At 68.7% G+C, this 110,155-nt stretch carries 113 protein-coding genes and 2 pseudogenes (2 of these 115 cut by a window edge); 60 read left to right on the forward strand and 55 right to left on the reverse strand.

The genetic code is table 11. The features are described from left to right. The 3 genes from trhA to ASF34_RS21095 form a co-directional block, all read right to left on the reverse strand. On the reverse strand, positions 1–27 hold the 5' portion of the coding sequence (gene trhA, locus ASF34_RS21085) for a PAQR family membrane homeostasis protein TrhA (protein ID WP_018043568.1). The gene continues 654 nt to the left of window position 1, outside the view; the window shows 27 of its 681 coding nt (coding positions 1–27); the start codon lies at positions 25–27; its stop codon lies beyond the left edge, outside the window. A gap of 136 nt (positions 28–163) precedes the next feature. Next, complete coding sequence (locus ASF34_RS21090; RefSeq protein ID WP_018043569.1) at positions 164–352, reverse strand: hypothetical protein; 189 nt, start codon at positions 350–352, stop codon at positions 164–166. Between the two features lie 335 nt (positions 353–687). Next, positions 688–1,815 (reverse strand): COX15/CtaA family protein, encoded by a 1,128-nt coding sequence (locus tag ASF34_RS21095; protein ID WP_056164322.1) that lies wholly within the window; start codon positions 1,813–1,815, stop codon positions 688–690. Positions 1,816–2,038: 223 nt separating this feature from the next. Between ASF34_RS21095 and ASF34_RS21100 the strand changes: the two genes are divergently transcribed. Further along, positions 2,039–2,257 (forward strand): DUF2842 domain-containing protein, encoded by a 219-nt coding sequence (locus tag ASF34_RS21100; RefSeq protein WP_018043571.1) that lies wholly within the window; start codon positions 2,039–2,041, stop codon positions 2,255–2,257. Positions 2,258–2,374: 117 nt separating this feature from the next. Then, complete coding sequence (locus ASF34_RS21105; RefSeq protein WP_018043572.1) at positions 2,375–2,791, forward strand: hypothetical protein; 417 nt, start codon at positions 2,375–2,377, stop codon at positions 2,789–2,791. 31 nt (positions 2,792–2,822) lie between these two features. Here the strand turns inward: ASF34_RS21105 and ASF34_RS21110 are convergent, their stop codons facing one another. Continuing rightward, the gene (locus ASF34_RS21110; protein WP_056164325.1) at positions 2,823–3,887 is read right to left on the reverse strand and encodes a polysaccharide deacetylase family protein; all 1,065 of its coding nucleotides are present in this window, start codon (positions 3,885–3,887) and stop codon (positions 2,823–2,825) included. A gap of 187 nt (positions 3,888–4,074) precedes the next feature. Here ASF34_RS21110 and ASF34_RS21115 point away from each other — a divergent pair, with 187 nt between their 5' ends. Beyond that, positions 4,075–5,340, forward strand: coding sequence for a GNAT family N-acetyltransferase (locus ASF34_RS21115; protein WP_056164328.1), 1,266 nt, complete (start codon positions 4,075–4,077; stop codon positions 5,338–5,340). Positions 5,341–5,367: 27 nt separating this feature from the next. On the opposite strand, the gene ASF34_RS21120 is transcribed toward ASF34_RS21115, so the two are convergent. Beyond that, the gene (locus tag ASF34_RS21120) at positions 5,368–7,647 is read right to left on the reverse strand and encodes a GumC family protein (RefSeq protein WP_056164331.1); all 2,280 of its coding nucleotides are present in this window, start codon (positions 7,645–7,647) and stop codon (positions 5,368–5,370) included. A gap of 182 nt (positions 7,648–7,829) precedes the next feature. Between ASF34_RS21120 and ASF34_RS21125 the strand changes: the two genes are divergently transcribed. From ASF34_RS21125 to ASF34_RS21135, 3 genes are all read left to right on the forward strand, one after another. Next, positions 7,830–8,402, forward strand: a complete 573-nt coding sequence (locus ASF34_RS21125) for a polysaccharide biosynthesis/export family protein (protein WP_018043576.1) — start codon at positions 7,830–7,832, stop codon at positions 8,400–8,402. A 382-nt stretch (positions 8,403–8,784) separates the two neighbouring features. Continuing rightward, entirely contained in the window at positions 8,785–10,050 is a 1,266-nt protein-coding gene (locus tag ASF34_RS21130) for a glycosyltransferase family 4 protein (protein ID WP_443136553.1), read from the forward strand. A 110-nt stretch (positions 10,051–10,160) separates the two neighbouring features. After that, a complete protein-coding gene (locus ASF34_RS21135; RefSeq protein WP_056164619.1) occupies positions 10,161–11,705 on the forward strand; it encodes an undecaprenyl-phosphate glucose phosphotransferase in 1,545 nt (514 codons plus the stop codon). 115 nt (positions 11,706–11,820) lie between these two features. Here the strand turns inward: ASF34_RS21135 and ASF34_RS21140 are convergent, their stop codons facing one another. From ASF34_RS21140 to ASF34_RS21180, 9 genes are all read right to left on the reverse strand, one after another. Then, complete coding sequence (locus ASF34_RS21140) at positions 11,821–12,243, reverse strand: hypothetical protein (protein ID WP_244479069.1); 423 nt, start codon at positions 12,241–12,243, stop codon at positions 11,821–11,823. A 200-nt stretch (positions 12,244–12,443) separates the two neighbouring features. Further along, complete coding sequence (locus ASF34_RS21145) at positions 12,444–14,894, reverse strand: TonB-dependent receptor (RefSeq protein ID WP_056164334.1); 2,451 nt, start codon at positions 14,892–14,894, stop codon at positions 12,444–12,446. 548 nt (positions 14,895–15,442) lie between these two features. Further along, on the reverse strand, positions 15,443–16,069 hold the full coding sequence (locus tag ASF34_RS21150; protein WP_018043581.1) for a hypothetical protein: 627 nt from the start codon (positions 16,067–16,069) through the stop codon (positions 15,443–15,445). After that, a complete protein-coding gene (locus ASF34_RS21155) occupies positions 16,066–16,950 on the reverse strand; it encodes an ABC transporter permease (protein ID WP_056164337.1) in 885 nt (294 codons plus the stop codon). The genes ASF34_RS21150 and ASF34_RS21155 overlap by 4 nt, the downstream gene beginning before the upstream one ends. A 202-nt stretch (positions 16,951–17,152) precedes the next feature. Next, positions 17,153–17,908, reverse strand: a complete 756-nt coding sequence (locus tag ASF34_RS21160; RefSeq protein ID WP_018043583.1) for an ABC transporter ATP-binding protein — start codon at positions 17,906–17,908, stop codon at positions 17,153–17,155. Beyond that, complete coding sequence (locus tag ASF34_RS21165) at positions 17,905–18,147, reverse strand: hypothetical protein (RefSeq protein WP_018043584.1); 243 nt, start codon at positions 18,145–18,147, stop codon at positions 17,905–17,907. The genes ASF34_RS21160 and ASF34_RS21165 overlap by 4 nt, the downstream gene beginning before the upstream one ends. A gap of 14 nt (positions 18,148–18,161) precedes the next feature. Continuing rightward, positions 18,162–18,596, reverse strand: a complete 435-nt coding sequence (locus tag ASF34_RS21170) for a hypothetical protein (protein ID WP_026175893.1) — start codon at positions 18,594–18,596, stop codon at positions 18,162–18,164. Between the two features lie 175 nt (positions 18,597–18,771). After that, positions 18,772–19,758, reverse strand: a complete 987-nt coding sequence (locus tag ASF34_RS21175; protein WP_018043586.1) for a YVTN family beta-propeller repeat protein — start codon at positions 19,756–19,758, stop codon at positions 18,772–18,774. A gap of 154 nt (positions 19,759–19,912) precedes the next feature. After that, positions 19,913–21,139, reverse strand: a complete 1,227-nt coding sequence (locus tag ASF34_RS21180; protein ID WP_056164339.1) for an ABC transporter substrate-binding protein — start codon at positions 21,137–21,139, stop codon at positions 19,913–19,915. 320 nt (positions 21,140–21,459) lie between these two features. Between ASF34_RS21180 and ASF34_RS21185 the strand changes: the two genes are divergently transcribed. From ASF34_RS21185 to ASF34_RS21215, 7 genes are all read left to right on the forward strand, one after another. Then, positions 21,460–21,978 carry a DUF3280 domain-containing protein gene (locus ASF34_RS21185; RefSeq protein ID WP_018043588.1) on the forward strand — a complete coding sequence of 173 codons (519 nt, stop codon included), beginning with the start codon at positions 21,460–21,462 and terminating at the stop codon, positions 21,976–21,978. Between the two features lie 35 nt (positions 21,979–22,013). Further along, positions 22,014–22,721 (forward strand): (5-formylfuran-3-yl)methyl phosphate synthase, encoded by a 708-nt coding sequence (locus tag ASF34_RS21190; RefSeq protein WP_056164344.1) that lies wholly within the window; start codon positions 22,014–22,016, stop codon positions 22,719–22,721. After that, positions 22,718–23,296 carry an amino acid kinase family protein gene (locus tag ASF34_RS21195; protein WP_056164347.1) on the forward strand — a complete coding sequence of 193 codons (579 nt, stop codon included), beginning with the start codon at positions 22,718–22,720 and terminating at the stop codon, positions 23,294–23,296. The genes ASF34_RS21190 and ASF34_RS21195 overlap by 4 nt, the downstream gene beginning before the upstream one ends. Continuing rightward, positions 23,293–24,849, forward strand: coding sequence for a DUF6513 domain-containing protein (locus ASF34_RS21200; RefSeq protein WP_056164349.1), 1,557 nt, complete (start codon positions 23,293–23,295; stop codon positions 24,847–24,849). The genes ASF34_RS21195 and ASF34_RS21200 overlap by 4 nt, the downstream gene beginning before the upstream one ends. Positions 24,850–24,853: 4 nt before the next feature. Next, positions 24,854–25,480 carry a DUF447 domain-containing protein gene (locus ASF34_RS21205; RefSeq protein WP_056164352.1) on the forward strand — a complete coding sequence of 209 codons (627 nt, stop codon included), beginning with the start codon at positions 24,854–24,856 and terminating at the stop codon, positions 25,478–25,480. Next, on the forward strand, positions 25,480–26,010 hold the full coding sequence (locus ASF34_RS21210) for an SRPBCC family protein (protein ID WP_018043593.1): 531 nt from the start codon (positions 25,480–25,482) through the stop codon (positions 26,008–26,010). Before ASF34_RS21205 ends, ASF34_RS21210 begins: the two co-directional genes overlap by 1 nt. Before the next feature lie 240 nt (positions 26,011–26,250). Then, on the forward strand, positions 26,251–27,180 hold the full coding sequence (locus ASF34_RS21215; RefSeq protein WP_056164357.1) for a virginiamycin B lyase family protein: 930 nt from the start codon (positions 26,251–26,253) through the stop codon (positions 27,178–27,180). A 281-nt stretch (positions 27,181–27,461) separates the two neighbouring features. On the opposite strand, the gene dprA is transcribed toward ASF34_RS21215, so the two are convergent. From dprA to ASF34_RS21235, 4 genes are read right to left on the reverse strand one after another with little or no spacing between them, the layout of a single operon-like run. Beyond that, complete coding sequence (gene dprA / locus ASF34_RS21220; protein WP_056164624.1) at positions 27,462–28,637, reverse strand: DNA-processing protein DprA; 1,176 nt, start codon at positions 28,635–28,637, stop codon at positions 27,462–27,464. Positions 28,638–28,673: 36 nt separating this feature from the next. Next, positions 28,674–29,282 carry a glycerol-3-phosphate 1-O-acyltransferase PlsY gene (plsY, locus tag ASF34_RS21225; protein WP_056164360.1) on the reverse strand — a complete coding sequence of 203 codons (609 nt, stop codon included), beginning with the start codon at positions 29,280–29,282 and terminating at the stop codon, positions 28,674–28,676. Next, positions 29,279–30,595 carry a dihydroorotase gene (locus ASF34_RS21230; RefSeq protein ID WP_443136554.1) on the reverse strand — a complete coding sequence of 439 codons (1,317 nt, stop codon included), beginning with the start codon at positions 30,593–30,595 and terminating at the stop codon, positions 29,279–29,281. The genes plsY and ASF34_RS21230 overlap by 4 nt, the downstream gene beginning before the upstream one ends. Beyond that, positions 30,595–31,539, reverse strand: coding sequence for an aspartate carbamoyltransferase catalytic subunit (locus ASF34_RS21235; protein WP_056149536.1), 945 nt, complete (start codon positions 31,537–31,539; stop codon positions 30,595–30,597). The genes ASF34_RS21230 and ASF34_RS21235 overlap by 1 nt, the downstream gene beginning before the upstream one ends. A gap of 190 nt (positions 31,540–31,729) precedes the next feature. Here ASF34_RS21235 and ASF34_RS21240 point away from each other — a divergent pair, with 190 nt between their 5' ends. From ASF34_RS21240 to folK, 14 genes are all read left to right on the forward strand, one after another. Beyond that, entirely contained in the window at positions 31,730–32,653 is a 924-nt protein-coding gene (locus ASF34_RS21240; RefSeq protein ID WP_056164362.1) for a cytochrome b/b6 domain-containing protein, read from the forward strand. Next, positions 32,650–33,483: a molybdopterin-binding protein gene (locus tag ASF34_RS21245; RefSeq protein WP_056164365.1), complete on the forward strand. Its 834-nt coding sequence runs from the start codon at positions 32,650–32,652 to the stop codon at positions 33,481–33,483. The genes ASF34_RS21240 and ASF34_RS21245 overlap by 4 nt, the downstream gene beginning before the upstream one ends. A gap of 209 nt (positions 33,484–33,692) precedes the next feature. Beyond that, positions 33,693–36,461, forward strand: a complete 2,769-nt coding sequence (topA, locus tag ASF34_RS21250; protein ID WP_056164368.1) for a type I DNA topoisomerase — start codon at positions 33,693–33,695, stop codon at positions 36,459–36,461. 176 nt (positions 36,462–36,637) lie between these two features. Then, positions 36,638–38,251, forward strand: coding sequence for a sensor histidine kinase (locus tag ASF34_RS21255; RefSeq protein ID WP_056164371.1), 1,614 nt, complete (start codon positions 36,638–36,640; stop codon positions 38,249–38,251). Then, positions 38,248–38,952 carry a response regulator transcription factor gene (locus ASF34_RS21260; protein WP_018043603.1) on the forward strand — a complete coding sequence of 235 codons (705 nt, stop codon included), beginning with the start codon at positions 38,248–38,250 and terminating at the stop codon, positions 38,950–38,952. The genes ASF34_RS21255 and ASF34_RS21260 overlap by 4 nt, the downstream gene beginning before the upstream one ends. Positions 38,953–39,133: 181 nt before the next feature. Next, on the forward strand, positions 39,134–39,223 hold the full coding sequence (gene pqqA / locus ASF34_RS21265) for a pyrroloquinoline quinone precursor peptide PqqA (RefSeq protein ID WP_018043604.1): 90 nt from the start codon (positions 39,134–39,136) through the stop codon (positions 39,221–39,223). A gap of 44 nt (positions 39,224–39,267) precedes the next feature. Beyond that, positions 39,268–40,167 carry a pyrroloquinoline quinone biosynthesis protein PqqB gene (gene pqqB / locus ASF34_RS21270; protein ID WP_018043605.1) on the forward strand — a complete coding sequence of 300 codons (900 nt, stop codon included), beginning with the start codon at positions 39,268–39,270 and terminating at the stop codon, positions 40,165–40,167. Positions 40,168–40,315: 148 nt separating this feature from the next. Beyond that, positions 40,316–41,392 carry a pyrroloquinoline-quinone synthase PqqC gene (pqqC, locus tag ASF34_RS21275; RefSeq protein ID WP_018043606.1) on the forward strand — a complete coding sequence of 359 codons (1,077 nt, stop codon included), beginning with the start codon at positions 40,316–40,318 and terminating at the stop codon, positions 41,390–41,392. Next, positions 41,389–42,546, forward strand: a complete 1,158-nt coding sequence (gene pqqE / locus ASF34_RS21280; protein WP_018043607.1) for a pyrroloquinoline quinone biosynthesis protein PqqE — start codon at positions 41,389–41,391, stop codon at positions 42,544–42,546. Before pqqC ends, pqqE begins: the two co-directional genes overlap by 4 nt. After that, the gene (locus tag ASF34_RS21285; protein WP_018043608.1) at positions 42,543–43,256 is read left to right on the forward strand and encodes a hypothetical protein; all 714 of its coding nucleotides are present in this window, start codon (positions 42,543–42,545) and stop codon (positions 43,254–43,256) included. Before pqqE ends, ASF34_RS21285 begins: the two co-directional genes overlap by 4 nt. After that, positions 43,237–43,605, forward strand: coding sequence for a hypothetical protein (locus ASF34_RS21290; RefSeq protein WP_026175897.1), 369 nt, complete (start codon positions 43,237–43,239; stop codon positions 43,603–43,605). Before ASF34_RS21285 ends, ASF34_RS21290 begins: the two co-directional genes overlap by 20 nt. A gap of 212 nt (positions 43,606–43,817) precedes the next feature. Continuing rightward, a complete protein-coding gene (gene folP / locus ASF34_RS21295; RefSeq protein ID WP_056164374.1) occupies positions 43,818–44,654 on the forward strand; it encodes a dihydropteroate synthase in 837 nt (278 codons plus the stop codon). Next, positions 44,651–45,028: a dihydroneopterin aldolase gene (gene folB / locus ASF34_RS21300; RefSeq protein ID WP_056164377.1), complete on the forward strand. Its 378-nt coding sequence runs from the start codon at positions 44,651–44,653 to the stop codon at positions 45,026–45,028. Before folP ends, folB begins: the two co-directional genes overlap by 4 nt. Then, positions 45,025–45,555, forward strand: a complete 531-nt coding sequence (gene folK, locus ASF34_RS21305; protein ID WP_056164380.1) for a 2-amino-4-hydroxy-6-hydroxymethyldihydropteridine diphosphokinase — start codon at positions 45,025–45,027, stop codon at positions 45,553–45,555. Before folB ends, folK begins: the two co-directional genes overlap by 4 nt. Here the strand turns inward: folK and ASF34_RS21310 are convergent. The 7 genes and pseudogenes from ASF34_RS21310 to ASF34_RS21340 all read right to left on the reverse strand — a co-directional run bounded on the left by ASF34_RS21310 (position 45,510) and on the right by ASF34_RS21340 (position 52,840). Further along, on the reverse strand, positions 45,510–46,055 hold the full coding sequence (locus ASF34_RS21310) for a L,D-transpeptidase family protein (protein WP_056164383.1): 546 nt from the start codon (positions 46,053–46,055) through the stop codon (positions 45,510–45,512). The two genes, folK and ASF34_RS21310, sit on opposite strands and share 46 nt — an antisense overlap. A 72-nt stretch (positions 46,056–46,127) precedes the next feature. Further along, positions 46,128–46,982 (reverse strand): rare earth element methanol dehydrogenase accessory protein XoxJ, encoded by an 855-nt coding sequence (xoxJ, locus tag ASF34_RS21315; RefSeq protein WP_056164386.1) that lies wholly within the window; start codon positions 46,980–46,982, stop codon positions 46,128–46,130. After that, complete coding sequence (locus tag ASF34_RS21320) at positions 46,982–47,587, reverse strand: c-type cytochrome, methanol metabolism-related (protein ID WP_018043615.1); 606 nt, start codon at positions 47,585–47,587, stop codon at positions 46,982–46,984. Before ASF34_RS21320 ends, xoxJ begins: the two co-directional genes overlap by 1 nt. A gap of 134 nt (positions 47,588–47,721) precedes the next feature. Next, positions 47,722–49,607: pseudogene (locus ASF34_RS21325) on the reverse strand (methanol/ethanol family PQQ-dependent dehydrogenase). Between the two features lie 704 nt (positions 49,608–50,311). Beyond that, on the reverse strand, positions 50,312–51,061 hold the full coding sequence (locus tag ASF34_RS21330; protein ID WP_056164388.1) for an ABC transporter ATP-binding protein: 750 nt from the start codon (positions 51,059–51,061) through the stop codon (positions 50,312–50,314). Beyond that, the gene (locus ASF34_RS21335) at positions 51,042–51,794 is read right to left on the reverse strand and encodes an ABC transporter permease (RefSeq protein ID WP_056164392.1); all 753 of its coding nucleotides are present in this window, start codon (positions 51,792–51,794) and stop codon (positions 51,042–51,044) included. Before ASF34_RS21335 ends, ASF34_RS21330 begins: the two co-directional genes overlap by 20 nt. A gap of 59 nt (positions 51,795–51,853) precedes the next feature. Beyond that, positions 51,854–52,840 (reverse strand): ABC transporter substrate-binding protein, encoded by a 987-nt coding sequence (locus ASF34_RS21340; RefSeq protein ID WP_018043619.1) that lies wholly within the window; start codon positions 52,838–52,840, stop codon positions 51,854–51,856. Positions 52,841–53,095: 255 nt separating this feature from the next. On the opposite strand from ASF34_RS21340, the gene ASF34_RS21345 reads away from it, so the two are divergent. Continuing rightward, positions 53,096–53,473, forward strand: coding sequence for a 4a-hydroxytetrahydrobiopterin dehydratase (locus ASF34_RS21345; protein ID WP_056164396.1), 378 nt, complete (start codon positions 53,096–53,098; stop codon positions 53,471–53,473). Between the two features lie 3 nt (positions 53,474–53,476). Here ASF34_RS21345 and ASF34_RS21350 read toward each other — a convergent pair whose 3' ends face one another. The 3 genes from ASF34_RS21350 to ASF34_RS21360 form a co-directional block, all read right to left on the reverse strand. Then, the gene (locus ASF34_RS21350) at positions 53,477–53,698 is read right to left on the reverse strand and encodes a hypothetical protein (RefSeq protein ID WP_056149563.1); all 222 of its coding nucleotides are present in this window, start codon (positions 53,696–53,698) and stop codon (positions 53,477–53,479) included. A gap of 127 nt (positions 53,699–53,825) precedes the next feature. Then, positions 53,826–54,677 (reverse strand): metallophosphoesterase, encoded by an 852-nt coding sequence (locus tag ASF34_RS21355; protein ID WP_056164398.1) that lies wholly within the window; start codon positions 54,675–54,677, stop codon positions 53,826–53,828. A 10-nt stretch (positions 54,678–54,687) separates the two neighbouring features. Beyond that, on the reverse strand, positions 54,688–55,299 hold the full coding sequence (locus tag ASF34_RS21360) for a cation transporter (RefSeq protein WP_018043623.1): 612 nt from the start codon (positions 55,297–55,299) through the stop codon (positions 54,688–54,690). Between the two features lie 178 nt (positions 55,300–55,477). Between ASF34_RS21360 and croR the strand changes: the two genes are divergently transcribed. From croR to ASF34_RS22945, 12 genes are all read left to right on the forward strand, one after another. Then, positions 55,478–55,957: a 3-hydroxybutyryl-CoA dehydratase gene (gene croR, locus ASF34_RS21365; RefSeq protein ID WP_018043624.1), complete on the forward strand. Its 480-nt coding sequence runs from the start codon at positions 55,478–55,480 to the stop codon at positions 55,955–55,957. Between the two features lie 26 nt (positions 55,958–55,983). Beyond that, positions 55,984–56,850 (forward strand): TrmH family RNA methyltransferase, encoded by an 867-nt coding sequence (locus ASF34_RS21370; RefSeq protein WP_056164400.1) that lies wholly within the window; start codon positions 55,984–55,986, stop codon positions 56,848–56,850. 124 nt (positions 56,851–56,974) lie between these two features. Then, entirely contained in the window at positions 56,975–58,555 is a 1,581-nt protein-coding gene (crtI, locus tag ASF34_RS21375; RefSeq protein ID WP_056164403.1) for a phytoene desaturase family protein, read from the forward strand. Positions 58,556–58,569: 14 nt separating this feature from the next. Next, positions 58,570–58,974: a DUF2141 domain-containing protein gene (locus tag ASF34_RS21380; protein WP_056164405.1), complete on the forward strand. Its 405-nt coding sequence runs from the start codon at positions 58,570–58,572 to the stop codon at positions 58,972–58,974. An 11-nt stretch (positions 58,975–58,985) separates the two neighbouring features. Continuing rightward, positions 58,986–59,963 carry an ABC transporter ATP-binding protein gene (locus ASF34_RS21385; protein WP_056164408.1) on the forward strand — a complete coding sequence of 326 codons (978 nt, stop codon included), beginning with the start codon at positions 58,986–58,988 and terminating at the stop codon, positions 59,961–59,963. After that, entirely contained in the window at positions 59,960–61,165 is a 1,206-nt protein-coding gene (locus tag ASF34_RS21390; protein WP_056164411.1) for an ABC transporter permease, read from the forward strand. The genes ASF34_RS21385 and ASF34_RS21390 overlap by 4 nt, the downstream gene beginning before the upstream one ends. A 181-nt stretch (positions 61,166–61,346) precedes the next feature. Beyond that, positions 61,347–62,891 carry a phytoene desaturase family protein gene (locus tag ASF34_RS21395; RefSeq protein ID WP_056164629.1) on the forward strand — a complete coding sequence of 515 codons (1,545 nt, stop codon included), beginning with the start codon at positions 61,347–61,349 and terminating at the stop codon, positions 62,889–62,891. A gap of 59 nt (positions 62,892–62,950) precedes the next feature. Then, positions 62,951–63,703, forward strand: a complete 753-nt coding sequence (locus ASF34_RS21400) for a lysophospholipid acyltransferase family protein (protein ID WP_056164415.1) — start codon at positions 62,951–62,953, stop codon at positions 63,701–63,703. Then, on the forward strand, positions 63,700–64,833 hold the full coding sequence (locus tag ASF34_RS21405; protein ID WP_056164417.1) for a glycosyltransferase: 1,134 nt from the start codon (positions 63,700–63,702) through the stop codon (positions 64,831–64,833). Before ASF34_RS21400 ends, ASF34_RS21405 begins: the two co-directional genes overlap by 4 nt. Positions 64,834–65,477: 644 nt before the next feature. Continuing rightward, positions 65,478–66,773, forward strand: a complete 1,296-nt coding sequence (oxlT, locus tag ASF34_RS21410; protein WP_056149589.1) for an oxalate/formate MFS antiporter — start codon at positions 65,478–65,480, stop codon at positions 66,771–66,773. A 107-nt stretch (positions 66,774–66,880) separates the two neighbouring features. Then, entirely contained in the window at positions 66,881–67,126 is a 246-nt protein-coding gene (locus ASF34_RS21415) for a hypothetical protein (protein WP_238253892.1), read from the forward strand. A 210-nt stretch (positions 67,127–67,336) separates the two neighbouring features. Next, positions 67,337–67,504: a hypothetical protein gene (locus ASF34_RS22945; RefSeq protein WP_018043635.1), complete on the forward strand. Its 168-nt coding sequence runs from the start codon at positions 67,337–67,339 to the stop codon at positions 67,502–67,504. 102 nt (positions 67,505–67,606) lie between these two features. Here the strand turns inward: ASF34_RS22945 and cutA are convergent, their stop codons facing one another. Then, complete coding sequence (gene cutA / locus ASF34_RS21420; RefSeq protein WP_018043636.1) at positions 67,607–67,927, reverse strand: divalent-cation tolerance protein CutA; 321 nt, start codon at positions 67,925–67,927, stop codon at positions 67,607–67,609. An 86-nt stretch (positions 67,928–68,013) separates the two neighbouring features. Here cutA and ASF34_RS21425 point away from each other — a divergent pair, with 86 nt between their 5' ends. Then, positions 68,014–68,784: an NAD kinase gene (locus tag ASF34_RS21425; RefSeq protein WP_056164421.1), complete on the forward strand. Its 771-nt coding sequence runs from the start codon at positions 68,014–68,016 to the stop codon at positions 68,782–68,784. A 221-nt stretch (positions 68,785–69,005) separates the two neighbouring features. On the opposite strand, the gene ASF34_RS21430 is transcribed toward ASF34_RS21425, so the two are convergent. From ASF34_RS21430 to ASF34_RS21445, 4 genes are all read right to left on the reverse strand, one after another. After that, a complete protein-coding gene (locus tag ASF34_RS21430) occupies positions 69,006–69,899 on the reverse strand; it encodes an EamA family transporter (RefSeq protein WP_026175901.1) in 894 nt (297 codons plus the stop codon). A 64-nt stretch (positions 69,900–69,963) separates the two neighbouring features. Beyond that, complete coding sequence (locus ASF34_RS21435; protein ID WP_018043639.1) at positions 69,964–71,556, reverse strand: DUF2336 domain-containing protein; 1,593 nt, start codon at positions 71,554–71,556, stop codon at positions 69,964–69,966. Continuing rightward, a complete protein-coding gene (locus tag ASF34_RS21440; protein ID WP_056164424.1) occupies positions 71,553–72,704 on the reverse strand; it encodes a lytic transglycosylase in 1,152 nt (383 codons plus the stop codon). The genes ASF34_RS21435 and ASF34_RS21440 overlap by 4 nt, the downstream gene beginning before the upstream one ends. 116 nt (positions 72,705–72,820) lie before the next feature. Further along, a complete protein-coding gene (locus ASF34_RS21445) occupies positions 72,821–73,990 on the reverse strand; it encodes an MFS transporter (RefSeq protein WP_056164428.1) in 1,170 nt (389 codons plus the stop codon). A 99-nt stretch (positions 73,991–74,089) separates the two neighbouring features. Between ASF34_RS21445 and ASF34_RS21450 the strand changes: the two genes are divergently transcribed. Beyond that, the gene (locus tag ASF34_RS21450; protein ID WP_056164431.1) at positions 74,090–75,007 is read left to right on the forward strand and encodes a LysR family transcriptional regulator; all 918 of its coding nucleotides are present in this window, start codon (positions 74,090–74,092) and stop codon (positions 75,005–75,007) included. Positions 75,008–75,056: 49 nt separating this feature from the next. After that, on the forward strand, positions 75,057–75,722 hold the full coding sequence (locus tag ASF34_RS21455) for an aldolase/citrate lyase family protein (protein ID WP_056164434.1): 666 nt from the start codon (positions 75,057–75,059) through the stop codon (positions 75,720–75,722). Positions 75,723–75,755: 33 nt separating this feature from the next. Here ASF34_RS21455 and ASF34_RS21460 read toward each other — a convergent pair whose 3' ends face one another. The 3 genes from ASF34_RS21460 to ASF34_RS21470 form a co-directional block, all read right to left on the reverse strand. Continuing rightward, entirely contained in the window at positions 75,756–76,214 is a 459-nt protein-coding gene (locus ASF34_RS21460; protein WP_018043644.1) for a hypothetical protein, read from the reverse strand. A 181-nt stretch (positions 76,215–76,395) separates the two neighbouring features. Continuing rightward, positions 76,396–77,007, reverse strand: coding sequence for a flavin reductase family protein (locus ASF34_RS21465; RefSeq protein ID WP_056164437.1), 612 nt, complete (start codon positions 77,005–77,007; stop codon positions 76,396–76,398). 8 nt (positions 77,008–77,015) lie between these two features. Further along, on the reverse strand, positions 77,016–77,603 hold the full coding sequence (locus ASF34_RS21470; protein WP_056149608.1) for a nitroreductase family protein: 588 nt from the start codon (positions 77,601–77,603) through the stop codon (positions 77,016–77,018). A 264-nt stretch (positions 77,604–77,867) separates the two neighbouring features. Here ASF34_RS21470 and ASF34_RS21475 point away from each other — a divergent pair, with 264 nt between their 5' ends. Continuing rightward, positions 77,868–78,785 (forward strand): hypothetical protein, encoded by a 918-nt coding sequence (locus tag ASF34_RS21475; protein WP_056164440.1) that lies wholly within the window; start codon positions 77,868–77,870, stop codon positions 78,783–78,785. After that, complete coding sequence (locus ASF34_RS21480; protein ID WP_056164443.1) at positions 78,785–79,165, forward strand: hypothetical protein; 381 nt, start codon at positions 78,785–78,787, stop codon at positions 79,163–79,165. Before ASF34_RS21475 ends, ASF34_RS21480 begins: the two co-directional genes overlap by 1 nt. 48 nt (positions 79,166–79,213) lie before the next feature. Here the strand turns inward: ASF34_RS21480 and chrA are convergent, their stop codons facing one another. The 9 genes from chrA to ASF34_RS21525 form a co-directional block, all read right to left on the reverse strand. Continuing rightward, the gene (gene chrA, locus ASF34_RS21485) at positions 79,214–80,449 is read right to left on the reverse strand and encodes a chromate efflux transporter (protein WP_056164446.1); all 1,236 of its coding nucleotides are present in this window, start codon (positions 80,447–80,449) and stop codon (positions 79,214–79,216) included. A gap of 168 nt (positions 80,450–80,617) precedes the next feature. Further along, positions 80,618–81,247: an urease accessory protein UreG gene (ureG, locus tag ASF34_RS21490; protein WP_018043650.1), complete on the reverse strand. Its 630-nt coding sequence runs from the start codon at positions 81,245–81,247 to the stop codon at positions 80,618–80,620. 11 nt (positions 81,248–81,258) lie between these two features. Beyond that, positions 81,259–81,933, reverse strand: coding sequence for an urease accessory protein UreF (locus ASF34_RS21495; RefSeq protein ID WP_018043651.1), 675 nt, complete (start codon positions 81,931–81,933; stop codon positions 81,259–81,261). Between the two features lie 79 nt (positions 81,934–82,012). Beyond that, positions 82,013–82,534 (reverse strand): urease accessory protein UreE, encoded by a 522-nt coding sequence (locus ASF34_RS21500; protein ID WP_056164632.1) that lies wholly within the window; start codon positions 82,532–82,534, stop codon positions 82,013–82,015. An 8-nt stretch (positions 82,535–82,542) separates the two neighbouring features. Continuing rightward, complete coding sequence (gene ureC, locus ASF34_RS21505) at positions 82,543–84,270, reverse strand: urease subunit alpha (RefSeq protein WP_018043653.1); 1,728 nt, start codon at positions 84,268–84,270, stop codon at positions 82,543–82,545. Continuing rightward, positions 84,270–84,830, reverse strand: coding sequence for an HD domain-containing protein (locus ASF34_RS21510; protein ID WP_056164449.1), 561 nt, complete (start codon positions 84,828–84,830; stop codon positions 84,270–84,272). The genes ureC and ASF34_RS21510 overlap by 1 nt, the downstream gene beginning before the upstream one ends. Further along, on the reverse strand, positions 84,827–85,447 hold the full coding sequence (locus tag ASF34_RS21515) for an urease subunit gamma (RefSeq protein ID WP_056164452.1): 621 nt from the start codon (positions 85,445–85,447) through the stop codon (positions 84,827–84,829). The genes ASF34_RS21510 and ASF34_RS21515 overlap by 4 nt, the downstream gene beginning before the upstream one ends. A 66-nt stretch (positions 85,448–85,513) precedes the next feature. Next, positions 85,514–85,804 (reverse strand): addiction module antidote protein, encoded by a 291-nt coding sequence (locus tag ASF34_RS21520; protein WP_056164455.1) that lies wholly within the window; start codon positions 85,802–85,804, stop codon positions 85,514–85,516. Positions 85,805–85,844: 40 nt separating this feature from the next. Next, a complete protein-coding gene (locus ASF34_RS21525) occupies positions 85,845–86,132 on the reverse strand; it encodes a type II toxin-antitoxin system RelE/ParE family toxin (protein ID WP_443136555.1) in 288 nt (95 codons plus the stop codon). 104 nt (positions 86,133–86,236) lie between these two features. On the opposite strand from ASF34_RS21525, the pseudogene puuE reads away from it, so the two are divergent. The 3 genes and pseudogenes from puuE to rutR form a co-directional block, all read left to right on the forward strand. Further along, positions 86,237–87,154, forward strand: a pseudogene (gene puuE / locus ASF34_RS21530) (allantoinase PuuE); the annotation flags it as partial. A 5-nt stretch (positions 87,155–87,159) separates the two neighbouring features. Further along, positions 87,160–87,615, forward strand: coding sequence for a hypothetical protein (locus ASF34_RS22950; protein WP_156465800.1), 456 nt, complete (start codon positions 87,160–87,162; stop codon positions 87,613–87,615). Between the two features lie 88 nt (positions 87,616–87,703). Continuing rightward, complete coding sequence (rutR, locus tag ASF34_RS21535) at positions 87,704–88,345, forward strand: HTH-type transcriptional regulator RutR (protein ID WP_056164635.1); 642 nt, start codon at positions 87,704–87,706, stop codon at positions 88,343–88,345. A 73-nt stretch (positions 88,346–88,418) separates the two neighbouring features. Here the strand turns inward: rutR and ASF34_RS21540 are convergent, their stop codons facing one another. Next, positions 88,419–88,778, reverse strand: a complete 360-nt coding sequence (locus ASF34_RS21540) for a c-type cytochrome (protein WP_026175908.1) — start codon at positions 88,776–88,778, stop codon at positions 88,419–88,421. Positions 88,779–89,132: 354 nt separating this feature from the next. Between ASF34_RS21540 and rutA the strand changes: the two genes are divergently transcribed. The 8 genes from rutA to ASF34_RS21580 all read left to right on the forward strand — a co-directional run bounded on the left by rutA (position 89,133) and on the right by ASF34_RS21580 (position 97,116). Continuing rightward, entirely contained in the window at positions 89,133–90,233 is a 1,101-nt protein-coding gene (rutA, locus tag ASF34_RS21545) for a pyrimidine utilization protein A (protein WP_056164464.1), read from the forward strand. Continuing rightward, positions 90,233–90,964 (forward strand): pyrimidine utilization protein B, encoded by a 732-nt coding sequence (gene rutB / locus ASF34_RS21550; RefSeq protein WP_056164467.1) that lies wholly within the window; start codon positions 90,233–90,235, stop codon positions 90,962–90,964. The genes rutA and rutB overlap by 1 nt, the downstream gene beginning before the upstream one ends. A 174-nt stretch (positions 90,965–91,138) precedes the next feature. Continuing rightward, a complete protein-coding gene (gene rutC, locus ASF34_RS21555; RefSeq protein ID WP_018043664.1) occupies positions 91,139–91,528 on the forward strand; it encodes a pyrimidine utilization protein C in 390 nt (129 codons plus the stop codon). Beyond that, positions 91,525–92,304, forward strand: a complete 780-nt coding sequence (gene rutD, locus ASF34_RS21560; protein WP_056164470.1) for a pyrimidine utilization protein D — start codon at positions 91,525–91,527, stop codon at positions 92,302–92,304. The genes rutC and rutD overlap by 4 nt, the downstream gene beginning before the upstream one ends. Positions 92,305–92,424: 120 nt before the next feature. Next, positions 92,425–92,982: a flavin reductase gene (locus tag ASF34_RS21565; RefSeq protein ID WP_056164473.1), complete on the forward strand. Its 558-nt coding sequence runs from the start codon at positions 92,425–92,427 to the stop codon at positions 92,980–92,982. Positions 92,983–93,296: 314 nt separating this feature from the next. Beyond that, entirely contained in the window at positions 93,297–94,505 is a 1,209-nt protein-coding gene (locus tag ASF34_RS21570) for a glycosyltransferase family 61 protein (protein ID WP_056164474.1), read from the forward strand. Between the two features lie 3 nt (positions 94,506–94,508). After that, entirely contained in the window at positions 94,509–95,696 is a 1,188-nt protein-coding gene (locus ASF34_RS21575) for an O-antigen ligase family protein (RefSeq protein WP_056164477.1), read from the forward strand. 109 nt (positions 95,697–95,805) lie between these two features. Continuing rightward, entirely contained in the window at positions 95,806–97,116 is a 1,311-nt protein-coding gene (locus ASF34_RS21580) for a solute carrier family 23 protein (RefSeq protein WP_056164481.1), read from the forward strand. Positions 97,117–97,128: 12 nt separating this feature from the next. Here the strand turns inward: ASF34_RS21580 and ASF34_RS21585 are convergent, their stop codons facing one another. After that, entirely contained in the window at positions 97,129–98,667 is a 1,539-nt protein-coding gene (locus ASF34_RS21585; protein WP_018043669.1) for an ATP-binding protein, read from the reverse strand. 287 nt (positions 98,668–98,954) lie between these two features. Between ASF34_RS21585 and ASF34_RS21590 the strand changes: the two genes are divergently transcribed. From ASF34_RS21590 to ASF34_RS21600, 3 genes are all read left to right on the forward strand, one after another. Next, on the forward strand, positions 98,955–99,161 hold the full coding sequence (locus ASF34_RS21590) for a hypothetical protein (RefSeq protein WP_018043670.1): 207 nt from the start codon (positions 98,955–98,957) through the stop codon (positions 99,159–99,161). A 36-nt stretch (positions 99,162–99,197) separates the two neighbouring features. Next, a complete protein-coding gene (locus tag ASF34_RS21595; protein ID WP_018043671.1) occupies positions 99,198–99,473 on the forward strand; it encodes a hypothetical protein in 276 nt (91 codons plus the stop codon). A gap of 199 nt (positions 99,474–99,672) precedes the next feature. Further along, a complete protein-coding gene (locus ASF34_RS21600) occupies positions 99,673–101,250 on the forward strand; it encodes a calcium-binding protein (protein WP_156465801.1) in 1,578 nt (525 codons plus the stop codon). Positions 101,251–101,284: 34 nt separating this feature from the next. Here the strand turns inward: ASF34_RS21600 and ASF34_RS21605 are convergent, their stop codons facing one another. The 7 genes from ASF34_RS21605 to ASF34_RS21635 all read right to left on the reverse strand — a co-directional run bounded on the left by ASF34_RS21605 (position 101,285) and on the right by ASF34_RS21635 (position 108,102). Further along, entirely contained in the window at positions 101,285–102,268 is a 984-nt protein-coding gene (locus tag ASF34_RS21605; RefSeq protein ID WP_056164490.1) for a P1 family peptidase, read from the reverse strand. Positions 102,269–102,288: 20 nt separating this feature from the next. After that, positions 102,289–103,194, reverse strand: coding sequence for an EamA family transporter RarD (gene rarD, locus ASF34_RS21610; RefSeq protein WP_056164493.1), 906 nt, complete (start codon positions 103,192–103,194; stop codon positions 102,289–102,291). A gap of 138 nt (positions 103,195–103,332) precedes the next feature. Beyond that, entirely contained in the window at positions 103,333–103,740 is a 408-nt protein-coding gene (locus ASF34_RS21615) for a hypothetical protein (RefSeq protein WP_156465802.1), read from the reverse strand. A 134-nt stretch (positions 103,741–103,874) separates the two neighbouring features. Beyond that, a complete protein-coding gene (locus tag ASF34_RS21620; RefSeq protein ID WP_056164498.1) occupies positions 103,875–104,636 on the reverse strand; it encodes an amino acid ABC transporter ATP-binding protein in 762 nt (253 codons plus the stop codon). Next, the gene (locus tag ASF34_RS21625; RefSeq protein WP_056164501.1) at positions 104,633–105,766 is read right to left on the reverse strand and encodes an amino acid ABC transporter permease; all 1,134 of its coding nucleotides are present in this window, start codon (positions 105,764–105,766) and stop codon (positions 104,633–104,635) included. Before ASF34_RS21625 ends, ASF34_RS21620 begins: the two co-directional genes overlap by 4 nt. Before the next feature lie 2 nt (positions 105,767–105,768). Further along, positions 105,769–106,929 carry an amino acid ABC transporter permease gene (locus ASF34_RS21630; RefSeq protein ID WP_056164504.1) on the reverse strand — a complete coding sequence of 387 codons (1,161 nt, stop codon included), beginning with the start codon at positions 106,927–106,929 and terminating at the stop codon, positions 105,769–105,771. Between the two features lie 177 nt (positions 106,930–107,106). Beyond that, complete coding sequence (locus tag ASF34_RS21635; protein ID WP_244479070.1) at positions 107,107–108,102, reverse strand: amino acid ABC transporter substrate-binding protein; 996 nt, start codon at positions 108,100–108,102, stop codon at positions 107,107–107,109. 288 nt (positions 108,103–108,390) lie between these two features. Here ASF34_RS21635 and metC point away from each other — a divergent pair, with 288 nt between their 5' ends. Further along, complete coding sequence (gene metC / locus ASF34_RS21640) at positions 108,391–109,581, forward strand: cystathionine beta-lyase (protein ID WP_018043680.1); 1,191 nt, start codon at positions 108,391–108,393, stop codon at positions 109,579–109,581. A 34-nt stretch (positions 109,582–109,615) separates the two neighbouring features. On the opposite strand, the gene ASF34_RS21645 is transcribed toward metC, so the two are convergent. Further along, positions 109,616–110,155 carry the 3' portion of a pyridoxamine 5'-phosphate oxidase family protein gene (locus ASF34_RS21645; protein ID WP_018043681.1) on the reverse strand. It continues 93 nt past the right edge of the window, so the window shows 540 of its 633 coding nt (coding positions 94–633); the start codon falls outside the window, past its right edge; its stop codon occupies positions 109,616–109,618.

Genomic DNA, 110,155 nt, shown 5'->3' on the forward strand with positions numbered 1-110,155 from the left:
GGGTCTACCGTCCTCAGCCAGGAACATCGCTGACTCCGAACTTTCCTAACCCAAGCTTAAGCACCGAAGGCCTGGACTCGTTCCCTGATCGAACTGCGTAGGCGGCGAGCATCGTGAACCGCCGCCTACCTGATTGCCGCATATTGTCCCGGCGAGAGGAGTCCTAGAAGGAGAAGGTCGTGAAGCGGCTTGCGAGGACGACGGCCCAGGCGGCGCCGAGAAGTCCCGTGAGACCGACGACGACCTTCCGGGTCCGCGCATGGCGCGTCCCGTCCGTGTCGGCGCCCTCGCGTGCCGTCTGGTCGCGCTCAACGAGTACCTGCTCTTCCGACACGAGGCGTTGGTCGTGCATGCTGGACGGCCTTTCGGTTGTGGCGTGACACTGCCGGACGCCGCTTTCGCGGCGCCATCGACACATCGGCTAACGGTACAAATCCAAGCTTGGTTTCGCTGCGATGCAACAAAATATGCCGGGGCGACGCTCGCCGATGTGGACCGACACGGTGCAAGCATCCGGCCAATCTGCGCTTATCATCCGGCATAGCGGTGTTGCGGTCTGTGCGATGCAGCAGCCGGCGCGCCGACGAGATCCGGAAAGAGGGCCGGGACAGACCCCCTCGCGTCCGGTCAAGAGGCCGTCTCCCCGAGCCCCCCCGGCCTCCGCTACGATGTGTCCCCGGAGAGGGGCTAAGCGCCTCGGCCCGTCATGCCCTCGAAACCGAAGGCGGCGGAACTAGCGACGTGAGACGGCAGGGTCCGCGGGGTCGCTCCCCGGCTGAGCCGGGCATGCACCGTCGCCATCATCAGGACCGCCATGGCGAAGACCTGATGGGCGAGGCCCGCCCAGAGCGGCACCGCCAGCAGAAGCGTCACGATGCCCAACCCCGCCTGCGCCAGGATCAGGCCGGCGATGCCCATTGCGCGGCGGGCCGTCCCGCTGCCGGGAAGCCGCCTGCCCGCGTCGACGGCGTGGAAAAGCGCCACGGCCAGAAGGAGATAGGCCACGAGGCGGTGGTTGAACTGCACCAGGGTGACGTTGTCGACGAAGTTCTCGATCCACGGGCTGACCGCGAACAGGTCCGACGCCCCCGGCACGAGGACGCCGTCCATGTCTGGCCAGGTATTGTGCACGAGCCCGGCCTTCGATCCGGCGACGAGGCCGCCGAGACCGACCTGGAGCAGGACGAGGACCGGCAGCAGGGCCGCCATGATCCGCAGGCGACCGGGTGCCGGCTCGGATGGGCCGGACCTCAACCCGGCCGCCAGCCAGACGAGGCCGGCCAGGATCAGGCTCGCCGTGGTCAGGTGGAGGGCGAGCTTGAGGGGCGCCACCGCCGTCATGCCCGGCTGGAGGCCGGAAGCGACCATGATCCAGCCGATGGTGCCCTGAAGACCGCCGAGGACGCCCAGGGCGAGGAGCCCGTATCCCAGGCGCCGGTCGACGAGACCGCGCCACCAGAACACCAGGAGCGGCACGAAGAAAGCGAGCCCGAGGATGCGCCCGAGCAGGCGGTGGCCCCATTCCCAGGCATAGATGACCTTGAAGTCCGACAACCCCATGCCCTGGTTGAGGATGCGGTATTGCGGCGTGTCCTTGTACTTGTCGAACTCGGCGGCCCAGGCCTGCTCGGAGACCGGGGGGACCACGCCCGTCACCGGCCGCCATTCGGTGATCGACAATCCCGATCCCGTCAGGCGGGTGGCACCGCCGACGGCGACCATGGCCACGACGAGGATCGCCAGCGTGTAGAGCCAGATGCGCACCGGGTTTGTGGAACGGACCGGCGCGGTCGGGGTGGTTTCGCGTGAAGGCATCGCGGTGGGGAGCTCGCGTGGTGTCGGGATCGGCGCGGGTTTCCCGTGCCTTGCGCCCTGCGTTACGCATGCGGGGCCACCGGGGCAACGTCGCCCAGGGCCGCAGAGGGTTTGGATGCGGCGCGAGCGGCAATTGCCTTGCCGGGGCGGTCGGCCTAACCCCGGCGGACCTGACGCCGGGGGAGAAGGCCCTTGCCAAAGGCCCCTATACAGGAGAGCGCCCATGCGCCGCCGCACCCGCACGCTGCTCGGCACGATCGGCATGCTCGCCTTCGTGGCGCTCTACGCGCCCCTCGCCATGGCCTTGGCCGACAGCCGCATCTCCCAGACGCCCCCGGCCGTTCAGGCGATCCTCTACGCCTTCCTCGGCATCGCCTGGATCTTCCCGTTGATGCCGCTGATCCGCTGGATGGAGCGGAAGGACGTCGACGGCGGCAGTTGAGAACCGGGGTTTCCCCCGACGCCGGGATTTCGCCGCACTCGGCCGTCACAGGCTTGGGCACGCTTCGATGTTCCCTCAGACCCAGGCCGAGATCCGCCGCTCCATGATCCGATCCTCATGAACCGATTCCTCGCGTCCTTCCTGCTCGCAGGCTTCGGCTGCGCCGCTCTTCCGGCTCTCGGCACGCCGGCCTCAGCGCAGAATGCGCCCCGCTCGATGGCGGAATGCGAGCGTCTCAAGAACGACCTCGCCTACAACCAGTGCCTCGCGATGTTCGGACCGGCCGCCAAGAATGTCGGCGGCGGGGGCGGGGGCAGCGATGGTGGATCGGCCTCTTCCGTGGCGACGGCGCTCGCCGCCGTGCCGCCGGTCAGCACAGAATCCCTGCCCATGGCCGACGAGCCCGCGCAGGAGGCAAGCAGGGGCCAGCGCGGCAGGCGCGGGCGCTACACCCGCCACGGCCGCCAGAGCGCCAGCTTCACCGTGGGTGGAAGCGAGGGCCGCTCGTCCTACCGCCGCCGCCGGCGACATTGACAGGCCCCGTTCAGGACTGACCCGACCGGGCTCACGCGACATCGAGCCGTCGCCCGCGATTCCAGGCGAGGAACGGAACCCCCGACAGCAGTGCGCAGAGCGCCGCCTTCGATTGATGCAGCCCATTCACCGAGACCCGTGGCAGGGCATGGAGATGGACGGCATGGCCGGGGAAGAGATGGCCGGGTCGGGTCGTCACGGCCGTGTCGAACCCGGCCTCGCGGGCGATGTCGAATTCGCGCCCCCCGGCCGAGGTCGGATCGCCGACCGGATAGGACAGGTGCCGCACCGGCCGTCCGATCTCCCGTTCGATCCGCGCCCTGCCCTCCCCGATCTCATGGCGGACCCGCGCCTCCCCGTGTTTCGCCAGCATGGGATGGCCGATCGTATGGGCTCCGATCGACAAGGCGGGATCGGCCGCCAGGCCGCGCAACTCCCCCCAGGACAGGCAGAGTTCCTCCGCCACCCGCCCGATCCCGATGCCGGCCTCGCCGCAGAGGTCGGCGATGGTGGCGAGCAGGCGCTCCTCCGATCCGGCGCGCAGGTATCGGTAGATCACGGCGAAGGCCGCCATCTTCTCCCCAGCCGTGGCGGCGGGCAGATCGAGGGGCGGGGCCTCGTCCCGAACCACCCTCACCCGGTCGAGGCGACCGATCGCGCGTTCGAGTTCGATCCACCACAGGCGGCCCCGCCCCTCGGCGAAGTCGCTCGCGACGAACAGCGTCCAGGGAACGCGATGCCGGCTCAGGATGGGAACGGCGTGGCGGGCGTTGTCCCGGTAGCCATCGTCGAAGGTCAGGACGGCGAAGGGCCTGTCCCCGCCGGGCCGGACGAGCCGCTCGGGCACGGAATCGAGGCCGATCACGTCGAACCCCTCCGCGGCCAACGTGACCAAGACTTCGTCGAGGAAGTCCGGCGTGATCGAGAGAATGCCGTTGGGGGCGTAGGCCCTCACGGGGGCCGGATCGACATGGTGGAAGGTCAGGATCAGGCCGCGCCCCTGCGCGACCCGCCTCAGCCAGCGGTCGGCTCCCGAGGCGGCGATGGCGCGAAAGCCCGCATCGAACAGGCGGTGACGGAACTCGGGCGAGGGCATGGGCGTCACCGGAGAAGAGCGGAACGGGCGGAGATTCGACCACCAACCCGCAAGGTTTCGTTACCCACATCGCGAGATGATGCCTTGCCGTTTTCCATCGTCACCGGCGCTTAAGGAGCCGGAGGTCTAGGTACTGGACGATGTATGCTCGTGCGCCGCGCTCGCGGAGCCGTGCCAGGGAGCGGTGATGGCGGTTCTTGTTCACGATCTCACCGGAGCGGGTATGATTCAGGAGCGCGTCCGCGGGCAACTGGTTCCGGAGGTGTTTCGCGACCTGGCCAGCGTCGAGGCCTTGTGGCGGAGCGTCGAGAGCGATCCGGCCGCGCTGTCGACCCCCTATCAGCGCTTCGACTGGGTCTCGGCCTTCGTCTCGGCCAAGCTCGGCTGCACTCCTGCGGAGCAGGACGCCTCCCTGCGGGTCATCGTCCTGCGCGATCCCGGCGGACGGCCCCGCGTGATCCTGCCGCTGCAAGTGGCACGCGAGCGCGGCGTCCGCGTGGCGCGGGTGATCGGCTGCAAGCACGCGAACTATCACATGCCGATGTTCGCCTCCCGCGAGGCGGCGGCCATGCGCGCGGAGGATCTCGTCGGCCTGCTGCGCCAGATCGGGCACGAGGCCGGCATCGACGTCTATCTGCTCGGGCATCAGCCGCGCTTCTGGGACGGCGCCGCCAATCCGTTGACCCTCCACGCCGCGCCGGCCGTGAGCGACGCCTACGGCCTGATCCTCGGCCCCGACCCCGAGACCACCGCAAAGCGCGTCTTCAGTGCCGACGCGCGCAAGAAGATGCGCTCGAAGGAAAGGAAGCTGATCGAGGCCTTCGGCCCCGTGGAGTATCGGGTGGCCGCGAATGCCGAGGAGGTGAGAGCCTACCTCGCCGCCTTCTTCACGCAGAAGGCCGCGCGCTTCGCCGCCATGGGCATCGCCAATCCCTATGCCGACGAGGGGATCCGCCGCTTCATCGCCACGGGCGCCTGCCGGCAGGACGATCCGGACGAGGTCCAGGGCGCCGCGATCGAGGTCTCCGCCCTGGTGGCGTGCAACGATGGGCGGGTCTTCGCGACCTTCGCCGGTGCGGTCAGCGATGCGCGCTACAGCGGCATGATGACCTCCTTCGATCAGGATCCCATCGTCGGACGGTCGAGCCCCGGCGACATCCTGCTGCAGCACCTCATCCGCGATCAGACCGAGCGCGGCCGCCGCAGCTTCGATCTCGGCGTCGGGGAGGCCCGCTACAAGGCCAACATCTGCGACGAGACGATTCAGCTGGGCGAGGTCACCATCGCCGTCACCCTGCGCGGCCATCTCTTCGCGGTTCCGGCCATGGCCGCCACCCGCCTCAAGCGCCGGATCAAGCGGAGCGAGCGACTGGCGCGCTGGGCGAAGGCGGTTCAGAAGGCGATCCGACGCTCGGCCCGCCATGGCCGGAGCGCCGGCGAGGCGCAAACCTGACGCGACGGCTCGCGCCGGCCGCCTCGCTCAGGCCGCCGAAAGTCTTGCGCCGGCCCCCGGCTTTCCCGCAGCGGCGTGCTCGTTCGCGGTGTGCTCTCCGGCGACGAGGACGGAGCCGGATCCCTCCCGGTCGGCCAGGCCGTAGAGCGCGACGAGCTCGGGATCCTCGGGCGACGTGTTGGAGGCGATGACGATGGCGTTCATCCGGCCCGCCATGGCCGTCAGCAGGTCGCGAGCCCCCTCGGACTGGGCCTCGCCCAGGCGATAGACGACCCAATCGTAGCTCTGGGCCAGGGCATCGAGGGCGATGGCGAGGGCCTCCGGCTCGTCCGTGAGGATGTCGCAATCGACGAAGCCGCGCGGGATGGCATGGAGCCTGCGCACCGAGGGCACCGACCGGATCACGTCGAGGAAGGCCGCCTCGCCCGCTACGAGGTCGGTGAGGCCGGCATCGTCCGAGGGAGAGGCCGGGCCATTGACGTCCACGAGGAGGACGCGCCCGCTCGCGGCCAGTGCCTCCGCCAGGATCCCGGCGAGCTGCCGGTCGGCGTCCGTATCGGTCTCCGCCACGAGAAGGCTTCCGCCGTTGCGGCCCATGCGCTCGCGCAGGCGACGGGTGAGGGCCTGGAGATCGTAGCTGGGAACGGCCGTCCGGCCCGCTTCCCCGGCGGCTTCTTCCGTATCCTCCCGCACCGGAAGCGGCGTGGCTTCCGGGACGGAGGCGGGAGCGGCGGCGACGAGGGGGACGACGACGCGGGCGATCAACGGCGCCTCGTAGAGGGCGGCGGCGGTGCCGGTGCGCGACAGGGCCGTGGACGCTTCCGGGAAGGCGAAGGGGGCGGGCTCGGGAGCCCGATCGTCCGGCCCGGTCCGGCGGCGGGTCTCGTCGGGATCGCGGAGGAGATGGCGCGCCGCTACCCCGCCGCTGGACAGCAGCATCGCCATCACGAGGGCGAGGGCCACGATGGGCAGCTTCTTCGGGAAGGACGGGATCTGGGGCACCACGGCGCGGGAGACCACACGGGCATCGGCGGGGGCCGCGCTCTCGGCATCGCGGGCCGAGGCCTCGCGATAGCGCGAGAGGTAGGATTCGAGCTGGTCGCGCTGGGCCTTGGCCTCGCGTTCGAGGGCGCGGAGCTGGACCTCGCTGGAATTGCCCTTCGAGACAACCTCGCGCTGCGCGTCGACGGCGGCGTTCAGGCTCTCGACCCGGGCCTCGGCGATACGGGCGTCGTTCTCCATCGTCCGCACCACCCGGTCGGCGGTGGACTTGATCTGCGCGTCGAGGTCGCCGATCTGCGCGGTCAGTTCCTTGATGCGGGGATGGGCCGGCATCAGCGTCCGCGATTCGAGGGCGAGCTGCCCGCGCAGAGTGATGCGCTGCTCCACCGTGCGGCGGATGACCTCGTTGTTGGCCACATCCGGGATCTCGAAGGCGCGGCCGTCCTTGATCATCTCGCGGATGAGCTTGGCCCGGCTCGTGAGATCGGCCTTGACCGTGCGGGCCTGGGACAGCTGGGTCGACAATTCGCTGAGCTGCTGGGTGCCCAGAGGTTGGCTTGTGGTGCCGCCGCCCCCGCTGATCAGGCCGTTGCGGGCGCGGAAGGCCTCGACCTTCGCCTCGGCCTCGGACACGCGGGTGCGCAGGGTGTCGATGTTGCCGCCGAGCCAGGTCGAGGCGTAGCGGGCGGTGTCCACCTTCGCCGATTCCAGGGAGGCGATGTAGAGTTCCGCGATGGTGTTGGCGGCCTTGGCCGCGAGGTCCGGATCGCGCGAGCGGAACTCGACCGTCAGGATGCGGGACTTGCCGGCCGGGTAGACCAGGAGGCGGTCGAAATAGGTCTCCAGCACCCGGTCCTCGGGCGCCCGCTCCATCGGGTTCCTGCCGAGCCCGAGCATCATCAGGACGCGCTGGACCGGACCGATGCCGTCGACCTCGGGATCGAATTCGGCATTGCCCACGAGCTTCAGGCGGCGGATCGCCTCCCGGGCGATATCCCGGGACATCACCACCTGGACCTGGCTCGCCACCGCCTGTTCGTCGATGGCCAGGGGCTGTTCGCCGCGTTCCTGGGCGGTCCGCGCGAAGCTCGCGTCGCGGCTCTCCAGCAGGATCTTGGCCTCGCCGGTATAGCGGGGCGGAACCACCTGCACGAAGACGATGGCCCCGATGCCCGCCGCCAGGGTGGGAAGGACGATCCAGCGCCAGGACCGCGCCAGCACCCCGAACAGCTGGGACAGGCCGAGCCCCTCGTCCCGCTGTGGGATCGGTTCGATCGAGGAAACGGTCTGCTGCGAGCGGGGCATGAGACGATCTTTACGCAAGGCAGGACGGCGTATCGGACGCCTCACGGAAGAGTAGAACTCGTTAAGATTGATCGTCGGTTAAGATCGACTGCAACGCAGCGCATTCCGGGCGGCGCATCAGCTTTTGTTAACCATATGAACCTACCAATAGAGGCAGAAACTTGCTCTTAGCGGCTTGGATGATGAACCGGCGCTCCCTTCTCCTCGCTCTCTCCTCCACTCTGGCACTGGGCGGATGCCTGCGTCCCGACTTCCGGACCGCGCAGCTCGACGCCACCGCCACCGGATCGATCGGCGGACGCTATACGCTCGCCACCGGCGACCGGCTGCGCGTCATCGTTTTCGGCCAGGACAATCTCTCCAACATCTACGCCATCGACGGGACGGGCGGCATCGCCATGCCGCTCATCGGGCTCGTGAAGGTGGGAGGGCAATCGACGGCCCAGGCCGCCCGGACCATCGAGGCCAAGCTGGCGGCGGGCTTCGTGCGCGAGCCGCATGTGACGGTTGAGGTGGATGCCTATCGGCCGTTCTACATCCTCGGCGAGGTCACCACCTCGGGGCAGTACCCTTACGTGAACGGCATGGCCGTGGAGACGGCGGTGGCGATCGCGGCGGGCTTCGGGCCGCGGGCGGCCCGCGACTATGCCGTCCTCACCCGCGAGGGACCGAACGGCCTCGTCTCGGGCATCGTCCCGATGACCTACCTGGTGAGGCCCGGCGACACGATCGTCATCAAGGAACGCTTCTTCTGAGGACGTCTCGTCGTCGATCGACGAAGGCCCGGTCGGACGATGTCGAGATAACTCATCCTCGCGGCACTGGCGGCATTGCTGATGACGACCACCGTGTCGAACATCCGGCCCCGCCCAGGAGGGCGTCCGTTCCCTTGCCCCTGGCGGGGGCAGTCATTCGGGGAGCGGCCTGCCACCGGCGGATCTCCCCGCAAGGCGGAAAGCCAGGCTTCACCCTTGCGGGGAAATCCGCACTTTCGAGATTCCGTCAGGGGCCGCCCGACCGAACGAGAGGTTTTCGATCTCACGACCGCCTGAACCGATCCTGCGGCGTACGGTCCTCGACGGTGGTAGCATCTCTGGAAACCAGTCTTCGCTAAGGTCATACCGTCGCCCGGTTCGAATGGTCGTCGCGTGGAGCTTGTCCGTCGTGAGTGCGTCCGCCTCCATCCCGTCCATTCGCCCCTCCACCGGCGAGGGCGGGAGCGTCTACCGCATCCTTCACGTCTTCCGCGCGCCGGTGGGAGGGCTGTTCCGCCACGTCTGCGACCTCGTCAGGATCCAGGCCGCCGCCGGCCACGAGATCGGCCTCGTCTGCGATGCCTCCACGGGCGGGGAGAACGCGGCGCGGGCGCTCGACGAACTCCTGCCCCACCTCGCACTCGGCATCGTCCGGCTCCCCATGCGGCGCAACCCGCACGGATCGGACCTCGCCGCGGTACGCGCGGTCGCCGCGCGGGCGCGGGAGGTCCGCGCCACGATCCTGCACGGCCACGGCGCCAAGGGGGGGGCCTATGCCCGCATCGCCCGCCTGCCCCCGGGTTCGCCCTCGCCGATCCGGGCCTACACGCCGCATGGCGGCAGCTACAATTACAAACCCGGTTCCCTGCGCCACCGGCTCTACATGGGGGTCGAGCGCCTGCTCGCGGCGCGCACCGACGTGTTCCTGTTCGAGAGCGAATACGTGGCCGGGCGGCACCGGCGCTTCGTGGGGGGCACGCCCCGCACCCTACGGATCGTCCATAACGGCATCGACGAGGCGGAGTTCGCGCCGGTGCCGCACCGGGCGGACGCCTACGACCTGGTCTATGTGGGCGAGTTGCGCGAGGCGAAGGGTATCGCGGTCCTGCTCGACGCCCTGGCCGCGCTACGGGCCGAGGGGCGCCCCTGCCGCCTCCTCATGGTGGGATCGGGCCCGGACGCCGACCTCTTGGCGGAGCGGGCACGGCGGCTCGGCCTGTCCGCCTCCGTGGCGTTCGAGACGCCCCAGCCGATCCGTACCGCATTGGCGAAGGGACGGATCATGGTGGTTCCGTCGCTCGCCGAGTCCCTGCCCTACGTGGTGCTGGAAGCCGCAGCGGCATGCCAGCCCCTCGTCTCGACCAATGTGGGCGGCATCCCGGAGATATTCGGGGCGGCGGCGGACGATCTCGTGCCGCCCAAAGACCCCGCCGCCCTCAAGGATGCCATCCTCCGCCTGCTCGACGAAGACCCCGCCCGGGGTCTCGCGCGAGCCCAGGCACTCAGCGAATCCGTGCGGACACGGTTCTCGATGAAACGGATGGGGGCGGATGTGCTATCCGGCTACGCCGCCGCCCTGCGGCTTCGAGGAACGTTTACCCTAGCAACGGCGCTGCCGCCGATGAAGGAACTGCCGAAGTCGCGCTAACTTGCTCTTTGCCATGCTTCCGGCGACCGGGCCTTCGTTAAATGTTCCGTGATGCCGGCTTGGCATCGTCCCCCCATCTCACCGACGAAAAGTTCGAACGAAAGCAGACGATGAGCGCCTTCGACGTTCGCGACCTTCTGAAGGCGGCGGGGAATCCCAGCCAGCCGAATGCGGTCGATACGGCTCATGACGGCTCCGCCGAATCCGCGATTCCTCCCGCCGAAATCGGGGCGCCCCGCGACCATGGCGGGGTCCTGTCTCCCGTCGTGCTGTCGGGCAGCGTGCGGCTGGCGGACATGGCGCTCATCGCCATTCTCGGCTTCACCACCCACTTCGTGCAACTCCGCGGCGTCGTCGCACTGGGATGGAGCTATCCCACGGCGATCCTGTCCGTGGCCGGGCTCGCGGTGGCGTTGTTCCAGATCTTCGGCAGTTACCGGATCGCCGCCTTTCGGACCTTCTTCAAACCCGCCCTGCGCCTCACCGCCGCCTGGTCGCTGACGTTCCTCGTCGTTGCCACGGTCATGGTCTTCGCCAAGGTCGCCGACCATTATTCCCGCATCTGGCTCGCGCTGTTCTACGCCCTGGGGCTGGCCCTGCTCCTCGCCGAACGCCTCGTCCTGCTCCGTTTCGTCACCGCCCGCATGCTGCGCGGACAGTTCGACCGCCGCACGGCCATCGTCGGGGGCGGGCCATTGGCGGAAGAGCTCATCCGCGCATTGGAAGCGGAATCCGATGCGGGCATCCGCATCGTCGGCGTGTTCGACGATCGCGGGGACAACCGGTCCTCCTCGGTGATCGCCGGCTACCCGAAGCTCGGCACGGTGAGCGATCTCGTCGATTACGCGCGCTCCACGCGCCTCGACCTCGTGGTCTTCACGCTGCCGATCGCGGCCGAGGATCGCCTGCTCCAAATGTTGGCCAAGCTCTGGGTGCTGCCCATCGACATCCGCCTCTCCGCCAAGGCGACGAAGCTCAAGCTGCGCCCGAGGGCCTATTCCTATCTCGGCTCAGTCCCCGTCCTCGACGTGTTCGACAAGCCGATGGCCGATTGGGACATCGTCACCAAGGCCATCTTCGATCGCGTCGTCGGCATGGCCATGCTGATCGTGCTGGCGCCGGTCATGCTCGGCCTGGCGATTGCCGTTCGCCTCACCTCGCCCGGTCCGATCCTGTTCCGGCAGAAGCGCCTCGGCTTCAACAACGAGACGATCGAGGTCTACAAGTTCCGGTCGATGTATGCCGACCAATCCGATTTCACGGCCGCGAAGCAGGTCACCCGCGGCGACCCGCGCGTCACGCCCCTCGGCCGGTTCATCCGCAGGACGTCGCTGGACGAGCTTCCGCAGCTGTTCAACGTCCTGAAGGGGGAATTGTCCCTGGTCGGGCCGCGGCCCCATGCGGTCCAGGCCAAGACCAGCACGACCCTCTACGATCAGGTGGTCGACGGGTATTTCGCCCGCCACAAGGTCAAGCCCGGCATCACCGGCTGGGCCCAGATCAATGGCTGGCGCGGCGAGACCGATACCGACGAGAAGATCCAGCGCCGCGTCGAACACGACCTCTACTACATCGAGAACTGGTCGATCCTGTTCGACGTGCAGATCATGCTGGCGACTCCGCTCTCCCTCGTCACCACCAAGAACGCCTACTGATCCGATATCCTCCCGGGATGCATGCACCCGGCGACGCAAAAAGGCCGCCCCTCGCATCGCGAAGGGCGGCCTTTGCCGTTCTTGCGCCGGAGGCCGGCGCGACAGGTGTGCTGCGTTACGGCAGGGAACCGGCAGCCTTCTTGGCCTCGGTCATCGTGTTCTCGCAGCCCTTGGCATCTCCGGCCGCTTCCTGCTTGCGCGCCTGCTCGATCAGGTGACGGGCCTGGTCGACACTCTTGGCATTCGGGGTGGTCGAGGGATCGGTGGGCTTGCCGCCGGGAGGTGCGTCGAGGCCCATCGACGGATTGGACACGACCTTGCCGTCGGCCGAGGCGGTGCCGGTGACCGACACGGCGCCGGAACTGTTGAGGCGTCGCTCGATCGTGGCGATCTGGTCGGAGCAGGCCGAGGCGAAGGCCGGACCGGCAATGGCGGTGAAGACGAGAGCGGGCGCGAGGATCCGGATCAGCGGCGAGGCCGTCGTCGGCGAATGCGCCTTGTCCGAGGAGGTCCTGGTCTCGCGAAGGGCCTTGGTCATGCGATGCTTTCCGATGATGTCGAACATGGCACGCCAACGCTCGACCCACCCGGCATGTTGCTGCGACATCGTCGAACCTGTGGCGGATCATCCCCTGACGGGGCACTCCGCCGCACATGGCGACCGACCATGGCGAGCGACAAAAAAGGCCGCCGCCCCGTCTCCGGAGCGGCGGCCCATCGTAGGGGCTCGAGGGGCGGCTACCAGAAGATGCGCATTCCGCCATAGGCCGCGATCGGCGCGCCGGGGGCCAGGCTCCGGTTGGAGCTGGCATTGGGCAGGGCCAGGATCGGAACCTCGCCGACCGGCGAGAAGGTGCCGAAGGTCGCGTATTTCGCGTTCAGCGCGTTCTCTACGTAACCGTAGAGCTCGATGTTCTCGTTCACCCGGTAGCTCGTGTTGAACCCGATGACCGCGTAGTTGCCGGAGGTCTTGTTGAGGTTCGATTCGTCGCCCACGAGGAACTTGCCGGTGGCGACACGGCCGAGGACGCCGACCCGCCATTCCGGCGTGACGTTGTACTGCACGCCGACCTTGACCTGATGCGGCGCGACGCCGGGGAGCTTGTCGCCGCGTCGCACGAAGATCTGGTTGGCTTCCGAGTTGTCCGGCTGGGCCGGGTTCGGCGTCGCGAAGGGGTTGCCGCCGGAGGCCAGGGTCAGCGGCGACTGGAAGGTCGCGTCGACGAAGGCGTAGTCGATGAAGGCGTTCCAGACCGGGGTGGTGATGGCGAGGCTCGCCTCGACGCCCTGGCGGCGGGTGGAGCCGACATTCTGGAAATAGGCCCGGCCGATGGTGATGTCGGAGGGCACGAAGGTGATGTCATCCTCGTTGCGAGCCCGGAACACGCCGGCCTTCCAGCTGAGCACCCCGAGCTCGATCGGCGATGGCAGCTTGCCGCGGAAACCCGCTTCCACGGTGCGGGAGATGACCTGCTTCAGCGGCGGATCGCCGACGAAGAAGTTGGTGAGCGAGCACGGGGCGAGCGGATCGGCGCAGGAGAGTTCGGCCGGGGTGGGCGCACGGTTCGCCTCGACATAGCCGCCATAGACGGTGAGGAGATCGGGCACGAGCTTGTAGGTCGCGCCGACGCCCGGGTTGAAACGCTGGAAGTAGTGGTTGCCGTTCAAGGCCGTGCCGAGCTGATCCTCCAGCACGATCTTGGCCATGTTGAACCGGCCCTGCAGCGTCAGGGTCAGGCGATCGGTCAGGTCGGTGTTGTTCTGCAGGTAGATGCCGCCGTAATCGTTGCTCGACTTCACGCTCACCGGCGTGATCGAGTTGTCGTCGCTGCGCACGACGATGCCGGGGCCGAAGAAGCCGCGGTCGAAGGTCAGGCCGCCCACCGCGTTGTCGGCGGTGAAGGCCGTGCGGCCGCCGTCGTAGGAGCCGCCGAGGACGAAGCGGTTCGGCAGCCCGAACAGCGTCTCGCGCACGTTGGTCTGGACCGAGACGCCGAAATTCTCGGTGTTGGTCCGGGTCGAGTTGAGGAAGGCGTAGGGGCCGCCCTCGTCGAACCGCTCGGCGAAGGCCGGAAGCCGGGCGAAGTTGGCCGTCCTGACGCTGCTCGCCTGGACGCGACGGTTCAGCCGGTCGCGCAGGAAGAACTGCTCCTCGTTAGCGCCTTCCGAGCAGAGGAACCGCTCGTTCGCCTCGCAGCGCTCCACCTCGGCGGCGTCGCCATTGGCGGTGTTCTGCTCGAATCGGCCGTAATAGGCGTTGCCCTGGATCGTCACGGTGGGGGTGATGTCGTAGGTGCCGGAGAGCCCGATGCGTCCGAACGCGTTCAGCGTCTTGTCGGGATAGGTGAAGACCTCGTTGCGCTTGAAGTCCAGCAGATCGACGGGCAGGGTTCCGTTGCCGGTCAGGCTGTTGATCGCGCCCATGAAGTTGAGGTGGAACTCACCCTTCTCCGCCTGCACGCCGAGATCGCCGTAGAACTGGCGCAGGCGCGAGGGCGAGTGCTGGCGCCATCCGTTCTCGGAGAGGGCCGTGCCGGCGACGTAGAGGCCGACATTGTCCGAGCGCTGCCCATGCTGGAACGAACCGCCGAAGCGCCCGAACGAACCGCCCGAGAGGTTCAGCTCGGTGCCCTGATAGGTGAAGCCGTTCTTGAGCTGAACGCTGAGCGCGCCGCCGAGGGCGTTGAGGCCGTAGGCCGGGTTCGAGCCTTCGAGCTCGATGCGGTCGACGGCGATGTCGGGGATGAGATCCCACTGCACCGTGTCGCCGAAGGAGGTGTTGAAGCGGTTGCCGTTGACGTAGACGGCAACACCCTGGGGGCTTCCGCCCAGCGGCGAGGCTTCGAAGCCGCGATAGGTGATGGTCGGCTGGAAGGGGTTGCCCTGCGCGTTGTTGATGCTGATCGAGCCGATCCGCTCGTCGAGGGCGCGCAGCACGCTCGGGGTGCCGACCCGGTTCACGTCCGCCGAGGTCAGGACGCTGGTGTTCTGGGGAAGCTTGTCACGGTCCTGGCCGAGCAGGACGCCCTGGGCGTTGCGCAGGGTGGGCGTCGGCGTGGTGGCGACCACGTCCAGTTCCTGCAGCGTCACGGCCTGCTGGCCGCCGACGACCGTCGTCTGCGCATAGGCGACGCCCGGCAGCAGCGCTACCGAAACGAGGAGGCTGCTCCGCAGCGTCCGCTTCTTCATGTCCCGAGACCCTTCGATTCAAAATGGCGTGGCCGGTTTGTCCCGGCTCGTTACCGAATGTTGCGGGGCGTATCGGGCTTCGACAATGCGGTCGCGGGGGGATTCGACGATTCTAATAAGGACACACAGAGATGGCGTCCGCGCGTGATCTGCGGGCAACACGATTTGCCAGAGAATACAAAGACTTCAGGATCAATAGGAATGACAAGCGGGACGATTAGGCAACAAGCGCTGCCGGAATGTTTTCCGTGTCTTGGGGATGGGATGAGCCTCTTCGTACGTGGCGGACCGTCACGAAGGTCGAGCGAATCGACGGCGTCCAATCCTTCCGCGTCCGAGGCGAGTATCCACGGCGAGCAATACCAGACCTCGATGAGCCCGACTCATCGAGGACTGCCCGCGCGACTGCGCGGCGGCATTCGTCCGCCGGACCTCAGTGACCCTGACCTATGGGTCAGGGTCACTGATACAGGGTACAAAAGGCCCGCCGGAGGGTCCGGCGGGCCTGAGGACACTTGGCTTGGCGAAAGCCCGATGGTGACGTCGGGTCAGAGGCGCGCCTGGATCTTGCGGGCGACCTCGCCGAGACGCTGCTCCAACAGGGTCGGCACTTCGCAGACATAGGTCAGGGACTGGCTGCGTTCCTGGAAGATGCGCCGGTCCCAGGCGAATTTCGTCTCCAGTTCCGAGGCCTCCTTGGGCATCTCGCGGGCGTCGTTGGCGCTGGGGCCGTCCTTCACCGAACTGATCTGGTCGGCCTCCTGGCGGATGCGCTCGGCCATCCGCCGCTGCCCCTGCGCGTAGCGCGTGATCCCCCCGATCACCCGGTTGCGCTCGTTGTTCACCACCTCGAACACCCCGGCGAAGACGCGGGTGAGGCGCTTGGCCTTGTCGTCGCCGGCCTTGGCGACGAACTCGTCCAGCAGCGGATCGACCTCGCCGAGTTCGGTGCGGCGCGAGGCGATCTTCTGGGCGAGCGAGGCCGCCTCGTAATCGTCGCCCCACGGGCCGGCGGCCTCCAGATCCGGCCCCGTCCAGACCGTGCCGGGGCTTAGGGTCGAGACCTTGCGCTGGACGCAGGGCCAGTCCGGGTCCGCCTTGGGCTGGGCGAGGGCCGGCCCACAGAGGAGAGCGCCGGCCGCCAGGGCCAGTACGAATGTCCGCGAAAGAATCATGAATTGTCTCCGGCCGGTCCGCCGCGCCGGGCCATGATGCCGCGACCGGGATCGTAGGCGATGACGGCGAGGGTGAAGAAGGCGATGGTGGTGCCCACGACGACGGCGCAGGCGATCGGTTCGAACTGCCCGTAGAGGGCGAAGCGCACGAGCTGGACGGCATGGCTGAACGGGTTGGCCATGCAGATCAGGTAGAGCGTCTCGCTCGACTCGCGGATGCGCCAGAGCGGGTAGAGGGCCGATGAAGCAAAGAACATCGGGAAGATCACGAAGTTCATCACGCTGGCGAAATTCTCGAGCTGCTTGACCATCGAGGACAGGAGCAGGCCGATGGCGCCGAGCATCAGCCCCGCGGCGATGAAGGCCGGCAGCGCCGCCACGTAGCCGATGGCCGGGATGTCGAGTTCCCAGAACCAGGCGATGGCGAGGAAGGCATAGGCCTGGACCACCGAGACGGTGACGCCGGCGATCAGCTTGGCCAGCAGCAGCAGCCAGCGCGGATAGGGGCTCGTGAGCAGCACCTTCATCGAGCCGACCTCGCGGTCGTAGACCATCGAGAGCGAGGATTGCATGCCGTTGAAGAGCTGGATCATGACGGCCAGCCCCGGCACCACGTAGACCTCGTAGAGGACATAGGTCTGGTAGGGCGGCTCGATCGAGACCCCGAGCGTGTTGCGGAAGCCCGCCGCGAAGATGAACAGCCAGACCAGCGGCCGCACGAGCGCGGAGAAGAACCGCTCCTTCTGGTTGAAGAACCGCAGCAACTCGCGATGGACGATGCCGCCGAGGCAGATCAGGTAGCCGACCGCGTCGAGGCGGCCGAGATGGGGCACGGGTTTTTCCGTCGGGCCAGCAACCGTCGAGGCGATGGTCTTTGTCATGAGAAGGAACCCATCGATAGCCGGGGTACAGGCCTATCGGCACGTCCCATCCCCACCCTCATCCTGAGGTGCCGGAGCGCAGCGAAGGCCTCGAAGCAGGCTTCCAATTCGCTCCATGGTCCCTGGAACCCTCCTTCGAGGCTGCTGCGCAGCACCTCAGGATGAGGTCGTGAGTGGGATCGGAGGCCTTTGGGCATTGCACTCATGCGGCCTGCCTCGGCGGTTCGGCGACGAGGCGCCGGAAGGCGGCTTCCAGGGTCTCGTCGCCTTGCGCGATGGAGTCCGCAGTTCCACGCGCGACGATGCGGCCCTTGTGAAGGACGACCGCGTCATCGGCCCCGTCGATCTCCTCGAAGATGTGGGTCGCCCAGAGGACCGACAGCCCCTCCTCCCGCACCAGGGCGCGGACGATGGCGACGATATCGGCACGGGATTCGAGATCGAGCCCCACGGTGGGCTCGTCGAGGAGCAGGAGTTTCGGCTCATGCACCAGGGAGCGGGCGATTTCGATGCGCCGCGACTGGCCGCCGGAGAGGGTGCGCACCTTGTCGTCGCGCCGGTCGCTCAGGCCAACGCGGGCGAGCAGCGCCGCGATGCGGGCCTTCGCGGCCCGGCGCGCGATGCCGTGCAGGCTGGCATGGTAGAGGAGGTTCTGCTCGACGGTGAGGTCGGTGTCGAGGGTGCGGGCCTGGAAGACCACGCCGAGGCGGGCGAGCGCCCGGGACGGCTCGCGGTCGAGGCCGTGACCGAAGATCGAGACCCGCCCGTCCTGGCTGGCGTAGAGCCGGGTGATCACCGAGAACAGGGTGGTCTTGCCGGCGCCGTTGGGGCCGAGCAGGGCCATGAACCTGCCCCGCTCCACCCGGATCGAGACGTCGGACAGGGCCGCGCGCGCGCCGAAGCGATGGCTCACGCCGGCCACGTCGAGGGCCGCACTCTCCCCTGCCCCGTCGCTCACGGCTTCATCGCCCGCTTGGCGTCACCGACCGCGTCGAGGCATTCGTCGAACTCGCCCTCGCCCTGCTCGCGCTCGGCCACGCGCAGGGCCTTCTTGAGCTTCGGCGCGGCGGTCTCGGACGGCCCCTTGGCGAGGGCGTCCTTGATCGTGGCGATGCCCTCGGCACAGGCGGCCTTGTCGTCGGCGAGCGCCGGGCCGGCGACGAGGAGGAAGGCGAATGTGGGGATGAGGAGACGCATGCGGAGGCCCTGCCTTACTTGACGATGAATTTGCCGGTCATGCCCTTGGATTCGAGTCCATGGATCGACCAGGGGTATTCGCCGGGCTTGATCGTGACGAACTCGATGGCGATCTCGCCCGGATCGTCGAATTCGAGGTGGTCCGGCGGGCCGCTGCCGTGGATCTCGAGATGCTGGATCACGATCTGGTTGAACCAGATGTTGCGGAAGAACTCGGTGGCGTAGAACTTATATTCCTGCCGACCCTTGGCGACGATGCGCAGGCGATAGGCCTTGCCGGATTCGAGCTCGATCTCCCGGTTCTCGACCACGAAATCGTTGCCCTCCTCGTTGCCGAGGACCAGATCCGGCAGGTTCGAGCGCTTCTTGGTGAGATCGAGGGCCGAGGCTGGCCCCGTGGCGAGCAGGGCCGCCAGGGCGAGGGTGATCGTCCGCATTGTCCTCGTCATGTGATCGTCCTCCCGTTGGCCGCCTTGAGGCGGTCCGTCCTTCGGCATATCCGCGCGTCCCTCCTCCCCCTTGTGGGGAGGAGTTGGAGGTGGGGGTGGCTGGGTGACCCTCTACGGAGGCAGGCGGAGCCGACCCCACCCTGACCCTCCCCACAAGGGGGAGGGGAAGTGCACTTCAATTCGGCGACACCGCCACGCCCCAGGGCAGCAATCCCACCGGGATGCTCTTGATGACCTTGTTCGCCTCCACATCCACCACCGAGACGTCGTTGGAGGAGCCGTTCGTGGAGAACAGAAACTTCTGGTCCGGCGTGAAGGCGAGCTGCCACACGCGCTGCCCCACGGGCAGGTACTTCTCGACGTTGTAGGTCTTGGCGTCGATGACCGCGATGCGGTTGGCGGGCCCCAGGGCCACGAAGGCCTTGGTGCCGTCCTTGGTGATGCGGATGCCCACGGGCTGGATCGCTTCTTCGTTCACGCCGGCGATCTTGAAGGCGATCTTGTTGATGACCCGCCGCGCGGCGACGTCGATGATGCTGATCGTGCCGCCGACCTCGGCCGAGACCCAGAGGAACTTCCCGTCCGAGGTGAATTCGGCAAAGCGCGGTCGCGCATCCACCAGCACGTTGTCGATCACCTGGAACGTGGTGGTGTCGATGAAATGCGCCATGTTGGTGGTCTCGGAGGTGTTCACCAGGATCTTGCCGTCCGGCGACAGGCCCATCCCCTCCGGCTCCACCCCCACGGGCACCTCGGCCAGGACCTTGTTCTTCTCGATGTCGATGACGGTGACCTGGCTGTCGTCCTCGTTGGCGACGTAGAGCGGGTTGCCGCCCGGCCCCAAGATGAACTGCTCCGGATCGGGTCCGGAGCGGAGCGAGCGCACCACCTTGCCGGTGGCGGTGTCGAGCACGTCGATGCGGTCGTCGTCGCTGGCGCAGACGAACAGCTCCTTGCCGTCCTTGCTCGTCGTCACCCCGCGGGGGCGCCGACCGACCTTCCAGGTTCCGGTCACGGCCATCGTCGCCGTGTCGATGACGCTGACGGTGTTGGCCTTCTCGTTGGTCACGTAGACCGTGTAGGCCTGCGCGGTGGCGCTCAGAGCCATCGTCGCGCCGACGAGGGCGGCCACACACACGCCTGCCTTGAAGCCGAGGCTCATTCCGTCTTCTCCCTGGGCATCGCTTCTTTGCGCGATTGACAGTGATTATAGTGCAGTTTGTCCTGACGGGGAGCGCATGCCTGCACGCGGAACGCAAGCGCGTTGCCGCAGGACGGGCGCGAAAATTCGCAGATCCCCGAACATTCGCGGACCGTCAGAACCGACACGCCGTCTCGGGAAGGTCGACACCGAGGGTGTCCAGCGGGGTGCGCTGATGGGTGAAGCCCTGCTCGGGCGCCACGGTCACCATGGCCTTGGGCTGCACCACGATGATCGGCTGGCGCAGCTGGTGGTCCCAGGGCCGGTAGGTCAGCGAGACGCCCTTGTAGGCGGGCAGGCTGAAAGCCGGGTCTGCGAAGTAGGGTGCGAGCACGGCCGGGTCGGCGGTCTTCTTCTGCGTCGCCGCCTCGCCCACCGAGCGCAAAGCCGCCCAGACCTGGTAATCGAGGGGTCGCATCAGCCGGCCGGCGAGACGCCGGAAGCGGTTCTGCGCCTGCGCCGCCCCCCAGGTCTCCAGGGTCGGGTGCCAGGTGGCCGCAATGAGCCCCTGCGTTCCCGCGACCGGCCGGGGGTCCACCGTGCGGAAGGGGACGTAGTCGCCCCAATCGTTCGCCTCGTCGGCGACGATGGCGAGGTCGTAATCGACGCCGCGGGTGAAGACCATCGCCTCGGAGCGGGTCGGCGTGTCGCCCCGCGCCTTGGCGAGCGGGCCGAAGGTCCAGGGCTTCTCGGCGGTGATCTTCAGGGAGAACTTCTTGGCCGAGGCCCGGAACGCGTCGGCATAGAGCTTGTCGTTGTCGTTGGGGCCGACGATCAGGAACATCTTGCGCCAGCGCATCAGCGTGAAGAACTGCGCCAGCGCGTCGGTCTGCATCGCCCGGCTCGGGATCACGTGGAAGACGTTTTTGCGGCAATCGGCGCCGCGCAGGCGGTCGTCGGGCGCGGCGGTGTTGAACACGGTCACGCCCTCGCCCTTGACCGCGTCGGCCACCACCAGAACCTCGTCCGCTGGCAGGGCCAGGACGAGATAGCGGATCCCCTTGCCCACGAGGTCGCGGGCGGCGTCGACGGCGCTCTTGCCCTCCGTGAGGGCGACCTCGTCGAGGGCGTAGGTCTGCTTGGTGAAGCGCCCGGTCGTATTGTTGTCCTTCACCGCCATGCGGGCGCCGGCAACGCCCTCGTCCTCCGGCGGGGCCTCGGCATCGTAGGAGGACGGCGCGATCTCGGGCCGGTAGATCAGGCCGATATGGGTGTCACCCGGAGCGGCCTCCGCCGCCTGCGCGGAGGCCGCCGGTTCCTGCGCCACCGCGAGGGGCGCCGTGCCGCCGAGGCCGAGCGTGAGGACGAGGGCGGCGGATCGGGAGAGGAGCGATGCGTTCATACGGTCGGCACGCTAACAACATTGCGCGGATACGCTCAATCACGGAAGCATAAGGAAACCCTAAGGCGCGGCGGAGCGTCGCTTGCGTGCCGATGGGCGCGAATACACGCGAGATCGCTCCGCGCCGGCGAGCCGATTTGCACGACTTGCCAAATCCGGTCACTGCTCGACTTTGAAGGCTCGGGCGCGGTGTCCGCCGCAGGCCGCATCGATCGTGACACAGGTTCGCCATGTCCCCATTCGTCAGGTCTCGTCGCGCCACGCCCATGATGCCAAAGTCCGTGAAGTCATTGCCGCCAACCGGCCTCGGACGCGCGGTGATGCGGCCCGCCGCCCTCGCCCTGGCCGCGATCCTGGCCGGATCGGTCCTGGCAGGACCAGCCCTCGCCGCCCCCGACAAGGCGGCGATCTTCGGCATCGAGCTCAACGATCCGGGTGTGGTCGGCGGCCGCAAGGCCCGGCCGGACGAAGCCCGACGCCTCGCCCTGGTCACGGAGGAGCTCCGCAAGGCGCTCACCGCCGGCAATGCGGTGGAGGTCGTGGACGTGGCGCCCCAGGCCGCCGAGATCGCCAAGCAGGCTCCCCTCTTCAAATGCGAGGGCTGCGCCGCCACCATCGCCAAGACCCTCGGGGCCGATCTCGCCGTCAACGGTTTCGTGGAGAAGGGCTCCAACCAGATCTTCAATCTCTACGTCCTCATCTCGGACGCCGCTTCCGGCAAGGTGGTGCGGGCTGGACAGGTGGTGATCCGGGCCGATACCGACGACACATGGGCCCATGCCATGCGATGGGTGGTCAAGAACCGTCTCCTGGCCGAACCCTTGCCCAACCGATCCTGAGTCTCCCGTTGCCCCAACATTCCGTGTCGAAGCCGATGTCATCCGATCTGCGCGCGCGTCCCCGCCTCCTCGTCAGCGTCCGCGACGCGGACGAGGCCGTAATGGCGGCGCGGGCGGGCGCCGACCTCGTCGATGCCAAGGACCCCGTCCGGGGCGCGCTCGGGGCGCTCCCCGTCGAGACGGTCCGGGCGATCGTCGCGTCCATCGCGGACGAGGCCGTGAGCAGCGCGGTGGCCGGCGAGCCGCAGGACGCCGCTTCCCTGCCCGGATCGGTCGCGGCGATGGCCGGGACCGGCATCGGCTACGTCAAGGTCGCCGTGCGGGCCGATTTCGACGACGACGCCCTCGCCGCCGCGGCGCGGGCCGCCCCCGGCCGCCTGATCGCGGTCCTCTTCGCCGGAGCACCGATGCCGGACGACCTCGTCGGCCGCCTCGCCGGGGCTGGCTTTGCCGGGGTGATGATCGACACCGCCACCAAGGACGGCCGGCGCCTCGGCGACCTCCTGCCCGCCCCTCGCCTCTCGGCCTTCACCGCCGACGCCCGCCTCCACGGCCTGCTCTCCGGCCTCGCGGGATCGCTGACGATCGCCGACATCGCCGTCCTCGTCGCGCACCGGCCGGACTATCTCGGCTTTCGCGGCGGCCTCTGCTTCGGCAGCGACCGGACGCGTGGCCTCGACGCGGAGCGCGTGGCCCTGGCTGCGCAGACGCTTCGCGGGCTCGACCGGCGGAACGCGGCGTGACGGGCGCGCCTCCCACCATCGTGAAGCTCGGCGGCAGCCTCGTCTCGGACGCGGCGCGGCTCGGACGCCTTCTCGGCGCACTGGCGGATGGCGGCGAGGGCCGCTGCGTCGTCGTGCCGGGCGGCGGCCCGTTCGCCGATGCGGTGCGTCAGGCCCAGGGGCGGCTGGGCTTCTCGGACGCCCTCGCCCACCGCCTCGCCCTTGATGCCATGGGCCGGATGGCGGAGGTGCTTTCAGAGGGCGAGCCGCGCCTCGCCATCGTGCGCAGCGTGAGGGAGGCCCGCTCGGCCGAGGCGCCTGTCATCTGGGACCCTGTCGCGCTGAAAGACGGGCACCCTTCCATCCCCGAGACCTGGGATGTCACGTCGGACAGCCTCGCCCTCTGGCTCGCCACCGAACTCGAGGCGCCCCGCTGCATCCTGGTGAAATCCATCGATCGCCCGGCGGGCGCGAGCCTGTCCGACCTCGTCCGGATCGGCGTGGTCGACGCGGCCTTTCCCGCCTTCGCCGCGTCCTACGCTGGCGAGATCGTGATCCGGGGTCCGGGCGCGGACATCGTAAGGGCCGCCGCGTGAGCACGCCCGAACATCTCGTCTTCATCACCGGCCGGATGGCGAAGGCGCGCCTGGAGAAGGTCGCCGCGACCCTTCCGGCCGAGCGCTTCGCCTGGAGCATCGCCGATGCGGGCGTGAAAGTGGCGGCCCTGATGACCGAGGAGATCATCCGCCGCCGCGTGACGATCCCAGAGGGCGCCACCCGCATCGTCCTGCCGGGCCGCTGCCGCGCCAATCCGGAGGCGCTGTCCGCCCATTTCGGCCTGCCGGTGGAGCGCGGGCCGGACGAGGTGGTCGACCTTCCGGCCTATCTCGGCCTCGCGGGACGCAACGTCGATCTCTCGCGCCACGATCTGCGCATCTTCTCCGAGATCGTCGATGCCTCGAAGATGACGCCTGAGCAGATCCTGGCCAAGGGCCTCGACCTGGCGCGACGCGGCGCGGACGTGATCGATCTCGGCGGCCTGCCCGACACCGAGTTCCCGCATCTCGAAGAGTGCGTGCGCCTGCTGAAGGGGGCGGGGCTGAAGGTCAGCGTCGATTCCTTCTCCCTCGACGAGTTGACCCGCGGGGCGAAGGCCGGGGCCGACTTTCTCCTCAGCCTCAACGAGGAGACCCTGGACCTCGCCTTCGAGACCGATGCGGTGCCGGTCCTGGTGCCGATGCGGCCCGACGACCTGCCCTCCCTCGACCGCGCCATCGAGCGCATGGAGAAGGCCGGCCGGCCCTACATGGCCGATCCGATCCTGGAGCCGATCCATTTCGGCTTCGTCGAATCGATCACGCGCTATCACGAGACGCGCAAGCGCTGGCCCGGCATCGAGATGATGATGGGCACCGGCAACCTCACCGAACTCACCGAGGCCGACAGCCTCGGCGTCACCGCCCTCCTGGTCGGCATGTGCTCGGAACTCTCGATCCGCAACGTCCTGATCGTGCAGGTCTCCAACCACACCCGGCGCACGGTGGAGGAGCACGATGCCGCCCGCCGGGTGATGTTCGCCGCAAAGGCCGATTCCGCCCTGCCCAAGGGCTACGGACGCCAATTGCTGGCCTTGCACGACAAGCGCCCCTTCGTGCAGACCCCGGAGGAGATCGCGGCCCAGGCGGCGGAGGTGCGCGACCCGAACTACCGCATCGCGGTGGCCGAGGACGGCATCCACGCCTTCAACCGCGACGTCCACACGATCGGCACCGATGCCATGGCGTTCTTTCCCGATCTCGATGTCGCCTCTGACGGAGCCCACGCCTTCTATCTCGGCGGCGAGCTGACCAAGGCCGAGACGGCCTGGCGCCTCGGCAAGCGCTACGTCCAGGACGAGCCCCTGCGCTGGGGCGTCGCCGCGGACGAGGAGGTCGAGGACACCACCGCCTTCAAGAAGGCCGGGCATACCAAGCATTCCGGCCCCGGCGGCGCGGAGCGCGCCACCCGCGATGCGACGCCCATGGAGGCCGATGCCGGCAAGCCCGAATTGGTGGAATCCGGCGAGGCCAAGTCCTCAGACACCGAGGCCACGGGCGACAGGGGCGCGCGCATCGTCTGCGGCAAGCTCGTTCCCGCCGGCGAGTCCTGATCCGATGCCGCTGATCCTCGAGACCATCGTCACCACCACCTCGCCTGCGGGCGACCTGCATCTCGTGCCCTTCGGCCTCATCCGCGAGGGCGAGGAGTGGGTGCTCGCCCCATTCCGGCCCTCGCCCACCATCCTCAACCTCGAGGCCAACCCGGTCTTCGCCGCGTCGAGCCCGAGCGACGTGCGGGTGATCGCCGGCGCGGTCACCGGGCGGCGCGACTGGGCCACCCTGCCCTGCGACCGCATCCCGGGCCGGCGGCTCGCCGAGAGCTTCGGCCATGCCGAGTTCGAGGTGATCTCTGTGGAGGACGATGCGACGCGCCCGCGCTACCGCGCCCGCATGGTACACAGCGCCAGCCATATGCCGTTCTTCGGCTACAACCGCGCTCAAGCTGCGGTGCTGGAGGCGGCGATCCTGTCGACGCGCCTGCACATGCTGGAGCCGGACAAGATCCTGACGGAGATGCGCTACCACGCCATCGCGATATCCAAGACAGCCGGACCCGCCGAGCGCGAGGCCTGGGACTGGATCGAGGACAAGGTCGCCGCTGCCCTCGGGCGCGACGAGCCGGTTCTCGCACGAGCCCCCCCAAGCACCCTAGAAGGTGCGTTCCCGAGGAGACAGGGTTGATGAGATTCAAGACGCTGGCCGCCGTGGCGGCGCTCGCCACGGTATCCTACGCGGCGCAGGCCCATGGCCCGACCCGCCAGAAGGTCTCGCAGACCATCGAGATCAACGCCCCGGCCGACAAGGTCTGGGCCGTGCTCGGCAACTTCCAGGATGCCAGCTGGATTCCCGTGGTCGAGAAGACCGAGGGCAAGGGCGGCAACGAGGTCAAGGCCACCCGCGTCCTGACCCTCAAGGGCGGCGCCACGGTCGAGGAAGAGCTCGCCAAGTACGACGCCGAAAAGAAGACCTACATGTACCGGATCAACAAGGTGGACGTAAAGACGCTGCCGGTGAACGACTATTCCTCGACCATCGAGGTCGAGGGCGACGGCGCCAAGACCAAGGTCACCTGGCGCGGCGCGTTCTACCGCGGCTACATGAACAACGATCCGCCGCCGGACCTGAACGACGACGCCTCCAAGGCGGCCGTCCTCGGCCTCTACAAGGCCGGCCTGGATAACGTGAAGGCCAAGGCCGAGAAGGGCTCTTGATCGAAGGACGTCCCAAGGCTCGGCGACGGTGCGCATCGCCTCTCCCCGCGCGCGGGGAGAGGATCGCGGGCACCTCGTCGTGTCCGCGATGAGCACAGGCTAAGCCGAAGCGACGGTGAGGAGCCATTCCGGATGAGACGCTATCGGCCCCGCCCCCTCACCCTCGGCTGCCGCCTCGCCGCGCCGACGACGAGGTCGTCGCGGCCCTCTCCCCGCATGCGGGGAGAGGGGATTGCCGGGATGGCTCGTGCAGGTGCTCTCGCCGTGGCGTTGATCGCGTCCCCCGCCCTCGCCGACGAGGCCCTGGTCACGGCGCAGGGGGCCAACATTCTCGCCGTGGTCGATCTCGACACGCAGGTCGTCACCGCCCAGATCCCGGTTGACGGGGCGCCGGCCGGCATCGCCCTGTCGCCCGATCGCAAGACCGCCTACGTCACCCGCCCCGAGGGCCACGGCCTCGCCATCGTCGATCTCGACGCCCGCGCGGTGACGGGCACGCTCGCCCTGCCCGGCGGCCCGCTCGGCGTCGCCGTCAATCCGAAATCCGGAGCGGTCTACGTGGCCGACTGGTACGGCAGCCGCATCTTCGTGGTCTCGGCCGACGGTTCCAAGATCGAGACCGAGATCCAGGTGGGCGCCTCGCCCTCGGGTATCGCGGTGACGCCCGACGGCGCCACGATCCTGGTGGCCAACCGCGAGGGCAATTCCGTCTCCGTGGTCGATGCGGCCACCGCCACCGAGACGGTGAAGATCCCGGTGGGCGAGCACCCGTTCGGCATCACCCTCGATGAGACCGGCACCCGCGCCTACACCGCCAACGTCATGTCGAACGACGTCTCCGTCATCGATGTCTCCGGACGGCGGGAATTCGGCCGGGTCACCACCGGCGAGCGGCCCTACGTGGTGGCGCTGACCGCCACGCGGGGCTTCGTCACCGACCAGTATTCGAACACCGTGACGGTGTTCAACCTGAAGACCCTCACCAACGTGGCGGCCATCGAGGTGGGCGACCATCCGGAAGGCATCGCCGCCTCCCGCGACGGCAGCCTTCTCTACGTGACCAACTGGGGCTCGAACACGCTGGGCGTCATCGACGCGACGACGCTCAAGGTGATCAAGGACATCCCGGTGCCGGACGGCCCACGCTCGTTCGGAGACTTTTTGCGGTAGCACTCGCATCTGCGCGGGCGGTGCTACGGCATTCCCACACCTGCTTTTTCAGGCAGACCGCGTCCCTCTCCCCCTTGTGGGGAGAGGTTAGGAGTGGGGGTGGCTCCGCCAGCCTCCGAAGGATCAGGGTCGCCCAACCACCCCCGCCTCCAACTCCTCCCCACAAGCTCGATGAATCTCGGGCAGGCCCGAGATCCGCTGGGGAGGAGGGCAGGACAGTGCATCCCGCGCGATGGGCGAACCAGTAGGCAGGCGGCGAGAAAGACGGACACCCGTCCTCCCTACGACACCAGCGACACCGCTCCGCTGCCATGCCGCTCGATCCGGCCGTCGAGTTCGAGTTCCAGCAGCGTCGTCTGGACGATGCGCACGCTGAGTCCCGCCGCGCGGGCGAGGTCGTCGGTGCCGATGGGGGTCGGGCTCAGATAGGCGATGAGGCGGGCGCGGTCGTCGGCGGGTTCCGGCTCCTCGATCTCCTCCTCCGCCTCGGGGGCCGGGCCGCCGATCCCGTCGAGCTCGTCCCAGAAGATCGGCGCGTCGGCGAGGTCGGGCCGGTCGAGGGCGAGCTGGCCGGTCCCCTGTTCGAAATCCCCCCGCCCGATCAGCGGCGCGATGGCGGAGGTGACGTGCTCCACCTCCGAGACCAGGGTCGCGCCCTGGCGGATGAGGTCGTTGGTGCCCTCGGCGCGCGGGTCGAGGGGCGAGCCCGGCACGGCGAAGACCTCCCTGCCCTGTTCGAGGGCGAAGCGCGCGGTGATGAGCGAGCCCGAGCGCCGCGCGGCCTCCACCACCACGGTGCCGTAGGCGAGACCGGAGATGATGCGGTTGCGCCGGGGAAAGTCCCGGCCGCGGGGCTCCCAGCCCATGGGCATCTCGGCCAGCACCGCGCCGCCGGCATCGAGGATGCTCTCCACCAGGGCCTCGTGGTTGGCCGGATAGATCCGGTCCTGGCCGCCGGCGAGCACCGCCACCGTTCCCGAGCCCAGGGAGGCCTTGTGCGCGCGGGCATCGATGCCGCGCGCCAGCCCCGAGACCACGACGAGGCCGGCCTCGCCGAGGCCCCGCGCCAGACGCTCGGTGAAGCCGAGGCCGGCGGCCGAGGCGTTGCGGGAGCCGACGATGGCGATGGCCGGCCGGGAGAGGATCGCCGCCTGTCCCCGGAGCGCGATCAGGGGCGGCGCCGAATCGGCGGCTTGGAGCAGTTTGGGGTAATCGTCCTCGCCCATGGCCACGAGGCGGACGCCGATCCTGGCCGCGGCCTCCAATTCGGCTTCCGCCTGCGCCCGCGTCACCGGCACGAGGCGCTTGGCCCCGCGCTTCGCGAGGTCCGGCAGGGCTTCCAGCGCCGCGCCGGCTCCGCCGAAGCGGTTGATCAGGGTCCGGAAGGTGCGCGGGCCGACGCCCTCGGTGCGGATCAGTCGGAGCCAGTCGAGGCGCTGGGCGGGGTTGAGTTGCATGCCCATGCCCCGGACCTCCCTCGACGGTCGATCGGGTCAGCCCTTCTGCCCGATCCGCCCCTCGGAGCCGTCGAGCAGTCGGCGGATGTTGGGAGCGTGCTTCCACCATAGCAGGATCGCGAGCACGAGGAAGAGCAGCGCAACCGCAGGCTGTCCATCCGCCCACAGGACGATGGGTGTCGCGGCCGAGGCGGCGAGCGCGGCGAGCGACGAGTATTTCAACGTGAAGGCGAGGCCGAGCCAGATCGCCGCGAAGGCGGCGAGGCCGATGGGGCTGAAGGCGAGGAGCACACCAAGGAAAGTGGCGACGCCCTTGCCCCCCTTGAACCCGAGCCAGACCGGGAAGAGGTGGCCGAGGAAGGCGCCGAGCCCCGCCGCCAGAGCGGCGCCCTCGCCGAAGCGGGCGGCCAGCAGCACGGCGAGGGTGCCCTTCAGCGCATCGCCGAGCAGGGTCGCGGCGGCGAGCCCCTTGCGGCCGGTGCGCAGCACGTTGGTGGCACCGATATTCCCCGAGCCGATGGCGCGGACGTCGCCGAGGCCGGCGAACCGCGTGACGATCAGCCCGAACGGGATCGAGCCGGCGAGATAGCCGCCGGCCAGACTCGCGAGCAGGAGCGGCCAGCCGGCATCGAGCAGAAGGGTCACGCCGCCGCCTCCGTACCCTGCGCGGCCCGGTAGACGATGCGCCCGCCGACCATGGTCAGGATCGCCGCCCCCTGTAGCCGCGCCTCGTCGAAGGGCGAGTTCTTGGAGCGCGACTTGAGGCGCCGCTTGTCGAGCACGTAGGGCAGGTCGGGATCGATCAGCACCAGATCGGCCGGCGCGCCGACGGCGAGGCGCCCGGCCTCGCGCCGCAGGATCGCCGCCGGGGTGACGGTGAGGGCCTCCAGCAGGCGAGGCAGCGCCACGTCGCCGGTATGGACGAGGCGCAGCGCCGCGCCGAGCAGGGTCTCGATGCCGAGTGCCCCGTCGGCGGCCTCGGCGAAGGGCAGGCGCTTGGTCTCCACGTCTTGCGGGTTGTGGTCTGAGACGACGACGTCGATCACGCCCTCGTTCAGGGCCTCCACCAGGGCGAGGCGGTCGGTCTCGTGCCGCAGCGGCGGCGAGAGCCGGCAGAAGGTGCGGTAATGGCCGATATCGCCCTCGTTGAGGACGAGGTTGTTCACCGAGGCGCCGCAGGTGACGGGCAGGCCGTCGTGCTTGGCCCGCCGCACGATCTCCACCGAATCGGCGCATGAGATCATGGCGGCGTGGTAGCGGCCGCCGGTGAGGCGAACGAGACGGATGTCGCGCTCCAGCATCACCGTCTCGGCCTCCCGCGGGATGCCGACGAGGCCCAGCCGCGAGGCCATCTCGCCCTCGTTCATCACGCCCTCGCCGACGAGGTCGGGCTCCTCCACGTGCTGCATCAGCAGGGCGTCGAAATCGCGGGCATAGGTGAGCGCGCGGCGCATCACCTGGGCGTTGCGCACGGCCTTGAGGCCGTCGGTGAAGGCGACGGCGCCGGCCTCCTGCAGCAGGCCGAACTCGGTCATCTCCTGGCCGGCCAGCCCCTTGGTGATGGCGGCGGCCGGCAGGACGGTGACGCAGGCCGTGTCGCGGGCGCGGCGCAGGACGAAATCGACGATGGCCGGCCCGTCGATGACCGGGTTGGTGTCGGGCATGCAGACGAGGGTGGTGACCCCTCCGGCCGCCGCCGCCGCGCTGGCGCTGGCCAGGGTCTCGCGGTGCTCGGCGCCCGGCTCGCCGACGAAGGCGCGGAGATCCATGAGGCCGGGGCTCAGGACATGGCCGCCGCAATCGACGATCTCGGCGCCCTCGGGAGCGGCAGGTGACGCGCCCCAGGCGATATCGGCGATGCGGCCGTCATGGACGAGGACATGGCCCGGCCCCTCGCGGCTCGTGGCCGGATCGAGGAGGCTGGCATGGGTGAGGAGGACGTGTCCGGTCATGGCCATCACGCGTTCGGCAGATGCGTCGCGAGGGCTTCGAGGACCGCCATGCGGACGGCGACCCCCATCTCCACCTGCTCGCGGATCAGGGATTGCGCCCCGTCGGCGATCTCGGACGAGATCTCGACGCCGCGGTTCATGGGTCCCGGATGCATCACCAGGGCGTCGGGCGCGGCCAGCGCCAGCTTCTCGGCATCGAGGCCGAAATAGCGGAAATACTCCTTCACCGAGGGGACGAAGGAGCCGTTCATGCGCTCGCGCTGGAGCCGCAGCATCATCACGATGTCGCAGCCCTCGAGCCCCTTGCGCATGTCGGTGAAGACCTCGACGCCGAAGCGCTCGATCCCGGTGGGGAGCAGCGTCGAGGGGCCGATGACCCGCACGCGGGCGCCCATGGCTTGGAGCAGGATGATGTTCGAGCGGGCGACGCGGCTGTGCAGGACGTCGCCGCAGATCGCGACCCTCAAGCCCTCGATCCGCCCCTTGTTGCGGCGGATGGTGAGCGCGTCCAGCAGCGCCTGGGTCGGGTGCTCGTGGGCGCCGTCGCCGGCATTGACCACCGAACAATCGACCTTGCGGGCCAGGAGATGCACGGCCCCGGCGGAGTGGTGGCGCACGACGATGATGTCGGGCCGCATGGCGTTGAGGGTGGCGGCCGTGTCGATGAGGGTCTCGCCCTTCTTCACCGAGGACGAGGCCACCGACATGTTCATGACGTCGGCGCCGAGACGCTTGCCCGCGAGTTCGAACGAACTCTGGGTGCGGGTCGAGGGCTCGAAGAACAGGTTGATCTGAGTGCGGCCGCGCAGGGTGGTGCGCTTCTTCTCCACCTGGCGGGAGAGGGACACGGCATCCTCCGCCCGGTCGAGGAGGGCCTCGATATCGGGGCGCGACAGCCCCTCGATGCCGAGAAGGTGCCGATGGGGGAAGGAGGCGGGTGCGACGGTCATTCTGAGACCATGGCTATAGGGAGGCGGACGGGGAGCGGCAAGGAGCGATGGGCCGGGGACCGGTCGCTTGCTGCCGCGGCGTGACGGGGGCGTGTAACCTTTCCGCCCCGTGGCTCGTAGTCTCCTTTAGAATGCGCCCTCCGGCTGACTCAGATGGGCGCGATTCGTGATCGAGGCCGGAGTCCGCCCCTTGGCAGCCAGCACGACGAGACGGCCCGACGAGCGGATCGAGACGATCCGCCGCCGCTGGATCTTCCGCCACCCCGCGGTGATCCGGGCCGCCCACTGGATCAACCTCGTCTGCCTCGCCGTGCTGCTGATGAGCGGGCTGCAGATCTTCAACGCCCATCCGGCTTTGTACTGGGGCTCGGCCTCGACCTTCGACGCGCCGCTCCTCGCCGTTACGAACGACGAGACGGCGGAGGGCGCGGCGCGAGGAATCGTCAGGATCGGCGATCGCACGCTCGACACGACCGGCTGGCTCGGCCTCTCCACCGCGCAGGGCCAAACCACGGGCAGGGCCTTCCCCGCCTGGATCACCCTGCCGGCGCACCAGGACCTCGCCACCGGGCGCCGCTGGCACTTCCTGTTCGCCTGGGCCTTCTTCATCAATGGGCTGATCTATCTCATCTACGGCATCGAGAGCGGCCAGCTGCGCCGCCGGATCGTGCCCCAGAGAGACCAGATCCGGCATCTCGGCGGCTCGATCCGCGAGCACCTCACCCTGACCTTCCCGAAAGGCGACGAGGCCCGGCGCTACAACACGCTGCAGAAACTGAGCTATTTCGCCGTCATCGTCCTCCTGCTGCCAATGATGCTGCTCACGGGCCTCGCCATGTCGCCGGGTTTCAACGCCGTGCTGCCCCTGCCCGCCCTGTTCGGCGGCCGGCAATCGGCCCGGACCGTCCACTTCATCGTCACGAACCTGCTCGTGCTGTTCACCCTCGTCCATGTGGCACTCGTGCTGGTCTCGGGGGCCTGGAACAACCTGCGCGGCATGGTCACCGGCTGGTTCGTCATCGAGACCACCAAGACCTCCGATCCGGGCAAGACCTCCGATCCGGGCAAGACTTCCTATCCGGGCAAGACTTCCTATCCGGGGAAGGGCCGATGACGCGCGCTCCCAACCGTCGCGGCATCCTCACCGGCGTGGCCGGCCTGGTGGGTTCCGCCGTCCTCGGCGGCTGCGACCGCATCGCCGGCAGCGATTGGGGCCGGCGCACGCTGAAGCTCGGGGAGGATGCCAACCTGTTCGTGCAGCGCCTGCTTCTGACGCCGACCTCCCTCGCCCACGAGTTCGACGAGAGCGACATCTCGCCCCGGTTCAAGCCGAACGGGACGATCGACCCTCCGGACGACGGCTACAAGGCCCTGGCGCAGGCCGGCTTCGCGACCTTCAGACTGAGGATCGACGGCCTCGTCGAACAGCCGCAGGACCTGTCCCTCGCTGACCTGCGTGCCCTGCCCTCGCGGACCCAGATCACCCGGCACGATTGCGTCGAGGGGTGGAGCGCCATCGGCAAATGGACCGGCGTCCCGCTCGGCGAAGTCCTGACCCGGGCGAGGCTGAAGCCGAACGCACGCTACGTCGTGTTCCATTGCGCCGACACGATGGAGATGGCCGGTGGCGGTCTCGAGGGCGGGGACGTGGCGGAGATAGAGGCCGGCGATGGCGGTCCGAACGGCCGTCCGATCCGGTACTACGAAAGCCTCGACCTCACCGACGCCTTCCACCCGCAGACGATCCTGGCCTACGACATGAACGGCAAGGCCCTGCCCGTCTCGAACGGCGCCCCCTTGCGCCTGCGGGTCGAGCGCCAGCTCGGCTACAAACACGCCAAATACGTCATGCGGATCGAGGTGGTGGACAGCCTGTCCGGGATCGGCGACGGCCAGGGCGGCTATTGGGAGGATCGCGGCTACGAATGGTATGCGGGGATCTGACGGGTACCGCATCTTGCAACGGCACCGCCTCCTCCCGATTTGACAACCCCGCGCCCTTGACCCACTTGTCCCCCGCAAAGCGCCGGGCCGGCCATGGTGCCAGGCCACGTTCGAAGTCTTGCACACAATCTGTGAGTCCCGGTGGGAGAAACCCCGCCGGCTGCGAGTCCCGGCGGCAGCTCGGGCGCTGACGAGAGGCTGATCCGCACATGAAAGTCGTCGTCGTCGAGTCGCCGGCCAAGGCCAAGACGATCAACAAGTATCTCGGCCGCGACTACGAGGTGCTCGCCTCGTTCGGCCATATCCGCGACCTTCCCGCCAAGGACGGTTCCGTCGACCCGGAGGCGGATTTCCGCATGCTGTGGGAGCTCGACGACCGCGGCTCGAAGCGCGTCTCGGAGATCGTCAGGGCACTCAAGGGTGCCGATGGCCTGATCCTCGCCACCGATCCGGATCGCGAGGGCGAGGCCATCTCCTGGCACGTGGTCGAGGCCCTCAACGCCCGCAAGGCGATCAAGGGCATGCCGATCGAGCGCGTGACCTTCAACGCCATCACCAAGGCGGCGGTGGACACCGCCATGCGCAATCCGCGCCAGATCGACCAGGCCCTGGTGGACGCCTATCTGGCGCGTCGCGCCCTGGATTATCTCGTCGGCTTCAACCTCTCGCCGGTGCTCTGGCGCAAGCTGCCGGGAGCCCGTTCGGCCGGCCGCGTCCAGTCCGTGGCGCTTCGCCTCGTCTGCGAGCGCGAGCGCGAGATCGAGACGTTCAAGCCCCGCGAATACTGGTCGCTGGTGGCGACCCTGGTGACCCAGGACGGCGCGGTGTTCGAGGCGCGTCTCGTGGGTGCCGACGGCAAGCGCATCCAGCGTCTCGATGTCGGCAACGGCGAGGACGCCGCCGCGTTCAAGCGCGACCTCGAACTCGCCACGTTCCAGGTCGGCAGCGTCGAGGCCAAGCCCGCCAAGCGCCATCCGGCCCCGCCCTTCACCACCTCCACACTCCAGCAGGAGGCCTCGCGCAAGCTCGGGATGGCGCCGGCCCAGACCATGCGGGCGGCGCAGAAGCTCTACGAGGGTGTCGAGATCGGCGGTGAGACCGTGGGTCTGATCACCTACATGCGAACCGACGGCGTCGACATGGCCCCCGAGGCCATCGCCGACGCACGCCGCGTCATCGGCAAGGAATACGGCGAACGCTACCTTCCCGACGTCCCGCGCCGCTACAGCGCCAAGGCCAAGAACGCGCAGGAGGCCCACGAGGCCGTGCGCCCCACGGACATGAGCCGGCTACCCAAATCCGTAGCCCGCTATGTGGATGCGGAGCAGGCCAAGCTCTACGACCTGATCTGGACCCGCACGGTGGCGAGCCAGATGGAATCGGCCGAGCTGGAGCGCACCACCGTCGACATCGTCGCCTCCGTCGGCCCTCGCAAGATCGATCTGCGTGCCACCGGTCAGGTGGTGAAGTTCGACGGCTTCCTCACCCTCTACCAGGAGGGCAAGGACGACGAGGAGGACGAGGACGGCAAGCGCCTGCCGCCAATGAAGGCGGGCGACGCGCTCAAGCGCGAGCGTATCGTCTCGACCCAGCATTTCACCGAGCCGCCGCCGCGCTTCTCAGAGGCCAGCCTCGTGAAGCGGATGGAGGAACTCGGCATCGGCCGGCCCTCGACCTATGCCGCCGTGCTGCAGACCCTGCGTGACCGTGAATACGTACGGATCGAGAAGAAGCGCCTGGTGGCCGAGGACAAGGGGCGCCTCGTCACCGGCTTCCTGGAAAGCTTCTTCCAGCGCTACGTCGAGTACGACTTCACCGCCGATCTCGAGACCCAGCTCGACCGGGTCTCCAACGCCGAGATCGACTGGCGCGAGGTGTTGCGCGATTTCTGGAAGGACTTCTCGGCCGCGATCTCCGGCACCAAGGAGCTCCGCGTCACCGAGGTACTCGATGCCCTGAACGACCTCCTCGGGGCGCACATCTTCCCCGAGAAGGCGGACGGCTCGAACCCGCGCACCTGCCCGACCTGCGGCTCGGGCCAGCTCTCGCTCAAGCTCGGCAAGTTCGGTGCCTTCGTCGGCTGCTCGAACTACCCCGAGTGCAAGTACACCCGCCAGCTCGCGGCCAACGCCGTTGAGGGCGAGGGCGACGGCACCTCCGGCGGCGGCCAGCCCGGCACGCGGGTGCTCGGCGACGATCCGGTCACCGGCATGTCCGTTACCCTGCGCGACGGGCGCTTCGGTCCCTTCGTCCAGCTCGGCGAAGCCTCCACCGACAAGGAAGCGCCCAAGCCCAAGCGTTCGTCCCTGCCGAAGGGATTGAGCCCCTCCGACGTCGATCTGGAGAAGGCGCTGCGTCTCCTCGCCCTCCCCCGCGAAGTGGCGAGGCACCCCGAGAGCGGCGAGCCGATCCTGGCCAATCTCGGCCGGTTCGGTCCTTACGTGCAGCATGGGAAGATGTACGCCAATCTCGGCCGCGACGACGACGTGCTGGAGATCGGCGCCAACCGCGCCATCGACCTCATCGTCGCCAAGGAGCAGGGCGGCGGACGCCGCGGCCCGGCCTCCGATCCCGGCCGGGCGCTCGGCAACCATCCCGAGACCGGTAAGGCCATCGTGGTAAAGTCGGGCAAGTACGGCCCCTACGTCACCGACGGCACCACCAACGCGACGCTGCCCAAGACCCTGGCGGCCGAGGACATCGCCCTGCCCCAGGCGCTGGAGCTGATCGCCGCCCGCGAGGCGGCGGGCGGCGGCAAGAAGAAGGCCCCGGCCCGCAAGACGGCGACCAAGACCGCCACCAAGGCGGGAACGGCGAAGGCTCCCGCCAAGAAGGCGGCGGGGACCAAGGCGGCAGCCGGGACGGCGGCGAAGAGCACGGCGACCGCTGCCAAGACGAGCACTCCCAAGACCACCACTCCCAAGACCACCACGGCAAAGAAGCCGGCGGCAAAGACGGCCGCACGCAAGAAGGCTTGATCCGTCGACTCGTCGAGGATGGGCGTCGCGGCTCTCTCCCCGCATGCGGGGAGAGAGGATGCGCTTTTACGAGCGACCGGGACAAGGACCGTTGAGCGTTATGGCCCTGGACGCCGGGGCGGATTGCGCTATCGCTCGCGCCCGAGGAAACGGCGAGACACGGGCGGCCCTACGCGATGCGCTCTCTGAAGGTCCGGTTCGCGCTGCTGCTCGGCGGCGCCGCGTTGCTGGTGATCCTGGCGGCGCTCGGGGTGCTGGGCTCCATCGGCGCGGCCGAGCGCACCATCGACCGGACGCTCGCGGCGCAGGCGCGGCTCGAACTCCTGGTGGAACTGTCCGGCCGCATGACCCAGTACGGCCTCGCCGCGCTGGAGACGGTGAGCAACCCGGACGCCCAACCTGAAGGGCTCGCCATCGCCCGCACCAATGTCGACCGGGCGCTCGTCGCCGTCGACGAGGCGCTGGGCAAGAGCATCGCCGTCAGCGACGATCCCCTCGACCGGATGCAGTACGCCGCGCGCACGCGGCCGCTGGCCCAGCTCCGCTCGGCCCGCGCCATCCTCGACCGGCAGGTCTCCCAGGTCCTGCGCCAATCCGAGGAGGATCAGCGGCGCAACTCCATCCGCGGTGCCTTGAACGGGTTCGGCGCCATGACCGGCCAGCCGCTCTCCTTCCTCATCGAGGTGGAGCGCCGCTCGATGATCGCGGGTTCGGACGAGGCGCGCCAGCTCTCAGCGACCCTGCGGATCGCGTCGCTCGCCGCCGTCATCCTGGCACTGGCCCTGGTCTTCGTCCTGTACCGGGCGGTGACCCGGCCGACCTTGGCGCGGATCGAGGCAGTGCGCCAGGCGGCAGGTGCCGTCGGGCGCGGTGAGCTCGACACGCGCCTCTCGGTGGCGACGCGGGACGAGCTCGGCCTGCTGGTGGCGAATTTCAACCGCATGGCCGCACGCCTCGCCCGGCGCGAAGGGCGGCTCGCCGCCGACCGCGCCGCCCTCGAGGACACGGTGGAGGCGAGGACCACCGACCTGCGCGCCGCCAACGAGCGCCTGGAGGCGGTGGACCGCTCGCGCCGGCGCTTCTTCGCCGATGTCAGCCACGAGCTGCGCACGCCGCTCACCGTGATCCTCGGCGAATGCGACATCGCCGCCCGCTCGGCAGGCCGGGCGGGGGTCGATTACGCCCCGGTCTTCGCCACCATCCGCAAGCGGGCCCTGCGCCTGCAGCGCCGGGTCGAGGATCTGCTGCGGGTCGCGCGCTCCGAATCCGGCCAGATCGAGCTCGACCGGCGCGCCGCAAGCGCCCTCGCCATCCTCACCGACGCCGTGGACAGCGCCGCCTCCGAGGCGGCGCGCCGGCGGGTGAGCCTCATCCTCGACCCCGCCCCCCGCGACGCGACGCTTCTCGCCGACCGGGAATGGCTGCGGCAGGTGGTGGAGAGCCTGATCGACAACGCCCTGCGGCACGCCACGGGGCTGACACGGGTGGTGGTCGCACTCGCCGTCGACGAGGCGCGCTCGGCCACGATCACGGTGACGGATGACGGGGCTGGCTTTCCGGCGGCCGGGGCGGACCTGTTCGAACGCTTCCGGCGGGAAGGCCACTCGGGGGAATCGGGCTTCGGCATCGGCTTGGCACTGGCGCGCTGGGTGACGGAGCGCCATGATGGGGCGATCAGCCTCGGGGCCGGCGAGGACGGGACGGGCGCGCGCGTGACGCTCGTCCTGCCCGTCCTCGACCTCGATCCCGAGGACGGACGAGAAACGAAGCGGAAGGACGGCGCCGCATGACGCGAGTGCTCATCGTCGAGGACGACAGCGACATCAGGGCCATGCTGGCGCGGGGCCTGGAGGCCGAAGGGTTCTCCGTGGGGGTGGCCGGCTGCGTCGACGACGCCCTCACCTCCGCCCGTGACGAGGCACCCGGTGCGGTCGTCCTCGACATCACCCTGCCCGACGGGTCGGGCCACGACGTCTGCCGCTCCCTGCGTGAGGGCGGCTATCCCGGCCCGATCCTGTTCCTCTCCGCCCGCGACGAGGTCCGCGACCGGGCCGAAGGCCTGGCGCTCGGGGCCGACGACTACATCGTCAAGCCCTTCGTCTTCGACGAGCTGCTGGCCCGCCTGCAGACGCACCTCCTGCGCCGCAAGGAATCGGACCAGCCGCGCACCATCGTCACCGCCGGCAAGCTCGTTCTCGATCTCAACATCCGGCAGGTCTCCCTCGGGGATGCGACCGCGCGCCTCACGCCCCGCGAATCGGAGCTGCTGGCCCTGCTGATGGACAAGGCCAACCAGCCGGTGTCGCGCGGGGACATCTTCGACAAGCTCTGGGCCGGCCAGGGCGGCCTGTCGCTGAATGTCGTCGACGTCTACGTGGGTTACCTGCGCACCAAGCTCTCGGATTTCGTCCGCTTCGGCGGTCCGGTCATCGTCACGGTGCGGGGGCGCGGCTTTATGCTCGACCTGCGGGGCCAAGATTTCCGCCATTGAGCGTGATGCGTTTTCTCGCCGTATCGCGGGACGATCCGGCAATTTATCGCTTGAAGAGTCCGGTGGAATTGTCGATATAGCTCCCGCGACAGAAATGACTGCGCCGTCAGTGTCTTAGGATCTCCTTAATACGAGATCCGGATGCTGCTGACGTCCAAGAAACATACCGAGGAGAAACACCATGACCTGGGCTGCCCCCGTCGTTTCCGAGATCTGTGTCGGCATGGAAGTCACCAGCTACGAGTCGGCTGAGATCGACACCTTCAACTGAGATATCGCGTCGCGCGTGAGGATCGAGGCAGCGCCGGTTCAGCCATGCATGTCGTGATCCTCGGCTCGGCCGCGGGCGGCGGCCTTCCCCAGTGGAATTGCCGCTGCCCCATCTGCTCGCTCGCGCGGGAGGATTCCTCCAGAGTGCGCCCACGAACCCAGTCGAGCATCGCCGTGTCGCCCGATGGCGAGCGGTGGCTCCTGGTGAACGCCTCCCCGGACATCCGGCAGCAACTCTTCGACAATCCGGCGATGCATCCGCAGGAGGGCCTGCGTCACTCGCCGATCCATGCCGTGCTCCTCACCAACGGCGATGTCGACCACGTGGCGGGGTTGCTGACCCTGCGCGAGGGCCAGCCCTACACACTCTACGCCACCTCCGGCATCCTCGATTCCGTCAACGCCAACCGGGTCTTCGACGTGATGGCGGCCGACGTGGTGACGCGCGAGAAGATCGCGCTCGACCACGCGTTCGAACCGGTCCCCGGCCTCACCGTCACGCTGTTCGCGGTGCCGGGCAAGGTGCCGCTCTGGCTCGAGGACGAGACCATGGAGATCGGCGCCGAGACCGAGACGACGGTGGGCGCGATGATCGAGGCGAATGGGCGCCGCCTCGCCTACATTCCCGGCTGCGCGCGCGTCACGGACGGGCTGAAGCAACGCATCTCGGGCGTCGATGCGCTTCTGTTCGACGGGACGGTGCTCCTCGACGACGACATGATCCGCGCCGGGGTCGGCGTGAAGACCGGATGGCGCATGGGCCACGTGCCGATGACGGGACAGGGCGGATCGATCGCGGCGCTGGCCGAGGTGGAGATCGGCCGCCGGGTCTTCGTCCATATCAACAACACCAATCCGGTGCTGGTAGAGGGCTCCGCCGAACGGAGATCTGTGGAGGCCGAGGGCTGGACAGTGGCCCATGACGGGTTGACCCTGTCGCTCTAGCCGAATGCACGGCTGGCATTTTAATGCCGCCGCCTTATATTGTGTCCAATAGGATTGCGCGCTTGTCGTCCGTGGCCTTCACGGGGATCGTCGCTATCTGTAAGAAAAGTTCCGACCGTCGCCCTTCGTCGAAACGCCGAGCCACGCCATGACCGCGCCCTTTCCCACGCCCAAAACCGACGCGTCCCAGCGCCTGCTCAGCCCCGAGGAACTCGAGACGGCGTTGCGCGACATCGGCGCACGGCGCTATCACAACCTGCATCCGTTCCACCGCCTGCTGCACGACGGCAAGCTGAACAAGGATCAGGTCAGGGCCTGGGCGCTCAACCGCTATTATTACCAGGCGATGATCCCGGTGAAGGACGCCGCCGTGCTCGCCCGCATGGAGGATGCGAGCCTGCGACGCGTGTGGCGCCAGCGCATCGTCGACCATGATGGCGACGCGCCCGGAGACGGCGGTATCGAGCGTTGGCTGAAACTCGCCGAGGGCGTCGGTTTCCGTCGCGACTACGTGGAATCGACGCAAGGGATCCTGTCGGCGACCCGCTTCTCGGTGGATGCCTACGTGCATTTCGTGAAGGAGCGCTCGCTGCTGGAGGCCATCGCCTCCTCGCTCACCGAGATGTTCTCGCCGACGATCATCTCCGAGCGCGTGGCCGGGATGCTGAAGAACTACGATTTCATCACCAAGGACACGCTGGCCTATTTCGACAAGCGCCTGACCCAGGCCCCGCGCGATGCGGAATTCGCCATCGACTACGTCAAGCAGCACGCCACGACACCCGAACTGCAGCGTCAGGCCATGGCCGCGCTGACCTTCAAGTGTAACGTGCTCTGGACGCAGCTCGACGCGCTCTACTTCTCCTACGTGGCTCCGGGCATGACCCCGCCGGATGCCTGGACGCCCGGCACCGGCCTCGTCGCCGAAGTGGCGCAGGCGGCCGGCACCGGCACGGTCCGGTCGGGCGACGTGCCACGCCTGCCCCGTGGCGTGCGCCTGCGCCACGACGAGGTCCGCGGTCAGCATGTGCTGCTGGCGCCCGAGCGCACCTTCGACCTCGACGCCAATGCCGTGGCGGTCCTGTCGCTGGTCGATGGCCAGCGCAGCGTGCGAGACATTGCGGTGAAGCTCGCCGAGACCTTCACCGCCGACCCGGACGTGATCGAGGCCGACGTCCTGGCCATGCTCAACGACCTCGCCACGAAACGGGTTCTGGAGCGATGAACGCCATCACGCCGAATACCCCTTCCCTGCCGGCTCCGGTCGGGCTCCTCGCGGAGCTGACCCATCGCTGTCCCCTGCGCTGTCCCTATTGCTCGAACCCGCTCGAACTCGACCGGCGCTCGGGCGAACTCGACACGGCGACGTGGCAGCGGGTGCTGACGGAGGCGGCGGGTCTCGGCGTGCTGCATGTCCACCTCTCCGGCGGCGAGCCCACGGCCCGCAGCGACATCGTCGAGATCACCCAGACCTGCGCCAAGCTGGGTCTGTATTCCAATCTCATCACCTCGGGCGTCGGCGGTGCGTTGGCCAAGCTCGACGCCCTCTACGATGCGGGCCTCGACCATGTGCAGCTGTCGGTGCAAGGCGTCGACGCGGCCAACGCGGAGAAGATCGGCGGCCTGAAGAACGCTCAGCCGCAGAAATTCGCCTTTGCCGAGCGCGTGACGCGGCTCGGCCTGCCGCTGACGCTGAATTCCGTGATCCACCGTGGCAACATCCACGAGGTAGAGGGCTTCATCGATCTGGCCGTCAAGCTCGGCGCCAAGCGCCTGGAGGTCGCCCATACCCAGTATTACGGCTGGGCCTATGTGAACCGCGCCGCCCTGATGCCGGACAAGGCCCAGGTCGATCAGTCGATCCGCATCGTCGAGGCCGCGCGCGAGCGGCTGAAGGGCCAGCTCGTCATCGATCTCGTCGTTCCCGACTACTATGCGAAATACCCGAAGGCCTGCGCCGGCGGCTGGGGCCGCAAGCTGATGAACGTGACGCCGGCCGGTAAGGTGCTCCCCTGCCACGCCGCCGAGACCATCAAGCATCTCGAATTCTGGTACGTCTCCGACCATTCGCTCGCCGATATCTGGGCGAACTCCCCGGCTTTCACCGCCTATCGCGGGACGGACTGGATGAAGGAGCCCTGCCGCTCCTGCGATCGGCGCGAGAAGGATTGGGGCGGCTGCCGCTGCCAGGCGCTGGCTCTGGCCGGCGATGCCGCGGCCACCGACCCGGCCTGCTCGCTTTCCCCGCTCCATGCGAAGGTGCGGGAACTCGCCACGGAAGAGGCGGCCGAGACGCCGCCCGATTATGTCTACCGGACGATCGGCAGCAACGTGGATCGCGCTGCGCCGCCGCCCCTGAAAGAGGATGCTCCCCTGTGAAGCCCGTTCTCGTCGCGTTCGCCCTGTCGTTTGCCGGTCTGCCCGCCCTGGCGCAGGGCACGCCCCCGGCAGATGCCCCCGCCGTGACCAAGGCCAACACCGCCACCCCGCCCAATGCCTCGGACCTGCTGTTCGAAGAGCCGCAGATGAAGAATGTGGCGCCGGGCTCGACCCTCACCTACGCGTATCTCCGGCGCAGCGGCATCTCCAAGGGTCCGTTCGGCCCGACCATGGACGACCAGATCAAGCTCAGCATCGAGCCGGGCGGGGCGCCGGAGAACCGGACGATCCGCGTGCAGATGTTCTCGGGCGCGAACCGATTCCCCGCCGGCCCGTTCAACGACATGCCTGGCAACCCGGTGATGACGCTCTTCCTCGAGCATCACCTCATCGACCTCGCCAAGGTGCTCTCGGCCAACCCGCGCTACATCAAGAACGGCATCCGCAAGGCCCTGCGCGACAACGCGACCGTGACCGCGACGACCGCCACCGTGAAGGGACAGACAGTGGATGCCTGGCGCGTGGAAGTGCAGCCCTTCCTCGACGACAAGATGAAGGACCGCATGCGCGGCCTCGAGAACCTGAAATACACCTTCGTGACGTCGCCCGCCGTGCCCGGCGAACTACTCTCCATCGAGGCGCAGTCGAAGACGGCGGATGGCGGCGAACTTCTCCAGGAGAATCTGACCTATGATCCGAACGCTGGTTAAAGGCGGCTTTCTCGCCCTCATGCTCGGCCTCGCCGGCGCCCCCGTCCAGGCGGCAGACAGCGAGAACGACTACCCCACCGAGGCGCGGGCGGATTACGTGTTCGGCTGCATGGCGGCCAACGGGCAGTCGCGGGAATCGCTCTCGCGCTGCTCGTGCTCCATCGACGCCCTCGCCTCGATCCTGACCTATGACAAATACGTCCAGGCGAGCACGGTCCTGTCCATGCGCCAGGGCATCGGCGCCCGTTCGAACGAGTTCCGCTCGACGAAGGTGTTCGACGACAAGGTCGCGGATCTGCGCCGCGCCCAGGCCGAAGCCGAGATCCGCTGCTATCGCGGCGGGGTGTGACCGGCTCGACCCCTCTCGGATACGGCGATCCCACCTTCTCCCTCATCCCGAGGTGACACGAAGCGGCCTCGAAGGAGCCTTCCCGCGCTCGCGGCGAGATCGGAAGGCCTCCTTCGAGGCCTTCGCTTTGCTTCGGCACCTCAGGATGAGGTGGAAGAATGGCATCGTCCTGGTCTACAGCATAGAGATCGATCCCTCGTCGAAGAGCCCCCGTGACGTCTTCTCCCCCGATCCTGAAAACCCTCCTGCCCGGTCTCGGAGAGCACGTGCTCGTCATGGGCATCCTCAACATCACCCCGGATTCTTTCTCCGATGGGGGGCGTTTCGAAGGTGTCGAGGCGGCGCGCTCCCAGGCCGATGCCCTCGTGGCGGAAGGAGCGGCCCTGGTCGACATCGGCGGGGAATCGACGCGCCCGGGTCACACGCCCGTGTCGGCGGAGGAGGAGCAAGCGCGCATCCTTCCCGTCATCCGGGATCTCGCCCCGCGCCTTGCGGTCCCCATCTCGGTGGACACCTACAAGGCGTCCACCGCCGATGCGGCGCTGGCTGCCGGCGCGCGCATCGTCAACGATGTCTGGGGCCTGCAGCGCGAGCCCGACATCGCCCGCGTGGCCGCAGCCCATGGTGCGCCGGTCATGGTCATGCACAATCGCGAGACCATCGATCCCGCCATCGACATCGTGGCCGACATGTTGCGCTTCTTCGAGCGCTCCCTCGACATCGCCCGCCGCGCCGGCATCCCGGACGCGGACATCGTGCTCGATCCGGGGATCGGTTTCGGGAAGAGCTGGGCCCAGCATCTCGAAGCTCTGAGGCGCCTGCCCGAACTCAAGGCGCTGGGCTTTCCCGTCCTCGTCGGCGTCTCGCGCAAATCGATGCTCGGGCGCCTGCACGATGCCGAGACGAAGCCGGTGGACCGCCTGATCGGCTCGCTGTCGAGCCATGTCCTCGCCGCCACGCTGGGGGCCGACATCGTCCGCGTCCACGACGTGGCTCCCCATGTCGACGCCCTCCGCGTGGTCGACGCCGTGATGCGGACAGCCTCATGACCGACCGCATCCTCGTCGAACGCATCGCCGTCTTCGCCTATCACGGCCTCCTCGAAGAGGAAGCGCGGATCGGTCAGCGCTTCTACATCTCCCTCGACTGCCGGATCGACCTGCGGCCGGCGGGCCTGTCGGACGACATGGCGAAGACCGTGAGCTATGCCGATCTCACCGAGATCGTCGTGCGCATCGCCACCACCCGGCGCTTCGCCCTCATCGAAGCTCTGGCCGAGGCCATCGCTGCCGAGATCCTCGAGCGATTCGCGGGCGTGGAGAGCATCGTCGTGCGCGTCGACAAACCGAGCGCGCCGGTCCCGGCGGTGATCGACGGCGTCGCCATCTCGATCTTGCGCAGCCGCGCGGGACTGGCACGATGAGTACCGCCTATCTCGGTCTCGGTAGCAATATCGGCGACAAGGCCGCGACCATCGCCGAGGCGATCCAACGGCTCGAAGCCAGCCCGGGCATCCGGCTCACGGCGCGCTCCAGCGACTACCGCACGCCTCCCTGGGGCGATACGGACCAGGACTGGTTCCTCAACGCGGCCATCGCCGTCGAGACCGAACTGACCCCGCACGACCTGCTGGAGACAGGCCTCGCCATCGAGACCGCCATGGGCCGAGTGCGGGAGCGGCGCTGGGGACCGCGCGTCATCGACATCGATGTGCTCTCGTATGAAGGGGCGGCGATCTCCGACGAGCGTCTCGTCCTGCCGCATCGTTTCGTACGGGAACGCGCCTTCGTCCTGGTTCCGCTCGCCGAGATCGCCCCGAATCTCGTCATCGGGCCGGAGACCGTGAGCCAGGCCCTGTCGAAGCTCGACACCGCCGGCATCGTGCGGGACTTAAATCCGGCCGCTCAGGGCCGCAGTTCGACGGGCGTCCCCACATCCACCCGGGCGTAAATGGCGGCCATCTCGTCATTGGCGACGCCGACGCATCCGCTGGTCCAGTCCTTGAGCCGGTGCAGCCGGCCGAGCCAGGACAAGCCGTTCATGATCCCGTGGATCATGATGTCGCCGCCCGGCTCGTAGCCGCCGTCACGGGCGGCTTTCGTATCGGCCTCGTTCGGATAGGACACTTTCAGGGACAGATGGGCAACGCTGAGGGGGTTGCGATAGGCGATGGAATAGAGCCCCTCCGGCGTGCGCCCGTCACCTTCCCGCTGCTTGTGGCCGATGGGAGAGAAGCCGAGGGAGATGGGATAGGTCGCGAGGACTCGCCCTTCTCGGAACAGGGTCAGGCGCCGGGCCGACTTCTCCACGAGGACGCGGTCGGCGCGCTCGGTCTCGGCGACGAGATCCGGAGCGACGCGGCCGATCTGCATGCGATCGGCCGCAACGACGCCCACCGCAGCGATGGCGACGAGAGCCCCGACCGCAAGACCGATCCGCACTCGTCCCATAACCGCCCTCCCCATTGATTCGGGAGGCTCATAGCAAACCCCGCCGATCGTGACGACCGGCAAGGCCCGGCCTCAGGGTGCCGCCGGCTCGAGGAGCTTGTTGCCTTCGTCCTCCAGCAACGGGACATCGTAGTCGCGCAAGACCTTCTCGATATCGGCCCGGCGTTTGCGCAGGATCGTGTTGAGGCTGCGCTTCCAGTCGTTCTCCTCCATCCGCACGCCCATGGCGATGCGGAAGGTGAGAGCGGGACGATCCGGCTCTTGAAGGAGTGGCACGACCTTCATGGCGACACCGCTCTGCTTGGCGAGCCAACCCGCGGCCGGCCCCCACAGGATCGCCGCGTCGATCTTCTTCTCGGCGAGATCACCGATGACCTCGGCGGAGACGGTCTGGTACTTGCGCGAGGGATCGAGCTGGTAAGGTGCGTAGGCCTTCATCGACGCGATGAGGCCGACCTCGCCCATTCGGTTCACGGGCGGCGTGCCACCGATGACGCCGATGGCCTTACCCTTGAGCTTAGGGTCGTCGAGCTTCATCACGCCCTCGAGATCACCGTCGCGGGTGACCAGAGCGTAGCTGGAGCGATAATAAGGGTTGGTGTGCTGGACGAGTTCTCCACCGGCGGCCGAACCGATGATCAGGTCGCACAGGCCGGTGCCCAGCGTATTGCGGACGAATCCAGGCCCCTGCGTCAGCCAGTAATAGCGGAGCTTGACCTTGAGTTCGTCGGCGAGGATTGCCGCGATCTTGTTCTCGAACCCGTCCTCCTTGCGCTGGGAGAACGGCATGTTGCCGGGATCTCCGCAGACGCGCAGGACATCGGTGGTGACGAGATCGGGAAGCGACTGCGCAGATGCGGGGCGCACCCCTGCCGAGATCAGCAGGAGCGCGCAAACCGTCGTTGTGAAGGAGCCAAAGCGAGCCATTAGCCGCCCAGGCACTCCTTCTCGGCCTTCTTGGCGGCCTCCGGCTTGTCTTCCTTGTCGGTCGGACGCACGCGCGGCATCGCACCGGAGGCGCGGGCCTTCAGGTAAGTGTAGAGGTCGTCGGCGTAGCACATCACGTTCTTGTTATCGCCGAAGGCGGGCATCACGTTGGTGCCGCTCGAGCTGATGTCCTGCTTGCCACCGGCGATGATGCCGACGAACTCCTCGTAGGATAGGCGCTTGAGCGAATCCTTGAGGGCGGGTGCGTAGGTCGAACCCATGGCGTCGGGACCGTGACACACGTGGCACTCGGCGTGATAGCGGCGGTAGCCGGAATAGGCGTACCAGTCGAACTTCTTGCCGTCGTTGGTGATGTGGTAGGTCGGGGCGCCGTCCTTATCGAAATACTTGCCGTCTTCGACCTTCACCGCCTGATACTTGTCGATCAGCTTGGCGTCCTTCTCAGGAGCATTGGGATCGAGCTGGTTCGCCACGGCGGGATCGGCGGGCTTGGCGTCCTGGGCCTGAACGGCACCGGCGGAGGCGAATGCGAAAACGAGGGCGGCCACGAGCGGACGGATGGCGGCTTTGCTTTGGTACTGCAACGACGTTTCTCCCAGGAGCAACCGTCGACCCGTTCGGTCGACGTTCGAAGTGTTCTTAATAACGATCTAATCATAAAGGTGCCGGCGCGGAAACCCGCGCCGGCACCCTATCGTCTCAGGCTTCGTGCGACCGATTAGTTCGGGAGCGCGAAGACGGTCAGCTGACCACCGAGGTTGGTGTAGTTCGAGAGAGCGGCATAGCCACCCACCGCGCCGAGACCGGCATTCGGGTCGGTCAGACCGGCCGCGAGGCCGATGCCAGCCCAGCCACCGACACCCGACAGGATGCCGACGAACTGCTTGCCCTTGTGCTGGTAGGTCATCACGTTGCCGATGATGCCCGACGGGGTCTTGAACTTGTAGAGTTCCTTGCCGGTCTTGGAGTCAACGGCCTTCAGGTAACCCTCGAGGGTACCGTAGAACACGATGTCGCCAGCGGTGGCGAGGGCGCCCGACCACACCGAGAACTGCTCCTGGTTCGACCACTTGATCTTACCAGCGACGCCGTCCCAGGCGATGAAGTTACCCATGCCGCCGTGGCTGTTGGGGGCCGGGTACATGGCCAGGGTCGCACCGACGTAGGGCTGACCGGGGGTGTAGGACACCCGGAACGGCTCGTAGTCCATGCAGACGTGGTTGGTGGGCACGTAGAACAGGTTGGTCTTCGGCGAGAACGCAGCAGGCTGCTGGTCCTTGGTGCCGAGGGCCGCGGGGCAGATACCCTTGGAGTTGGTATCTTCACCGTTCTGCTCGGTCGAGTACTTGGCCTGGACGAGCGGACGACCGTAGGTCTTGGAGCCCTTGTCCATGTCGACCTTGGAGGCCCAGTTCACCACCGGATCGAACTTCTCGGCGACCAGGAGCTCGCCGGTGGCGCGATCGAGGGTGTAGCCGAAGCCGTTACGGTCGAAGTGGGTGAGGAGCGGACGATCCTTGCCGTCGACCTTCTGATCCGTGAGGATCATCTCGTTGATGCCGTCGTAGTCCCACTCGTCGTGCGGGGTCATCTGGTAGACCCACTTGGCCGCACCGGTGTCGGGGTTACGCGCCCAGATGGTCATGGACCACTTGTTGTCGCCCGGACGCTGCTTGGGGTTCCAGGTCGAGGGGTTGCCGGACCCGTAATACATCAGGTCGAGCTTGGGGTCGTAGGAGAACCAGCCCCAGGTGCAGCCGCCGCCCGTCTTCCACTGATCGCCTTCCCAGGTCTTCAGCGAGGAATCCTTGCCGACCGGCTTGCCGAGAGACGTCGTCTTCTCCGGGTCCATGATCATGTCGGCATCGGGGCCCTGGGAGTGGCCGCGCCACACCTTCTTGCCCGTCTTGGAATCGTAGGCGGTGACGTGGCAGTTCACGCCGAACTCGCCGCCGGAGATGCCGACGATGATCTTGTCCTTCACGGGAAGAACGGTGGCGGTGTTGGTCTCACCCTTCTTGGGGTCGCCGTTGACGACGGACCAGTTCACCTTGCCGGACTTCGCGTCGAGCGAGACGACGGTGGTGTCGGCCTGGTGCAGGATGATGGCGCCGTCGGCATAGGCCAGGCCACGGTTGACCGTGTCACAGCACATCACCGGGATGACGCTCGGGTCCTGCTTGGGCTCGTACTTCCAGACGATCACGCCGTCCTTGTCGAGGTCGAGGGCGTAGACGATGTTCGGGAAGGGGGTGTGGACGTACATCATTCGTACTTCCAGACGATCACGCCGTCCTTGTCGAGGTCGAGGGCGTAGACGATGTTCGGGAAGGGGGTGTGGACGTACATCATGTTGCCGACGACGAGAGGCGAACCCTCGTGGCCGCGCAGGACGCCCGTCGAGAACGTCCAGGCCACCTGCAGCTGCTTCACGTTGCCGGCGTTGATCTGGTCGAGCTTCGAATAGCGCGTGTTGGCGTAATCGACCGTCTGCAGAACCTGCTGGGCCGGATCGGCCGAGCGCTTCAGGACGTCGTCATTGGCGAAGGCGGGGGCCGAAGCCACCAGACCAGCGCCGAGTGCGAGAAGATGGACCGCTCTCATGCATTCCTCCGACAAGTCTTTGACACGCCTGGAGAGCAGCGAAACCTGCCCCCACTTGTGCGACCTGTTATTTGCGACAGGGATAGTTCACTTCGATAGAGTTTCCTAAGCGGCTGTTTCCGCGAGATTTTCGCCCAAACCACCGCTTGCTCTCCCGGTCGCCGCTACCCCTTTGCGGCGCCCCTTCGAACCGAAGCTTGAATGAACTCTAAGAAAAATTGCGGCGGCGTCAACTCGATTGAGCAAGCTTGACCTCAGGCGGCATCAAGACCTGGTGAACGAACGTCTTCGTTGACCGTGATCTGAGCGAGCGCACCCTAAAATGTTGCGCTGCAAAATCGAGAAATCTCAAGACAAAAGCATTTAAAAGACTCGTGCGCTTCTTATGCGTCACGCGCATGCAGGCCGCTTGGTATGCCAGTCATCCCCTGAACTGACGAAGATTGTTCGATAAAACGGTCACTTCGTTCGATACGAGGCCAAACTCAAACTCCATCGGCATGAATTATCATGCAATACTCACCGGCAAATCCTGCGCTGGCCGTGCATGTCTCGGGATCGGTTGGGCGCCATTCGATCGAGCGCTGCGTTGTCTCGCCGCATGACTGCGTAGACGCCACCGACAGCGGCCTAAACGCCGAGCACATGTGCATAATGTCGCGTCGGCGATATCGTGCGCTTCCCCTGCCACCGTGAAAGCGCATTCAGGCGGCGATGACGCCCGGAAAACGATTCGCGAGGTCCTCCCGCATCGCTTCCGCCCAAGCCCTATCGCGCTCGCTTCGGGGCCGGTCGAGGGCGACGGCAGCGAGCAGGCTCGCCGGGCGCGCCGAGACGAGCAGGAGCCGGTCCGCGATCTCGATGGCCTCCGCCACGTTGTGCGTGACCATGAGCACGCTCATTCCCTCGCGCGCCACGGTCGCCACCACGATCTCCCGCAGGGACGCCGCGGCCCTGTCGTCGAGGGACACGAAGGGCTCGTCGAGCACCAGGATGCGGGGACGGAGGGCCAGGGCACGGGCGAGCGCCACGCGGCGCGCCATCCCAAGGGAGAGCTTTCCCGGATAGCGGCCGCGCCATGGCGTCAGCCCGAGGGACTCGAACAGGGCGTCGAGATCGCGCCCCCGCTCGGCACGGGGCAGGCCGAGGCGGACATTCTGCTCGACACTGCGCCAGGGGAGGAGGCGCGGCTCCTGGAAGACCATGGCGATTCCGGCCTCGCGTGGGTCCGGGGTCACCGCGCCGTCATAGGCGTCGTCGAGTCCGAGCAGGATGCGCAGGGTCGTGGTCTTGCCGGAGCCCGAGGGGCCGATGAGGCAGGCGATCTCCGACCGGCGGACGACGAAGGAGAGATCGCGCACCGCCTCCACCGGCTCCGGGCCGCCGGCTCCGTAGACCTTGCTGCGGATGGAGACGGAGAGCGCGTCCGCCCTCTCAGCGCCAGCGTCGGACATGGGCTTCGAGGCGCTGGAGGATGAGGATGTCGATGGCGATCATCACGCTCATGAAGACGACGCTGTAACCGATGATGGCCGCCACGTTCAGGCTCTGGACGAAGTAGAAGTTGATGGCGAAACCCACCCCGTTCGGACGCCCGAGCAGCTCGATCACCAGCACGATCTTCCAGGCGAGGGACAGGCCGGAGCGGGCGGCGGCCACCACGAAAGGCTGGAGCTGAGGCACCAGGACGTGGGCGATCCAGGTGCGGCGGTCGAAACGGTAGCTCCGCGCCATCTCCTCGAGCCCCGGATCGAGGCCGCGCGCGCCCTCACGTACGATCACCGCCACGTTGGGCAACTTGTTGAGCACCACCGCCAGCACCGCCGCGCTCTCGTTGAGGCCGACCCAGATGTAGGCCAGCACCGTAATCACCAGGGCTGGCGTGTTGAGGAGGATGAGGAGCGGCGTATCGAGGACGAGGTTGAGCGCCTTCCAGCGGCCGAGCGCGATGCCGAGCAGCACCCCGAGCCCCATGGCGAAGAAGAAGGAGACGCCCACCCGCGTCAACGTGATGCCGACGTTGCGCCAGAGGTCGCCGGTGGCGGATTCCTTCACGATGAAATCGAGGATGGCGAGGGGCGCGGGCAGGAGCCGCGATTCCGCGAGTGACGCCGCCGCTTGCCAGGCCGCGAGCAGCACCAGCACGGAGACGAGACGAGTCGCCACTCCCCGAGTCGCCTCTCCCATGGCGTTCGCGCCGGGCCGGGCCACGATTCAGCGTACCGCGGGGGAGGGCGTGACGCGGCTCAACCGTTTCCGGCCCCGTCGAAATACAGGCCGGCGGGCAGGGTCTTGCCCGCCCCCACCAGCCGCTCGCCGCCGAGCCTGGCCAGCACGCCGAACAGGCGCTCGCCATCCGCGCGCTCTGTGGCGAGCGGCCGGCGCGGGATGCCGGCGAGAAAATCACGCTTGAGCGCCGCAAAGGTCGGCTCGTCCTCCGCCGACATCAGCGGCCGCACCACGTCCCAGGTGGTGGGATCGTTGGCCAGCATCTCCTTGGCGGTGCGAGCGGCGCGGGCGAAGCCGGCGATGGCCTCGGCCTTTTCCGATACGGTGGCGCCCTCGAACAGGTAGCCGATGAGCGCGATGGATCCGGTGGCACCGAACGCGCGCATGATGTCGTCCGACCCGATGAGGCGGGTAAAGCCCTTCGGCTCGAGACGGGCGCAATAGGTCCAGTAGAGCAGGGCCGCGTCGAGCTCGCCCTGTTCGAGCTTGAGCGCCAGGAGCGGCGGCGCGCCGTAGGCGACCTGCGCTTGCGATTCGAGATCGATGCCGGCGGCGTCCTTGGCCTGGGCCTTGAGCAGGAGCCAGTTCTTGTCCAGCGGTCCGCCGGCCACCCCGAGCCGCTTGCCGACGAGATCCTTGAGGCCGGCGATGGCGCTGCCCGCCGGCACCATCAGCGAGCCCTCGGTGGTGGAATAAGGGATGAAGCGCATCGCCCTGCCCTCGTTGCCGAGGCGCCCGGCCCAGAGCAGGTCGCCCACGATGGTGTCGACCTGTCCGCCGAGGAAGGCGATGCGGGCGGCATCGTTGCCGGCGAGCTTGACCACGTCGAGGGTGAAACCGTTGGCGGCATCGAGCCCGCGCGCCTTGATCACCGCCGCCTCCCAGGCCACGGTGCCGAAGGGCAGGCTTCCGACACGGATTGCGGGAGCGGCGGCCGCGGCCGTCACCGACCCGGCCAGAGGCCACAGCGCAGCCGTCGCGAGCACTCCGCGCCGTGACAGCATGAACGTCGTCTCCCTGGAACCGGCCCGTATCCGGCCCCGGCATCCGGGACCGACGAACTATTGTTCTTTCTTCATAGGGTCTCGCCCCCCCGGCGTCCACAGATCCGATCGGCTGCCGGAGGGGGCAGGGCCACCACGTCGCAGGCGACCACGGCATTCGCGGTTCCGGAGATCTTTGCCGCCAGCCTTGCCCGGACACGCGGCGCGTCGCAGAGTTCCTAGACCACCACCCCGACATTCAAAGGACGTGCAGCCATGGCCGGATCGCGCGAAGACGCCCTCGACGACGCTACCATCTCGGAGCGTCTGGCCGCCGAATTGCCGGCCTGGACCTACGAGGACGGCTGGATCCGGCGGACCTACAAGACGGCGGGCTGGAAGAGCACCCTCATGGTCATCAACACGGTGGGCCACCTGGCGGAAGCCGCCTGGCACCACCCGGACCTCACCGCCTCCTATGCCTGGGTCGAGGTGCGGCTGATGAACCACGCCGCCAAGGGCATCACCGACAAGGACTTCGCCCTGGCGAAGAAGATCGAGGAGGTGGTGGGCTGGCAGCCGGGCACCGAGGGCCAGGGCCTCGAGGGCACGCCCGCCGACGCGCGCTTCGCCTACATCAAGTACGACAAATAGGGGTCACTGCGCCTCCTTCACCCGGCGGCACTCGGTCTTGAGGTAGGCGGTCTTGCCGATCTCCTCGCCGATGTCGGTGCGGGAGATGATCTCCTGCCAGCCGTTGGTGCAGCCGAGTTCGTTCGAGACGCGGACCTTGCGCACCTCGCTCGCCCTGTCGTCGGAGCAGGATTCGATCGGAATCGCGTTGGCGCAGACGAGCACGACGGCGATGAAGGTGTTCATGGGCGACTCCGATCCTGGCACGGGGCGGCGCCCCTGCCCGCCCCTACGTAGGGCGGGGGGAGGAGGTTTCGCGGGACGCGCGCTCTCGAAAGACGATCCGAGAGCCGAGGCCGGCCGCGCCCGCCCCTCACCCCACCTCCACGAACCGCTCGGCCGAATACGTCCCGCCCTCCACCGGGTTTGCGATCCAGCGGGTGCGGCCGATGCGCAGGTCGTGGCCGGCATGGAAATGGCCGGAGACCCAGAGGTCGGGGCGGCTCGCCTCGGGCAGGTCGTCGAGGGCGGTGGTGGCGTAGAAGGCCGGCACCCACCAGGGCACGCCAGGGATGGCCCGGAACGCGTCGGCCGCCAGCGGGCTCGCCGGATGGTGGGTGACGACCACGGTGGGGCCAGGATGCGGCGCGGCGAGGGCGGCGGCGAGTTCGGCCTTCTGCGCCAGATGCGCCGCCATGGCGTCGGCCGGCGACCAGACGCTCCCATCTCCCTTGCGGATCGAGCCGCGGAACTCGCGCGAGCCCGTCACCGGGTGGGTCATCCGCGCGGCGGCATAGGCGACGGGATCGGCCGGGCGGTCGGGCACGGTCTCGTCGAGCCAGCGGCCGGCGAGAGCCCAGTCGCTCCACAGGGTGGTGCCGACGAAGCGCACGCCGTCGAGGACGACGCATGCCCCGTGGTTGAGGAGGTGGACCGGAGCGCCCTCCCCCTCGTCGTTGATCCGCGCCACCTCCGCCTCGAGGGCGGCGATCAGCGCGGGCGCGGTGCGTGAATCGCCGGTCGGCGCATAATGCTCGTGGTTGCCCGGCACCAGCACGATGGGTCGTCCCTGCGCGATCCCGCGAAGCGCCGCGAGGCCGGCCTCCGGTCGACCCTCGTAGAGATCGCCCGGGCAGACCAGGACGTCGAACGGCGCGTCCGGCCGGGCGATCGTTTCCGGACGGCGGCGCTCGAGATGCAGGTCGGAGATCGGGAACAGGCGCAAGGGAGACCTCTCAGGCCGCTGGATGGGCCGCGCGCCACTCGGCGCGGGCGGCCTTGAGGATGTCCATCGCCGAATCGGCGTTGAGCACGGCGATGCCGGCCGCCGCCACGAGATCGGGCCAGGGCGAGAGCGTCAACGCCGTGACGAGGCCGGCGCCGATGATGGCGAGATTGGCATAGGCGTCGTTACGGGCGGAGAGATAAGCCGCCCGCGTCAGGCTTCCTCCCCCGTCCCGGTGGCGGGCCAGCATCACGGCGCAGGTGAGGTTGACGGCGAGCGCCCCAAGGCCGGCGAGCGTCAGCGGCAATGGCGCGGGGGGGGCCATGTCCGCCACCTTCTCCCAGGCGGCGTAGGCGGTGGCGAGGGCGGGCAGCAGCAGGATGCCGGCCAGGACCATGCCGAGGCGGGCGCGGTTGCGCAGGCTCCAGCCGATCCCGGCGAAGATCAGCAGGTTGAGGGCCGCGTCCTCTAGGAAGTCCAGGCTGTCGGCGATGAGCGCGAGGGAACCGATCGCCACGGCCACCGCGATCTCCACGCCGAAATAGGCGAGGTTCAGCCCCGCCACCCGGAGGACGACGGGACGCAGGGAGATGGGAATCGCCGGGGCGGATGCGTCGGTCATCGGCTTTCAGGATCGACTCACGGGCAGGTCTTCGCCTCTTGGACTGGGTACGACACATCTGTCGAGCGCCGATTTTTCGATGTCCTTGCGCTGGATTTGCAGCACCGCTTGTGCGACGCGACACGTCAGACGCGGGATCATGCCCGTGACAACGACGTGAGGCGGGGGAGACCGACCGATGATGCCAGAGCTGCGCGTGCTGTATTTCGAGGATCTCGAAGTCGGCCTGTCCGAAACCTTGAACAAGGAGATCTCCTCTTCCGACGTGGTGGGCTTCGCCGAGATCACCGGCGACCGCAACCCGATCCACCTCTCCGAGCATTTCGCGGCGCGCACGCCCTTCGGCACCCGTATCGCCCACGGCCTCTACACCGCCGGCCTGATCTCGGCAGTGCTCGGCACCCGCCTGCCCGGCCCCGGCGCCATCTACATCAGCCAGACCCTGAACTTTCGCGCTCCGGTCCGCATCGGCGATACGGTTCAGGTCACCGTCGAAGTGGCGGAACTCGTCCCCGAGCGCCGCCGCGCCCGTCTCAAATGCACCTGCTCCGTCGCCGGCGAGGTCGTGCTCGACGGCGAGGCCCTGGTGAAGGTGCCCACGAGGGAAGAGGCGGACCCGCTTGCCATCCGCATGGGCGGACGTCCCGCGAGCGCGTAGCGCGGCATCGTCCGCCAGGGCACAGGATGCGGCCACCGGTGACACCCATCCCCATCGACGACCCCGCCGATCCGCGCATCGCCGCCTATGCCGCCATGCGCGAGCGCGACCTCGTCGGGCGCGAGGGCCGGTTCATCGTCGAGGGGGAGGTGACCCTGCGGGTGCTGCTCTCGGGGGCCGCGCGGTTCGCGCCCGAATCGCTGCTGCTGAGCCATGAGCGGGTGGCGCCCCTCTCCGATGCGCTCGCCGCCCTGCCCGGTTCGGTGCCGGTCTATACGGCCTCGAAGGCGGTGATGAGCGCCATCGCCGGCTTCCCGATCCACCGGGGCGTGATGGCGGTGGGGGTGCGCGGAGCGGAGCCTCCCCTCGCCCTTCCGCCGCCTCCGGCCCCTGCCCTCGTGGCCGGCCTCGTCGGGCTGACCAACCACGACAATGTCGGCGGCCTGTTCCGCAACGCCGCGGCCTTCGGGGCCGACGGCGTGCTCCTCGACCCCGCCACCTGCGACCCGCTCTACCGCAAGGCCATCCGGGTCTCGGCCGGCGCGGCGCTGACCGTCCCCTTCGCCCGCCTCGACGCGGAGGCGATGCTGGGCTTCGCGCACGCCAACGCCCTCGTTCCCCTCGCCTTCAGCCCGCGGGGAGACGACGTGCTCGCCGAGCTGCCGCCGCTGCCCCGCACGCTCCTGCTGCTCGGTACCGAGGGGCCGGGCCTGTCGCACGGCCTGATGGCGCGGATCCGCACCGTGCGGATCCCCATGGCCGCCGGCTTCGATTCGCTGAACGTGGCCACCGCCGGGGCATTGGCGCTCCACCATCTGGCCATGCAGCATCCTTCATGCGGACACGCGACAATCCGTGGCAATTGTCCCGCCCCTGCCGCCGGTCGAGATTAGGCGGCAAGCTAGACCGGTATGGGTGGCATCCCCGACTCCGGGCTTTGAGCTTGGCACGGATGCCGATACGCCTGGCGCATGGGAGGTTTCCCATCGGAGGTCGTCGACGAGGGAGTTGATTGCGTTGCTTCAGTCACGGGATGGCCTGCGGACCCTGTCAGGACGCCGCGTCATCGTCGTCGGCGCCGGTCCTGGGGGATTGGCGACGGCACTTCTTCTCGCCCGCGCCGGCGTTCACGTCACCCTGGTCGAGAAGGACCCGGCCGTGGGAGGCCGGACGAAGACCGTGGAGGCCCCCGGCGGCTACCGGTTCGACATCGGCCCGACCTTCTTCCTTTATCCACAGATTCTCGCTGACATCTTCGAGACCTGCGGCGAGCGACTCGAGGATCACGTCAAGCTCGAACGGCTCGACCCGCAATACCACCTCGTCTTCGAGGCGGGCGGCGAGATCCGCGCCACCAACGACATGGAGCGGCTGGAGGCCGAGGTCGCCCGCATCGCCCCGGACGACGCCAAGAACGTCCGGAAGTTCTTCGCCGACAACCGGGTGAAGCTGAAATTCTTCAAGCCCGTGCTGGAACAGGCCTTCCACACCCTGCGCGCCATGGCCTCACCGGCCATGATCGCCGCCCTGCCCCACCTCCATCCCGGCCGCAGCGTCGACAAGGACCTGCAGCGCTACTTCAAGGACCCGCGGGTCCGCCTCGCCTTCGCGTTCCAGACCAAATATCTCGGCATGTCGCCGTTCCGGTGCCCGAGCCTGTTCACGATCCTGTCGTTCCTCGAATACGAGCACGGGGTCTATCATCCCGTCGGCGGCTGCGGCGCGGTGTCGGAAGCGATGGCCGGGCTCGCCCGCCGCATGGGCGTGGACATCCGCCTCGGCACCTCGGTGGACAGGGTGCTCTTCGAGGGCAAGAAAGCGATCGGCGTGGTCTGCGGGACCGAGACGCTGAAGGCCGACGCCGTGGTCATCAACGGCGATTTCGCCAAGGTGATCAAGGACCTGGTGCCTCAGACGCACCGCCCGCGCTGGCGCGACGCCAAGATCGACAAGGCCCGCCTCTCCTGCTCGACCTTCATGATGTATCTCGGGATCGAGGGGAAAGTGCCGGCGGGGCTCGGCCACCACACCATCTTCCTGTCGGAGGAATACGCCCGCAACATCCGGGAGATCACCGAGGGCACCCTGCCGATGCAGCCCTCGCTCTATGTCCAGCACGCGGGCTACACCGATGGCGGCATGGCGCCGGCCGGCCATACCAGCCTCTACGTCCTCGTGCCGGTGCCGAACCTGAAATCGGGGATCGACTGGCCCGCCACCCGTGAGAGCTACCGCCGCCTCGTCCTCGACCGGCTGAAGCTGCTCGGCCTCGACGATATCGAGGATCGCATCCGCTACGAGCGCATCGTCGACCCGTCGCAATGGCAGGACGATTTCTTCGTGTATGAGGGCGCCACCTTCAACCTCGCCCACGACCTGATGCAGATGTTGTATTTCCGCCCTCACAACCGCTTCGGACCGGGGCTCTACCTCGTGGGCGGCGGCACTCATCCGGGTTCGGGCCTACCGGTGATCTACGAGGGCGCGCGCATCACCGCCCGCCTCCTCATCGAGGAACTCTCCGCCGGGCGCGTCGGCGCGGAGACCGCCGGCATCCCAACCACCCAGCCGCTCGCCACGTCGGGCGACGCTTCGTGAGGGGCGTTTTCGCGATGGCCCTCACCGTCGCCCTGGCCTGCGGCGGCGCGCAAGCGGCCACGGTCGAGGTGCTGGTGGAGGGGATCGAGCCCGGCGCCGGCACGGTCTACGTCGCCCTGTGCCAGGGCGGCCTGTCGGAGGCCGAATGCCGCAACGGGCAGGACGTCCCGGCGGACGGCCGCAGCCGGCGGGTGGTCCTCACCGGGATCGAGCCCGGTATCTACGCGGTCGCCGCCTACCAGGATCTCGACGGCAACCGCCGCCTCGACCGCACCGGCCTCGGCCTGCCGCTGGAACCCTATGGCTTCTCCGGCGAGATGGGCCGTGCCCGCCCGGATTTCAGCCGCGCGCGCTTCACCCTGCGCGAGCCCGGGGTCGCGGTGCGGGTACGCCTCGTCCGCGCCCTGCCACCCCGCTGACCCCGCCGCTCATGAATCCGGGACAGGAGCCCCTGGTCGTGGTCCGGGGCGCCACCCTCGCCTATCGCGGGCATCGCGTCCTGCGCGGCGTCGATTGCCGGATCGAAGCCGGAGAGACCCTCGCCCTGCTCGGGCCGAACGGTGCCGGCAAGAGCTCGCTCATGCGCATTGTGGCCGGACGATTGCCGCCGGAGAGCGGCACCGTGCGGATCGCCGGTGCCGACCCGTTCCGTGAGCGCGAGGCGCGGCGCGCCATCGGCTGGGTGCCCCAGGAGATCGCCCTTTATCCGCGCCTCACCGTGGCCGAGAACCTCTCCGTCTTCGCACAGCTCTCCGGGATCGGCCGGCGCGAGCGCAAGGCGGCGGTCCAGGCCGCCCTCGATCTGGCCGATCTCGGCGAGGTGGCGCGGCGTCCGGTGGGCCACCTGTCCGGCGGCTACCAGCGCCGGGCCAACATCGCCGCGAGCCTGATGGCGCGGCCGCGCCTCGTCCTCCTCGACGAACCGACCCAGGGAGTGGATCTGCACGCGCGCGCCGCGATCCATGCGGTGCTCGCCCGCCTGCGGGAGCAGGGCGCCGCGATCCTCATCGCCACCCACGATTTCGCCGAGGCCGAACGCCTCGCCGACCGTGTCGCCATCCTGGCGGACGGGCGGCTCATCCATGAAGGCCGGCTCGCCCTCCTCCTCGAACGCATCCGTGCGGAAGTGCCCGAGCACGAGGTGGCGCTCACCAATCCCGCCGGCCCGGACGCCGTGGCGGCCCTGCGCCGGGCGGGATTCACCCCCATCGATACCGGACTGACCTGGCGGGCGAGCCACCGGGCCGGGCTCGACGGAACCGCCCTCCTCGGCAGCCTGCGGGCGCAAGGCGTGCCGGTGGGGGAAATCCGCATCCGCACGCCGGGTCTGGACGCGATCTACCGCGAGGCTCTCGACCGCGCCGGACCGGACCGGGCCATGCCCCTCCACACGGGACACGAGGCATGATCACCGCCGCCTTCCGGGTGATGCTGATCAGCCTGCGGCGCGACCGCGCCGCCCTGGTCATGGCCTTCGTCCTGCCGACCGTGATCTTCATGATCTTCGCCGCGATCTTCTCGGGCGCCATCGGCGACCGGATCCGCATCCATCTCGGTCTCGTCGACCTCGCCCGCACGGCGACCACCGAGCGGCTGATGGCGGCCCTGGAGGCCGACACCTCCCTGCGTATCGAGCGTCTGAAGGCCACCGATCTCGCCGGGGCGACGGGCGCGGTCCGGCGCGGAGAGGTGGACGCCGCCCTGGTCCTGCGCGGCGATCTCGACGCACCCGTGGCCGGAGCCCCGCCCGAGGCCGCCCAGCCGGTGATCCTCATCGAGAATCCCGCCCGGGCCCTGGCCACGCCGATCGCGCTCGGCCAGTTGCAGCGCATCCTCAACGAGGCCCTGCCGGACGTGGTCCTCGCCCGGATCGTCGCCGACGTGGAACGGTCGGGCAAGATCGGGCCGGACGAACGCGCCTTCCTCAACTCGGCCTTCGCCGAGCAGCGCGCCCGCAAGGAGCCGTTCTCCTTCGCCTCCCTGGTGGAGCGCCGGAGCACCGCCTCGGGCCGCACCAACGAGCGGGTCAGCTACTATGCCGGCGCCATCACCGCCGTGTTCCTGCTGTTCGCGGCCATGCAGGGGGCGATGTCCCTGGTGGAGGAGCGGCAATCGGGCCTCGCCGACAGGCTCATGGCCGGGCCCGGAGGGCTCGCCGTGGTGGTGGTGGGGAAGTTCCTGTTCCTGGTGATCCAGGGCGTGGTCCAGGCCGGGCTGATCTTCGCCGCCGCCGCACTCGTCTATGGGGTCGAGATCGGCCCGCACTGGCCGGCCTGGATCGTCACCTCGTTCCTCGTCTCGGCCATGGCGGCGGGGTTGGCGCTCGCCGCCTGCGCGGCCGCCAATACCCGCCAGCAGGCGCATCTCGCCTCCACCTTCGGCGTCCTGCTGCTCTCGGCGGTGGGCGGCAGCATGGTGCCGCGCTTCCTGATGCCGCCCTGGCTGCAGCAGGTCGGCTGGCTCACCCCCAACGCCTGGGCGATCGAGGCCTATCAGACGGCGCTCGGCGAAGGCATGGCCGCGGCGATGCCGGCCTGGGGGGTGATGATCACCGTGGCGGCCTTGGGCCTGGTGGCCGCCGTGGGTCTGGTGGCGCGCCGGGTGGTTTGAGCCAGCGAGCGTCACCTCGAACCCGAAACTGGCCGAGCCGGACCTCCTATCCCCGCTCCCGGCCCTGAAATGGGCGATAACTCCGATGGCGCGACCGGTTAGCGCGTTGACCGCGCGGCGATCCGGTCTAGCTTCACCCGTGAGGCATGGCATCGGCCGGGCCCAGGGAGTGACGATGAACATGCGGGTCGGGTCTTCGGTCGCCGTAGTCGGCGCAGGGTTGGGCGGCCTCGCGGCGGCCTGCGTCAGCGCGGCGCGCGGCCACACAGTCACCCTCTACGACAAGAACGATTGGCTCGGCGGCAAGGCGGCGGTGCTGCACGAGGGCGGGTTCCGCTTCGACATGGGCCCGACCATCCTCACGGTGCCGAAGGTGCTGGAGCGGATCTTCCAAGAAGCCGGCCGCAACATCCACGACTACCTCGACCTGCGCCGCCTCGATCCGCAATGGCGCTGCTTCTTCGACGACGACACCCATCTCGACCTCATGGCCGACGTGCCCACCATGGCCGCCGACATGGAGCGTTTCGCGCCCAATACCGGCGCTGGCGAGGGCTACAAGAAGTTCCTCGAGATCTCCGAGCACCTGCACGACGTTTCGAACAAGTTCTTCTTCTGGAAGCCGGTGGAGGATCTGTTCGACACGATCAACATCCGCGCCAACATGAATCCCGGTACCCTGCGGGACGTGCTCTCCCTCCGCATGGGCTCGTCGGTGGCCGGCACCATCCGCTCGAAGGTCAAGGATGCGCGCCTCGCGCAGATGCTCGACCATTTCGTGCAATATGTCGGCTCGTCCCCCTACGGCGCGCCGGCCGTGCTCTGCGCCATCGCCCACATGCAGACCGCCGAGGGGGTCTGGTACCCGATGGGCGGCACCCGCGCGGTGGCCGAGGCGCTGACGAAGCTCGCCTCCGAACTCGGAGCCACCCTTCGTCCGGGCGACGAGGTCACCGGTCTCGCCATCGAGAAGGGCACGGTGAAGGGCGTGAAGACCGCCGCCGGCATCACCCCGTTCGACGCAGTGATCTCCAACATGGATTCGGTGCGCACCTATCGCGAGCTCGTCGGCGGCGATGTCGGCAAGGCCTACGAGAAGAAGAGCTTCGAGCCGGCCTGTTCGGGCGTGGTGCTCTATCTCGGCCTGAACAAGCGCTACGAGCACCTGAACCATCACGATTTCGTCTTTTCCCGCGATCCGGAGGAGGAGTTCGACTACATCTACCGCAAGGGCGAGCCGGCCCCGGACCCGACTGCCTATCTCGCCGCCCCCTCCTCCACCGACCCGTCGGTGGCGCCCGAGGGCGGCGAAGCGCTCTACGTCCTCGTCCACACGCCCTACCTGCGGCCGCACCACGACTGGTCCAAGATGTTCCCGGCCTACCGCCAGGTCATCCTCGACAAGCTCAAGCGCACCGGCCACATGCCGGATCTCGAAGAGCGCATCGTCGTCGAGCGCCATCTGACGCCGCAGGACATCCACGAGCGCTACAAGGTGCTCAACGGGGCGATCTACGGCCTCGCCTCGCACGGCAAGTTCATGGGCGCGTTCAAGCCGGGCAACCGCTCGCGGCAGGTGCGCGGCCTGTATCTCGCCGGCGGCGCAGCTCATCCCGGCCCCGGCATGCCCATGGTGATGATGTCGGGTTGGATCGCCGCCGACGCGCTCGATTCCGACGCTCGGCAGGGTGGGGCGGCCGGTAGCGAGGTACGGCAGAGCGCGTGAGGCCGCCGGCGTCCCCGGCCCGACCGGCTCCCCGTCATTCGCCGCTGATCTGGCGGTTCATGGTCGGGTATTTCGACCGCTTCCTGCGCCGGCACATGAACGCGCTCCGGCTCGCCCGCTGGGGCGCGCCGGATTGTGCCGGTCATGCCGGCCCCATCGTCGTCGTCCTCAACCATCCGTCCTGGTGGGACGCGGCCGTGGTGATCCTCCTGGCCGGCCGCCTGTTTCCGGAACGGACGAGCCACGCCCCGTTCGATGCGGCGGCGCTGGAGAAATACGCGGTCTTCGGGCGAATCGGTGCGTTTCCGGTGGATCTCGAGTCGCTGCGCGGGGCGGCGCAGTTCCTTGCCCATTCCCGCGCGATCCTCGGCGCGCCCGGACAGATGCTCTGGATCACGGCGCAGGGACGCTTCGTCGATGTCCGCGCCCGCCCGCTCGACCTGCGCGCGGGAGTGGCGAGACTCCCCGAGATCGCCCCGGACGCGCTGTTCGTGCCCCTCGCCCTGGACTACGCCTTCTGGGAAGAACGAGGCGCCGAAGCCTTCGCGGCCTTCGGCACGCCGGTGCGGGGTGCCGATCTCCTCGCCCTGTCCCGCCCGGAGCGGCTGGCCCGGATGGAGGCCGACCTGACCGCCACCCTCGACCGGCTCTCCGCGGACGTCGTCGCCCGCGAGCCCGAGCGCTTCACGACCCTGACCTCCGGCGGCAAGGGTATCGGCGGAATCTATGACGGCTGGCGCCGGATGCGGGCCGTCCTCACCGGCCGCCGCTTCGACCCGGCCCACAGCTCCGAGAAAGACAGAGCCCCGTGACCTTCGTCCTGGCGCTCGTCGCCCTCGCCTTCGCCCTCCTCCCCGCCATCCTGGCCTGCGCGAACCTCATCGCCCTGCGCACACCGGAGCCGGAATCGGCGCAGGACGGGCTGGTCTCGATCCTGATCCCCGCCCGCGACGAGGAGGGTACCATCGTCGGCACGGTGCGGGCCGCCCTGGCGAGCACCGGCATCGCCGTGGAGGTGCTGGTTGGGGACGACCATTCCACCGATGCCACGGCCGGCCTCGTCCGCGCCCTGGCGGAGACCGATCCCCGGCTCCGGCTCGTCCCGGTTCCCGCCCTGCCCGAGGGCTGGACGGGGAAGAACCACGCCTGCGCCGCCCTCGCGGCCGAGGCGAGGGGCGGGCACCTCCTCTTCATCGACGCCGACGTCACCCTGACGCCCGGCGCCGCGGCGGGGCTCGTCGCCCATGCCCGCGCCACGGGGGCCGCCCTGGTGAGCGCCGTGCCGCGCCAGATCATGCGCAGCCTCGGCGAGCGGCTCACCGTGCCGATGATCAACTTCCTCCTCGTCGGCTACCTCCCCGTGCCGATGATGCGCGCCTCGCTCCGTCCGGCTCTCGGCGCCGCCTGCGGCCAGCTCGTCCTCATCGACCGCTCCGTCTACGGTGAGACCGGCGGCCACGGCGCCATCCGCGGACGCCTGCATGACGGCGTGTTCCTGCCCCGGATCCTGCGCCATGCCGGTCATCGCACCGACCTCGTGGCGGGGCACGCGCTCGCCACCTGCCGGATGTACCGGAACCTCGCCGAATCCTGGGCTGGGTTCTCGAAGAACGCCCATGAGGGCATGGCCACGCCCCGCGCCCTCCCGGTCTGGACGCTGCTCCTGCTCGCGGGCCATGTCCTGCCGCTCGTCCTCGTCCTCGCCGCCGCCCTCGGCCTCGCGACACCCACGGCCGGGCTGGTGGCGCTCGCCGCCCTCGTCGTGTCGCTCGCCACCCGCGCGGCGATCACCCTCGTCACCCACGAGCCGGCCGCGACCGTCCTCCTCCACCCGTTCGGGGTGGCGGTGGCCCTGGCGATCCAGTGGAACGTCCTGCTGGACCCTAAGCGCGCCGGAGCGGCGGTGTGGAAGGGGCGGAGCTATCCGGTGCGGGGGGCGTAACTCGCCCTCTTCCCGGCTGTCGGCGAGGCTGGGTTTCCGAGCGGCGGCGTCTCCCGTCCGCCTCCCCGGGTGACGGCCGCGCGCACGGTTCCCCTCCCCGTGACGCAAGGACAGTCCCGGCGTCACGACGATGAAGCGTCGTCCGGACCGAGGTCCGTCGGACCGTGGAACGAAGTATACCAAGTGTTTGTTTTTTTTGACGTAAATGTCAAAAACTCTTAGTTTTATAATTTATGCAGATCGAATACTCGGGTCTACGCGGCGCAACATTGTCTACCCCGATAGGGATCCGATCATAGCCTGCCCGTGCCAGTCAAACAGGTCGGAATGCGATGGCTTCGATGGTCCCGCTTCTCGTCACCCCCGGGACCGCCCCGTCCCGATTAATTTCCCCGACTGTGGTGGATGAAACATCCTGCTCATTCGTGGGGCGCTATAGGGCAAGATTTCGCGAAATCCCAGCAAATCTCCGCCCTTACATGCATTATGGTGCTTGCCAGCACATCTGATATGCCAAATACTGAATACCAGCTGACGACTTCTGATCCCGACGATCACTTGCCGCGGCCGAGGGAGCCGATCCGCTGGGGTGCCTCGATCTCCAAGCCCTCAAGTATCCATGTCCATGATCAGGGAGAAAGCTCATGGCGACGTCCGTGACCGCGCCCATAACGGCGCAACCTTCAAAGCGATGGCTCCAACTCGTCCTCGGCGTGGCCTGTATGGTCGCGGCAGCGAACATTCAGTACGCCTGGACGCTGTTCGTCCCGGAAATTCAGAAGACCTTCGGCTGGGACCGCGCCGCGATCCAGGTCGCCTTCACGATCTTCGTCGTGGTGCAGACATGGCTGACCCCGATTGAAGGCTACTTCATCGACAAGTACGGCCCGAGCCGGGTCGTGATGTTCGGCGGTCTGATGACCGGCCTCGCCTGGGTCATCAACTCCTACGCCACCTCGCTCACGGGCTTCTATCTCGGCTCCGTGGCCGGCGGCATCGGCGTCGGTTGCGTCTACGCCACCTGCATCAACAACGCCCTGAAATGGTTTCCGGACAAGCGCGGCCTCGCGGTCGGCCTGACCGCGGGCGGCTATGGCGCCGGATCGGCCCTCACGATCCTGCCGATCGCCAGCATGATCTCGCACGGCAGCTACGCCCAGGCCTTCTTCATCTTCGGTCTGATCCAGGGCGCGGTCATCATGCTGGCCGCCATCGGCCTGCGCTCCCCGGCCAAGGACCAGGTCATCTTCTCGACCAAGGTCCTGCAGAGCCGGCGCGACTACACCCTCGGGGAAGCCCTGCGCACGCCGGTCTTCTACGTCATGCTGCTCATGTTCACCTGCACGGTCACCGGCGGCCTGATGGCCGTGGCCCAGCTCGGCGTCATCGCGCAGGATCTCGGCGTGAAGGAGTTCCAGGTCAACCTGTACTTCTTCGCCATGGCGGCCCTGCCCTTCGCGCTGATGCTCGACCGGATCATGAACGGCATCTCGCGGCCGCTCTTCGGCTACATCTCGGACCGGATCGGGCGTGAGAAGACGATGTTCATCGCCTTCACCATGGAGGGCATCGGCATCGTCGCTCTCGGTTACTTCGGCTCGAACCCCTGGGCCTTCGTGATCCTGTCCGGCATCGTGTTCCTGGCCTGGGGCGAGGTCTACTCGCTGTTCAGCGCCACGGCCGCCGATACGTTCGGCTCCAAGCACATCGGCAAGATCTACGGCGTGCTCTACTGCGCCAAGGGTTTCGCCGCCCTGTTCGTCCCGCTCGGCAACATCCTGATGCAGGCCACGGGCACCTGGGCGACGGTGCTGTATACGGTGGCGATCATGGATCTCTTCGCCGCGTTCCTGGCCGTGGCCGTCCTCCGGCCGATGCTCAAGCGCCACCACGTCGCCAACGGCTCGGTCACTCCGGCCGGCGCCCTGGCCCACGCCTGACCGACCCCTCGCCCCGCCCGACCGGCGGGGCGAGCCCGGCACGACCGAAGGAGCCGATGGCGTCCCGTCCGAGGGGCGCCATCCTGTCCGCCCTCCCGTGTCGCCCCATGCGCCGTCATGTCCAACTCTGCTCGGCCATCGCCGGAGTGCCCGAGATGAACATCGCCGCCATCCTCGCCCTCCAAAGTATTCCGTTCGCCGCCCTGGTGCTCGCCACAGCCGGTGCCAACCGCGATCTCTTCGCGGTTCTGTATGTCGCGGCCCTGGGCCTGACCCTATCCATCATCATCTTCGGCGACGGGCATCACACGCTGCCGCTGATGCCCGGCATGTCCGGCGGCAACCACCGTTGAGACGCCCTCGACCGAGGAGGAAAAGGCGGCGCGGAACAGCGACGCGCTCCCCTCCCGCTCCATCCCTCTCCCCTCGCGCGGCATCGCCTCCGCCGAGACGACGGCGCAGCTCAGCGCCGGAAACATGGGCGTCATACGGAATGTGATATACCAAGGATCATGGTGCGGTGCGATATAAGCTTCATCGCAGTTGCAAGAGAGGCTCCTGTCATGATCGCTCTGTTCATCCTCGGTCTCGCCGCCGTCGCCGTCGGCCCCGCCCTGGCCCTGCTCACGGATCGTCCCGAATCGGCCGCGCCGGTCGCCGGCACCACCTCGGCCGGCATGTTCGTCGCCATCAACGACAACGCCCGGGCGTCCTACCGTCTGGCTGCCTGAGCCGAGACCGGTCGATCGGGCCCCTCCCCCACGGATTGTCCCCGCCAGGCCCCGCCGCGGCGGGGTTTTTCATGGCCCGGCGGGATGGCGATCGGACGCGCCTCAACCGCCGGTCTCAGCGAGAATCCACGAGGCGGTGTCGGCATCGGCCCCGCTCGTGGCGAGATGCAGGATGATCGGCGTCTCGTAGGGATGGCGCTGCTTCAGCGCGGCGGCGAGGGAATCGGCCAGCCCCTCCCGCGTCTTGAGGATGGCGACGACCTCCTCACCCCGCTCCACCGCCCCCTTCCAGGCATAGACCGACCGCATTCCCGGCAGGACGTTGACGCAGGCGGCGAGCCGGCCGCGCACCAGTTCCTCGCCGATGGCCAGCGCCGTCTCGGCATCGGGAAAGGTGGTGTAGACGAGAAGCGGACGCTCCATGCTATGGGTCTCCGGGTCAGCGGCCTGTTCCGAGGGGAATGAGGCGCGCGGCGAAGCCCGGCGTCAACACGAGCGGACGATCATCCATGGCGCGGCGCTTCCAGAGGATCGCCTTCATCGCGAGCCCCACCGCCGATGCGAGGAGCGCAGCGGACACGCTGATGCGGCGCTACGACAGCGTCGCGCCCGAAGAGGCCGACGTGATCGTGGCTTTGGGCGGTGACGGGCTGATGCTGCAGGCGCTGCACCGCTTCATGCTGGCCGGCACGCCGATCTACGGAATGAACCGCGGCACCGTCGGCTTCCTCATGAACGAGTACCGCGAGGACAACCTCCTCGAACGGCTGGAGAGCACCAAGCGCAGCACCATCCACCCGCTCATGATGGAGGCGGTGGACGTGGAGGGGCGCCGGCACACGGCGCGTGCCATCAACGAAGTCTACATGCTGCGCCAGACGCACCAGACCGCCAAGCTGAAGATCTCGGTGGACGGACATGTGCGCCTGCCCGAGCTCATCGCCGACGGTGTGCTCTGCGCGACGCCCGCCGGCTCCACCGCCTATAACCTCTCGGTGGGCGGCCCGATCCTGCCCCTGAATTCGCGGCTCCTGGCGCTGACCCCGATCTCGGCCTTCCGCCCCCGGCGCTGGCACGGCGCCCTGCTGCCGGATCACGCCCGCATCCAGGTGGAGGTGCTCGACGCGGCGCATCGCCCGGTGGCCGCGGTGGCCGACCACACCGAGTTCCGCCGGGTCTGCACCGTGGAGACCTGGCTCGACCTCAAGACCGACCTCACCCTCCTCCACGATCCCGGCCACAGCCTCGACGAGCGGATTCTTCGCGAACAGTTCGGCTGACGTGACGCTGCGCGACGTCTCGCGCCGGCCGCCGGATCGGGTTCCGCTGGCGCTCCGGCCGTCCGGGGATGGGGCGCGGCTTTTCCCGCTCCCGTCAGTGCCGGCACCTTTCCCGGGCGCCCGGAGCGTCGGGGCAAGACGTGCCGCGTCAACGGCGCAGATCCTCATCGATTGCAAGAACGGACGCCTGCAATAGACTGCAGAGACTATATCTTCCTCGCTCACCCAGCTTGACGCAGATTCTCTCGTTTCGCCCGATACGCACCGACCGTACTGCCCACCGAGGCCGCCATGATGCAGGCGATGGCGGCACCCTGCAGGGGCGTGAGGCGCTCCCCGAGGATAAGGAAGCCGGCGAGCGCGCCGCAGACCGGCTCGAGACTGAGCAGGATGCCGAAGGTCTGGCGCGGCAGGCCCCGCAGGGCCACCATCTCCAGGGAATACGGGATCGCGCTCGACAGGATCGCCACGGCGAGGCCGGCCACGACGAGGGAGGGGGAGAGCAGCGCCATGCCCGCCTGAGCGATCCCGAAGGGCAGGATCACCAGGGCCGCGACACTCATGCCGAGGGCCACCGCCTGCCCGCCGGGCAGGTGCCCCGCCCTCTGGCCGACGAGAATGTAGAGCGCCCAGCACAGGGCCGCGCCCAGCGCGCAGGCGACGCCGACGGGGTCGAGGCCGGAGCTCGCCCGGTCCAGGGGCAGCAGCAGGCACAGCCCCAGCATGGCGAGCGCCACCCAGACGAGATCGACGGCGCGCCGCGACGAGGCTACCGCCACGAGGAGCGGCCCGACGAACTCGATGGCGATGGCGAGCCCCAGGGGGATCGTCCGCAGGGAGAGGTAGAACAGCAGGTTCATGCCGCCGAGCACGAGCCCGTAGAGCACCACCACACCGGCATCCCGCCGGCCGAGGGTCCGGCGCCAGGGCCGCCACACGGCCAGCAGAAGCACCGCCGCCAGGGTGACGCGGTAGGCGGAGGTGCCCTCCGCGCCGATGACCGGGAACAGCTGTTTGGCGAAGGAGGTGCCGATCACGAGGGAGACGATCGAGCCCACCAGGGCGGCCACGGGGGCGAGGCCGGCGAGAACGGCTCGGGTGTCGGTGCCTGTCATGCCGCCCTCATAGCCGGATGAGGGCGAAGGGGCGACGATCATGGCGCCGGATGGCCGCTCCGGGTCAGGCGGCGAGGCGCATCCTGTCGCGGTCGGCGCGGTAGCTGGCGATGAGGGCGTCGGGAATCGCGTCCAGGACCGCATCGACCTCGCGGGTCGGCGACATGCCGACATCGATCCGTACGGGGTCGGGTACGACATCGAATTCCGGCTGGGACACGACGATGGATGGCACGTCGATCGTCACGAGGTCGTGGCCGGTCAGGTCGATGGGCGCGGCGGCGAGCGGGCGAACCTGCGCCCTCGCCTCGCGAACACTCGCCATCAGACCGTCGGACAAAGAATCGAGCACGGCTTCCACCGTCCTCCCCCGCTCGACGACGGTGTCGATGCGGATGGGCTGAAGCGCCAGCGGCGTGGGTTGGGCCGGCCGCTGGGAGACGAGCTGCTGCGCCAGGCGCCATTCCACGTCGAGGATCTGCATCCGCGTCCGGGTCTCCCGGCTCGCCTTCGCCTCCATGGCCTTGGCGGCGACGCGGGACTCCTCGCGGGCGGCCTCGGCCTCGTAGCGGGCCAGAAGCGCCATGACGCTCTGCGCCTCGGCGAGCGGCATGGTCTCGCAGGCGGTGAGCGCGCGCTCGATCATCCGGCGCGACAGGGTGGCACTCCCGGGCCTGGCTTGGCCGGGCTCGGCCTGGAGACCGGCCTCGCGCCAGGCCGAGAGTGCGGCCACGAAGGCGGGCAGCAGAACGGCGGGCAATCCGGCGCGGCGGTGGAGGGCGGCGAAGCCCGAGGCGGAGGGGTCGTGCATCAGCCCGGCCACGCGGTCGGCCTTCAGGCCGGTGAGATCGGACAGCGCCGCCTCCGCGAAGGCCATGCGGCCCGACAGGATCGCCCGCAGGATCAAGCCGGCATTGAGCTGGCCCCGGATGCGCAGATGGCTCACGAGGCGGGCGAGGTCCGCCCCGTCAGCCCCGGCGCTCACCTCCAGGGTGCTGCGCTCCAGGGCTTCGCGGCTCGCCCGCTCCCCGCGCGCCGGGGTGAGCCAGCCCGAGGCGACGGCGAAGGCCGAGAGGGATGCCGCCACGCGGGCGGTGACGGCTTGCCGCACTTCGAGGGGGAGATCGGCCCGTATCGTCAGGGCGTTCCTGAGGCCGGCATCGTCGCCGTGCCGCTCCACCATGCGCAGCAGGCTGCCGGTGGTGATACCGGCGCTCCGGTTGCGCACCAGGGCGGTGAGGGAGGGGACGCCGCCGATCTCGGCCATGGCCCCGGACACCGCGTGGGAGAGACCGAGCCGGCCGGCGATGGCGGTGCGGGTGGTCTCGCAGCCGACCGCGATGCCGTCGACGAGATCCGCATCGGTGAGGACGGACGAGCGCCGCAGGACCAGGGCGGCGATGTCGGGCTGGTCGCCGGCCAAAGCCACGACCAGCGGCCGGGGCGCGGTGGCGCAACCGGCGCAGGCCTGCGCCAGGGCGCGGCGCACGGCGGGGGCCGGGTCGTCGAGGAGCGCCAGGATCGCCGAGCGCGCGTCGCGCGCCGCCCCGGCATCGAGCCCGCCATAGAGATAGGCCCGGGTCAGCGCCGCCGCCGCCTCCGCGCGACGGTCGATGGAGGCGTCACGGGTCCAGGACAGGAATTGGCGGATGATCATTGACCGCTCCGGGTCGCGAAGAGTGAGAGATCGAGAGGTTTGGAGGCGACGGTGCCGGCCTGCCGGGAGGCGGCGGCGCTGAATTCGGCGGGCCGGCGCGGGGGCAGCGGAGCGCCGACGAGAGCGGTGGCCGGGGCGGCGGCAAGCGACGCCGTCGCCGCGACCTTCGCCGGCTCTACGGGGATTGCAGCCGTTGTCGAGGCCGTCTCTCCCGTCCCGTCCGAGCGCGGGAAATAGGTGGGCGCGCTGCGGGTCGGCTGCGGCGAGGAGGCCGGCGGCGACGCGGCCCTGCCCTGCCACAGGCGGGCGACCCCCTCGGACATCGCCCCCTGGCGCTTGTCGGTCTGGAACAGCGCCCGCAATCCGCCGCCGTCAATGGCCGCATAGGCGGAGACGGGATCGGCGGTGGAGGCCGGCTCGATGGGGGCGCCCGCCAGGGCCGTGGGGGCGGGCCGCGAGGCGGATTGGCTGGTGGACAGGAGCGCGTAGAGTTCGGCGGCGCCGCGAGGCCGGCCGGTCTTGTCGTAGAACAGGCTCCGGTTGGCGGCGGCCGCCTCCGGCATGTCGAGGGCGGCGGCGCGCGCCGGGCTCGCCTGGGCGGTGCCGATCAGGGTCGCCGCCCCGCGCGCGCCGAGCACATGGGCGGCGTAGAGATCGCCGCTGGTGGGCTCGCGCCCGAGGGCGGCGGTGAGCGCCTCGCCGTTGCGCTGGGTCAGGGCGCCCGCCATGGTGGCGGCCACGGCCGGGTCACGGCGCAGATCCAGGATGGTCTGGCGGGCCGAGGCGTCCTGCACCGTGTAGGTGCCGTCGGGTCTGGCGGTGATGGCGTCGGCATAGGCCGAGAGGCCGAGCTTGGGCCCCGCATTCTTCATCGTCCCGAGCCAGGTCTGCTCGATGAACTGGAACAGCCCGGTGGCCGAGGAGGTGGCGGCCTTGGCCGACGGGTCGAGGGAGGATTCGCGCTTGGCCGTGGCGAGGAGGTAGTCGAACTCGGTGCCGGTGCTGCGCGCGCCGCTGCGGATCGCATCGACCACGCCCGCCGAAGCCGATCCGGCGGGCGTCCCCGTGGTCGCCCCGTTCCGCGTGCCCGCGTCCCGGCCGAGGCCGGTCTCGCGAGTGCTGGCGGGGGGCGTGGTGAAGAGGAACATGGCCGTCCGACTGCAGGCGGACCTGACGATGTCGGCCTGAGTCTCAACCTGTTCCGATCATGGTAAACAAAGATTAAAGGAAGTGCCGTCCGCGCCGTCCCGAACCTGCATAAGTTTCAGGACACGACAGGTTCCGCCGCCCCGCGCCGCCCCCGGCGCAGGGCCACCAGCATCGCAAGGCCCGCAGCGGCCATGGCAGCCCCGGCGAGGGGGACGGCCGGATAGCCGAGGCCCGCATCGATCACGCCCCCGCCGAGGGCGGCACCGATGGCGTTGCCGAGGTTGAATGCGCCGACATTCATCGCCGAGGCGAGGTTGGGCGCATCCTGTGCCCTCTCCATCACCCGCATCTGCAGCGGCGGCACCAGGGCGAAGCTGGCGACGCCCCAGAGGAAGATCAGGATGGCGGCCGGGATCTCCCAGCGCATGCCCCAGGCGAAAAGGACCAACACTGCCACCAAGCCGGCCAGGGAGGCCACGAGTGTGCCGTCCACCGAGCGGTCGGCGAAGCGCCCGCCGGCCCAGTTGCCCACGGTGAGGCCGATTCCGTAGAGCACCAGCATCGCCGTCACGAACGGCGTCGCGGCTCCCGTCTCGATCCGCAGGATCGGCACGATGTAGGTGAACACCGTGAACATCGCGCTCGACCCGAGCACGGTGAGGGCGAGGGCGGCGAGCACCGGCCCGCGCATCAGGACGCGGAGTTCGGCCCGCATGTCGCCGCCGGCCTCGGCCTCGAGGGGCGGCAGGGCCAGGCGCAGCGACAGCATGGCCACGGCCCCCACCGCGGCGATGCCCCAGAAGGCCGCGCGCCAGCCGAGCATCTCCCCGATCCAGGCCGCCAGCGGCACGCCGCCGATGGTGGCGATGGTGAGCCCGGAGAACATCGCGGCCACGGCGGCGGCGCGGCGCTCGGGCGGCACGATGCCGGCCGCCACCACCGCGCCGACCCCGAAGAACGCGCCATGGTTCAGGGAGGTGACGAGGCGGGCGACGACCAGCATCGCGTAGCTGTCGGCCATCGCAGAGAGCAGGTTGCCGAGGGTGAAGATGCCCATCAATCCGACGAGCAGGCGGCGGCGCGGCATCCGGGCGAAGGCCAGCGTCATCAGGGGCGCGCCGAGGAGCACGCCCATCGCGTAGGCGCTGACGACGAGACCCGCCGCCGGGATCGAGACGCGCAGATCGTTCGCGATCAGGGGCAGCATGCCCATCGGCGTGAACTCGGTGACGCCGATGCCGAAGGCACCGGCCGAGAGCGCCAGCAGGGGAAGGTTGAGTCTCATGATGAGTGCTTTCCGTCTGTTCCAGACCAGCACATGGCGGATACCGCCTCTCCCAGGTAGTATCGGGCTGGGACCAACATCCGTGCGCCGGAGGCATCAATGCTGCGCGACAGGGTCGACCGGGCGGGTGACATGGCCCTCTTCCTCGCCGTGGCCCAGGAAGGCAGCCTGTCGGCGGCGGCGCGCCGGTTCGGCCTGACGCCCTCGGCCGTGAGCCGGGTGGTGGCACGCATCGAATCCCGGCTCGGCGTCCGGCTCCTCGTGCGTACCACGCGCTCCCTGCACCTCACCGCCGAGGGCGAGACCTATGCCCGGGCGGCGCGGCGGATCCTCACCGATCTCGACGAGACCGAAGCGCAGATCGCCGACCAGGGCTGCCCGCGCGGCCGGGTCCGCGTCAGCGCCTCGATGGCCCATGGCAGGCGTGTGGTGGTTCCCCTCATCGGCGATTTCGTCGCCCGCCATCCGGGGATCGTGGTGGAGATCGACCTCAGCGACGAGGTCGCGGACGTGATCGGCGGGCGGGCCGATCTGGCGATCCGGTTCGGGCCGCTGGCCGACAGCCCGCTCACCGCCCGGCGCCTCGGCGAGACCGGGCGGATGATCGTGGCCTCGCCCGCCTATCTCGCCCGCGCCGGCACGCCACGGGTTCCGGGGGATCTGGCCGGCCACAACTGCCTCGACTTCAACTTTCGCCGGATCGAGCCGGGCTGGCCGTTCCGCGAGGACGGGCGCGATCACGTCCTGGCGGTGCGCGGCAACATCGCGGCGAATAACGGCGAGACCCTGGTGCAACTCGCCCTGCAGGGCATCGGCGTCACCCGCGTCGGCACCTTCCATATTGCGGAGGATCTCGCAGCGGGCCGCCTCGTGCCGCTTCTGGAGGCGTACAATCCCCAGGACCGGGAGGCGATCCATGCGGTGTTCGTCGGCGGCCCGGCCATGCCCGCCCGCATCCGGGTGCTGGTGGATTTCCTCGCCGAGCGCATGGGCCGCAGCCAGGGACCGGTTCCATGACGGTGCTCGGCGATCGGGCGTCCTGCACCAACCCCTCGGAGAGGCCGTCATGCGCGCATTCCTGATCGTCCCCGGCGACGCACGAGCCGTCGCGGCGGCGATGGCGAGCGACGCGCATGCGCTGATCGTGGACGTGACGGGCCTCGCGTCGCCGGCTTTCTTCCTCGAGCGCCGACAGGGCGCACCGCCGTTCTACCTGCGCTCGCACGACCTGGAACGCGACCTCCCGGCGATGATGGCCGCGGCACCCCACGGAATCGTCCTGCCCCGTTGCGAGGGCGCCCGCGACGTCATGCGCCTCGGCGCGCGCCTCGCCGTCGAGGAGGCGATGCAGGGGCTGACCGATGGGGCGACGCAGATCCTCGCCTTCATCGAAACGGCAAGGGGCGCGCTGGCCCTGCACACCCTCTCGGATGCGGGGGAACGCCTCGTCGGCATCGCCTGGGACGCCGCGGCCATGAAGGCCGAAGTCGGAGCGCCCACCGCCCGCAATCGCGAGGGCGGGCTGAGCTCGCCTCTCGCCCAGGTCCGCGCCCTGCTTCGCCTCACCGCCGCGGCGGCGAGGGTCACGGCGATCGATACGTCATGCCTGCCCGGGGGCGACCTCGCCGGTGAGGTCGAGGCGGCACGGGATGACGGGTTCGAGGCGAAACTCGTCCTCGAACCGGATCAGGCGGGATTCGTCAGGGAATTCAGCGGACGATGCCGGGGATGAAGCGCTTCAGCGTGAATGCGCTTCGGATACGACCTATTCGGCGTCCTCGCCGTCCTCGACCGCCGACACGGCCCGAGTATCCGGCCCGCGCTGGGCCTCGGGCGAGACGGCATCGTGGCTGACGGGGGTCGCCGTCGCGGTGGGGGTGGAACGCGGTGCCGTATCCGCCAGCATCATCGAGGCGGTCACCGAGATCAGGCCGGCGAGCGAGCGGAGATCGTCGGACTGGCGCACGTCGCGTGAGACCAGCGCGGCCTCGCGCTGGAGACGCAGGTTACAGGCCTTGGTCGGCAGCCCGCCATCCGGCGTGCAGGCGTCGTGCCGGGCGCAGGCCGCGTCGAGGGCGTCGATGGGCGGGAGTGGGGCATTGTTGCCGGGCCCGCAGTAATTGCCATGGATCAGCATGGTCGGCGGGCGGTTCGTCGCTTGTGCCAGGGCGGGAGTCGCAAGACCGGCGGCGATGAGGAGCGGTACAGTGAACTTGACGATCATACGATGCAGACCTCTGCGAGCGCCCCCTCAGGCGGTTCGCGGAAATGAGCTGCTCCACGGCGGCTCGGGCCATTAAGCATTCGGCCCCGGCCTTGGTTCCCTTTTTGGCACGGAGCACTCCCCGGCCGCCCTTGTCCATGGCTGAGCTTGCACCTCTTGCGGGATAGAGGCTGAGACGAGGCTACTGACCCGCTCCGGGAGGGCGCTTCAACTCGAACCGTGCCTCGTCGGTGACGCTGAAATAGTCGAAATAGCCACCGCGCAGGAGCGGGTGCATCGCGCCGGTATCGACCCGGCCATCCTTGACGAAGGCATCGTCGACATAGATCGACACGACCTGGCCGATCACCAGGAAGTGACTGGCCTTGCTGCCGTCTAGAGGTGTCAGGGGCACGGTCTGGAGCCACCGGCATTCCAGGGCGGCGGGGGATTCGGCGACCCGTGGCGGACGCACCTTGCGCGAGGGCACCGGCGTCAGACCGGCCGCGACGAACTCGCTGTCGCCCCGGGCGAGGGGGGCCGAGGTGGCGTTCATGGCGTCGCGCAGCCCGTAGGTGGCGAAGTTGCAGACGAACTCCCCGCCCTCCTCCGCGAAGGTCATCGCGTCCTTGCGGCCGAAGGACGAGAACATCACCATGTCGGGGCCGGTGGCGACGGCGTTGAAGTAGGAATAGGGGGAGAGGTTGACGTGGCCCTGCTTGTTCATCGCGCTGATCCAGCCGATGGGCCGGGGCGCCACCAGGGCCTTCAGCGGGTTGTGCGGCAGGGTGCGGTTCTCGGAATCGTAATGCATGGCGCCGCTCAGACTCGTGTGACGATGTCGGACAGGACGGGTCTCGGGCGGTCGCTCGGGACCTCGCGGGCGCGGCCGACATGAATGAAGCCGGCCAGTTTCTCGCGCGGGTCGAGGCCCAGCGCGTCGAGGATGCGACGGTCGTAGGCGAACCACTCGGTCAGCCAAGCGGTGGAAAAGCCCGCCGCATTGGCCGCGACGACGAGGTTCATGCAGACGGCGCCCGCCGACAGCACCTGCTCCCATTCCGGGATCTTGACGTGGGGGGCGGCGCTGGAGACGACGGCGACCACCAGGGGGGCGTGGGCGAGGCGGTGGCGCTCCAGGTCGAGGCGCTTGGCATCGGCCTCGGGATGATCCGCCGCGTAGGCCTCCGCGATGGTGTCGCCCACGCGCAGGCGGGCCTCACCCTCGATCACCAGGAAGCGCCAGGGGCTGAGCTTGCCATGGTCGGGCACGCGCGCGGCGACGGTGAGGATCGCATCGAGCTCTCCGGCGCTCGGACCCGGCCCGTCGAGATTGACCGGCGGAACGGAGCGGCGGACGCGCAGGAGGTCGATTGTGTCGTTCCGCGGCATGTCGGATATGGTGTCCATGGAACCTGTTCGGCGCGAATGAGGGACGTGGGGGCACCGCCGGGCGGCCGGTGCGAGGTGAGGCGGGCCGCTTCGGCGATCGATAAGAGGCGTCGGCCTTGGAGCCGCCACGGTCCGGATCCAAAGCGGGATGTCGCATTCGGCAAAGGAACGGCCGACAAGCGAAAACATGCCGTGCGGCCCGCAGCTTGGCAATCGCCGCCATGCATGGCGGACCCGTGCAGGGTGGACCCGTGCGGGGCGGACCCGTGAAGGAGACAGCGGATGGGACCGGTAATGCGCGCGCTCGCGGTGACGGGAGCCATGTCGATGGCGGCGTTGCCGGTGCTGGCGCAGGAACGCGGCCCGTTCGGCGGTCGCAACGGCCCGGTTCTGCCCTCCCCCTCGATCACGGGGCCGCAATTGCCGCTTCCCCCCGTCGAGGGCGAGGCGCCCCTCACCCTCACCGCCCTGTTCGCGGGCAGCAACCAGCCGGTGCGCTCCGGCCTCGCCTGGCGCATCTACGAGGATCGGTCCGATGGGGTGCGGCCGAACATCGTCGCGCGCTCCGAGGCGGCGGATCCGAGCTTCACCCTGGCGCCCGGCGCCTATGTCGCCACCGTCACCTACGGCTTCGCCACAGCCTCGAAGCGCATCACCATGGCGGGCGCGGCACTCAGCGACCGCCTGACGATCACTGCGGGGGCGCTCAAGCTCTCGGGTGCCATCGGCGACATGAAGATCACCCCCGCCGACCTCGCCTTCTCGGTCTTCGTGCCCATCGGCACCAATTCGGAAGGGCGCCTCGTGCGCAGCGGCGTGAAGGCGGGCGAGCTGATCCGCCTGCCGGAGGGGACCTACCACGTGGTCTCGAATTACGGGGAATCGAACGCGATCCAGCGCGCCGACCTCAAGGTGGAGAACGGCAAGGTCACCGACGCCACCCTCAACCATCGGGCCGCCACCGTCACCCTCAAGCTCGTGGCCGCACCCGGCGCCGAGGCCTTCGCCGGCACCGCCTTCAGCGTGCTGACGCCGGGCGGCGACACGATCCGCGAGGCCATCGGCGCCTTCCCGCAGGTCACCCTGGCGGAGGGCGACTACGTCCTCATCGCGCGCCACGACGGCCAGGTCTTCACACGGGAGTTCAAGGTGGAAAGCGGGATGGACCGGGACATCGAAGTGGTGGCGAAGGCCTCCTGATGCGCGCCGTCGTCCTCGCCGTCGCCCTACTCGCCGCCGTCCCCGCCACGGCACAGACCGTCATCGACGGGTCCGATGCCACGATCGGGGCGGAGATATCGGCGTCGGTGATGGTGCTGGTCGGCAGTGGGCTCAAGAGCCCGGCCGAGGCGCGCTACGGCCGGCTGCGCCGGGGCAAGGCGGGCGCCATCTGCGGCGAGGTCGACGTCACCAACCGGATGGGCGCGCATGTCGGCCCGCGCCCGTTCGTCGCCGATCCGGGGGCGGGCTTTTCCGGCATCATGCCCGACGCCGCCGAGATCCGGCACCCATCCAGCATGGCGCAGTACCAGGGTTTCCAACGCACACTCGCGCTGCTCTCGGCGAATTGCGACGGGTGATCGCTTCCCGATTCGCTCCGGCGACGTCGAATCGATGATGCTCGAGCGTCAGCCCCCCACCACCGCCAGGCCCGCCCCCGCGACGGCCGTGAGCACGACCACGATCCAGGGCGGGGCCGCCGCGATCGTCAGGAGCAGGAACGCACCGGCCGCCACGGCGAAATCGCGAGGGCCGAGGACGGCGCCGGTCCAGAGCGGATCGTAGAGCGCGGCGGCGAGAATCCCCACCACCGCCGCGTTGGCGCCGCGCATGGCCGCCTGCGCCAGGGGTCTTTCGCGGACGGCATCCCAGAAGGGCAATGCTCCGTAGACCAGGAGCAATCCCGGCAGGAACACCGCGACCAGGGCGATGGCGGCCCCGGCCAGACCGTTCGGCTGCGGTCCGAGGGCCGCGCCGAGATAGGCCGCGAAGGTGAAGAGCGGCCCCGGCACCGCCTGCGCCGCGCCGTAGCCGGCGAGGAACGCATCCGGGCCGATCCAGCCGGTTTCCACCAGGGCCGTTCGCAGGAGCGGCAGCATCACGTGGCCACCGCCGAAGACGAGGGCGCCGGAGCGGTAGAACGCATCGAACAGGGCGAGCCCCTGCGAGGACAGGGATCTGGCCAGGAACGGCGGGACCGCGAGGAACAGGCCGAACAGGAGGAGGGCCACCGCGCCGGCCCGGCGCGAGACCGGGATGCCGAGATGCCCGCACGCCGCTCCGGATGCCCGGCGGCAGACCGCGAGCCCGGCTACGGCTCCGAGACCGATGCCGGCGACCTGACCGGTCGATCCGGCCAGCACCGTGGTCAGGGCGAGGGCGGCAAAGGCGATGGCCGCGCGGGTGGCATCGGGCGCGAGGGTGCGGCCCATGCCCCAGACCGCCTGCGCCACCACCGCCACGGCGACGAGCTTCAGCCCGTGGACGATGCCCGATCCGACCGGGCCGCCGAGGGCGTCCGCCCCATAGGCGAAGGCCACGAGGAGGAGCGCCGAGGGCAGGGTGAAGGCGGCCCAGGCCGCGAGCCCGCCGGCGAGCCCCCTGCCCCGCATCACCCCGAGGGAGAACCCGACCTGGCTCGAGGCCGGGCCGGGCAGGAACTGGCACAGGGCCACGAGGTCGGCATAGGCCGCCTCGTCGAGCCAGCGGCGGCGATGCACGAACTCGGCGCGGAAGTAGCCGAGATGGGCGATCGGGCCACCGAAGGCGGTGAGGCCGAGCTTGAGGAAGGCGAGAAAGACTTCCCGCACGGAACCCTCGCGGGAAGGCAGTGGTGTCATCACAGTGGTTGACCTTGGCGTCATGGCTCGGGTCCTGACCACCCTCCTACCCGAATTCCTCATCCTGAGATGCCGCGAAGCGGCCTCTCAGGAGGGCTCCAGCCTGACTGGCGATCCCTGGACGCCGCCTTCGAGGGCTCCGCTGCGCTGCGCCGCTCCAGGATGAGGTGGTGGGTGGGATGGCCCCCGGAACTATCCCAGCCCGCCGGCCTCGACGATGAAGCGGGCCACCGTGTCGGCGCCGTGTCCCTCGCGCAGGGACGAGAACACGTAGGGCCGCGCGCCCCGCATGCGCCGGGTATCGGCTTCCATCACCCCGAGATCGGCGCCGACCATGGGGGCGAGGTCGGTCTTGTTGACGATGAGGAGATCGGACCGGGTGATGCCAGGGCCGCCTTTACGCGGGATCTTCTCGCCGCCGGCGACGTCGATGACGTAGAGGGTGAGGTCGGCAAGCTCCGGCGAGAAGGTCGCGGCGAGGTTGTCGCCGCCGGATTCGATCAGGATCAGGTCGAGCTTCGGGAAGCGACGGCGCATCTCGGCCACCGCCGCGAGGTTGATCGAGGCGTCCTCGCGGATCGCCGTATGCGGGCAGCCGCCGGTCTCGACACCCATGATCCGCTCTTCGGGCAAGGCGCCCGCCACGGTGAGGATGCGGGCATCCTCCTTGGTGTAGATGTCGTTGGTGATGGCGCAGATCTCGAAGCGATCGCGGAAGCGCTTGCAGAGCTGCTCCATCAGGGCGGTCTTGCCGGAGCCGACGGGGCCGCCGATGCCGACGCGCAGGGGGCCGTTCGGTGAGGGGCCGTTCAGTGAGGTCATGACGGGGTCTTTCACGAGCGGAAAATCCGAGAATACTGAGTCTCGTGCCGGGCCGAGCCGAGATCGAGGCGCAGGGTCGCGGTGCCGATCTCCTCGAGGCTCAGGGGCGGGATGGCCGCGGCCAAAGCCGCCACCCGGGGGGTGAGGGACGCGATCACCCGCGTGCCGGCGCTCTGGCCGATGGGAGCGCAGCGCAGCGCCGCCGAGACGAGGTTCTGCAGGAAGGCGAGGCCGAACCCGGCGAGCACCGGGGCGAGCGCCATACGGTGGGTGCCGGCCGAGAGCCCCACCGCCACCGGGTAGGCCACCTCGCCGGGCAATGCCTCGCTCAACCGGTCGAGATCCGCGCTTCCCCAGGCGACGCGGGTGGCGTCGAGGAAGCTGCGACCCTGCTGGGTCGTCTCGAGATGGAGTTCGCGCGTGGGCGCCAGGGCGACGGCGAGGTCGTTGACCTCCGCCAGCGCCGGAATGTCCCCCGCCTCGGCGGCGGCATGGGCATGGGCCAGAAGAATCAGGTCGGTGCGCACCGCGCCCCGTTCGAGCACGTCGCCGAGCCATGCCAGCAGCGAAGCCTCGCCCCCGACATCGCCGCATTCCACCGCCCATTCGAGCCCATGCGAGTAGGCATAGGCCCCGACGGGATAGCCCGGCGAGAGCCAGGCCATGAGCCGGACGGTGTCGATCATCGGGGATTCGCCCCTCATCGCGCCGGGCGCCCTTCCCTGGAAGCCCGAACCGGCAGAGGATGGGGGCATAGGACGAGGCTCAACCGGACACCGTGCCGTGGCTGTGCGGATGAGGGTGGTCGTGCCCATGATCGTGGGCATCGCCATGGCCGTGGTGGTGCCCGGCGGCCTCGCCGGCATAGGCGCCGCCCTCGGGCCGGAACGGACGCTCCACCGGCTCGGCCGTCCCCCCTAAGCCCCGCACCATCTCGGCCAGCACATGGTCGTAGGCGATATGGACCGCGTCCGTGCCGATCTCGGCCGGGATGTGCCGGTTGCCGATATGCCAGATCAGGCGCTTGAGGGCGAGATCGTCCGCGGCGCGGATCTCGAGCAGGCGCTCGGGCGCGGCCTCGACCCAGACCAGGCGGCCATCCTGCAGCACCAGGGCGTCGCCGTCGTCGAGGACCGTCGGCTCGGGCAGGTCGAGCAGGAATGACAGGCCGCCGACCCCGCGCATCGCCATGCGGCGGCGATGCCGGTCGCCATGGTCGAGGACGATGCGGTCGACGATCTCGCCGGAGAGCGCGTCTCGGCGGATCACTTTCGTGGCGCGGATCAGGGAAGAGCTCAAAACAGGAAATACCGCTGCGCCATCGGCAGCACCTCGGCCGGCTCGCAGACCAGGAGCTCACCATCGGCGCGCACGTCGTAGGTCTCCGCGTCGATCTCGATGGTCGGCGTGGCGTCGTTGAGGATCATGCTCTTCTTCGAGATGCCGCCGCGCACGTTCTCCACGGCGACGAGCCGCTTCTGCACCCCGAGCCTCTCGCCGAGCCCGTCCTCGATGGCGGCCTTCGAGACGAAGGTGAGCGCTGTGGAGAACGGCGACCGCCCGATCGCCCCGAACATCGGGCGGTAATGCACCGGCTGGGGCGTCGGGATCGAGGCATTGGGGTCGCCCATGGGAGCGGTGGCGATCATGCCGCCCTTGATCACGAGGTCCGGCTTCACCCCGAAGAAGGCCGGCGTCCACAGCACGAGATCGGCAAGCTTGCCGGCCTCCACCGAACCGACATGGGCCGAGACGCCGTGCGCGATGGCCGGATTGATCGTGTATTTCGCGATGTAGCGGCGGGCGCGCAGGTTGTCGTTGCCGGAGGTGTCGCCCGGCAGGCTCCCGCGCTGGCGCTTCATCTTGTCCGCCGTCTGCCAGGTCCGGATGACGACCTCGCCGACCCGGCCCATGGCCTGGCTGTCCGACGACATCATCGAGAGCGCGCCGATATCGTGCAGGATGTCCTCGGCCGCGATGGTCTCCTTGCGGATGCGGCTTTCGGCGAAAGCGAGATCCTCGGGAATCGCCGGATCGAGGTGGTGGCAGACCATGAGCATGTCGAGATGCTCGTCGATGGTGTTTTTCGTATACGGGCGCGTCGGGTTGGTGGAGGACGGGAGCACGTTCATCAGCCCCGCCACCTTCATGATGTCCGGCGCGTGTCCGCCCCCCGCTCCTTCGGTGTGGAAGGCATGGATGGTCCGCCCCGCGAAGGCGCGGATCGTGTCCTCGACGAAGCCGGATTCGTTGAGCGTGTCGGAATGGATCATCACCTGCACGTCATGCAGGTCGGCCACCGTGAGGCAGGTGTCGATGGCCTGGGGCGTCGTGCCCCAATCCTCGTGGAGCTTCAGGGCGCAGGCCCCGGCGCGGACCATCTCGATGAGGCTCTCGGGCCGCGAGGCGTTGCCCTTGCCGGCGAAGGCGAGGTTCATCGGGAAACTGTCCGCTGCCTCGATCATCCGGGCGAGATGCCAGGGGCCGGGGGTGCAGGTGGTGGCGAAAGTGCCGTGCGCCGGGCCGGTGCCGCCGCCGAGCATGGTGGTGACGCCCGAGCACAGAGCCTCCTCGATCTGCTGCGGGCAGATGTAGTGGATGTGGCTGTCGAACCCGCCGGCCGTGAGGATCTTGCCTTCGCCGGCGATCACTTCGGTGCCGGGGCCGACGATGATGTCGACGCCCGGCTGGATGTCCGGGTTGCCGGCCTTGCCGAGCTTGAAGATCCGCCCCTTCACGATGCCGACATCGCATTTCACCACGCCCCAATGGTCGAGGACCACGGCGTTGGTGATGACGGTGTCCACCGCGCCATCGGCATTCGTCACCTGCGACTGCCCCATACCGTCGCGGATGACCTTGCCGCCGCCGAACTTCACCTCCTCGCCATAGGTGGTGTGGTCGCGCTCCACCTCGATGACGAGGGAGGTGTCGGCGAGGCGGATTTTATCGCCGGTGGTGGGGCCGAACATGTCGGCATAGGCAGAGCGGGGCAGGCTCGCGGGGCGGGGTGTGTTGGACATCAGGCGGCCTCTCGTGCCTCTGCGACGGCGCGGTCGAAAAGCGCATCCAGCGCCGCGTTGACGCCGCGACAGCCGGCGACGACCTCTTTCGCCCAATCGATGTAGTTCGCCACGCGCTCCGCGCTCCAATCGTCCGGAGGGCTCGCCACGAGGGAATGCAGGTTGCTGATCTTGTCCGCGATCTTGAGGGCGCGGGCGCCGGACGACTTGTGCGGCGCGTGCTCGACCTGGAGACGCTTGCGCTCGGCCTTGGGCAGCGACTTGTCGTCGGTGACCTCGGCCACGAGTTCGGCGACGCGCCGACCGAATAATTGCTCGATCTCCTCGCCGCTCGTCCCGGTATCCTCCACCGTGTCGTGGAGCCAGCCCGCAGCCACGAGATGCGCGTCGGGCTCCTCGGCGGTCGCGGCCAGGAGCGAGGCCACCTCGGCGAGGTGGTTCACGTAAGGCTCGCGCGCCGCGCCCTTCCGGGTCTGTCCCACGTGACGCCGTGCGGCGAACTCGGCGGAACGGGTGACGAGGAGGATGCCGTCGCGCAGACGGGACGTCTCGTCGGTCATAGGGACCCCATCACGCCGCCGCGGAACCCGTAGACCGTCCGCGCGCCGAGCAGCGGCACCAGCGAGACCTCCCGCGTGGCGCCCGGCTCGAACCGCACCGCCGTGCCCGGCGCGATGTCGAGGCGCTGGCCCCTCGCCTTCTCGCGCTCGAAAGTCAGGCCCGGATTCACCTCGTAGAAATGGTAGTGCGAGCCGACTTGGATCGGCCGATCGCCGACATTGGCCACGGTGAGCAGGGTGCGGGGAGCGCCGTCATTGAAGACGATCTCGCCGGGAAGCGTCGTCACCGTGCCGGGCACATCCGATGAGGGCGCGCCGCGGATCGGATGGTGGACGGTGACGAGCTTGGTCCCGTCGGGGAACGTCGCCTCCACCTGGATGTCGTGGATCATCTCGGCGATGCCCTCCATCACCTGATCGGCGGTCAGCACATGGGCGCCCGCCTGCATTAGTTCGGAGACCGAGCGGCCGTCCCGCGCGCCCTCCACCACCGCATCGGTGATGAGCGCGATCGCTTCGGGATAGTTCAGCTTGACGCCGCGGGCGAGCCGGTTGCGGGCGACCTGGGCGGCCATGGCGACGAGGAGCTTGTCCTTTTCGCGCGGGGTCAGGAGCACGGGAAACCTCGGGTGTTGGTCGCGGGGTGCGGTGACGCGCAGGCAAGGACCATGCGCAGGCCGTTCCTAGGGAGCCGGGACCACCGTCGTCGTCAAGCGCAGGTTGAGGGCTTTCAGGACGCGCATGGTCGTATCGAGGCTCGGATTGCCCTCGTCGGACAGGGCTCGGTACAGGCTCTCGCGGGAGAGACCCGTCTCTCTGGCGATCTGGGTCATGCCATGAGCGCGCGCGGCGACGCCGAGCGCATGTCGCAGGAGAGCGGCGTCTCCCTCCTCGAACGCAGCGGCCAGATACTCGGCCACCGCTTCATCGGTGTCGAGATAATCGGCGGAATCATAGGGCTGGGTCTTGGTCATCGCTCATTCCTTGCGGAGTTCTCGCTTTAGGAGTCTCACCTCACACGGTCCGCGCGATCGCCTTGGCCCGAGCGATGTCGCGATCCTGGCTTCCTTTGTCACCGCCGCACAGGAGAATGACGAGAGCCTCGCCCCGACGAACGAAATAGATCCGGTAGCCGAGCCCATATTCAATTCTCAGTTCGCTCACGCCCTCTCCGACGGGCTTTACATCGCCAGGATTGCCATGGGCGAGACGGTCGAGGCGCAGCGCGATCCGTGCCGTTACGCGGGTGTCGCGAAGGCCCCTCAGCCAGCCGTCGAACACGTCGGTGCGGCGCATGTCCATGATTCAGGAATGTAGCTCATGGACTACGTTTCTACAATCGATGGAGCAGGCGCGATCTGGATCGAGGGGACAGGTCGTGGCAGGACTGTGCGTCGAACGTCCATATGTCCATCCGAACGGCAGGCCCCGTGACCTATCCCCGCGACCTCGTCGGCTACGGCCGCAACCCGCCCCATCCGCGCTGGCCGAACGGCGCGCGGATCGCGGTGCAGATCGTGCTCAACTACGAGGAGGGCGGCGAGAACTGCATCCTGCATGGCGACGCTGCCTCGGAGGCGTTCCTGTCGGAGATCGTCGGCGCCCAGGCGTGGCCGGGCCAGCGGCACATGAACATGGAATCGATGTTCGAATACGGCTCGCGTGCGGGCTTCTGGCGGATCTGGCGGCTGCTCCAGGCGCGGAACGTTCCCGTCACCGTGTTCAGTGTCGCCACGGCGCTGGCCCGTCACCCCGACATCGCCGCGGCCATGAAGGAGGCCGATTGGGAGATCGCCTGCCACGGCCTGAAATGGATCGACTACCGCGACTTCACCCGCGAGGAGGAGAAGGCGCATATGGACGAGGCGATCCGCATCCACACGGAGATCACCGGCGAGCGGCCGCTGGGCTGGTACACGGGCCGCTCCTCGGTCCACACCCTCGATCTCGGGGTGGAGGCCGGCTTCACCTGGCTCGCCGATTCCTACGCCGACGACCTGCCCTACTGGATCGAGGAACCGAGCGGGCGGGGCCTCGTGGTGCCCTACACGCTCGACGCCAACGACATGCGCTGCGTCGCGCTGCAGGGGTTCAACACCGGCGACCACTTCTTCACCTACCTGCGCGACACGTTCGATGCGCTCTACGCGGAGGGCGAGAGCGCGCCGAAGATGATGTCGGTGGGGCTGCATTGCCGCCTCGTCGGACGGCCGGGCCGGATCGGGGCGCTGGCCCGCTTCCTCGACCATATCGCCGCCCATGAGGACGTCTGGGTGGCACGACGGATCGACATCGCCCGGCACTGGATCGACCATCACCCGGCGGGGGCATGACCATGTGCGACTGGAAGAGATTCTTTCTTTTCGCCCATGCATTGGCACTGATCACAGTGCTTGCTCAACCTGCAGCCGCGAAGAAGACGAAAGCAGCCTGGGACTTGGGAGGCTGCTGGACGAAAGATATGAAGCCTCGGAATCTGGATGGCGGTGAAAGTCCAGGCAGCAAAACACTGTGCTTCGGGAAAAACGGTCGACTTGGGACAAGCATCTTTTCTCATGCCCACAAGGAATCATTTCAGAGTGAAGGCCAGTATCGCGGCTCGCAGACCGAAATCGAGCTTCTGGGTTTTCCCGGTGACGGGTGGGTCGGCAGCAAACCACTCGAAAGGTGTACCTATTCCTTCGGCACAGGCGCCGAGACGATGACCCTGAGCGACTGCAGCCTCGTGGGCGAGTGGACACGGACGTGTCGGGCGGTTTCAGCCGACCTGTCCTGCACTCCTTGAGTGTGACGATACCGGACGAACAAGCGCTTTCGAGATCGACATGCATCGTGACGGTATCGCCTCGGTCGGGGCACCAGGAGACGACCAGGTGCCGGTGATCGCAGACAAGCCCCCCGCCCGCCGTCGCCGCAAGGACGGCGAGGCGCGGCACGAGGCGATCCTCGATGCGGGGCTCGAGATCTTTTCGGGGCTCGGCCTGCACGGAGCGAGCCTGGACCGGCTCGCCGAGCGGGCCGGGCTGTCGAAGGCCAACCTGCTCTATTACTTCCCCTCGAAGGAGGACCTGTATCTGGCGGTGCTTCGCCGCGTCCTCGACGTCTGGCTCGACCCGCTGCAGGAACTCGACGCCGACAGCGATCCGGCCGAGGCGATCCGGGCCTATATCCGCGCCAAGCTCACCCTGTCGCGGGACGCGCCGCAGGCCTCGCGGCTGTTCTGCCTGGAGATCGTCCAGGGCGCGCCGCTCCTGCGGGCCGAACTCGAAGGCCCCCTACGCGGGCTGGTGGAGAGCAAGGCGGCGATCCTGCGCGGATGGATCGACCAGGGCCGCATCGGTGCCCACGACCCCCACCACCTGATCTTCTCGATCTGGGCGATCACCCAGCACTACGCCGATTTCGCGGTCCAGGTGGATGCGGTCACGGGCCGGAGCCTCGACGAATCCGACTTCTTCGAGAGCACCGTGGCGAGTACGCAGGCCCTGATCCTCACCGGGCTCGGCCTGCGATAGGCACTCGGCAGGTTTCGCGTCCCGGGACCCGCTCGGGAAGCGGGCCCCATCGGCGGCGAGATCCCCGAAAAACCTACTTTTTCGAGGCGAGATACGCGATCACGTCGTCGATCTTCTTGTCGTCGGGATAGCCGGCGAACACCATCTTCGTCCCCGGCACCTTGGCCTTCGGGTTCTTCAGCCATTCGTGCAGGTTCGCCTCGTCCCAGGTGAGGCCCGACGCCTTGAGCGGGGCCGAATAGGAATACCCGTCGAGGGAGGCCGCCTTGCGCCCGACGACCCCGGTCAGATCCGGGCCGACACCGTTCTTGCCGAAGGCATGGCAGGCCTTGCAGGGCGCGAACGCCTTCTCGCCGGCGGCCGCATCGCCTTCGGCATGGGCCGCCATCGGAAGCAGCATCGCGACGAGAGCACCGAGCATCGGGTACCGCATGGGGTTTCCTCTCCGTGGTCGTTTTGAATACCTCCAGAAAACTGACCGCGCCCTCCGCGAAGGCAATGTCCGCGAGTGAGACCTCACGAGAACGTGTCACGGCGGGGGGATGAACCGGGCCGCCGACGCGAACCCGCTCGGGCCCGCCCGCCGTTTCAGCAGAAACCGCCTTCCCGCCGGGCAGATCGAAGAGAGTTTGAGCAGACGGCCGAAAAGGTCGATTTCGAGTTTGACCATATGGTCCAAACAGCTACCGTTCATCATCGAACGGGACGAACAGGACACTCTTCCGTTCGCAACCTTGACCGGGATTGGATCCCATCGTCCAATCTCCGCCAGAATAGCGAGGCGGTCATGAATGTCGGCGTCTTCATTCCCATCGGCAACAATGGCTGGCTCCTTTCGGAGAACGCGCCGCAATACAGACCGAGCTTCGAGCTCAACAAGCAGGTGGTGCTGAAGGCCGAGGGTTACGGGTTCGATTTCGCCCTGTCGATGATCAAGCTGCGGGGCTTCGGCGGCAAGACCGAGTTCTGGGACCACAACCTCGAATCCTTCACGCTGATGGCGGGCCTCGCCGCGGTGACGAGCCGGATCAAGCTCTTCGCCACCGCGGCCACCCTGTGCATGCCCCCCGCCATCACCGCGCGGATGGCCTCCACCATCGATTCCATTTCCGGCGGCCGCTTCGGCCTCAACCTCGTCACCGGATGGCAGCGGCCGGAATACTCGCAGATGGGCCTGTGGCCCGGCGACGAGTACTTTTCGCGGCGCTACGAATACCTCTCCGAATACGCCCAGGTGCTGCGCGATTTGTGGGAGACGGGGTCCTGCGACCTCAAGGGCGAGTTCTTCCAGATGGACGATTGCCGGCTCTCGCCCCGGCCTCAGGCGGAGATGAAGATCATCTGCGCCGGCCAATCGACCGCCGGCATGGCGTTCACGGCGAAATATGCCGACTACAATTTCTGCTTCGGCAAGGGCGTGAACACGCCCAAAGCCTTCGCCCCCACGGTGGAGCGACTGGAACTCGCCAAGGCCGAGACGGGCCGGGACGTGTCGTCCTACGTGCTGTTCATGATCATCGCCGCCGAGACCGACGAGGAGGCCCGCGCCACCTGGGAGCATTACAAGGCGGGGGCCGATGCCGAGGCCATCGCCTGGCTCGGGGTCCAGGGGGCGGCCGACACCAAATCCGGCTCGGACACCAACGTGCGGCAGATGGCCGACCCGACCTCGGCGGTGAACATCAACATGGGCACCCTCGTCGGCTCCTACGCGGAGGTGGCGCGGATGCTCGACGAAGTCGCCACCGTGCCCGGCACCGAAGGCGTGCTCCTGGTGTTCGACGATTTCCTCGAAGGCCTCGACGCCTACGGCACCCGCATCCAGCCGCTGATGCGCTCGCGGGCGCATGTCACCGCCGATGCGGTGCCGATGGCGAAGGTGGCGTGATGGTCGCCGGCTATCACGATCGGTCCGGGCGCCATGGCGGCATCACCCTCCCCGCGCGGCCGGAACCCATCGCCTTCGATGCCGAGGCCACGGCTCTCATCGTCGTCGACATGCAGAACGCCTATGCCACGAAGGGCGGCTACCTCGATCTCGCCGGGTTCGACGTCTCGGCGACCGGCCCGGTGATCGAGAAGATCGCGACGGCCGTCGCCGCCGCGCGAAAACGCGGAATCAGGATCGTCTGGTTCCAGAACGGCTGGGACCCGGACTATGTCGAGGCCGGAGGGCCGGGCTCACCGAACTGGCACAAGTCGAACGCCCTCAAGACCATGCGCAGCCGCCCCGACATGAACGAGCGGCTGCTGGCCAAGGGCACCTGGGACTACGCCCTGGTGGATGCGCTGAAGCCCGAGCCCGGCGACATCGTGCTGCCCAAACCGCGCTACAGCGGCTTCTACAACACCCAGCTCGACAGCCTTCTGCGCTCGGCCGGCATCCGCACCCTGGTCTTCACCGGCATCGCCACCAACGTCTGCGTGGAATCGACCCTGCGCGACGGGTTCTTCCTCGAATATTTCGGCGTCGTCCTCGCCGACGCGACGCATCAGGCGGGGCCGGACAGCCTGCAGGCGGCCGCGCTCGCCAATATCGAGACCTTCTTCGGCTGGGTCTCGGACGTGGCGAGTTTCAAAGCGGCGCTGGCTGAGCGGGACGCCGTGGTGGCGGAGTGACATCCTCCCTCCCGCCCTCGACCTCATCCTGAGGTGCCCGCGTCAGCGGGCCTCGAAGGAGGCCTCCGCTACGCTGCGGCACCTCAGGATGAGGTCACGGGCGGGCAAGACGACACAGGCAACACAGGCAACGAAGACGGCCATTTCGACGATCGAACGGGAGTACTGCGAACCATGCCCAAGACCGTGATCATTCCCCCCGGCACCGGCAAGCCGTTGGCCCCCTACGTGCCGGGCACCCTCGCCGACGGCGTGCTCTACGTCTCCGGCACCCTGCCGCTGGATGCCGACGCCAACGTCGTCCATGTGGGCGATGCCGGCGCCCAGACCCGCCACGTGCTGGAGACGATCAAGGGCGTCGTCACGGCGGCGGGCGGTACCATGGACGACGTCACCTTCAACCACATCTTCCTGAAGGACTGGGCCGATTACGCCGCGATCAACGCGGTCTATGCCAGCTACTTCCCCGGCGAGAAGCCGGCGCGCTACTGCATCCAGTGCGGCTTGGTGAAGCCCGACGCCCTGGTGGAGATCGCCACGATCGCGCATGTGGGCAAGCCGTGAGCGCAGCCATCCACCACGAGATCCACGGGGCCGGAGCGCGCACCATCCTGCTCTCGCCGGGTCTCGGCGGCTCCTGCGGCTATTTCGCGCCGCAGATCCCGGCTCTGGCCGAGCGCTTCCGGGTGGTCGGCTACGACCATCGCGGCACCGGTCGCTCGCCCGATGCCCTGGAGGAGGGCCACGACATCGCGGCGATGGCCCGCGACGCGCTCCGGGTGCTGGACGATCTCGGCATCGCCAGAGCCGACATCGTCGGCCATGCGCTGGGCGGCCTGATCGGCCTCGAACTCGCGCGCACCCATCCCGACCGGGTCGGGCGCCTCGTGGTCGTCAACGGCTGGGACAGGGCCGATCCGGCAACGAAGCGCTGCTTTGCCGCCCGCAAGGCGCTGCTGACCCATGCCGGACCGGACGCCTATGTGGCCGCGCAGGCCATCTTCCTCTACCCGGCGCCCTGGCTGTCCCTCAACGCCGGGCGGGTGGCGGCGGACGAGGCCCATGCCCTGGCGCATTTCCCCGGGCCTGAGAACACGTTTCGGCGGATCGCGGCACTCGAGGCCTTCGATCTCAGCGATCGTCTCGCCGACATCCCGCACGAAACCCTGGTGATGGCGGCGGAAGACGACGTGCTGGTGCCCTATCTGTGCTCGGAGCGGCTCGCGTCGGGCCTGCCCGACGCCAGGCTGGATCTGGCCAAGGGCGGCGGCCACGCCCATAGCGTGACGCAGGCGGAGGCGTTCAACCGCGCCCTCCTCGCCTTTCTCGACCGACCCTGAGCAGGTTCGCATTGGCAAGCCAACGCGTCACCTCGCTCAGGCCTCTGAAGTGTCGCAGGTTTTGAGGCGCAAAACCGGTGACCACTTTTGCTGAACCCGCTGAGAGGAAAGCCCCCGGCCATGAGCGACACGACGATGCCCACGGTCGAACCCGGCGCCTTCCGCGAGGCGATGTCGCATCTGGCCAGCTCGGTCCATCTCGTCACCAGCGATGGCCCCGGAGGACGGGCGGGCTTCACCGCCTCCTCCGTCTGCAGCGTCAGCGACGCGCCGCCGACCCTCCTGGTCTGCATCAACCGCACCTCCTCGGCCTACGCGGCGGTGAGCGCCAACGCGGTCCTGTGCGTGAACACCCTGTCGGGCGAGCAGGCCGGTATCGCGGGTGCGTTCGGCGGTCGCACCCCCATGGACGAGCGCTTCGCCGCGGCGGCGTGGGGCGAACTCGCCACCGGGGCGCCGGTGCTGGAGGGGGCGCTCGCCGCCTTCGATTGCCGCATCGTCGCGCGCCACGCCGTCGGCAGCCACGACGTGCTGTTCTGCGAGGTGGTGGATCTCTCGGAGCCCGGCGGCGGACAGGGCCTCGTCTATGCCGGCCGACGCTACCACACCTTGCCCGTGTCATCGCCGGCGTCACCCGCGCCCGCCCGCAAGACGGACGGCCTGCTGGGGGCGCTCTGACGCCGCGCATCCGAACCATGCGGCCCATCAGGCCGTCGAAGCGCGCAAGCTCGATGTGCGGGAGGATGTTGATTTATCCACCGGGGCTGCTTACCGCATAGCCATTGAACGACGTCGGACTTGTCATGCGCCACGGCATCGGCCCGGAGAACCGGGTTCGACCGGGCGTGCCAAGCTCTCTATTTGCATCGGGCATTCGAAATACACTTTCCGCCCTACGCTGCGGGGCGAGACCATAGACTCGGTTGTGTCGTTCCAACGATCTTCACCAATGGTGCCGTAGGGTCGAGCGTGCGATTTCGTGGGGGACCTGCTTGGCTCGGCACCATACCTTCCTCGAACGCCTGTTCGATCTGAAACCCTATGCGTCGGCCTTCAGCACTGCCCTGCTGGGCTGGCATCCCGCCCTGCGGCGGAGCACGGGTTACTTCCCGGATTTCGCCTGGCCGGCCGACCGCGCGCGGGTGATCGGCGACGAGACCCGGACACATCGCCTCTGCGCGCCCGGCTACGACGCGGCGCGGGCCATCGTGATGCGCCACAACGCCGATGTGATGAACCGGCTGGAGACGGCCTGCACGGGGGACACCACCCGCACGATGATCGCCGGGATCGGCGGCGTCCTGATTCCCGGCCACACCGTGATCCCCGCCGATTACGACACGGGCCGCCAGATCTCCCTCGGCCAGCGGGGCCAGGCGCGCTGGGCCTTCTGCCACCCCGCACCGATCGGCCTGCGCAAGATCGTCCTGACGGAGCGCTGCCTCGCGATCCCGCCCGTCTTCCATTTCGGCCATCTCCTCACCGACGTGCTGATGCCGATCTGTGAGGCCGTGCGCGTCGGTGCCATCGACAAGCGGGAGGAGACGGTGTTCGTCACCGCCTCGCACCCGCCCCTGGTGACCGCCTTTCTCGCCGGGCTGAAGGCGCTCGGCTACCCGATCCGGCAACTCGTGCTCAAGGCGACGGACCATGTGGTCACGGAGCGCTATGTCTATGCCCGGAGCCATTGCCCCAATATCGAACGGATCTTCGGCGTACCCCAGGCGCTGGATACGGCACGGGCCATCTTCCGTGCGGCCTATCGGGGGCATCCGGTCACGCCGCCGGCCTCGAAGCTCTATCTTCGGCGCCGCAACCAGCGCCTGCGGGTCGTGGAGGGCGAGGACGCGCTGGTCGAGCGGCTGGAACGCGCGGGCTTCCACATCTTCGAGCCGGGATGGGGCAACCATGCCGAGCAGATGGCGGCGATAGCGGGTGCCGACGTCGTGGCCGCCGTGCACGGCGCCGCCCTGGCCAACACGATCTTCTGCAAGCCCGGCGCCACCGTCGTCGAGCTGATGGCCTCGACCTCCCGCAAGAGCACCGTGCTTCACTGGGCGAGTGAGGGCGGGGCCGGCTACGTGCCGGTCCTGGGCGGCCCGGAGGGCGCCCGGCAATCCTTCGCGATCGATCCCGCGGCCACGGCGGAAGCCATCCTCCGCGCCGTGGAACCCGCACCGAGACTCCATGCCGGGGCCTGACACATGATGACCCCGGACAGCTCGGCACGCGACCTCGCGGTGCGGAACGCCCTCTGCGTGGCCGGCTACCTCCTGCTGCTGGTCTCCGCCTATTTCATCGCCAAGAACCTCTCGGCCAAGCTGATGATCGCGGGGCTCGTCACCATCGCCGTGAGCGATCCGACCCTCCTGCGCGAACGCCTGCCGCGCCCCCTGGAATGGGGGCTCGCCGCGCTCGCGGGCTTCGCCGCCTGGACGGTGCTCGGCCTTCTCGTCAATGGCATTCCCCTGGGGCCGGCGAGCGATGCGGTGGCGAATTTCGCGCTCCTGGCCGTCGCCCTCCTGGCGGGACGGCGCCTGCTCGCCTGTTGCGGCCTCCGCTTCATCCTGGGCGCGCTCTTTGCCGTGGCCAGCCTCAGCGCCCTCCTGACGCTCGTCCTGCATTTCGGCGGGGGGCTCTCCTTGGCGGACAGGCTCGTGCCGCTGGGCCGGCCGTCCAACTCCATCCCGGGAGCCGGCGGCCTCTGCATCGCCCTGATCGGTATCGTCGCCCTCCTCGGCGACCGGTCACGCCCGGCCACGCCCGCGACGATCCCCCTCGTCGCCCTGGCCGCGCTGCCGATCGTCGTGGCCGTGGCCATGACCCAGAGCCGCGGTCCCATCCTCGCGACGGTCGTCGCCCTGGCGGCAACGCGGCTGCCGTGGCGTCCGGACGGTTGGCGCCTCTTCGCGGTGGTCCTCCTGGCCTGGAGCCTGACCACGGCGCTGATCGTGATCGAGCCCTGGCTGAGAGCGATGCTCTGCGTCGACCAGTCAAATTTCTGCCGTCCCTCCAGCCGCCAGCAGATCTGGACCTGGGTGTTCGAGCATATCTCGCAGAGGCCCCTGCTCGGTTTCACGCCCGTCTTCCGCTTTGCCGATTCGCTCTTCAACCACGCCCATAACGGCCTCTTCGGCACGGCGATGTATTTCGGCGTCCCGGCCTTGGTGGCCGCCCTGGCCACGACCTTCGTCTATTGCCGTCACCTCGCGACCGTCGACGGAGGGCTCTCGACGTTCTGCGCCGCCGCGCTGATCTTCAGCTTCGGCTACATGGGATCGGACCTTCCCAACCCGTTCTCGTTCGTGAACATGCATTTCTTCTTCCTCTGGCTGCCCATCGCCTTCGCCTTGGCGGGGCGGTCGGAGGAGGCCGCGACCGGGTCGGATTAGGACATCGTCCCGAAGCGTCGCACCGCCGCTCCATGGGGTGCGGCTGCCACGCTCCTTGCATCACGCGATCCGCATCACACGCCCACACCGGTCCGGAGACGACGCGATCATGGCAGCCGAATCCTATTTCCCCGTCTGGCGCGCCAGGGATGCGACGTCGGAGGCCACGGACGTCATGCCCGACGAGCGGCTGCCCGCGGGCCAGACCCTGCTCCTCGGCTTCCAGCACGTGGTGGCGATGTTCGGCGCCACCGCGCTGATGCCGATCCTGATGGGGTTCGACCCCAACCTGGCGATCTTCTTCTCCGGCATCGGTACGCTGATCTTCTTCCTCGCCACGGGCGGCCGGGTGCCGAGCTATCTCGGCTCGTCGGCGGCCTTCGTCGGGGTGGTGATCGCGGCCACGGGCTATGCCGGGGCGGGGCCGAACCCCAACATCGCCGTGGCGCTCGGCGGCATCGTCGCGGCGGGCCTGCTCTACGGCCTCGTGGGCGCCGTCATCGGGCTCGTCGGCTATGCCTGGGTGGAGCGGGTGATGCCCCCGGTGGTGACCGGCGCGGTGGTGGCCGCCATCGGCCTCAACCTCGCGCCGATCGCGACGCGGATCATCTCGGCCTCCGCCTTCGACACCTGGTTCGGCCTTCTGACGGTGGTCATCGTCAGCGTCATCACCATCTACGCGCCCGGCCTCGCCCGGCGACTGCCGATCCTGATCGGGGCGGCCCTCGCCTACCTGCTCTATCTCCTCCTCGCCAACGGGTTCGGTCTCGCCAAGCCCATCGACTTCTCCGCCGTCATGGCCGCCCCCTGGATCGGCGTGCCGGGCTTCGTGGCGCCGGTCTTCGACCCCAAGGCGATCGCCCTCATCGCCCCGGTCTTCGTGGTGCTGATCGCCGAGAATCTCGGCCATATCAAAGCCATCGGCGCGATGACGAGCCGCAACCTCGACCCCTACATCGCCCGCGCCTTCCTCGGCGACGGCCTCGCCACCATGCTGTCGGGCGGGCTCGGCGGCACGGGGGTGACGACCTATGCGGAGAATATGGGCGTCATGGCCATGACCCGGATCTACTCGACCCTGGTCTTCGTAGTGGCCGGCTTCACCGCGATCCTGTTCGGCCTCTGCCCGAAATTCGGGGCGCTGATCCTGACCCTGCCGGTGCCGGTGATCGGCGGTCTCTCGGTGGTGGTGTTCGGCCTGATCGCGGCCACCGCCGGGCGGATCTGGGTGGAGAACCGGGTGGACTTCGCCAATGCCCGCAACCTCCTCACCGTGGGCGTCGCCGTGGTGCTGGGCGCGGGCGACCTCACCCTGAAATTCGGGTCCTTCGCCTTCGGCGGCATCGGCACCGCCACATTCGGCGCCATCCTGATCTATCACCTCCTCGGCATGACGAGGATCGGACGCGCGCGGGTGTGACGACGGCGCGGCCTATTCGGCAGCGAACAGCCCCGGCATCTCCGGCACGGCGCTTCCCGGCAGGGATGCCTTGGGGTCGCCCGGCCCGGTCTCGCAGCCGAGGACGGGCAGGGCGATGACGCGCAGCCCGCGAAAATCCGTGCGGCAGACGATGGTGCCCCGCGTCTCCACATAGGCGAGGAGCCGCCGGGCGCGCCCCGGCGAGCGGCTGCCGATGGCCCGCGCCAAGGCCTCGTCGCCGGGGCAGGGCTCTCCGGCCAGGGCCGCGCGGGCGAGGAGCAGGAACAGGCCCTGGACCTCGTCGGGCAGGTTGGCGGCGGCGGCCTGCGCCTCGTCCCAGCGCCCGTCCCCGTCGGCCGGGGAGGCCTCACCGTCGAACCCGGCCCGCGCCACGCCGAGGCGGCGGCGGAAGGCGGCGAGGGTGAGGGATTCGCCGTCTAGCCCGCGCATGCGGCAGCGCACGAGGAAGTCCTGGTAGATCACGGCCACGGGCTGGCGCCCGGCATCGGGGTCGGCGGCGATGCCGCGCAGCACCTCGTCGAGGCCGGCGCGCAGCTCCTCTTCGCTCAAGGGCTCGGGCGCCTCGACGGGCTCGGGCCGGTAGGCGCTGAGTTCGCGCAGGAGGTCGGCGGGGCTCGCACGGGGCGTCGGCGGAGTGCGCGGTGCCGGAGCCCAGGAGGCCGGGCCATCCTCGGCCGAGCGGGTGAGAATGAGGGCGCGCAGATCCGCGTCGGCGGGAGCGGGAAGCGGCACGAGCTTGGGCGAACCCGAGCGCGCCGAGGTGGAGACCGGACCGATGCGCAGGGCCAACGGCCGGCGGCTCAACGCCGGGCCGAGGGCCACGAACTCGCCGCGAGACAGATCGCGGAACCGCTCGGCGCCGCGGCGGTCGAGGCCCAGCAGGTCGGCGGCGCGCGCCATGTCGATGTCGAGGAAGGTGCGGCCCATCAGGAAGTTGGTGGCCTCGGCCGCCACGTTCTTGGCGAGCTTGGCGAGGCGCTGCGTGGCGATGATGCCGGCGAGCCCGCGCTTGCGGCCACGGCACATCAGGTTGGTCATAGCCCCGAGAGAGGCCTTGCGCGCCTCGTCGGAGACGTCGCCGGCGGCAGCGGGCGCGAAGATCTGCGCCTCGTCGACGACGACGAGGACGGGGTGCCAATGGCTGCGCTCGGCCTCGAACAGGCCACCGAGGAAGGCGGCGGCGGCGCGCATCTGCGCCTCCATGTCGAGGCTCTCCAGGGTGAGGACCACGGAGACCCGATGGGCGCGCACCCGCGCCGCGATGGCCTGGAGATCGCCCTCCCCATGGGCGCCGTCCACGACCACGTGGCCGTAGGCCTCGGCCAGGGTGACGAAATCGCCCTCGGGATCGATGATCACCTGCTGGACCGAGCCCGCGCTCTGCTCGAGCAGGCGGCGCAGGAGATGCGACTTGCCGGAGCCGGAATTGCCCTGGACCAGGAGTCGGGTGGCCAAGAGTTCCTCGAGATCGAGCCGGGCGGGCTCTTCGCCCGGCCCCATGCTCAGACCCATCTCGATCCCCACCGTCATTCCCGCTCCGCTGTCCGTATCGCGCCCGCGACGAGACCGATCCTAGCACGGATAGGCCCAGGGTGCGGAGCACGAGGGCGGCGCGTCCACAGGCACGAACCTCGCCCAGTAGATATAAAGACCTAGGATGTTTAGCCTAGGTCTTTAAGCAAAGGACAGCTGTCCTACAATGCTCTGCGCCTACGGCTTTGCGGACGCGCGCGCAGCCGCTCCATCGACCACAGAGCGCTGCATTTTCCTGCAGGCCGCCCTTGCCGCCCTGCTCCGCGCATCTAGATTCCGGTCTCATGAACCCAGTCCTCATCGTTGCCCTGGTCTGCGCCTCGACAATCCAGGCCCCCGACTGCTCCCGCGAGACGGCCCTCGACGTGATCACGGGGCCTGCTCACACGCTTCAGGAATGCATGATGCAGGGGCCGGTCCTGGCGGCCAATGCCGGCCACGGCAACAATCCGGACACCTACGTGAAGACCCGCTGCGAGCCGCGGCGCTGAGCCGGCCGGGCGCGAATCCCCCAGGAGCGGAGCCCCATGAGTAACGACGTCAGCCCGGACCGGGCGGTGATGATCCGCCTGCGCGCCCGCCTCGCGGTGGTGGAGCGGGCGGCTTGGTTCGGCTTCGCCGAGGCCATGCGCCGGCAGCCGGAGGAAACGGAAGCCTATATCGCGGCCGAGCGCGCCAAATGCGCCGCCGGGTTCGCAGGCCCGGCCTGGGCCCGCGACCTCAGCGATGCGGAGCGAGCGATGCTCGGCGCCGAGGTGGATGCGGGGCTGGCGCAGCTGGTGGAGGATGCCAAGGGAGAGTGATCTTCTCGGGTCCCTTCCACACGCAGGTCTGGCCGCCGGCGGAACCCGGTGCGGCGGTAGATGCCGCGGCCCCCGCGCCTCTCCGGGCGCTGTCCGTCGCGACCAGGCTAGGTCCTCGATCGATCTGCGACAAAATCGCAACAGACCGTCGATTTTAAGAGTGTTGCGGAAGAGAATCTCGACTTACACCTGAAAACCCATGATTGCTCCCCTGATCGACTGGGGAACATCCATGGCCACCGTTCAGGTTGAAGATAACTACTTCGATATTGAAGCAATCCATGGCGCATGGTCCGCAGGATTTCTTAGAAAGACATCGGCTACCAAATATACGCTCTCGCGCGACGATGGCACCTCCTATGGAATGGAGCTGGTCGGATCCGGCTTCGAATACACGAAAAGCGGAGACATCAAAGCCGGGACGATCAAGTCGATCAGCTTGATCCACGTCGATGGATCGACGCAATGGACGATGTCGGGACTTTCGCTCAACGCGAATGCCTTTCGTATTGCACTGACCGATTCGAGTTTCGATGATAAGGGGCCGCTCCTCAAGCTGTTCGCCCCGATTGCACTGACCGTCTACGGTGCGTCTCTAGACGATAAGTTCTTCGGCGGCCAAAAGGCCGATACCTTTCTCGGCGGGTTCGGCTCGGATACCTTCGTGGGTGGCTCCGGCAAGGATGCGATCGACGGAGGGATCGGGGATTACGACGTCGTGGACTACAGTCGCGAGTCCGGCGGCAGGGCCATCAAGGTCGATCTCGAGAAGGGCACGGCGACCGATACCTACGGATTCGTGGATTCGATCAAGAACGTCGAGTTGATCATCGGTACGGACAAGGCCGATTCCTTCATGGGATCGAAGACGGCGTCCTACGAAGCGTTCCGCGGCGGTGATGGCGCGGACATCATCAACGGCGGCGGCGGAACCCACAACACGGTCCGGTACGACATCACGAATTCGACGGGCGTGATCGTCGAACTGGCGGGCAATCCGGATGGGAGCGGCTTTGGACGCTCCCTCTCCCCGCTTGAGGATGACAGGTTGATCGGCATTCAAGACGTCGTGGGAACGACAAGCGACGATACGATTATCGGCTCCAATGAAAACAACATCCTCTCCGGCCTCGCGGGCGCCGATTATCTCGACGGCGGACGAGGGATCGATACGGTGGATTACTCTCTCGAAACCGGATGGGGCATCGGCATTAGGGTAAACTTGGAGCAATCGTCCGGCTACGACTTGATGGGAAGAAAGGATGATCTGATTTCCATCGAAAACGTCACCGGATCGGGGTCGAGAGATTTTATCACGGGCTCCCAGCTCAAGAATACGCTCCTCGGGCTCGACGGCAACGATACGCTTCGAGGTCTTGCGGGAAACGACCGCCTGTCGGGTGGCGATGGAGCCGACATTCTCTTCGGCGGTCTCGGCAAGGACATCCTGACGGGCGGTTCGGGCCACGACACCTTCGTCTTCGATAGCACGCCGAATGCCGTGTCGAACGTCGACCGGATCGTCGACTTTTCCGTGTCCGACGACAGGATCAGGCTCGATCACCCTGCCTTTGCCGCCCTCGCGGAGGGCCATCTCGCCTCCGACGCCTTCGTCATCGGCGCCAAGGCCACTGATGCCGGTGATCGGATTCTCTACAATTTCAAGACCGGCGCCGTGTCGTACGATGCCGACGGCAACGGCGGTGCGAGTGCGGTGCAGTTCGCCACGCTCAACGCGAACCTCAAGCTGACGTCGGACGATTTCTACATCCTGTAGGAGCACCGGGGGAACTCCGGGGCCTTCACCCGCCCTACAGATCGCGCCAGGCCGGCGGCATCGCCAGACCCGGCAGGCTGGTCGCCGCGTGGATTCCGATGGCGACCGCGCGGGCGAGCGTATCGGCCGCCGCCGCGCCGATACGGGCGAGATCGGTGATGGGGTCGGAGAGGGGAATCCGTCCGGTGGAGACCGCGAAGACCACGTCGCCGTCGAGCGGCGTGTGGACGGGGTGGATCGCCCGCGACAGGCCGTCCTGTGCCATGACCGCGAGGCGGCGGCACTGAGCCTTGGTGAGGATCGCGTCGGTGGCGACGAGGGCCAGGGTGGTGCTGGTGCCGGGCGGGGCCTCGCGGGGCCAGGTGAAGGCGTCCGCCGGCATCGGATCGGGGAAGCCGAGGCCGCCGAACTCCCCCTCCCGCTCGAACGGCGCCGCCCAGAAATGCCGCCCCTCCCCCACCGTGACCCGGCCGAAGGCGTTCACCGCCACCAGCGCGCCGACCCGCGCGGGCGTGCCGTCCACGAGGGAGGAAGCCGAGCCGAGGCCGCCCTTGAGGTTGGCCGTGCGCGCGCCGTAGCCCGCCCCCACGGTGCCGAGGGTGAAATCCCGTGCCGCCGCGTCGGCGGCCGCGTAGCCGAGGTCGCGGTAGGGCGGGAAGCGGCCCCAGTTCTTGTCACCGCCGTTGAGGAGATCGAACAGGATCGCGCCGGGGACGATGGGGACGCGGATGTCGGCGACGGGAAACCCCCTCCCCGCCTCGGCGAGCCAGGCCACGACGCCGGCCCCCGCGTCGAGACCGAAGGTGGAGCCACCGGACAGGGCCAGGGCGTCGATGCGCTCCACCGTGCGCTCGGGGTCGAGGAGGTCGGTCTCCCGGGTACCCGGCCCCCCGCCGCGCACGTCGACACCCGCCACCACGGCCGGGTCGAACAGGATCGCGGTGGTGCCGCTCGCCACGAGCGCATCCTGGGCGTGGCCCACGGTAATGCCGGCGATGTCGGTGATCAGGTTGCGCATCCAGAGCCTCCGAACCTCGCTCAGAACGATCGCATGCCCGGGCGGTCGGGGCCAGCGGCGGCGGGCTCGGGCGGTTCCTTCGCCCGCCGCGCCGCACGGAAGGAATCGGCGGCATAGAGCGCCAGCGCCAGCCAGATCAGGACGAACAGGACCAGTCGATGCGGCTCCAGGCGTTCGCCGTAAACGAGGACGCTGAGGCCCAGCAGGCAGGAAGGGGCGAGGTATTGCATCAGCCCCAGGGTGGAGAGGGTGAGGCGCTGGGCGGCGGCGGCGAACCAGATCAGCGGCAGGGCGGTGGTGGCGCCGGTGAGGAGCAGGAGGCCGAGGCGGACGGGATCGCCGTTCACCACGGCGGGTGCAGCGAGGACGAGATAGAGGCCGGCGGCGGGCAGGAGCAGGAAAGTCTCGGCGGCAAAGCCCACCATGGCGTCGACGCCCACCACCTTGCGCACCAGCCCGTAGAGCGAAAAACTCGCGGCGAGCGTCAGAGACAGCCAGGGCAGGTGCCCGGCCAGGACCACCGCCAGGATCACGCCGGCGGCGGCGAGCCCCACCGCCACGGCCTGGACCGGCCGCAGCCGCTCGCCGAGAACGAGGGCGCCGAGCGCCACGCTCATCAGCGGATTGATGAAATAGCCCAGACTCGCATCGAGCATGTGCCCGGACTGGACCGCCACGAGGTAGAGCAGCCAGTTGATCGCGATGAGCCCAGCCGAGACGACGAGGAGAAGGTGGCGGCGCCTCAGGGGAAACGGGTTGCGCACCCGCCGGCGCAGGATCGCCAGCAGGCCGACCACGAGCACGCTCGACCAGACGATGCGATGGGCGAGGATGCTGCCGGCCGGCACGGAATCGAGCAGCCGGAAATGCACCGGTACGACGATGCCCCAGCTCAGGTAGGCTCCGAGCGCGTAGATCAGCCCCACGACGTTCCTCCCGTCCCGCTTCGGGGATGGGACGGGGTTTACACCAAGATCCGAAGCGGAGCGCGGGCGCGGGACGGGGGGAAGCGATGCGTCGAGGGGCCGCTTCGCCCTCCCCGTCCGGGGAAGGGGGGAGGCCGATCAGCGGCGCGGCGGGGTGATCGGGTCGCCGCGCAGGAGGGCGTTCAGGCGCTCGGTGTCGAACCCGTCCGTGGCCTTCGGCTTGGCCGGCGCGGGCTTGAGCGAGGCCGTCTTCGTCACCGCGGGTTTGGCGGCGGAGGATGGGGAAGGCTTCGATCCGGTGGGCCTGGCTCCCGTCGGGCGGGGTGCGGCGGGGCCGGTGGTGGAGACGCTGTCCGTGCCGCCGAGGGGCAAGGACGGCGACGGGATCGAGCCGGTATCCTGCGGTTCGCTGGGAACGGGGGCCCGCACCATCTGTGGCGGCGACGGGGCGGGGAGATGGGCCAGCCGGTCGGCACTGACGAAGCCGATCGCCAGGACGCTCAGGCCGAAGACGCTGCCGACGACGAGGAAGCGCAAAATACGCACGCGATACGCTTTCTACAAATACTCAACACCTTGAATACCGCTTTTAAACCAAGGCCGTTAACGAACCCGAGCATCGCCGTCCGGCCCGACCGTGCCATTTTCTGACCCTTCCTCCCGTCGCGGTCGGGCGGCGGTCACAGGATCTGGCTGAGGAAGGCCTGGGTGCGGGCATGGCGCGGTCTGTCGAAGAACTCGGCCGGCGGCGCCACCTCGATGACCTGGCCCTCGTCCATGAAGACCACGCGGTCGGCGACCTCGCGGGCGAAACCCATCTCGTGGGTGACGCAGAGCATGGTCATTCCGCCGCGCGCCAGCTCGGCCATGGTGTCGAGCACCTCCTTGACCATTTCCGGGTCCAGCGCCGAGGTCGGCTCGTCGAACAGCATCACCTTCGGGCTCATGCACAAAGCGCGGGCGATCGCCACCCGCTGCTGCTGCCCGCCCGAGAGCTGGCCGGGAAACTTCCCCGCCAGTTGCGGGATGCGGACGCGCTCAAGATACTCCATCGCCAGCGCCTCGGCCGCCGCCCGGCCCATTCGCTTCACGTGGATGGGGGCGAGGGTGCAATTCTCCAGTACGGTGAGATGGGCGAACAGGTTGAAGTGCTGGAACACCATGCCGACCTCGCGGCGCACGGCGTCCACGCTGGCCTGCGCCCCGGTGAGTTCGGTCCCGTCCACCCGGATCGTGCCCTGCTGGTGAGCCTCGAGCCCGTTGACGCAGCGGATCAGGGTCGATTTGCCCGAGCCCGAGGGACCGCAGATCACGATCTTCTCCGCCTTCGCCACCGTGAGGTCGACGTCGCGCAGGACGTGATGGGCGCCGAACCACTTGTTGACGCCGGAGAGCGCGACGGCGGGGGAAGTCTGCGGTGTCGTCAAGGATTCACTCGTCATCGTCTCTCTCCCGCCGCGAGGCGGCGCTCGATGAACCCGGCATAGCGCGCCATGCCGAAGCAGACGGCGAAATAGACGAGGGCGGCGAAGATGTAGGCGGTGGCCGGGATGGTGGCGGCCGACCAGCGCGGATCGGCGCGGGAGGCTTCCAGCACGCGGATGAAATCGCTGATGCCGACGATGGAGACCAGGGTGGTGTCCTTGAACAGGCCGATCATCGTGTTGACGATGCCGGGCAGCGCCACCTTCAGCGCCTGGGGCAGGATGACGAGGCGCAGCGCCTGGCCCCAGCCGAGGCCGAGCGCCGCCGCCGCTTCGGCCTGCCCCTTCGGCACGGTCTGCAGCCCGCCGCGCACCACCTCGGCCATGTAGGCGGAGGCGAAGAGGGCGATGCCGACCAGCGGCCGCAGCAGGCGGTCCACGGTGATGTCGCCGGGCAGGAACAGCGGCAGCATCACGTTGGCCATGAACAGCACCGTGATCAGCGGCACCCCGCGCCAGAACTCGATGAAGGCGGTGGAGAGCACGCGCACCACCGGCAGGGTCGAGCGCCGCCCCAGCGCCAGCAGGATGCCGAGCGGCAGGGAGACGACGATGCCCACCGTGGCCACCACCACGGTGACGAGGAAGCCGCCCCACAGGCCCGTCGCCACCGAGGGGAGGCCGAGCGACGGCGCGCCCGAGAGGAGCAGGTAGGCGACGACCGGGAACACCAGGAAGGCGAAGAGCGCGCCGAGATCACGCCGGGGCGCCCCGAGCCAGAGCATCCATCCCGCGGCGAGGGCGAGCAGCGCGACGGCGAGGTTCGGGCGCCAGCGCTCCGGCGCGGGGTAGGAGCCATAGGCGAGGTAGTTGATCTTGTCGGCGATGAAGGCCCAGCAGGCCCCCACCGGCCGCCCCGCCACCTCCGGCCGGCAGGCATCCCCCGACGCCCCGGTCCAGACCGCATCGATGACGAGGAAGCGGATCGCGATGGGCAGCAGCCAGGAGAGCAATCCCAGGATCAGCAGGGTGGTGAGCCCGTTGGCCGGGCTCGAGAACAGGTTCCGGCGCAGCCAGCCGAGCGGTCCGCCGACCGTGGCGGGGGGCGGGCGCGAGGCGACGAGATCGGCGCGGACGAATCCCTGCATCCTCAGCGCTCCACCATGGTCACGCGGCGATTGTAGAGGTTCATCAGGAAGGCCGTGGCGAGGCTGAGCGTGAGGTAGACCGCCATGGTGATCGCCACCACCTCCACCGCCTGGTTGGTCTGGTTGAGCACGGTGCCCATGAAGACGTGGACGAGGTCGGGATAGCCGATCAGCACCGCCAGCGACGAGTTCTTGGTGACGTTGAGATACTGGCTGGTGAGCGGCGGCACGATCGCCCGCATCGCCTGCGGAACCACCACGAGACGCAAGCTCTGGCCCCGGCTCAACCCCAGGGCGGAGGCCGCCTCCCCCTGCCCCCGCGCCACGCTGGAAAGGCCCGCCCGCACGATCTCGGCGATGAAGGCGGCGGTATAGGTGGAGAGCCCGAGAACCAGGGCGGCGAATTCCGGCAGGATCGGCAACCCGCCCTCGACATCGTAGGGTCCGCGCGCCGGCCAATCGACCGCGACCGGATGGCCGGCGAGCGCCAATCCGATCCAGGCGAGACCCGGCAGGAGGATCGTGAGGGCGAGCCCCGGCAGCCAGACCCGGACCGGCGGTCGGCCGGTCTCGACCGCGATGCCCGCCCACCGTCTCAGCATCACGATCGCGAGGATGCCGGCGAGGAAGGCCACCGGCACCAGCCAGGCGAAACCTGAAAAATCCGGGCGCGGCAGGACGAGGCCGCGCTGCGAGACGAAGGCGCCCCCCAGGCTCGCGGGAGCCTCGGCCGAGGGCAGGGCCACTCGCACGGCCACGTACCAGACGAGGAGCTGCAGCAGCAGCGGCACGTTGCGGACCGCCTCCACATAAGCGGAGGCCAGCCCCCGCGCGAGGAGGTTCGGCGACAACCGGGCGATGCCCACCACGAAGCCGATCAGCGTGGCGAGCACGATGCCCAGCGCCGCGGCCAGCAGCGTGTTGCAGAGCCCGACGAAGAACGCATCGAGATAGGTCGAGGTCGCCGCCGCGTAGGGGATCAGCCGCTGGCTGATGTCGAACCCGGCATTGCGCGACAGGAAGCCGAACCCGGCGACGATGCCCTGTTTGGCGAGTTTCTGCGCGGCGTTGCCGGCGGCGACGTAGACGAGGCCGGCGACGGCGAGCGCCAGGACGATCTGGAGCGCGAGGGCACGCAGGGAGGTCTTTCGGGATTCAGCCATGACGGCATCCTCCGCACGCGGCCCCTCTCCCCTCTGCGGGAGAGGGTGGCCTTCGCGTCAGCGAAGGTCGGGTGAGGGGAGCGCCCTCTCCGGAAAGACCTGTGCCAGCCCCTCTCCCGCCCGCTCCGCGGGCACCCTCCCCCGCGAAGGGGGGAGGGTCTTGCTCCCACACGCCCCTCACCGGATCGGAGGCCCGTATTGCAGACCGCCCTGGTTCCAGAGGGCATTCAGGCCGCGCGGGATCTTCAACGGTGTCTGCGCACCGACATTGCGCTCGAAGGAATCGCCGTAATTGCCCACATGGCGGACGATCCGGTAGGCCCAGTCGGTGGTGAGGCCGAGGCCCTCGCCGTATTTGCCCTCGAGGCCGAGGATGCGCTTTGCGTCGGGGCTCAGCGCCGATCGGCGCATCTCCTCGACATTGGCCTGCGTGATGCCCGCCTCCTCGGCGTCGATCATGGCGTAATGGGTCCAGGCGACGAGATCGCGCCACTGGTCGTCGCCCTGGCGCACGCCGGGGGCGAACGGCTCCTTCGAGATCGCCTCGTCGAGGATGACGTGCTCGTCCGGATGCGCCGTCTTCAGGCGCTCGCCGTAGAGGGAGGACTTGTCGGTGGAATAGGCATCGCAGCGGCCGGATTCGTAGGCACCCAGCGTCTGCTCGCTATTGGCGAAGGTGACGACCTTGTAGGTCAGCCCCCGCGTGCGGAACCAATCGGCGAGGTTGAGCTCGGTGGTGGTGCCCTGCTGCAGGCAGATCGTCGCCCGGTCGAGCTGTTTCACCGACGTGATGTTCAGGGACTTTCGCACCAGGAACCCCTGCCCGTCATAGAAGGTGATGACGGGAAAGTTCATGGCGGCGGTGTCGCGCGACAGGGTCCAGGTGGTGTTGCGCGACAGGACATCGATCTCGCCCGATTGCAGGGCGGTGAAGCGCGCGGCCGAGGATTGCGGGATGAACCGCACCTTGGCCGGATCGTCGAAGATCGCCGCCGCCAGCGCCCGGCAGAAATCCACGTCGAGCCCGCGCCACTGGCCCTGGCTGTCCGGAATGCTGAACCCCGCCACCCCGCCGCTGACGCCGCAGACGAGATGCCCCCGCGCCTTGACCTGGGCGAGGGTGCCTTGGGTAGGACCGTTCTGGGCGAGGGCAGGAGTGAGGCAGAACAGCATGATCCCTCCCACCCAAAACCTCATCCTGAGGTGCTGCGAAGCGGCCTCGAAGGAGGCCTCCAGCCAGCATCGCGCGATCTGGAGGCCTCCTTCGAGGCCGCCGCTGCGCGGCGTCACCTCAGGATGAGGTGAACGGGTCGGATGAGGCGTCGACGATGCCGGGAGACCGTTGATCATGCCCGCGCATTGCAAAGGATCGGCAGGCCCGGTCAAGGGCTTCCGCTTGACGCCATCGCACAGGCCGGGCTGAGGTTGCGGCGCAACCGCCCTCCCCCCATACCGGTTTCCATGTCGAACACCCCTCCCCGCGATCCCGCCCGTTTCGGCCCGGCCACCCGCCTCGTCCATGCGGGGCGCGACCCCTCCGCGCAGCATGGCTTCGTCAACACGCCGATCTATCGCGGCTCGACGGTGCTGTTCCCGACCTATGACGACCTGCAGCACCGGCGCGGGCGCTACGATTACGGCACCAGCGGCTCGCCGACGATGGATTCGCTCACCCAGGCCTGGAGCGAGCTCGCGGGGGCGGCGGGCACGGTGCTGACGCCCTCGGGCCTGGCCGCCCTCACGGTCGCCCTGATGAGCGTGGTGAGCGCGGGCGACCATCTCCTCGTCACCGACAGCGCCTACCGCCCCACCCGCATCTTCTGCGACGGGGTGCTGAAGCGCTTCGGCGTGGAGGTGACCTATTACGATCCCCTCGTCGGCGCCGGCATCGGCGAGCTGATGCGCGCGAATACGAAAGCGGTGCTGGTGGAGGCGCCGGGCTCGCAGAGCTTCGAGATGCAGGACGTGCCGGCCATCGCGGAGGTCGCCCATGCGCACGGCGCCGCCGTCATCATGGACAATACCTGGGCGACGCCGCTGTTCTTCCCGCCGCATGAGCGGGGCGTCGACATCGCCGTGGAGGCGGGGACCAAATATCTCAGCGGCGGCTCGGACCTGCTCCTCGGCCTCACCTCGGCCAACGAGCGATACTGGCCGGCGCTCCACCGCACCTTCGAGCATTTCGCCATGTGCGCCGGGCCGGAGGATGCGTTCCTGGCCCTGCGCGGCCTGCGCACCATGAACCTGCGCCTGCGCGAGCACGAGCGCCAGGGCCTCGCCATGGCGCGCTGGCTGCAGGCGCGGCCGGAAGTGCTGCGGGTGCTGCATCCGGCCCTGCCGGAGGATCCCGGCCACGCCATCTGGAAGCGGGACTTCTCCGGGTCGTCCGGCCTGTTCGGAGTGGTCCTCAAACCGGCTCCGGCGAACGCCGTGGCGGCGATGCTCGACGGGCTCGAATTGTTCGGGATGGGCTTTTCCTGGGGTGGCTTCGAGAGCCTCGTCATCCCGTTCGATTGCCGCACCTACCGCACCGCCACGCGCTGGGAGCCGGGCGGACCGGGCTTGCGCTTCCATATCGGCCTCGAGGAGATTTCGGATTTGCAGGCCGATCTCGATGCGGGGTTCGCACGGCTGCGCGCCGCGATGGGATGAGCCCCTCCCTCCTCCTTGTGGGGAGAAGGGTCTTTCACGGCGCCAGCCAGGTCCCCGCCCAGCCGTCGCCGTCCCGCTTCCAGGCGGCGCGCCGGTGTCCCCGCCGGTCGAGGAACAGGAATTCGAGCCGGGTGGCACTCACCTGAACCGCGCAGAAATTCGGCCGGCCGGCGGCGATGGCCGCGTCGGTCTCCGGCAGGGAATAGCCCTCGCCCGAGGCGAGTTGGGTTCCGGGTCCCGGCGCCACGCCGTAGCAGACCCGGCTCATCGTCATCGATCCGTCCCAGGCGGCATCCGCCAGGGCATCGTCGGTATGGAGCGTGGCCGGGCCCGAGACCCGGATCTGGACCTTGCTCGCCGAATCGTAGCCGTGCAGCGCGGCCCGGCCGGAGGCGGCGATCTCGGCGGCCTTGCGGGACCGGCGGTCGCAATGGAAGCGCAGGATCCCGGTCCGCCGCTCGGCCTCGCGCAGGACGATGGTGCGGACCTGCGGGCAGCCGTCGGCATCCACCGTGGCGAGGGCCGGCATGTGGAACGCGTTGCGGCGCAGCCTCGGCCCGTCCTCCAGAAGCCG

It is taken from the genome of Methylobacterium sp. Leaf106, from assembly GCF_001422895.1.
GTDB lineage: Bacteria > Pseudomonadota > Alphaproteobacteria > Rhizobiales > Beijerinckiaceae > Methylobacterium > Methylobacterium bullatum.

What these genes read in the sequence shown, in the direction of transcription:
- ASF34_RS21090 (WP_018043569.1), bottom strand. Translation starts at nt 352, where the DNA reads ATGCACGACCAACGCCTCGTGTCGGAAGAGCAGGTACTCGTTGAGCGC.
- ASF34_RS21095 (WP_056164322.1), bottom strand. Translation starts at nt 1,815, where the DNA reads ATGCCTTCACGCGAAACCACCCCGACCGCGCCGGTCCGTTCCACAAAC.
- ASF34_RS21100 (WP_018043571.1), top strand. Translation starts at nt 2,039, where the DNA reads ATGCGCCGCCGCACCCGCACGCTGCTCGGCACGATCGGCATGCTCGCC.
- ASF34_RS21105 (WP_018043572.1), top strand. Translation starts at nt 2,375, where the DNA reads ATGAACCGATTCCTCGCGTCCTTCCTGCTCGCAGGCTTCGGCTGCGCC.
- ASF34_RS21110 (WP_056164325.1), bottom strand. Translation starts at nt 3,887, where the DNA reads ATGCCCTCGCCCGAGTTCCGTCACCGCCTGTTCGATGCGGGCTTTCGC.
- ASF34_RS21115 (WP_056164328.1), top strand. Translation starts at nt 4,075, where the DNA reads ATGGCGGTTCTTGTTCACGATCTCACCGGAGCGGGTATGATTCAGGAG.
- ASF34_RS21120 (WP_056164331.1), bottom strand. Translation starts at nt 7,647, where the DNA reads ATGCCCCGCTCGCAGCAGACCGTTTCCTCGATCGAACCGATCCCACAG.
- ASF34_RS21125 (WP_018043576.1), top strand. Translation starts at nt 7,830, where the DNA reads ATGAACCGGCGCTCCCTTCTCCTCGCTCTCTCCTCCACTCTGGCACTG.
- ASF34_RS21130 (WP_443136553.1), top strand. Translation starts at nt 8,785, where the DNA reads ATGGTCGTCGCGTGGAGCTTGTCCGTCGTGAGTGCGTCCGCCTCCATC.
- ASF34_RS21135 (WP_056164619.1), top strand. Translation starts at nt 10,161, where the DNA reads ATGAGCGCCTTCGACGTTCGCGACCTTCTGAAGGCGGCGGGGAATCCC.
- ASF34_RS21140 (WP_244479069.1), bottom strand. Translation starts at nt 12,243, where the DNA reads ATGACCAAGGCCCTTCGCGAGACCAGGACCTCCTCGGACAAGGCGCAT.
- ASF34_RS21145 (WP_056164334.1), bottom strand. Translation starts at nt 14,894, where the DNA reads ATGAAGAAGCGGACGCTGCGGAGCAGCCTCCTCGTTTCGGTAGCGCTG.
- ASF34_RS21150 (WP_018043581.1), bottom strand. Translation starts at nt 16,069, where the DNA reads ATGATTCTTTCGCGGACATTCGTACTGGCCCTGGCGGCCGGCGCTCTC.
- ASF34_RS21155 (WP_056164337.1), bottom strand. Translation starts at nt 16,950, where the DNA reads ATGACAAAGACCATCGCCTCGACGGTTGCTGGCCCGACGGAAAAACCC.
- ASF34_RS21165 (WP_018043584.1), bottom strand. Translation starts at nt 18,147, where the DNA reads ATGCGTCTCCTCATCCCCACATTCGCCTTCCTCCTCGTCGCCGGCCCG.
- ASF34_RS21170 (WP_026175893.1), bottom strand. Translation starts at nt 18,596, where the DNA reads ATGACGAGGACAATGCGGACGATCACCCTCGCCCTGGCGGCCCTGCTC.
- ASF34_RS21175 (WP_018043586.1), bottom strand. Translation starts at nt 19,758, where the DNA reads ATGAGCCTCGGCTTCAAGGCAGGCGTGTGTGTGGCCGCCCTCGTCGGC.
- ASF34_RS21180 (WP_056164339.1), bottom strand. Translation starts at nt 21,139, where the DNA reads ATGAACGCATCGCTCCTCTCCCGATCCGCCGCCCTCGTCCTCACGCTC.
- ASF34_RS21185 (WP_018043588.1), top strand. Translation starts at nt 21,460, where the DNA reads ATGCGGCCCGCCGCCCTCGCCCTGGCCGCGATCCTGGCCGGATCGGTC.
- ASF34_RS21190 (WP_056164344.1), top strand. Translation starts at nt 22,014, where the DNA reads ATGTCATCCGATCTGCGCGCGCGTCCCCGCCTCCTCGTCAGCGTCCGC.
- ASF34_RS21205 (WP_056164352.1), top strand. Translation starts at nt 24,854, where the DNA reads ATGCCGCTGATCCTCGAGACCATCGTCACCACCACCTCGCCTGCGGGC.
- ASF34_RS21210 (WP_018043593.1), top strand. Translation starts at nt 25,480, where the DNA reads ATGAGATTCAAGACGCTGGCCGCCGTGGCGGCGCTCGCCACGGTATCC.
- ASF34_RS21215 (WP_056164357.1), top strand. Translation starts at nt 26,251, where the DNA reads ATGGCTCGTGCAGGTGCTCTCGCCGTGGCGTTGATCGCGTCCCCCGCC.
- dprA (WP_056164624.1), bottom strand. Translation starts at nt 28,637, where the DNA reads ATGCAACTCAACCCCGCCCAGCGCCTCGACTGGCTCCGACTGATCCGC.
- ASF34_RS21230 (WP_443136554.1), bottom strand. Translation starts at nt 30,595, where the DNA reads ATGGCCATGACCGGACACGTCCTCCTCACCCATGCCAGCCTCCTCGAT.
- ASF34_RS21235 (WP_056149536.1), bottom strand. Translation starts at nt 31,539, where the DNA reads ATGACCGTCGCACCCGCCTCCTTCCCCCATCGGCACCTTCTCGGCATC.
- ASF34_RS21245 (WP_056164365.1), top strand. Translation starts at nt 32,650, where the DNA reads ATGACGCGCGCTCCCAACCGTCGCGGCATCCTCACCGGCGTGGCCGGC.
- topA (WP_056164368.1), top strand. Translation starts at nt 33,693, where the DNA reads ATGAAAGTCGTCGTCGTCGAGTCGCCGGCCAAGGCCAAGACGATCAAC.
- ASF34_RS21255 (WP_056164371.1), top strand. Translation starts at nt 36,638, where the DNA reads ATGCGCTCTCTGAAGGTCCGGTTCGCGCTGCTGCTCGGCGGCGCCGCG.
- ASF34_RS21260 (WP_018043603.1), top strand. Translation starts at nt 38,248, where the DNA reads ATGACGCGAGTGCTCATCGTCGAGGACGACAGCGACATCAGGGCCATG.
- pqqA (WP_018043604.1), top strand. Translation starts at nt 39,134, where the DNA reads ATGACCTGGGCTGCCCCCGTCGTTTCCGAGATCTGTGTCGGCATGGAA.
- pqqB (WP_018043605.1), top strand. Translation starts at nt 39,268, where the DNA reads ATGCATGTCGTGATCCTCGGCTCGGCCGCGGGCGGCGGCCTTCCCCAG.
- pqqC (WP_018043606.1), top strand. Translation starts at nt 40,316, where the DNA reads ATGACCGCGCCCTTTCCCACGCCCAAAACCGACGCGTCCCAGCGCCTG.
- pqqE (WP_018043607.1), top strand. Translation starts at nt 41,389, where the DNA reads ATGAACGCCATCACGCCGAATACCCCTTCCCTGCCGGCTCCGGTCGGG.
- ASF34_RS21290 (WP_026175897.1), top strand. Translation starts at nt 43,237, where the DNA reads ATGATCCGAACGCTGGTTAAAGGCGGCTTTCTCGCCCTCATGCTCGGC.
- folB (WP_056164377.1), top strand. Translation starts at nt 44,651, where the DNA reads ATGACCGACCGCATCCTCGTCGAACGCATCGCCGTCTTCGCCTATCAC.
- folK (WP_056164380.1), top strand. Translation starts at nt 45,025, where the DNA reads ATGAGTACCGCCTATCTCGGTCTCGGTAGCAATATCGGCGACAAGGCC.
- ASF34_RS21310 (WP_056164383.1), bottom strand. Translation starts at nt 46,055, where the DNA reads ATGGGACGAGTGCGGATCGGTCTTGCGGTCGGGGCTCTCGTCGCCATC.
- xoxJ (WP_056164386.1), bottom strand. Translation starts at nt 46,982, where the DNA reads ATGGCTCGCTTTGGCTCCTTCACAACGACGGTTTGCGCGCTCCTGCTG.
- ASF34_RS21330 (WP_056164388.1), bottom strand. Translation starts at nt 51,061, where the DNA reads ATGTCCGACGCTGGCGCTGAGAGGGCGGACGCGCTCTCCGTCTCCATC.
- ASF34_RS21335 (WP_056164392.1), bottom strand. Translation starts at nt 51,794, where the DNA reads ATGGGAGAGGCGACTCGGGGAGTGGCGACTCGTCTCGTCTCCGTGCTG.
- ASF34_RS21340 (WP_018043619.1), bottom strand. Translation starts at nt 52,840, where the DNA reads ATGCTGTCACGGCGCGGAGTGCTCGCGACGGCTGCGCTGTGGCCTCTG.
- ASF34_RS21345 (WP_056164396.1), top strand. Translation starts at nt 53,096, where the DNA reads ATGGCCGGATCGCGCGAAGACGCCCTCGACGACGCTACCATCTCGGAG.
- ASF34_RS21350 (WP_056149563.1), bottom strand. Translation starts at nt 53,698, where the DNA reads ATGAACACCTTCATCGCCGTCGTGCTCGTCTGCGCCAACGCGATTCCG.
- ASF34_RS21360 (WP_018043623.1), bottom strand. Translation starts at nt 55,299, where the DNA reads ATGACCGACGCATCCGCCCCGGCGATTCCCATCTCCCTGCGTCCCGTC.
- croR (WP_018043624.1), top strand. Translation starts at nt 55,478, where the DNA reads ATGATGCCAGAGCTGCGCGTGCTGTATTTCGAGGATCTCGAAGTCGGC.
- ASF34_RS21370 (WP_056164400.1), top strand. Translation starts at nt 55,984, where the DNA reads ATGCGGCCACCGGTGACACCCATCCCCATCGACGACCCCGCCGATCCG.
- ASF34_RS21380 (WP_056164405.1), top strand. Translation starts at nt 58,570, where the DNA reads ATGGCCCTCACCGTCGCCCTGGCCTGCGGCGGCGCGCAAGCGGCCACG.
- ASF34_RS21385 (WP_056164408.1), top strand. Translation starts at nt 58,986, where the DNA reads ATGAATCCGGGACAGGAGCCCCTGGTCGTGGTCCGGGGCGCCACCCTC.
- ASF34_RS21390 (WP_056164411.1), top strand. Translation starts at nt 59,960, where the DNA reads ATGATCACCGCCGCCTTCCGGGTGATGCTGATCAGCCTGCGGCGCGAC.
- ASF34_RS21395 (WP_056164629.1), top strand. Translation starts at nt 61,347, where the DNA reads ATGCGGGTCGGGTCTTCGGTCGCCGTAGTCGGCGCAGGGTTGGGCGGC.
- ASF34_RS21400 (WP_056164415.1), top strand. Translation starts at nt 62,951, where the DNA reads ATGGTCGGGTATTTCGACCGCTTCCTGCGCCGGCACATGAACGCGCTC.
- oxlT (WP_056149589.1), top strand. Translation starts at nt 65,478, where the DNA reads ATGGCGACGTCCGTGACCGCGCCCATAACGGCGCAACCTTCAAAGCGA.
- ASF34_RS21415 (WP_238253892.1), top strand. Translation starts at nt 66,881, where the DNA reads ATGCGCCGTCATGTCCAACTCTGCTCGGCCATCGCCGGAGTGCCCGAG.
- ASF34_RS22945 (WP_018043635.1), top strand. Translation starts at nt 67,337, where the DNA reads ATGATCGCTCTGTTCATCCTCGGTCTCGCCGCCGTCGCCGTCGGCCCC.
- cutA (WP_018043636.1), bottom strand. Translation starts at nt 67,927, where the DNA reads ATGGAGCGTCCGCTTCTCGTCTACACCACCTTTCCCGATGCCGAGACG.
- ASF34_RS21425 (WP_056164421.1), top strand. Translation starts at nt 68,014, where the DNA reads ATGGCGCGGCGCTTCCAGAGGATCGCCTTCATCGCGAGCCCCACCGCC.
- ASF34_RS21430 (WP_026175901.1), bottom strand. Translation starts at nt 69,899, where the DNA reads ATGACAGGCACCGACACCCGAGCCGTTCTCGCCGGCCTCGCCCCCGTG.
- ASF34_RS21435 (WP_018043639.1), bottom strand. Translation starts at nt 71,556, where the DNA reads ATGATCATCCGCCAATTCCTGTCCTGGACCCGTGACGCCTCCATCGAC.
- ASF34_RS21440 (WP_056164424.1), bottom strand. Translation starts at nt 72,704, where the DNA reads ATGTTCCTCTTCACCACGCCCCCCGCCAGCACTCGCGAGACCGGCCTC.
- ASF34_RS21445 (WP_056164428.1), bottom strand. Translation starts at nt 73,990, where the DNA reads ATGAGACTCAACCTTCCCCTGCTGGCGCTCTCGGCCGGTGCCTTCGGC.
- ASF34_RS21450 (WP_056164431.1), top strand. Translation starts at nt 74,090, where the DNA reads ATGCTGCGCGACAGGGTCGACCGGGCGGGTGACATGGCCCTCTTCCTC.
- ASF34_RS21455 (WP_056164434.1), top strand. Translation starts at nt 75,057, where the DNA reads ATGCGCGCATTCCTGATCGTCCCCGGCGACGCACGAGCCGTCGCGGCG.
- ASF34_RS21460 (WP_018043644.1), bottom strand. Translation starts at nt 76,214, where the DNA reads ATGATCGTCAAGTTCACTGTACCGCTCCTCATCGCCGCCGGTCTTGCG.
- ASF34_RS21465 (WP_056164437.1), bottom strand. Translation starts at nt 77,007, where the DNA reads ATGCATTACGATTCCGAGAACCGCACCCTGCCGCACAACCCGCTGAAG.
- ASF34_RS21470 (WP_056149608.1), bottom strand. Translation starts at nt 77,603, where the DNA reads ATGGACACCATATCCGACATGCCGCGGAACGACACAATCGACCTCCTG.
- ASF34_RS21475 (WP_056164440.1), top strand. Translation starts at nt 77,868, where the DNA reads ATGGGACCGGTAATGCGCGCGCTCGCGGTGACGGGAGCCATGTCGATG.
- ASF34_RS21480 (WP_056164443.1), top strand. Translation starts at nt 78,785, where the DNA reads ATGCGCGCCGTCGTCCTCGCCGTCGCCCTACTCGCCGCCGTCCCCGCC.
- chrA (WP_056164446.1), bottom strand. Translation starts at nt 80,449, where the DNA reads ATGACGCCAAGGTCAACCACTGTGATGACACCACTGCCTTCCCGCGAG.
- ureG (WP_018043650.1), bottom strand. Translation starts at nt 81,247, where the DNA reads ATGACCTCACTGAACGGCCCCTCACCGAACGGCCCCCTGCGCGTCGGC.
- ASF34_RS21495 (WP_018043651.1), bottom strand. Translation starts at nt 81,933, where the DNA reads ATGATCGACACCGTCCGGCTCATGGCCTGGCTCTCGCCGGGCTATCCC.
- ureC (WP_018043653.1), bottom strand. Translation starts at nt 84,270, where the DNA reads ATGTCCAACACACCCCGCCCCGCGAGCCTGCCCCGCTCTGCCTATGCC.
- ASF34_RS21510 (WP_056164449.1), bottom strand. Translation starts at nt 84,830, where the DNA reads ATGACCGACGAGACGTCCCGTCTGCGCGACGGCATCCTCCTCGTCACC.
- ASF34_RS21520 (WP_056164455.1), bottom strand. Translation starts at nt 85,804, where the DNA reads ATGACCAAGACCCAGCCCTATGATTCCGCCGATTATCTCGACACCGAT.
- ASF34_RS21525 (WP_443136555.1), bottom strand. Translation starts at nt 86,132, where the DNA reads ATGGACATGCGCCGCACCGACGTGTTCGACGGCTGGCTGAGGGGCCTT.
- ASF34_RS22950 (WP_156465800.1), top strand. Translation starts at nt 87,160, where the DNA reads ATGACCATGTGCGACTGGAAGAGATTCTTTCTTTTCGCCCATGCATTG.
- ASF34_RS21540 (WP_026175908.1), bottom strand. Translation starts at nt 88,778, where the DNA reads ATGCGGTACCCGATGCTCGGTGCTCTCGTCGCGATGCTGCTTCCGATG.
- rutA (WP_056164464.1), top strand. Translation starts at nt 89,133, where the DNA reads ATGAATGTCGGCGTCTTCATTCCCATCGGCAACAATGGCTGGCTCCTT.
- rutB (WP_056164467.1), top strand. Translation starts at nt 90,233, where the DNA reads ATGGTCGCCGGCTATCACGATCGGTCCGGGCGCCATGGCGGCATCACC.
- rutC (WP_018043664.1), top strand. Translation starts at nt 91,139, where the DNA reads ATGCCCAAGACCGTGATCATTCCCCCCGGCACCGGCAAGCCGTTGGCC.
- ASF34_RS21565 (WP_056164473.1), top strand. Translation starts at nt 92,425, where the DNA reads ATGAGCGACACGACGATGCCCACGGTCGAACCCGGCGCCTTCCGCGAG.
- ASF34_RS21575 (WP_056164477.1), top strand. Translation starts at nt 94,509, where the DNA reads ATGATGACCCCGGACAGCTCGGCACGCGACCTCGCGGTGCGGAACGCC.
- ASF34_RS21580 (WP_056164481.1), top strand. Translation starts at nt 95,806, where the DNA reads ATGGCAGCCGAATCCTATTTCCCCGTCTGGCGCGCCAGGGATGCGACG.
- ASF34_RS21585 (WP_018043669.1), bottom strand. Translation starts at nt 98,667, where the DNA reads ATGACGGTGGGGATCGAGATGGGTCTGAGCATGGGGCCGGGCGAAGAG.
- ASF34_RS21590 (WP_018043670.1), top strand. Translation starts at nt 98,955, where the DNA reads ATGAACCCAGTCCTCATCGTTGCCCTGGTCTGCGCCTCGACAATCCAG.
- ASF34_RS21595 (WP_018043671.1), top strand. Translation starts at nt 99,198, where the DNA reads ATGAGTAACGACGTCAGCCCGGACCGGGCGGTGATGATCCGCCTGCGC.
- ASF34_RS21600 (WP_156465801.1), top strand. Translation starts at nt 99,673, where the DNA reads ATGATTGCTCCCCTGATCGACTGGGGAACATCCATGGCCACCGTTCAG.
- ASF34_RS21605 (WP_056164490.1), bottom strand. Translation starts at nt 102,268, where the DNA reads ATGCGCAACCTGATCACCGACATCGCCGGCATTACCGTGGGCCACGCC.
- ASF34_RS21620 (WP_056164498.1), bottom strand. Translation starts at nt 104,636, where the DNA reads ATGACGAGTGAATCCTTGACGACACCGCAGACTTCCCCCGCCGTCGCG.
- ASF34_RS21625 (WP_056164501.1), bottom strand. Translation starts at nt 105,766, where the DNA reads ATGCAGGGATTCGTCCGCGCCGATCTCGTCGCCTCGCGCCCGCCCCCC.
- ASF34_RS21630 (WP_056164504.1), bottom strand. Translation starts at nt 106,929, where the DNA reads ATGGCTGAATCCCGAAAGACCTCCCTGCGTGCCCTCGCGCTCCAGATC.
- ASF34_RS21635 (WP_244479070.1), bottom strand. Translation starts at nt 108,102, where the DNA reads ATGCTGTTCTGCCTCACTCCTGCCCTCGCCCAGAACGGTCCTACCCAA.
- metC (WP_018043680.1), top strand. Translation starts at nt 108,391, where the DNA reads ATGTCGAACACCCCTCCCCGCGATCCCGCCCGTTTCGGCCCGGCCACC.